The 115343-nt window shown below is 38.6% G+C and carries 105 protein-coding genes, 2 tRNA genes and 1 pseudogene (2 of these 108 cut by a window edge); 56 read left to right on the top strand and 52 right to left on the bottom strand.

Annotated features, from left to right (window positions below; all coding sequences use genetic code 11):
• The 3 genes from argS to ACY2A0_RS01675 form a co-directional block, all read left to right on the top strand.
• Nucleotides 1-1014: the 3' portion of an arginine--tRNA ligase gene (gene argS, locus ACY2A0_RS01685; protein ID WP_461791220.1), read on the top strand. 759 nt of this gene lie to the left of the window's left edge; 1014 of the gene's 1773 nt are visible here — the last part of the coding sequence; its start codon lies beyond the left edge, outside the window; it ends in the stop codon at nucleotides 1012-1014.
• A gap of 157 nt (nucleotides 1015-1171) precedes the next feature.
• The gene (locus tag ACY2A0_RS01680; RefSeq protein ID WP_461787875.1) at nucleotides 1172-2707 is read left to right on the top strand and encodes an N-acyl-D-amino-acid deacylase family protein; all 1536 of its coding nucleotides are present in this window, start codon (nucleotides 1172-1174) and stop codon (nucleotides 2705-2707) included.
• A 54-nt stretch (nucleotides 2708-2761) separates the two neighbouring features.
• A complete protein-coding gene (locus ACY2A0_RS01675; protein ID WP_461787874.1) occupies nucleotides 2762-3529 on the top strand; it encodes a sulfite exporter TauE/SafE family protein in 768 nt (255 codons plus the stop codon).
• A gap of 120 nt (nucleotides 3530-3649) precedes the next feature.
• Here the strand turns inward: ACY2A0_RS01675 and ACY2A0_RS01670 are convergent, their stop codons facing one another.
• Nucleotides 3650-4765, bottom strand: a complete 1116-nt coding sequence (locus tag ACY2A0_RS01670; protein WP_461791023.1) for an AI-2E family transporter — start codon at nucleotides 4763-4765, stop codon at nucleotides 3650-3652.
• A gap of 320 nt (nucleotides 4766-5085) precedes the next feature.
• On the opposite strand from ACY2A0_RS01670, the gene mnmE reads away from it, so the two are divergent.
• Nucleotides 5086-6444 carry a tRNA uridine-5-carboxymethylaminomethyl(34) synthesis GTPase MnmE gene (mnmE, locus tag ACY2A0_RS01665; RefSeq protein WP_461787873.1) on the top strand — a complete coding sequence of 453 codons (1359 nt, stop codon included), beginning with the start codon at nucleotides 5086-5088 and terminating at the stop codon, nucleotides 6442-6444.
• 290 nt (nucleotides 6445-6734) lie between these two features.
• Nucleotides 6735-7448, top strand: a complete 714-nt coding sequence (locus tag ACY2A0_RS01660) for a phage integrase SAM-like domain and Arm DNA-binding domain-containing protein (protein WP_461791219.1) — start codon at nucleotides 6735-6737, stop codon at nucleotides 7446-7448.
• Nucleotides 7449-7802: 354 nt separating this feature from the next.
• Here the strand turns inward: ACY2A0_RS01660 and istA are convergent, their stop codons facing one another.
• Entirely contained in the window at nucleotides 7803-8957 is a 1155-nt protein-coding gene (gene istA, locus ACY2A0_RS01655) for an IS21 family transposase (RefSeq protein ID WP_461791218.1), read from the bottom strand.
• A 182-nt stretch (nucleotides 8958-9139) separates the two neighbouring features.
• On the opposite strand from istA, the pseudogene ACY2A0_RS01650 reads away from it, so the two are divergent.
• From ACY2A0_RS01650 to ACY2A0_RS01540, 23 genes and pseudogenes are all read left to right on the top strand, one after another.
• Nucleotides 9140-10276: pseudogene (locus ACY2A0_RS01650) on the top strand (TraM recognition domain-containing protein); the annotation flags it as partial.
• A gap of 149 nt (nucleotides 10277-10425) precedes the next feature.
• Nucleotides 10426-10803, top strand: a complete 378-nt coding sequence (locus ACY2A0_RS01645; RefSeq protein WP_024566613.1) for an ArsR/SmtB family transcription factor — start codon at nucleotides 10426-10428, stop codon at nucleotides 10801-10803.
• A complete protein-coding gene (merTP, locus tag ACY2A0_RS01640; RefSeq protein ID WP_024566614.1) occupies nucleotides 10797-11399 on the top strand; it encodes a mercuric transport protein MerTP in 603 nt (200 codons plus the stop codon). The genes ACY2A0_RS01645 and merTP overlap by 7 nt, the downstream gene beginning before the upstream one ends.
• The gene (locus ACY2A0_RS01635; protein ID WP_078679374.1) at nucleotides 11399-11608 is read left to right on the top strand and encodes a GDCCVxC domain-containing (seleno)protein; all 210 of its coding nucleotides are present in this window, start codon (nucleotides 11399-11401) and stop codon (nucleotides 11606-11608) included. The genes merTP and ACY2A0_RS01635 overlap by 1 nt, the downstream gene beginning before the upstream one ends.
• A gap of 69 nt (nucleotides 11609-11677) precedes the next feature.
• A complete protein-coding gene (locus ACY2A0_RS01630) occupies nucleotides 11678-12016 on the top strand; it encodes a hypothetical protein (RefSeq protein WP_024566615.1) in 339 nt (112 codons plus the stop codon).
• A 6-nt stretch (nucleotides 12017-12022) separates the two neighbouring features.
• Complete coding sequence (locus ACY2A0_RS01625; protein ID WP_048499044.1) at nucleotides 12023-12433, top strand: Fur family transcriptional regulator; 411 nt, start codon at nucleotides 12023-12025, stop codon at nucleotides 12431-12433.
• Nucleotides 12434-12488: 55 nt separating this feature from the next.
• Nucleotides 12489-12815 carry a DUF6660 family protein gene (locus ACY2A0_RS01620; protein WP_371131589.1) on the top strand — a complete coding sequence of 109 codons (327 nt, stop codon included), beginning with the start codon at nucleotides 12489-12491 and terminating at the stop codon, nucleotides 12813-12815.
• 150 nt (nucleotides 12816-12965) lie between these two features.
• Nucleotides 12966-17333: a CusA/CzcA family heavy metal efflux RND transporter gene (locus ACY2A0_RS01615; RefSeq protein ID WP_115405114.1), complete on the top strand. Its 4368-nt coding sequence runs from the start codon at nucleotides 12966-12968 to the stop codon at nucleotides 17331-17333.
• Between the two features lie 6 nt (nucleotides 17334-17339).
• Nucleotides 17340-18611 (top strand): efflux RND transporter periplasmic adaptor subunit, encoded by a 1272-nt coding sequence (locus ACY2A0_RS01610; protein ID WP_115405115.1) that lies wholly within the window; start codon nucleotides 17340-17342, stop codon nucleotides 18609-18611.
• 17 nt (nucleotides 18612-18628) lie between these two features.
• Nucleotides 18629-20674, top strand: a complete 2046-nt coding sequence (locus tag ACY2A0_RS01605) for a heavy metal translocating P-type ATPase (RefSeq protein WP_461787870.1) — start codon at nucleotides 18629-18631, stop codon at nucleotides 20672-20674.
• 335 nt (nucleotides 20675-21009) lie between these two features.
• Nucleotides 21010-21834 carry an RteC domain-containing protein gene (locus ACY2A0_RS01600; RefSeq protein ID WP_002981101.1) on the top strand — a complete coding sequence of 275 codons (825 nt, stop codon included), beginning with the start codon at nucleotides 21010-21012 and terminating at the stop codon, nucleotides 21832-21834.
• A gap of 115 nt (nucleotides 21835-21949) precedes the next feature.
• A complete protein-coding gene (locus tag ACY2A0_RS01595) occupies nucleotides 21950-22513 on the top strand; it encodes a helix-turn-helix domain-containing protein (RefSeq protein ID WP_024566623.1) in 564 nt (187 codons plus the stop codon).
• 88 nt (nucleotides 22514-22601) lie between these two features.
• Complete coding sequence (locus ACY2A0_RS01590; RefSeq protein ID WP_461787869.1) at nucleotides 22602-25013, top strand: heavy metal translocating P-type ATPase; 2412 nt, start codon at nucleotides 22602-22604, stop codon at nucleotides 25011-25013.
• A gap of 99 nt (nucleotides 25014-25112) precedes the next feature.
• Nucleotides 25113-25334 carry a heavy-metal-associated domain-containing protein gene (locus ACY2A0_RS01585; RefSeq protein ID WP_002981097.1) on the top strand — a complete coding sequence of 74 codons (222 nt, stop codon included), beginning with the start codon at nucleotides 25113-25115 and terminating at the stop codon, nucleotides 25332-25334.
• A gap of 714 nt (nucleotides 25335-26048) precedes the next feature.
• A complete protein-coding gene (locus tag ACY2A0_RS01580; protein ID WP_461787868.1) occupies nucleotides 26049-26930 on the top strand; it encodes a DUF3347 domain-containing protein in 882 nt (293 codons plus the stop codon).
• Nucleotides 26931-26944: 14 nt separating this feature from the next.
• Nucleotides 26945-27250: a hypothetical protein gene (locus ACY2A0_RS01575; RefSeq protein WP_013407366.1), complete on the top strand. Its 306-nt coding sequence runs from the start codon at nucleotides 26945-26947 to the stop codon at nucleotides 27248-27250.
• 18 nt (nucleotides 27251-27268) lie between these two features.
• Nucleotides 27269-29389 (top strand): heavy metal translocating P-type ATPase, encoded by a 2121-nt coding sequence (locus ACY2A0_RS01570; protein ID WP_047094736.1) that lies wholly within the window; start codon nucleotides 27269-27271, stop codon nucleotides 29387-29389.
• A gap of 6 nt (nucleotides 29390-29395) precedes the next feature.
• A complete protein-coding gene (locus tag ACY2A0_RS01565) occupies nucleotides 29396-30061 on the top strand; it encodes a DUF3347 domain-containing protein (RefSeq protein ID WP_002993266.1) in 666 nt (221 codons plus the stop codon).
• Between the two features lie 11 nt (nucleotides 30062-30072).
• On the top strand, nucleotides 30073-30597 hold the full coding sequence (locus tag ACY2A0_RS01560; protein ID WP_002993268.1) for a DUF305 domain-containing protein: 525 nt from the start codon (nucleotides 30073-30075) through the stop codon (nucleotides 30595-30597).
• Between the two features lie 26 nt (nucleotides 30598-30623).
• Nucleotides 30624-31043 carry a hypothetical protein gene (locus tag ACY2A0_RS01555; RefSeq protein ID WP_047094737.1) on the top strand — a complete coding sequence of 140 codons (420 nt, stop codon included), beginning with the start codon at nucleotides 30624-30626 and terminating at the stop codon, nucleotides 31041-31043.
• Nucleotides 31044-31075: 32 nt separating this feature from the next.
• Complete coding sequence (locus tag ACY2A0_RS01550) at nucleotides 31076-31531, top strand: heme-binding domain-containing protein (RefSeq protein ID WP_047094738.1); 456 nt, start codon at nucleotides 31076-31078, stop codon at nucleotides 31529-31531.
• A 13-nt stretch (nucleotides 31532-31544) separates the two neighbouring features.
• Nucleotides 31545-33818, top strand: coding sequence for a multicopper oxidase domain-containing protein (locus tag ACY2A0_RS01545; RefSeq protein ID WP_160812518.1), 2274 nt, complete (start codon nucleotides 31545-31547; stop codon nucleotides 33816-33818).
• 261 nt (nucleotides 33819-34079) lie between these two features.
• Nucleotides 34080-34901 carry an RteC domain-containing protein gene (locus tag ACY2A0_RS01540; RefSeq protein ID WP_160812519.1) on the top strand — a complete coding sequence of 274 codons (822 nt, stop codon included), beginning with the start codon at nucleotides 34080-34082 and terminating at the stop codon, nucleotides 34899-34901.
• Nucleotides 34902-34907: 6 nt separating this feature from the next.
• On the opposite strand, the gene ACY2A0_RS01535 is transcribed toward ACY2A0_RS01540, so the two are convergent.
• A complete protein-coding gene (locus tag ACY2A0_RS01535; protein ID WP_461791217.1) occupies nucleotides 34908-40346 on the bottom strand; it encodes an N-6 DNA methylase in 5439 nt (1812 codons plus the stop codon).
• Nucleotides 40333-40770 carry a DUF1896 domain-containing protein gene (locus ACY2A0_RS01530; RefSeq protein WP_047094741.1) on the bottom strand — a complete coding sequence of 146 codons (438 nt, stop codon included), beginning with the start codon at nucleotides 40768-40770 and terminating at the stop codon, nucleotides 40333-40335. The genes ACY2A0_RS01535 and ACY2A0_RS01530 overlap by 14 nt, the downstream gene beginning before the upstream one ends.
• 226 nt (nucleotides 40771-40996) lie before the next feature.
• On the opposite strand from ACY2A0_RS01530, the gene ACY2A0_RS01525 reads away from it, so the two are divergent.
• From ACY2A0_RS01525 to arsB, 4 genes are read left to right on the top strand one after another with little or no spacing between them, the layout of a single operon-like run.
• Nucleotides 40997-41326 (top strand): ArsR/SmtB family transcription factor, encoded by a 330-nt coding sequence (locus tag ACY2A0_RS01525; protein WP_047094742.1) that lies wholly within the window; start codon nucleotides 40997-40999, stop codon nucleotides 41324-41326.
• A gap of 59 nt (nucleotides 41327-41385) precedes the next feature.
• Complete coding sequence (locus tag ACY2A0_RS01520; RefSeq protein WP_003002385.1) at nucleotides 41386-41850, top strand: DUF6428 family protein; 465 nt, start codon at nucleotides 41386-41388, stop codon at nucleotides 41848-41850.
• Nucleotides 41851-41869: 19 nt separating this feature from the next.
• Entirely contained in the window at nucleotides 41870-42484 is a 615-nt protein-coding gene (locus tag ACY2A0_RS01515) for a low molecular weight phosphatase family protein (RefSeq protein WP_072885949.1), read from the top strand.
• 3 nt (nucleotides 42485-42487) lie between these two features.
• Nucleotides 42488-43516 carry an ACR3 family arsenite efflux transporter gene (gene arsB, locus ACY2A0_RS01510; protein ID WP_091098876.1) on the top strand — a complete coding sequence of 343 codons (1029 nt, stop codon included), beginning with the start codon at nucleotides 42488-42490 and terminating at the stop codon, nucleotides 43514-43516.
• Nucleotides 43517-43597: 81 nt separating this feature from the next.
• Here the strand turns inward: arsB and ACY2A0_RS01505 are convergent, their stop codons facing one another.
• The 6 genes from ACY2A0_RS01505 to ACY2A0_RS01480 all read right to left on the bottom strand — a co-directional run bounded on the left by ACY2A0_RS01505 (nucleotide 43598) and on the right by ACY2A0_RS01480 (nucleotide 49885).
• On the bottom strand, nucleotides 43598-44479 hold the full coding sequence (locus tag ACY2A0_RS01505) for an ORF6N domain-containing protein (RefSeq protein ID WP_160812521.1): 882 nt from the start codon (nucleotides 44477-44479) through the stop codon (nucleotides 43598-43600).
• Nucleotides 44469-46562: a type IA DNA topoisomerase gene (locus tag ACY2A0_RS01500; protein WP_013632654.1), complete on the bottom strand. Its 2094-nt coding sequence runs from the start codon at nucleotides 46560-46562 to the stop codon at nucleotides 44469-44471. The genes ACY2A0_RS01505 and ACY2A0_RS01500 overlap by 11 nt, the downstream gene beginning before the upstream one ends.
• A 6-nt stretch (nucleotides 46563-46568) precedes the next feature.
• Nucleotides 46569-48029 carry a DUF3945 domain-containing protein gene (locus tag ACY2A0_RS01495; protein WP_461787866.1) on the bottom strand — a complete coding sequence of 487 codons (1461 nt, stop codon included), beginning with the start codon at nucleotides 48027-48029 and terminating at the stop codon, nucleotides 46569-46571.
• Nucleotides 48030-48114: 85 nt separating this feature from the next.
• On the bottom strand, nucleotides 48115-48423 hold the full coding sequence (locus tag ACY2A0_RS01490; RefSeq protein WP_002978404.1) for a helix-turn-helix domain-containing protein: 309 nt from the start codon (nucleotides 48421-48423) through the stop codon (nucleotides 48115-48117).
• A gap of 12 nt (nucleotides 48424-48435) precedes the next feature.
• Nucleotides 48436-48789, bottom strand: coding sequence for a helix-turn-helix domain-containing protein (locus ACY2A0_RS01485; protein WP_013632656.1), 354 nt, complete (start codon nucleotides 48787-48789; stop codon nucleotides 48436-48438).
• A 250-nt stretch (nucleotides 48790-49039) separates the two neighbouring features.
• Nucleotides 49040-49885, bottom strand: coding sequence for an RteC domain-containing protein (locus ACY2A0_RS01480; RefSeq protein ID WP_034735056.1), 846 nt, complete (start codon nucleotides 49883-49885; stop codon nucleotides 49040-49042).
• A 678-nt stretch (nucleotides 49886-50563) separates the two neighbouring features.
• Here ACY2A0_RS01480 and ACY2A0_RS01475 point away from each other — a divergent pair.
• On the top strand, nucleotides 50564-50710 hold the full coding sequence (locus ACY2A0_RS01475; RefSeq protein ID WP_461787864.1) for a DUF2256 domain-containing protein: 147 nt from the start codon (nucleotides 50564-50566) through the stop codon (nucleotides 50708-50710).
• A gap of 96 nt (nucleotides 50711-50806) precedes the next feature.
• Entirely contained in the window at nucleotides 50807-51160 is a 354-nt protein-coding gene (locus ACY2A0_RS01470) for a hypothetical protein (RefSeq protein WP_461787863.1), read from the top strand.
• 95 nt (nucleotides 51161-51255) lie between these two features.
• On the opposite strand, the gene ACY2A0_RS01465 is transcribed toward ACY2A0_RS01470, so the two are convergent.
• Nucleotides 51256-51630, bottom strand: coding sequence for a hypothetical protein (locus tag ACY2A0_RS01465; protein ID WP_461787862.1), 375 nt, complete (start codon nucleotides 51628-51630; stop codon nucleotides 51256-51258).
• A 341-nt stretch (nucleotides 51631-51971) separates the two neighbouring features.
• On the opposite strand from ACY2A0_RS01465, the gene ACY2A0_RS01460 reads away from it, so the two are divergent.
• Nucleotides 51972-52355: a YchJ family protein gene (locus tag ACY2A0_RS01460; protein ID WP_461791216.1), complete on the top strand. Its 384-nt coding sequence runs from the start codon at nucleotides 51972-51974 to the stop codon at nucleotides 52353-52355.
• On the top strand, nucleotides 52322-54418 hold the full coding sequence (locus tag ACY2A0_RS01455) for a TonB-dependent receptor (protein WP_461787860.1): 2097 nt from the start codon (nucleotides 52322-52324) through the stop codon (nucleotides 54416-54418). Before ACY2A0_RS01460 ends, ACY2A0_RS01455 begins: the two co-directional genes overlap by 34 nt.
• Before the next feature lie 71 nt (nucleotides 54419-54489).
• On the opposite strand, the gene ACY2A0_RS01450 is transcribed toward ACY2A0_RS01455, so the two are convergent.
• Entirely contained in the window at nucleotides 54490-55224 is a 735-nt protein-coding gene (locus tag ACY2A0_RS01450; RefSeq protein ID WP_461791215.1) for a ChaN family lipoprotein, read from the bottom strand.
• Nucleotides 55166-55369, bottom strand: a complete 204-nt coding sequence (locus ACY2A0_RS01445; RefSeq protein ID WP_461791760.1) for a hypothetical protein — start codon at nucleotides 55367-55369, stop codon at nucleotides 55166-55168. Before ACY2A0_RS01445 ends, ACY2A0_RS01450 begins: the two co-directional genes overlap by 59 nt.
• 145 nt (nucleotides 55370-55514) lie before the next feature.
• Here ACY2A0_RS01445 and ACY2A0_RS01440 point away from each other — a divergent pair, with 145 nt between their 5' ends.
• From ACY2A0_RS01440 to ACY2A0_RS01430, 3 genes are read left to right on the top strand one after another with little or no spacing between them, the layout of a single operon-like run.
• The gene (locus tag ACY2A0_RS01440) at nucleotides 55515-56309 is read left to right on the top strand and encodes a LiaF transmembrane domain-containing protein (protein ID WP_461787858.1); all 795 of its coding nucleotides are present in this window, start codon (nucleotides 55515-55517) and stop codon (nucleotides 56307-56309) included.
• A gap of 30 nt (nucleotides 56310-56339) precedes the next feature.
• On the top strand, nucleotides 56340-57401 hold the full coding sequence (locus tag ACY2A0_RS01435) for a sensor histidine kinase (RefSeq protein WP_461787857.1): 1062 nt from the start codon (nucleotides 56340-56342) through the stop codon (nucleotides 57399-57401).
• Nucleotides 57379-58113, top strand: a complete 735-nt coding sequence (locus ACY2A0_RS01430; RefSeq protein ID WP_461787855.1) for a LytR/AlgR family response regulator transcription factor — start codon at nucleotides 57379-57381, stop codon at nucleotides 58111-58113. The genes ACY2A0_RS01435 and ACY2A0_RS01430 overlap by 23 nt, the downstream gene beginning before the upstream one ends.
• A 2-nt stretch (nucleotides 58114-58115) precedes the next feature.
• Here the strand turns inward: ACY2A0_RS01430 and ACY2A0_RS01425 are convergent, their stop codons facing one another.
• The 10 genes from ACY2A0_RS01425 to ACY2A0_RS01380 all read right to left on the bottom strand — a co-directional run bounded on the left by ACY2A0_RS01425 (nucleotide 58116) and on the right by ACY2A0_RS01380 (nucleotide 64892).
• Nucleotides 58116-58607 carry a DUF6691 family protein gene (locus ACY2A0_RS01425; protein ID WP_461787854.1) on the bottom strand — a complete coding sequence of 164 codons (492 nt, stop codon included), beginning with the start codon at nucleotides 58605-58607 and terminating at the stop codon, nucleotides 58116-58118.
• Nucleotides 58608-58616: 9 nt separating this feature from the next.
• On the bottom strand, nucleotides 58617-59180 hold the full coding sequence (locus tag ACY2A0_RS01420) for a YeeE/YedE family protein (RefSeq protein ID WP_461787853.1): 564 nt from the start codon (nucleotides 59178-59180) through the stop codon (nucleotides 58617-58619).
• A 79-nt stretch (nucleotides 59181-59259) separates the two neighbouring features.
• Complete coding sequence (locus ACY2A0_RS01415; protein WP_461787852.1) at nucleotides 59260-59973, bottom strand: thioredoxin domain-containing protein; 714 nt, start codon at nucleotides 59971-59973, stop codon at nucleotides 59260-59262.
• Nucleotides 59974-59976: 3 nt separating this feature from the next.
• On the bottom strand, nucleotides 59977-60270 hold the full coding sequence (gene trxA, locus ACY2A0_RS01410) for a thioredoxin (RefSeq protein ID WP_113639470.1): 294 nt from the start codon (nucleotides 60268-60270) through the stop codon (nucleotides 59977-59979).
• A 63-nt stretch (nucleotides 60271-60333) separates the two neighbouring features.
• Entirely contained in the window at nucleotides 60334-60927 is a 594-nt protein-coding gene (locus ACY2A0_RS01405) for a methyltransferase domain-containing protein (protein ID WP_461787851.1), read from the bottom strand.
• 212 nt (nucleotides 60928-61139) lie between these two features.
• Nucleotides 61140-61535, bottom strand: coding sequence for a hypothetical protein (locus ACY2A0_RS01400; RefSeq protein WP_461787850.1), 396 nt, complete (start codon nucleotides 61533-61535; stop codon nucleotides 61140-61142).
• Between the two features lie 78 nt (nucleotides 61536-61613).
• Nucleotides 61614-62057 (bottom strand): DoxX family protein, encoded by a 444-nt coding sequence (locus ACY2A0_RS01395; RefSeq protein ID WP_461787849.1) that lies wholly within the window; start codon nucleotides 62055-62057, stop codon nucleotides 61614-61616.
• Nucleotides 62058-62112: 55 nt separating this feature from the next.
• Nucleotides 62113-63534 carry an SDR family oxidoreductase gene (locus tag ACY2A0_RS01390; protein ID WP_461787848.1) on the bottom strand — a complete coding sequence of 474 codons (1422 nt, stop codon included), beginning with the start codon at nucleotides 63532-63534 and terminating at the stop codon, nucleotides 62113-62115.
• A gap of 67 nt (nucleotides 63535-63601) precedes the next feature.
• Nucleotides 63602-64165, bottom strand: a complete 564-nt coding sequence (locus ACY2A0_RS01385) for a lipocalin family protein (protein WP_461787847.1) — start codon at nucleotides 64163-64165, stop codon at nucleotides 63602-63604.
• Between the two features lie 160 nt (nucleotides 64166-64325).
• Nucleotides 64326-64892, bottom strand: a complete 567-nt coding sequence (locus ACY2A0_RS01380) for a hypothetical protein (protein ID WP_461787846.1) — start codon at nucleotides 64890-64892, stop codon at nucleotides 64326-64328.
• 110 nt (nucleotides 64893-65002) lie between these two features.
• On the opposite strand from ACY2A0_RS01380, the gene ACY2A0_RS01375 reads away from it, so the two are divergent.
• On the top strand, nucleotides 65003-65887 hold the full coding sequence (locus ACY2A0_RS01375) for a winged helix-turn-helix domain-containing protein (RefSeq protein ID WP_461787845.1): 885 nt from the start codon (nucleotides 65003-65005) through the stop codon (nucleotides 65885-65887).
• A 181-nt stretch (nucleotides 65888-66068) separates the two neighbouring features.
• Here ACY2A0_RS01375 and ACY2A0_RS01370 read toward each other — a convergent pair whose 3' ends face one another.
• Genes ACY2A0_RS01370 through ACY2A0_RS01345 form a run of 6 tightly spaced genes read right to left on the bottom strand, consistent with a single transcriptional unit; the run spans nucleotide 66069 to nucleotide 72651 of the window.
• On the bottom strand, nucleotides 66069-66785 hold the full coding sequence (locus ACY2A0_RS01370; protein ID WP_461787844.1) for an abortive infection system antitoxin AbiGi family protein: 717 nt from the start codon (nucleotides 66783-66785) through the stop codon (nucleotides 66069-66071).
• A gap of 43 nt (nucleotides 66786-66828) precedes the next feature.
• On the bottom strand, nucleotides 66829-67830 hold the full coding sequence (locus ACY2A0_RS01365) for a hypothetical protein (RefSeq protein WP_461791214.1): 1002 nt from the start codon (nucleotides 67828-67830) through the stop codon (nucleotides 66829-66831).
• Between the two features lie 2 nt (nucleotides 67831-67832).
• Nucleotides 67833-69815, bottom strand: a complete 1983-nt coding sequence (locus ACY2A0_RS01360; protein ID WP_461791213.1) for an ORC-CDC6 family AAA ATPase — start codon at nucleotides 69813-69815, stop codon at nucleotides 67833-67835.
• Entirely contained in the window at nucleotides 69812-70801 is a 990-nt protein-coding gene (locus ACY2A0_RS01355; protein ID WP_461791212.1) for a phosphoribosyltransferase-like protein, read from the bottom strand. The genes ACY2A0_RS01360 and ACY2A0_RS01355 overlap by 4 nt, the downstream gene beginning before the upstream one ends.
• A 2-nt stretch (nucleotides 70802-70803) precedes the next feature.
• Nucleotides 70804-72183: a DNA methyltransferase gene (locus ACY2A0_RS01350; RefSeq protein ID WP_461791211.1), complete on the bottom strand. Its 1380-nt coding sequence runs from the start codon at nucleotides 72181-72183 to the stop codon at nucleotides 70804-70806.
• 6 nt (nucleotides 72184-72189) lie between these two features.
• Nucleotides 72190-72651 (bottom strand): pyrophosphohydrolase domain-containing protein, encoded by a 462-nt coding sequence (locus ACY2A0_RS01345; RefSeq protein ID WP_461791210.1) that lies wholly within the window; start codon nucleotides 72649-72651, stop codon nucleotides 72190-72192.
• A gap of 226 nt (nucleotides 72652-72877) precedes the next feature.
• On the opposite strand from ACY2A0_RS01345, the gene ACY2A0_RS01340 reads away from it, so the two are divergent.
• Nucleotides 72878-73648 carry a hypothetical protein gene (locus tag ACY2A0_RS01340; RefSeq protein ID WP_461791209.1) on the top strand — a complete coding sequence of 257 codons (771 nt, stop codon included), beginning with the start codon at nucleotides 72878-72880 and terminating at the stop codon, nucleotides 73646-73648.
• A gap of 67 nt (nucleotides 73649-73715) precedes the next feature.
• On the opposite strand, the gene ACY2A0_RS01335 is transcribed toward ACY2A0_RS01340, so the two are convergent.
• From ACY2A0_RS01335 to ACY2A0_RS01325, 3 genes are all read right to left on the bottom strand, one after another.
• Nucleotides 73716-73800, bottom strand: a tRNA-Leu gene (locus tag ACY2A0_RS01335).
• A gap of 53 nt (nucleotides 73801-73853) precedes the next feature.
• Nucleotides 73854-73926, bottom strand: a tRNA-Gly gene (locus ACY2A0_RS01330).
• Nucleotides 73927-74134: 208 nt separating this feature from the next.
• Nucleotides 74135-74614, bottom strand: coding sequence for a regulatory protein RecX (locus ACY2A0_RS01325; RefSeq protein ID WP_461787841.1), 480 nt, complete (start codon nucleotides 74612-74614; stop codon nucleotides 74135-74137).
• A gap of 47 nt (nucleotides 74615-74661) precedes the next feature.
• On the opposite strand from ACY2A0_RS01325, the gene ACY2A0_RS01320 reads away from it, so the two are divergent.
• On the top strand, nucleotides 74662-77115 hold the full coding sequence (locus tag ACY2A0_RS01320) for a bifunctional UDP-N-acetylmuramoyl-tripeptide:D-alanyl-D-alanine ligase/alanine racemase (protein ID WP_461787840.1): 2454 nt from the start codon (nucleotides 74662-74664) through the stop codon (nucleotides 77113-77115).
• A gap of 57 nt (nucleotides 77116-77172) precedes the next feature.
• Complete coding sequence (locus ACY2A0_RS01315; protein ID WP_461787839.1) at nucleotides 77173-77763, top strand: DUF502 domain-containing protein; 591 nt, start codon at nucleotides 77173-77175, stop codon at nucleotides 77761-77763.
• On the opposite strand, the gene ACY2A0_RS01310 is transcribed toward ACY2A0_RS01315, so the two are convergent.
• From ACY2A0_RS01310 to ACY2A0_RS01300, 3 genes are all read right to left on the bottom strand, one after another.
• On the bottom strand, nucleotides 77764-78258 hold the full coding sequence (locus ACY2A0_RS01310; protein ID WP_461787838.1) for a hypothetical protein: 495 nt from the start codon (nucleotides 78256-78258) through the stop codon (nucleotides 77764-77766).
• A gap of 283 nt (nucleotides 78259-78541) precedes the next feature.
• Nucleotides 78542-79249 carry an LOG family protein gene (locus ACY2A0_RS01305; RefSeq protein WP_461787837.1) on the bottom strand — a complete coding sequence of 236 codons (708 nt, stop codon included), beginning with the start codon at nucleotides 79247-79249 and terminating at the stop codon, nucleotides 78542-78544.
• Between the two features lie 16 nt (nucleotides 79250-79265).
• Nucleotides 79266-80774: a sodium:solute symporter gene (locus tag ACY2A0_RS01300; RefSeq protein WP_461787836.1), complete on the bottom strand. Its 1509-nt coding sequence runs from the start codon at nucleotides 80772-80774 to the stop codon at nucleotides 79266-79268.
• A 218-nt stretch (nucleotides 80775-80992) separates the two neighbouring features.
• Here ACY2A0_RS01300 and recR point away from each other — a divergent pair, with 218 nt between their 5' ends.
• The 7 genes from recR to trpA all read left to right on the top strand — a co-directional run bounded on the left by recR (nucleotide 80993) and on the right by trpA (nucleotide 88417).
• The gene (recR, locus tag ACY2A0_RS01295; RefSeq protein WP_461787835.1) at nucleotides 80993-81610 is read left to right on the top strand and encodes a recombination mediator RecR; all 618 of its coding nucleotides are present in this window, start codon (nucleotides 80993-80995) and stop codon (nucleotides 81608-81610) included.
• Nucleotides 81611-81666: 56 nt separating this feature from the next.
• Entirely contained in the window at nucleotides 81667-82482 is an 816-nt protein-coding gene (locus ACY2A0_RS01290) for an SDR family oxidoreductase (protein ID WP_461787834.1), read from the top strand.
• Complete coding sequence (locus ACY2A0_RS01285; protein ID WP_461787833.1) at nucleotides 82482-84461, top strand: ATP-binding protein; 1980 nt, start codon at nucleotides 82482-82484, stop codon at nucleotides 84459-84461. The genes ACY2A0_RS01290 and ACY2A0_RS01285 overlap by 1 nt, the downstream gene beginning before the upstream one ends.
• A 185-nt stretch (nucleotides 84462-84646) precedes the next feature.
• Complete coding sequence (trpD, locus tag ACY2A0_RS01280; RefSeq protein ID WP_461787832.1) at nucleotides 84647-85639, top strand: anthranilate phosphoribosyltransferase; 993 nt, start codon at nucleotides 84647-84649, stop codon at nucleotides 85637-85639.
• 56 nt (nucleotides 85640-85695) lie between these two features.
• Nucleotides 85696-86334: a phosphoribosylanthranilate isomerase gene (locus tag ACY2A0_RS01275; RefSeq protein ID WP_461787831.1), complete on the top strand. Its 639-nt coding sequence runs from the start codon at nucleotides 85696-85698 to the stop codon at nucleotides 86332-86334.
• Nucleotides 86335-86360: 26 nt separating this feature from the next.
• A complete protein-coding gene (trpB, locus tag ACY2A0_RS01270) occupies nucleotides 86361-87542 on the top strand; it encodes a tryptophan synthase subunit beta (RefSeq protein ID WP_461787830.1) in 1182 nt (393 codons plus the stop codon).
• A 104-nt stretch (nucleotides 87543-87646) separates the two neighbouring features.
• Nucleotides 87647-88417, top strand: a complete 771-nt coding sequence (trpA, locus tag ACY2A0_RS01265; RefSeq protein ID WP_461787829.1) for a tryptophan synthase subunit alpha — start codon at nucleotides 87647-87649, stop codon at nucleotides 88415-88417.
• A 59-nt stretch (nucleotides 88418-88476) separates the two neighbouring features.
• On the opposite strand, the gene ACY2A0_RS01260 is transcribed toward trpA, so the two are convergent.
• From ACY2A0_RS01260 to ACY2A0_RS01240, 5 genes are all read right to left on the bottom strand, one after another.
• Nucleotides 88477-89004 carry a hypothetical protein gene (locus tag ACY2A0_RS01260; protein WP_461787828.1) on the bottom strand — a complete coding sequence of 176 codons (528 nt, stop codon included), beginning with the start codon at nucleotides 89002-89004 and terminating at the stop codon, nucleotides 88477-88479.
• Between the two features lie 20 nt (nucleotides 89005-89024).
• Nucleotides 89025-89549, bottom strand: coding sequence for a GNAT family N-acetyltransferase (locus ACY2A0_RS01255; RefSeq protein WP_461787827.1), 525 nt, complete (start codon nucleotides 89547-89549; stop codon nucleotides 89025-89027).
• Nucleotides 89524-90714: a Na+/H+ antiporter NhaA gene (nhaA, locus tag ACY2A0_RS01250; RefSeq protein ID WP_461787826.1), complete on the bottom strand. Its 1191-nt coding sequence runs from the start codon at nucleotides 90712-90714 to the stop codon at nucleotides 89524-89526. The genes ACY2A0_RS01255 and nhaA overlap by 26 nt, the downstream gene beginning before the upstream one ends.
• A gap of 64 nt (nucleotides 90715-90778) precedes the next feature.
• The gene (locus ACY2A0_RS01245) at nucleotides 90779-93961 is read right to left on the bottom strand and encodes an endonuclease/exonuclease/phosphatase family protein (protein WP_461787825.1); all 3183 of its coding nucleotides are present in this window, start codon (nucleotides 93959-93961) and stop codon (nucleotides 90779-90781) included.
• 116 nt (nucleotides 93962-94077) lie between these two features.
• Complete coding sequence (locus ACY2A0_RS01240) at nucleotides 94078-94698, bottom strand: L-threonylcarbamoyladenylate synthase (protein ID WP_461791208.1); 621 nt, start codon at nucleotides 94696-94698, stop codon at nucleotides 94078-94080.
• Nucleotides 94699-94795: 97 nt separating this feature from the next.
• Here ACY2A0_RS01240 and ACY2A0_RS01235 point away from each other — a divergent pair, with 97 nt between their 5' ends.
• The gene (locus ACY2A0_RS01235; protein ID WP_461787823.1) at nucleotides 94796-96436 is read left to right on the top strand and encodes an FMN-binding glutamate synthase family protein; all 1641 of its coding nucleotides are present in this window, start codon (nucleotides 94796-94798) and stop codon (nucleotides 96434-96436) included.
• Between the two features lie 187 nt (nucleotides 96437-96623).
• Here the strand turns inward: ACY2A0_RS01235 and asnS are convergent, their stop codons facing one another.
• Complete coding sequence (asnS, locus tag ACY2A0_RS01230) at nucleotides 96624-98060, bottom strand: asparagine--tRNA ligase (RefSeq protein ID WP_461787822.1); 1437 nt, start codon at nucleotides 98058-98060, stop codon at nucleotides 96624-96626.
• A 134-nt stretch (nucleotides 98061-98194) separates the two neighbouring features.
• Between asnS and ACY2A0_RS01225 the strand changes: the two genes are divergently transcribed.
• Entirely contained in the window at nucleotides 98195-99550 is a 1356-nt protein-coding gene (locus ACY2A0_RS01225; RefSeq protein WP_461787821.1) for a sensor histidine kinase, read from the top strand.
• On the opposite strand, the gene ACY2A0_RS01220 is transcribed toward ACY2A0_RS01225, so the two are convergent.
• The 4 genes from ACY2A0_RS01220 to accD all read right to left on the bottom strand — a co-directional run bounded on the left by ACY2A0_RS01220 (nucleotide 99520) and on the right by accD (nucleotide 103977).
• Nucleotides 99520-100479: a sensor histidine kinase gene (locus tag ACY2A0_RS01220; RefSeq protein ID WP_461787820.1), complete on the bottom strand. Its 960-nt coding sequence runs from the start codon at nucleotides 100477-100479 to the stop codon at nucleotides 99520-99522. The two genes, ACY2A0_RS01225 and ACY2A0_RS01220, sit on opposite strands and share 31 nt — an antisense overlap.
• Nucleotides 100480-100863: 384 nt before the next feature.
• Complete coding sequence (locus ACY2A0_RS01215) at nucleotides 100864-101502, bottom strand: class I SAM-dependent methyltransferase (RefSeq protein ID WP_461787819.1); 639 nt, start codon at nucleotides 101500-101502, stop codon at nucleotides 100864-100866.
• Nucleotides 101503-101623: 121 nt separating this feature from the next.
• Nucleotides 101624-102814 (bottom strand): ADP-forming succinate--CoA ligase subunit beta, encoded by a 1191-nt coding sequence (sucC, locus tag ACY2A0_RS01210; RefSeq protein ID WP_113639438.1) that lies wholly within the window; start codon nucleotides 102812-102814, stop codon nucleotides 101624-101626.
• 317 nt (nucleotides 102815-103131) lie between these two features.
• Nucleotides 103132-103977 carry an acetyl-CoA carboxylase, carboxyltransferase subunit beta gene (gene accD, locus ACY2A0_RS01205; protein WP_461787818.1) on the bottom strand — a complete coding sequence of 282 codons (846 nt, stop codon included), beginning with the start codon at nucleotides 103975-103977 and terminating at the stop codon, nucleotides 103132-103134.
• A 789-nt stretch (nucleotides 103978-104766) separates the two neighbouring features.
• Here accD and fbaA point away from each other — a divergent pair.
• The 3 genes from fbaA (at nucleotide 104767) to ACY2A0_RS01190 (ending at nucleotide 107488) form a co-directional block, all read left to right on the top strand.
• Nucleotides 104767-105846: a class II fructose-bisphosphate aldolase gene (fbaA, locus tag ACY2A0_RS01200; protein ID WP_461791207.1), complete on the top strand. Its 1080-nt coding sequence runs from the start codon at nucleotides 104767-104769 to the stop codon at nucleotides 105844-105846.
• A 204-nt stretch (nucleotides 105847-106050) separates the two neighbouring features.
• Nucleotides 106051-106941, top strand: coding sequence for a glucosamine inositolphosphorylceramide transferase family protein (locus ACY2A0_RS01195; protein WP_461787815.1), 891 nt, complete (start codon nucleotides 106051-106053; stop codon nucleotides 106939-106941).
• 64 nt (nucleotides 106942-107005) lie between these two features.
• A complete protein-coding gene (locus ACY2A0_RS01190; protein WP_461787814.1) occupies nucleotides 107006-107488 on the top strand; it encodes a low affinity iron permease family protein in 483 nt (160 codons plus the stop codon).
• 26 nt (nucleotides 107489-107514) lie between these two features.
• Here the strand turns inward: ACY2A0_RS01190 and ACY2A0_RS01185 are convergent, their stop codons facing one another.
• From ACY2A0_RS01185 to ACY2A0_RS01175, 3 genes are all read right to left on the bottom strand, one after another.
• Entirely contained in the window at nucleotides 107515-108438 is a 924-nt protein-coding gene (locus ACY2A0_RS01185; protein ID WP_461787813.1) for an NAD(P)/FAD-dependent oxidoreductase, read from the bottom strand.
• A gap of 97 nt (nucleotides 108439-108535) precedes the next feature.
• The gene (locus ACY2A0_RS01180) at nucleotides 108536-109156 is read right to left on the bottom strand and encodes a CatA-like O-acetyltransferase (RefSeq protein WP_461787812.1); all 621 of its coding nucleotides are present in this window, start codon (nucleotides 109154-109156) and stop codon (nucleotides 108536-108538) included.
• Nucleotides 109157-109249: 93 nt separating this feature from the next.
• Nucleotides 109250-109936 carry an HAD family hydrolase gene (locus ACY2A0_RS01175; protein ID WP_461787811.1) on the bottom strand — a complete coding sequence of 229 codons (687 nt, stop codon included), beginning with the start codon at nucleotides 109934-109936 and terminating at the stop codon, nucleotides 109250-109252.
• Between the two features lie 70 nt (nucleotides 109937-110006).
• Here ACY2A0_RS01175 and ACY2A0_RS01170 point away from each other — a divergent pair, with 70 nt between their 5' ends.
• On the top strand, nucleotides 110007-110576 hold the full coding sequence (locus ACY2A0_RS01170) for a Crp/Fnr family transcriptional regulator (RefSeq protein WP_461787810.1): 570 nt from the start codon (nucleotides 110007-110009) through the stop codon (nucleotides 110574-110576).
• Here the strand turns inward: ACY2A0_RS01170 and ACY2A0_RS01165 are convergent.
• The 4 genes from ACY2A0_RS01165 to secDF all read right to left on the bottom strand — a co-directional run.
• Nucleotides 110563-111444 carry a hydroxymethylglutaryl-CoA lyase gene (locus ACY2A0_RS01165; protein WP_461787809.1) on the bottom strand — a complete coding sequence of 294 codons (882 nt, stop codon included), beginning with the start codon at nucleotides 111442-111444 and terminating at the stop codon, nucleotides 110563-110565. The two genes, ACY2A0_RS01170 and ACY2A0_RS01165, sit on opposite strands and share 14 nt — an antisense overlap.
• On the bottom strand, nucleotides 111416-111865 hold the full coding sequence (locus ACY2A0_RS01160) for a methylglyoxal synthase (protein WP_461787808.1): 450 nt from the start codon (nucleotides 111863-111865) through the stop codon (nucleotides 111416-111418). The genes ACY2A0_RS01165 and ACY2A0_RS01160 overlap by 29 nt, the downstream gene beginning before the upstream one ends.
• Nucleotides 111837-113141, bottom strand: coding sequence for an NAD(P)/FAD-dependent oxidoreductase (locus ACY2A0_RS01155; RefSeq protein WP_461787807.1), 1305 nt, complete (start codon nucleotides 113139-113141; stop codon nucleotides 111837-111839). Before ACY2A0_RS01155 ends, ACY2A0_RS01160 begins: the two co-directional genes overlap by 29 nt.
• A 188-nt stretch (nucleotides 113142-113329) precedes the next feature.
• On the bottom strand, nucleotides 113330-115343 hold the 3' portion of the coding sequence (gene secDF, locus ACY2A0_RS01150; RefSeq protein ID WP_461787806.1) for a protein translocase subunit SecDF. 944 nt of this gene lie beyond the right edge of the window; 2014 of the gene's 2958 nt are visible here — the last part of the coding sequence; its start codon lies off the right edge, out of view; it ends in the stop codon at nucleotides 113330-113332.

Below are 115343 nucleotides of genomic sequence, written 5' to 3'. Positions count from 1 at the left end.
GTGTACGAAGGTTTTGACGTGACCTACAAAAAACTGGGCGTTGATTTTGATAAATATTACTACGAAAGCAACACTTATTTGCTTGGAAAAGATACAGTTGAAGAAGGTTTAGCCAAAGGTGTTTTCTTTAAAAAAGAAGACGGCTCTGTTTGGATTGACTTAACTGCCGATGGTTTAGACCAAAAATTGGTATTGCGTGCCGACGGAACTTCGGTTTACATTACACAAGATTTAGGCACTGCCCAAATGAAATACGATGATTTTGGCATGGATAAATCAATTTATGTGGTAGGCAACGAGCAAGATTACCATTTTAAAGTATTGTTTCTGATTTTAGAGAAGTTGGGTAAAAGCTGGGCAAACGGTTTATATCATTTATCGTACGGGATGGTGGATTTACCGAGTGGTAAAATGAAAAGTAGGGAAGGAACGGTGGTTGATGCAGATGACCTTATTGATGAAATGGTGGATACCGCTAGGCAAAAAACGGAAGAGTTGGGCAAAACCAATGATTTCTCTGAGGATGACAAAGTGGATTTGTACCAAACCATTGGTATGGGTGCGTTGAAGTACTTCCTACTAAAAGTAGAACCGAAAAAACGTTTATTGTTTGACCCAGCGGAAAGCATCGATTTTCAAGGAAATACCGGTCCTTTTATACAGTATACTCACGCTCGTATTAAATCTTTATTGAGCAGAGCCAACTATAACTTCGAAATAGTAGATGATGCAGCGATCAAATTATCTGCTACTGAATTGGAAATGATCATGCTTTTGGCAAAATATCCGACAGAAATTGAAGAGGCAGCTAAAGCTTATAGTCCAGCGTTTATCGCCAACTATTTATACGAAGTAGCAAAACTATTCAATAAGTTTTATCATGAGGTACCTCCAATTATTAAGGAAGAAGATACTTTAGTAAAACAACATCGTTTGAATATCTGCAAAATAACCGCTGATGTAATTAAGACTGGAATGGGTATTTTGGGAATCAACGTTCCGGAGCGGATGTAATTTCGCAATGCGTTGAGCTTTAATGTAATTGCAACTGCTAAGGTATGCTTATAACGTAGATAGACGGTGACAGTATTGCCGTGTATTGCGTTGGCATTTTTAAAAACAAGCGGTCTGTTGGACAACGTTTAAAGACTATTAGATAAATAAATATCTCATGCATATCCGACTTGTTTTAACTATTCTATTGCACTTGCTGTCAATTGGTCTTTTTGCGCAGCAACAAAAAGCAAACGTTCTCATTAAAAATGCTTGTGTTTTTATAGGAGATGGTAAAGATTCTGTTTTTATGAACGTGGCTATCACCAATAAAAGAATTTCTTACGTTGGCAAAGAGTTAATTAATGCCGATGAAGTGATTGATGCAAAAGGTAAATATTTAGCCCCTGGTTTTATCGATACTCACACACATGCTGATAGATGGATAGAAGATAGGAAGCGCAACCAGATGCTGCCGTGGATTTACCAAGGGGTAACTTCTGTATTTGCTGGAAACGACGGGTTTGGCACTTACAAAGTAGCTGAGCAGATGAAAAAATACCAACAAATTGGCATGGGAACTAATTTTGCGTTATATGTTGGTTTTGGTCCGGTAAGGCAGGCTGTTTTAGGTGACGATAATAAGATGCCCGATGCTACGCAAATCTTGCAAATGAAGACAATGATTGCATCTGGCATGCAGTCGGGCGCTATAGGTTTTAGCACAGGATTGATTTACCTGCCACAAATGTATGCCAAAACAGACGAGATTGCGAGCTTATATCAAGAAGCGGCTAAATGGAATGCCATTTACGATACGCACATGCGCAATGAAGGAGCAAAAGTTTTAGAAAGTATTGATGAAACCATAAAGATCGGTGCAGATTTTAATTTACCTATCCATATTTCACATCTAAAAGTTTCTGGTGAAAGTGCGTGGGGAAAGTCCGAGGAAGTAATTGCGAAGATAAATGCGGCGAGAGCAAAAGGACTAAAAGTCACCGCAAATCAATACCCTTTTATTGCATCCATGACGAGTTTAAAAGCTACTCTAATGCCTGATTGGGCACAGGAAGGCGGAGCTAAAGCTACCCTAGCACGTTTTGAAAACGAAGATGAACTATCGAAGATAAAACGAAGTCTTCAGCAAAAATCACCTTTGGTTTATAAAAGAGTGGTATTAATGTCTAAAGATCAGAAGCTCGCCCAAATTACTGGAAAATCTGTAGCGCAAATTGCTGAAGAGTGGGGGGTACCGGTGGAAGACGCTGTAATTACAATTTTTAAAATGGATATCGGTGTATCTTGCGTCAATTTCTCCATGAGCGAAGAGGATGTCATTAATTTTATGAAACAACCTTGGGTAATGACAGGTTCGGATGGAGGCGGCTTGCATCCACGCACTTATGCCACTTTTACCAAAATCATTACAGATTACGTACTGCAGAAAAAGGTAATGTCGATGAGTTGGGCAATACACCGAGCCACCGGTTTAACCGCCGAAACTTTTGGCATCAAAGATAGAGGATTGGTTAAAGAAGGGTTTTATGCAGATCTCATTGTTTTTGATCCTAAAAAGGTAAAAGTTAATTCTACATTTGCAAATCCCGAACAGCTTTCTGAAGGTATGGAATATGTGTTCGTAAATGGGGTTAAGGCAGTTGAGCAGGGAAAGGGCACAGGAAGTTTATCGGGAGAGATAATTAAAAAGTAATATTAGCTCAGTTTCTAATACCGATTTATTGAACAATAAAACTAAACAACTAACTTGACTACAGAACTTATTCTACTTTGCTTGGCGGCATTTGGTGCCGGATTTATTGATGCCATTGTGGGTGGTGGTGGTTTATTGCAAACGCCTGCAACGTTACTAATTTTGCCGCAGTATCCAGTAGCAAGCATCTTCGGAACAGTAAAAATTCCGTCGCTAATGGGTACTAGCGTGGCTGCTTATAAATATGCCAAACAAGTTAAATTCAATTTTAAGGTTTTGGCAATTTGCGTTGTTGCTGCTTTCTTTGCTTCGTTACTGGGTGCTTACTCGGTAAGTATGATCAACAATAAGGTCATTAAACCAATTATTTTAGTGGTACTTGTCCTGGTGGCCATTTACACTTATTTCAATAAGCAATTTGGCATACATCAGCATAAAGCGCATTCGTTAAAAAAACAATTATTATTAGCTGGGCTTTTTGGATTGATTATCGGGTTTTACGATGGCTTAATTGGTCCAGGTACGGGCTCTTTTCTTATTTTGGTTTTTATTGGAGCTTTAGGTTTTGATTTTGTTGGCGCCAGTGCCCACGCTAAAATTGTAAACATCGCAACCAATTTAGCTGCATTAATTTATTTCAGTTCAACTGGGCATGTACTTTTTCAGTACGCTATACCGATGGCGGTATTTAATATTTTAGGTTCGTTTTTAGGTGCTAAGCTGGCCTTGCTCAAAGGCAACAAGTTCATTCGTATTTTCTTTTTAATTGTAGTTTTCGGTACGATTTTAAGGTTTGCTTATGATGTTTTTTTTAGGGGTTAGGGATTAGGGATTAGGAGTTAGGTATTAGGGGTTAGGGGTTAGTGGTCAGGAATCAGGAATTAGTGCTAGTAATTAACAATTAATAATTAACCATTAACCATTGAACTGAATAAAAACTATCTAATCCTTTTTTATTGTACCTGATTTAGTTTTCACGTCGCCTTTTCGTCTGTAAATGGCAAAGCTCATGGGACTTCTTGCTGGTCGCTCATCACCAAATAGGACGCCCCAATGTTTAAAGGCATCACTTCTATCGAAAATCACTTTAAGTACTGCAATTATTGGCATCGATAAAAACATTCCAGAAATACCTGCTATTGTTCCGCCAATTACTACACCTAAAATAGAAACCAAGGCATTTATTTTTACTTTAGACCCTACAATACGAGGCATTAAAATATTGTTGTCGAAAAACTGCACCACCGCAATTACCACCAGCACTGTGATCACCGGGCTAAGCTGAGGTGACGAAGTAAGCGTTATGAGTACACCCATGATATTACCAATTAACGCACCAACATAAGGAATCAAGTTTAGGATGGCGAAAATTACACCGATTAGCAAGGCGTGTTTAATACCAAACAGCATGAGTGCGCCGCCTAAAAATATGGTCATGTAGGTAATTTGAATCAATAATCCTACCAAGTAGTTTTTGATAATGGCTTCCGCTTCGTAGGCGGCTTCTTTTACCTTAGGGTGATGATCTGTTTTAAACCACATAAATACAAAGCGCAGTAGAATATCTTTATAAAACAGTATCAAATAAATATAGATTGGGATAAGTCCTAAGAACACAAAAATGCCACTCAAAGTTACCGCTGCACCACTTGCTGCTTTACCTGCCATGTTGAGCATGTCGTCACTTTTTTCCGTAATAAATTGCTTCTGTTTAGCTATAGAGAAATCGGTAAAACTGCTAATCCACTCCTGTAACGATTGGAGATGCTTCGCTACGTTTTCCTTTATCTGAGGGAAGTCGTTTACCAAAACAGCAATCTGTGCAGAAAAAAACCAAATAATCGCCGCTAGGAAAATGAATACCAACAAGATTGGAAATATAATCGCCAAAGCTTCTGGTACTTTATATCTTCTTAAAAAACGGTAAATGGGTAATAACAAGATGCTGATAAAAAACGCCATGATTACAGGCATTATGATATCGCTGGCGACTGCAAAGATTCCGATGCAAAGACAAAGTCCTAATAATTCAATGGAGCGTTTAACAGTTAATGGCATTTGGTTCATATAAAGATGGGCTGAATTTTAAGCCTAACACTAAAGTAAGTAAATTGTTTGGTTGATTTAGGGATCAGGAATTAGGAGTCAGGGATTAGTGGTTAGGGATTAGGAGTTAGTGGTCTGGGGTTAGGGGTTAGTGGTCAGTGGTTAGGCGTTAGGTATCAGAGGTCAGTTATTGGAGTTTAGTGTTTAGGCGTTGGTAATTAACTTTTAAGATATAGAACTTCGTTAAAATTTTTTACCATCGACTTGATCTGGTAGTTGATCACTGCTTACTGAAAATGAAAACTGTGAACATAAAACCGTATTTTTGCAGCATGTTGAATAATGATACCATCATTGCATTATCTACGCCTCCAGGAAGTGGAGCCATTGGCGTAATCCGACTTTCGGGTCCCGAGGCAATTAATTTAACTAACGAAGTTTTTTCTGGCAAAGATTTAGCTAAACAAGCTACGCATACCTTACATTTCGGATTGGTCAAAAATGGTGACGTAGTAGTGGATGAGGTGGTAGTTTCTTTATTTGTTGGGCCAAAATCTTACACGAAAGAAAACGTGGTTGAAATTTCTTGCCATGGTTCCAATTACATTATTCAGCAGATCATTAACCTTTTAATTAATAAGGGCGCTAGGGCTGCTAAACCTGGTGAGTTCACTTTAAGAGCATTCATGAACGGTGCTTTTGATTTGAGTCAGGCAGAGGCCGTAGCCGATTTAATTGCTTCCGACAGCAAGGCGTCCCATGAAGTAGCTATGCAGCAAATGCGTGGTGGCTTTTCCACTGAGCTAAAGGATTTGCGAGAGCAGTTGATCCACTTTGCCAGTATGATTGAGTTGGAATTGGATTTTGCTGAGGAAGATGTGGAGTTTGCTAACCGAGACCAGCTGCGAGAATTAATTCAGCGTATCAATAAGGTACTGCAACGATTAATTCATTCGTTCGAAGTGGGTAATGTGATTAAAAACGGTGTTCCTGTGGTTATTGCGGGCAAGCCCAATGTGGGCAAATCTACCTTACTAAATGCTTTACTGAACGAAGAACGTGCTATCGTTAGTGACATTGCAGGCACAACCCGTGATACCATTGAAGATGAAATCAACATCAACGGTGTTGTTTTTAGGTTTATTGATACCGCTGGAATCCGTGAAACTGCCGATGTGATAGAGGCTAAAGGTGTAGAACGCAGTTTGGAGAAAATGAAGCAGGCCAAGCTGATCATTTACATGGTTGATGCGCAGGAGGAACAGCAAGAAGTGTTGAAACAATTGGATGAGCTTTCAAAACAAGCCACTCCGTTTCTGTTTATTGTTAACAAAGCGGAGCTACTTACTCCAAGTCAAAAGGAATTTTACACCGATCATCAAGCGCTATTGATTTCGGCAAAGGATAAGTTGGGGATGGATGTATTAGAGCATCGTTTATTGGAGAAGGTGAACCTGAGTAATATCAACACAAGCGAAACATTGGTGACTAACATTCGACACGTGGAAGCATTGAAACAAACGCAAAATTCGCTCAACCGCGTATTGGAAAATATCGACAACCCCGTTACTTCCGATTTTTTAGCAATGGATATCAAGCAGGCACTACATTACTTGGGCGAAATTACGGGTACGGTAACCACTGATGATTTGTTGGAGAATATCTTTACGAAGTTCTGTATCGGTAAATAGTTGATAATCAAATAGTTGTATTTGTTTTCATATATTAGGACAAATATATTTGCTCCTATATATGGTTTCATCTTACTACAAATATTCTACTAAATTTTCCTACGATTTTCCGAGTCAAATTTTTCAGTATGAAAATTGTAAGAAACTTATTTTCGGTGGTTTTGTCATATGTTATCTTTTGGCTTCATTTAAAATAAAATAAAATAGTTGCTGACAAAGGTTTTACCCCACAGATTTATTTATAATTTTTAGTGGTTTTAATTTTGTAATAAATTAATAATCAGTAAAAAATGGGAGTGAAAATTAAGCAAAACAAATTAAGGAATAACCGTTGTAGTCTATCATTAGATATCTATCACCAAGGAGTATCGAAATATGAAAATTTAAAGTTGTTTATCTATGAAAAGGCTACTACAACTTTAGAAAAGGAACATAATAAGCGAACTTTAGCGTTGGCTGAAACCATTAAAGCGAAACGAATTTTGGAAATGCAAGAAAGCCATTTCAATATTCACACTGGCTTTAGAGGTCAGGCAAGTTTTCTTGAATATTTTAGTAAAGAAGCAAAGAAACGTAAAAAAAATGAAAACAGTTACGGTAACTGGGTTAGTGCAGAAAAGCATTTACTTGCGTTTGCTAATGGAAAAAATATTAGATTCTGTGATTGCGATGATAATTTTATTGAGGGGTTCAAGAGATATCTGCAAACAGCAAAGGTGACTAAAAGTAAAACTTGTTTATCTACCAACTCAGCTATATCATACCTCAATAAGGTAAAAGCAGCGTTAACACAAGCGTTCAATGATCGAATAATACTGGATAATCCTGCCAAGAGAGTAAAAGGTATCAAAGCAGAAGAGAATGTTAGAGAGTTTTTATTGGAGGAAGAGATAAAAATACTTGCGAAAACTCCCTGTTCCTATCCATTGCTTAAAAATGCATTTTTGTTTAGTTGCTTAACTGGTTTAAGATGGTCTGATATCTGTAGATTTCGTCAAAAGTAACCACCATCTTTCGTTCCAAACTGGCCACCAAACCGATTGTTCAGCCTTTGCGAACCTATCCCATCGGTAATACGATATTCATAATCTGGGATCCAGGGAATTTCCAGTAGCTACTCTTTCCAAACCTCTTTTGCTACGCAAAAGGCCACATCTACTCCGTTTATCAACAGAATATAGAACAAGAATTCAACTACATCGGAACAGGCAACAATCTTTCGATTTTAGATAAGTTTAAGAAGCTCTAAAGCATGTAAAACATAGTGACTACACATCAATCCAGAACAACAATCTCAATGCTTAAAACCCTTTAAAATCAGTCAAGTGGTCACTTTTAAGCGAAATCAGGTGGCTACTTTAGAGCGTAATAGGTGGCCACTTTGGAGAAAAAAAAGGTGGCCACTTTTGGAATATCCCCCACGAGTAGATAATCTTGACTTTCTTGCTCAGAAATCTTACGGGGACACTGTAATAATGCCTGTCAGTACCCAATAGGATATGGCTGTCTTTGTTAACCTTCGCATAAAACGACTGCTTGAACTCAAAGCGGTCTACAGGCAAAGGCTTAAGCTCATTGCGTTCCATCTCCTCGAACTGCATCCTTCGGCTATAGTTCCTTCCCTTGAGCAATTGGTTGTTATGCATTGCGAGATATTCCCTAATGGCAACATTAAGTTCGGAAAGCGAAAAATATTGTTTCTGACGGAGTGGCACATAGAGTCTGGTGTACATGATCCGTACCGCCCCCTCCACCAGCGCTTTATCTCTTGGTTTATAAGCTCTCGCTGGAAGTACACAGGTATCATAATGCTGTGCGAAATCTTCAAAAGCTTGATTGAGCGTTGGTTCATAGCGGTGGCTCCTGATTACTGCCGCCTTTAGGTTGTCGGGCACGATGGCAGAAGGTGATCCTCCTATGAAGTGCAGCGTATTTTCACAGGCTGCAATAAAATCCTCCTTTTGCTGGCTGGGAACAGCCTCTACGTAGGTCAGCTGACTGGCACCCAAAATCGCTACAAAAACTTCCACGGGAATGATTTCCCCAGTCTGCTTGTCTGTATAGCACAGTTTTTCGCCAGCAAAGTCCACGAACAGTTTGTCCCCGACTTTGTGGGTACGGTGCATCGTGGGATTTACCTTGGCCTTCCAGTCGTTAAAATACCTACAGAATTGGGTATACTTGTAGCCATCAGGAAATTCTTTCATGTAATCTTCCCAGAGTAAAAGTCGAGTTACACCCGTACGTTTCAACTCCTTCTCGATCTTAGGAAAACAGCGCTGCAGCGCCTGCATTCTCAAACTAATGCTTTTGTTCTTTTCATTGATTTTTCCGAACAGCTCATCTAGTTCCGAATCACTGAGGGAATCAACCTCTTTAAGAGAAAGACCGCAGCTGTCAAAACTTGCAAGGTATTTTCTTACAGTCGTGCGTGATAGCTCTAGATAACCGGCGATAGTCAGCTTCCCCTTGCCTTGATCATAGAGCCTTAGGATTTGTCTAATTTTATTCATACTTATAGTCGTATTGGCCATTTAAAGAATATGTTTTGGTTACTCCAAAATTTTCGTTTTATAAAGGCGAGCTTAAAACAGTTGGGTGTACATTAACGAGCAGATACAAGTGTTCAGCTTCGCATTGTTAGCAGTGGTCAGCTTCGGACAGGGAGACATGGTCAGTTTACGCATAATACCCAGCCTACGAAGCCGCATATACCATAATGCTGAACCTTAACAGGTCGTGGATACAGAAGCAAGGGGATTTTTTCGTGGAAAGCCCAATTATCTTATTGGCTGCTATTATTTGGTATCTGAAAATCTATGAGGATGGCAAGTATTGTACATTCCCACACGCTATTGAATTACTGAATAAAAAGTATTCGGATGTATTCACGATTTTAACTTCATACCCGGATTTGGAAAATTATTTGTCGCCCTTTATGGATGCGTGGCAAGGTGGAGCGCAAGACCAGTTACAAGGACAAATCGCATCGGCAAAAATTCCGCTATCAAGGATGATTAGCCCACAACTTTACTGGGTAATGACGGGCGATGATTTTACGCTTGACATCAACAACCCGAAAGAACCTAAAATTTTGTGCGTGGGTAACAATCCCGACCGTCAAAATATTTATTCCGCAGCTTTGGGTTTATACAATTCGAGGATTGTAAAGCTGATAAACAAAAAGGGACAGCTAAAGAGTTCCGTTATCATAGATGAGTTGCCCACAATTTATTTCAGGGGACTGGACAATCTTATCGCAACGGCGAGAAGTAATAAGGTAGCGGTATGTTTGGGCTTTCAGGATTTTTCGCAATTAACAAGGGATTACGGCGACAAGGAAAGCAAGGTAATACAGAATACTGTCGGTAATATATTCAGTGGTCAGGTGGTTGGCGAAACAGCAAAAAGCCTTTCGGAACGTTTCGGTAAAGTATTACAGAAACGCCAAAGTATGACCATTAACCGCAATGATAAATCTACCTCTATTTCGACACAGTTAGACAGCCTTATTCCGGCTTCCAAAATCTCAACACTTACACAAGGTTTGTTTGTTGGTTCTGTATCAGATAACTTTGATGAACGTATCGAGCAGAAGATATTTCACGCCGAAATTGTAGTGGACAATGAAAAGGTAGCGGCAGAAAGCAAAGCCTATCAGCAAATACCGCAAATCTTATCTTTTGTAAATGAGCAGGGCGAGGATAAGATGAAGCAGGAAATAGAAAACAATTACAAGCAGATAAAATCAGACATTCTGAATATTGTTGTTAGTGAAATGGAGCGTATCAAGAATGACCCTAACTTACAGCATTTGGTGCAGAAAGAATGATTATACTAAATATTTTTGTGATTTTTCTATTAATATATTGTTAGAAGAATTAAAAGTAACAGCACCATTACGTCAACATATAAAATGCCAAATTTTAATACTCATAATTTAGCATTTGCTTAAATAAACAAATTAGTTACATTTGCATTATGGATAATACTTCTTGTACACGACAACAGGCAGACATTAAACAAATCAATCGCTGTAAAGAAAGAGTTTCGGAACTCCACAGTTCGTTTGACTATTTGTCGAACGCACTTGAATTGACTGGAAACAATGTAAGACTGAAAATTCTGTTTCTTCTTTATGAAGAAAAACGACTTTGTGTTTGTGATGTGAGTGAAATTCTTGGAATGACAATTTCAGCGATTTCTCAGCACTTGAGAAAACTTAAAGACCGAAAGCTTATTGAAACCGAAAGAGAGGCGCAAACCATTTTTTACTCATTGACAAAAGAGTATGAGAAAATGTTGGACCCATTTTTTAAAATACTTGACGATAAAAAAAATTTAGAAACAATATGGTAACGGACGGAAAACTAATTGGGACTGGACTTTTGACAGCAATAGCAGCTTCATTATGTTGCATTACACCTGTTTTGGCTCTCATAGCAGGAACAAGTGGACTTGCTTCAACTTTCTCTTGGCTCGAACCTTTTCGTCCATATTTTATCGGGTTAACTATTTTAGTGCTTGCTTTTGCTTGGTATCAAAAATTGAAACCGCAAAAGAAAATTGACTGCAACTGTGAAACAACTGAAAAATCAAACTTTATGAAAACAAAATCATTTTTAGGAATTATTACCGTTATGGCGGCTTTACTTTTATCATTTCCGCTTTATGCTCACATTTTTTTTCCAAAGACCGAAAGTAAAGCAATTATTACCCAAACTTCCAAAATTCAGAAAGTTGAGTTTACAATCAAAGGGATGACTTGTTCAGGTTGTGAACACCACGTTAAAACGGAAGTTAGTAAACTAAAAGGAATTGTGGAAGTTGTGGTTTCTTATGAGAAAGGCAATGCCATTGTTAAGTTTGACAACAAACAAACAAGTATTATAGAAATTGAAAAAGCTATCAATTCGACAGGTTATAAATCACTAAAAAGTAAAATTATATCATAATGGAAATTAAATTACAATCAATTATAACTTGCCCAAATTGCGGATACAAAAAAGAGGAAACAATGCCAACAGATGCTTGCCAATATTTTTATGAATGTGAAAATTGCAAGACAAGATTAAAACCATTACAAGGCGATTGTTGTGTGTATTGTAGTTATGCCAGTGTTCCTTGTCCATCAATACAACAGGATAAAAAATGTTGCTATTAGAAACCAATTAAGAGAAAAAAATGTTCAGTTTTTTCAAAAAATATTTTCAAAAATTTAAGAAGAATACTTATGCTATCAACAGAAAAAACATTATCAGAAGTAATTGAAGTACTAAGACAAAGGGGTTATACGGAAGACTTTAATCTATTGGAAGAAAACATTTCGTACAAAATAGACGGAGAGAAAGTTAATTTAAGGGACATTGTTATTGATAAAATTTATCGTTTTACTGGGCTTAATGACTTGGAAGATGAGGCTATCTTATATGCGATGAGAAACCAAAAAGATGGAGCAAAAGGTGTTTTCGTAAATGGTTATGGTACATACTCTGACAGTGCAGCAAACAGCATCATTGAGCAAATATCAGTTGACGAGGACGATAATGATGATTGGACGATAGAAAATTAAATCACAATGACTGAATTAGAAAAAATTTTACAGCAAAAAGCTATAAAACCCACCGCTATGCGTTTGTTGGTGGTTGAAAAGTTATTGAAACAACAATATGCAGTAAGTCATAAAGAGCTGGCAGAACAGTTTGAAAAAGCAGATAATATTACTCTCTTCAGAACACTTAAAGTATTCCTGGAACACAAACTTGTCCATACCATTGATGATGGAAGCGGAGTGATTAAATACGCACTTTGCCAATCAGGATGCAATTGTAATTTATCAGAACTGCACACACATTTTTATTGTACCGACTGCAAACATACTTTTTGCCTTACTGAAACAGAAATTCCGAACATCGAAGTTCCTCAAAACTTTAAATTAGATGGAGCTAATTTAGTTCTTAAGGGGAAATGCGACAAATGTAACAAATAGATTTTTTCAACTTTGCAATTCTATTGCACAATCTATTTATTTATATTTGTAGCTGATGAAACTATTTATATTCATATTCAGTATATATTTTCTGGCATTATCCTTAATGCCGTGTACTGATGCGTGTGGTATGGATACCAGTAATACTTCAAAATCAGAGCTTTCTAATACAAGCAATGGTCAAACGAAAAACGGCGATTTATGCAGTCCTTTTTGTTCTTGTGCTACTTGTCATACCGTTGTGAATTTTACGTTTCAAACGTTCAAAATAAACGAGGCAAAGCCAAGTCTTAGCAAGATACAAAAATTCCCACTTCAAAATTTCAATTTCATTTCCAATTATCACGGAAACATTTGGCAGCCGCCAAAGATTAATACTTAATATTTTCAGCAAATGTATTTATTGGTAATGGATGATATATTCATTTACTATTAGATAGGTGTATTATCTAAATTGCACATTTAGCTGTCCTTTCTGTAACGGACAGAAAGTATTTATATCCATTATTATTAATTATTAATCAAATGAATTGTGTTAGACAGTATCATAAAATTTAGCATTAAGAACAAGCTCGTCATTGGAATAATGACATTGTTGCTCATTATTTGGGGAGTGTGGAGTGCCACAAAATTACCCATTGATGCCGTACCCGATATTACAAATAATCAGGTGCAAATAATTACGGTTTGCCCCACATTGGCGGCTCAGGAAGTAGAACAATTAGTAACTTTTCCGATAGAGCAAAGCATTGCTAATATTCCCGATTTAGAAGAAACCAGAAGTATTTCTAGGTTTGGTTTGTCCGTAATTACAGTTGTATTTAAGGAAAAAGTAGACATTTATTTTGCCCGACAGCTCATTAATGAAAAACTGAAAGAAGCAGAAGAAAAAATTCCGAACGGAATAGGGACACCTGAACTGGCTCCGGTCAGTACAGGGCTTGGTCAGATATACGAATATATAATACATCCCAAAAAGGGAAGTGAAAATAAATACAATGCCAAAGACCTTCGTACAATGCAGGACTGGATTGTTGCAAGGCAACTGTATGGTACACCCGGAATTGCAGAAGTAAATAGTTTTGGTGGCGAGCTAAAGCAATATGAAGTTGCTGTTAATCCTAATCGCTTAAAGGCTATGGATATAAGTATTACCGATATTTTCAACGCTCTTGAAAAAAATAACCAAAATACAGGGGGAGCATATATTGATAAGAAACCAAGTGCTTATTTTGTTAGAGGTATTGGTTTGGTTACATCATTAGAAGATATAAAAAACATCAGTGTAAAAAATAATCCTGGCAGTGTTCCAATTTTTATAAAAGATGTGGCAGATGTACGATTTGGTAATGCTGTAAGATATGGGGCTATGACATATAATGGAGAAGTTGATGCAGTAGGCGGTGTGGTAATGATGTTAAAAGGCGAAAATGCCAATAATGTAATTGAAAAAATAAAAGAAAAACTTCCTACTATACAAAAGTCATTACCTGATGATATTATTATTGAACCCTATATAGACCGTTCAGTTTTAGTTGACAAGGCAATGAGTACCGTAGAAAAAAACCTGATAGAAGGTGCGTTGATTGTTATCTTTGTATTAGTACTTTTTTTAGGAAATTTTAGAGCCGGATTAATAGTAGCTTCCGCTATTCCATTAGCAATGCTGTTTGCCTTAGCGATGATGAATGTGTTTGGTGTAAGCGCCAATTTAATGAGTTTGGGAGCCATAGATTTTGGGTTGATTGTAGATGGGGCAGTAATTGTTGTGGAAGCCACATTACATCACTTAGGCTTACGGAAATCTAAACAAAGGCTTACACAAACCGAAATGGATGAAGAGGTTTTCCTGTCTGCCTCCAAAATTCGTAGCAGTGCAGCATTTGGTGAAATCATTATACTAATTGTTTACATTCCTATTCTTACGTTAGTGGGTGTTGAAGGTAAAATGTTCCGTCCGATGGCACAGACTGTAGGTTTTGCCATTTTTGGAGCTTTGATTTTATCCTTAACATACATACCAATGATGTGTGCTTTGTTCTTATCCAAAAAACCTACGTATAAAGAAACCTTTTCTGACAGAATGATGAATTGGTTACAAAAAAAATATCAGCCTTTGCTTGAAAAAGCGATTAGCATAAAGTATTGGTTCGTGGGTATCGCCATTGCCATATTTGCGGTTAGTATTTTCTTGTTTAGCCGAATGGGAGGAGAATTTATACCCCAGCTACAAGAAGGAGAATATGCGTTTGAATTTAAAATGCCTATTGAAACCTCATTATCACAAAGTATAGAAACTTCGATGCTTGCTTCGAGAATTGCCAAACAATTTGATGAAGTAAAAATGGTGGTAGGTAGAACTGGAGCTGGTGAAGTACCTACTGACCCAATGCCTCCGAGTGCAACAGATTTAATAATTATCCTTAAGCCTGAAAGTGAATGGAAATCCGGAAGGACATACGATGAATTAGGCGATGCAATAGAAGAAAAAATAGCCGTAATACCTGGCATAATTGTCGAAAAAAGCCAACCCATTCAAATGCGTTTTAACGAACTTATGACAGGGATAAAACAAGATGTTGCAATTAAGATTTTCGGAGAAAATTTAGATACACTAGCGTTAAATGCCGATAAGGTTAGCAAAGTTATACAAACAGTAAAGGGAGTTACAGTACCTCAAGTAGAACTGGTAAGTGGGCTACCTCAAATTAATATTGAATACGACCGAACTCGTTTAGCCAATTATGGAGTAAATGTAGAAGATGTAAATAATGTTGTGAGTACTGCCTTTGCAGGAAAAAGTGCAGGTGTGGTTTTTGAGAATGAAAGGAGATTTGATTTAGTTGTGCGTTTAGATAGTACTTACCGGGGTAGTATTGAAGATGTAAACAATATGATGATACCCACCAACATAGGTAGTCAAATTCCTCTATCACAAGTGGCTACAATTGATTATAAATTAGGACCGGCGCAGATAAGCCGTGAAGCGGGAAAGCGAAGAATTGTAATTGGTTTTAATGTAGCAGACAGAGACGTTCAAAGTGTAGTAGAAGAAATTCAAAAAAAGTTGAACAACCAAATAAAATTACCATCGGGATATTATTTCACTTATGGTGGGCAGTTTGAAAACTTACAGGAAGCCAGTAATAGATTACTGATAGCTGTTCCGGTTTCCTTATTATTGATATTTGTACTGCTTTACTTTACTTTCAGTTCCTTTAAACAGGCAGGATTAATTTTTACAGCCATTCCAATGAGTGCAATTGGAGGTATACTAGCACTATTACTTCGGGGAATGCCTTTTAGCATCAGCGCAGGTATTGGATTTATTGCATTATTTGGTGTTGCAGTTCTCAACGGAATTGTACTGATAGGTATTTTCAATCAATTAGAAAAAGAAGGGGAAAAAGATGTATTGAAACGGGTAATTGAAGGAACTAAAATCCGTTTGCGACCAGTTTTAATGACTGCAACAGTAGCCAGTTTAGGATTTTTGCCAATGGCGTTGAGCAGTAGCGCAGGTGCAGAGGTACAAAAACCATTGGCTACAGTTGTTATCGGTGGTTTGGTAACTGCCACATTCCTTACCCTATTCGTACTTCCCTTATTGTATATCATCTTCAATTCAAAAATTAATTTAAAAAGAAAACTTAAAGTGAAATCCATTACAACTATCGTTGTGTTACTGCTATCAGTAGTAGGTTTTACAGCAAACGCACAAACGAAAGCTTTATCCAGCGTTGATGAAGCAATAAACATTGCGCTGAAAAATAATCAAACCATAAAGGCTTCAGATTTAGAAATTGATGCAAGTAAAGCCTTGAAAAAAACTGCCGGAGAATTACCCAAACTTGATTTTAATGCACAGTTGGGGCAATACAGCAGTATCAAATTCGACCAGTCTTTTCAGGTGTCGCAAACCATTCCATTTCCATCATTATTTGGAGCAAAAAAACAATTGATTAATGCCGAAATAAAAGGTAAAGAATTACAGAAAAATCTTTCAGTGTTGGAGTTGAAAAATCAAGTACGTACTTATTATTATCAAATTTTGTACTTGCAACACAATGAAAAACAGTTACAGCAATTGGATAGTTTGTACAACGATTTTATTAAAATAGCCCAGCTTCGTTATAAAACTGGTGACACCAAAAAAGTGGACATCAGTACAGCGGAAGCTAAGAAAGGCGAAATCAATTTATTGTTAAAACAAAATGGAGTGTTCTTATCCAATGCTGTTGCCAATCTGAAAACATTGATGAACACAAAAGACGATTTTACCATTGCAGAAAACGGAATATTTCAGCCTCTACAAATCAGTAATTTGTTGGATAATGAAGCCGTAGCAAATCATCCTGCCATTCAATCTTTGTATCAGGATGCCATTATTGCCGAGCAAACCAAAAAGGTAGAACGTTCGCAAGGTTTACCAGATTTTACGATTGGCTACGTCAATCAGTCTATGATTGGTTTTCAAAATGTAAACGGAGCCGAACAATTTTTCAATGGTGGAAACCGATTTAGTTCTGTAAACATTGGTATTGCTATTCCCATCACTTACGGTGCTACCAAAGCCAGAATAAAATCTTTAGATTACAGAAAACAAGCAGCCGAAGCCAATGCACAGCAACAGCAAAAAACATTGGCTACGCAAATGCAAAATGCCTTGCAACAATACCAGCAAGACATACAGCAATTCAATTATTTTGAGAAAGAAGCATTGCCAAATGCCAAGGAAATTGTATCAGCAGCACATTTAGGTTATACTACTGGAGAAATCAGTTATGTGGAATATCTGTTTGCATTGCAAACCGCAACCGATATTCAATTAAATTATCTGAAAAGCATCCAGCAGGTAAACCAGTCTGTAATAAATATTTATTCTCTCATTAATCAATAAGCAAAAATGAAATTCAATATAAATAAAATCGCGTTTGTAACAGTGATAACTGTTTTAATATTTGCCTTTTCCGCTTGCAATAATAATAAAGATGGAAATGGGCAAAACCAAGCGAAAGAAATTAATAAAGAAGCCCACGAAGAAGTACCAACCATTGCCACACTTTCAGAGGAGCAATTAAAGATAGTTGGAATAAAAATAGGCACAATAGAACAAAGGGAGCTGTCTTCAACCATCAAAGCAAATGGAATTCTGAATGTTCCCAATAACAACAAAGCCAATGCTACAACTTTATATGGTGGGGTGATAAGAACATTGAAAGTTCAACTAGGGGATTATGTTAGAAAGGGTGAAATAATAGCAACTATTGCCAATCCGCAGTTTATACAATTACAGGAAGAATTTTTGAGTGTAATAAGTAAAATAACTTTTGCAGAGCAAGAGTTAGCAAGACAAAAAGAGTTAAACGAAGGAAATGCTGGCGCAAAGAAAAATTTACAAAGTGCAACAGCCGAATTGAACAGCCTTCGTACTCGAAAAGCGTCTTTACATCAACAACTACAATTAATGGGCATCAATCCCAGCACCCTATCAAACAGTAATTTGAAATCTGCTCTGACAGTAATTAGTCCTTTAAATGGCACAGTAAGTAATGTTTACGCTAAAATTGGAAGTTATGTAGATGTTTCTTCGCCGGTAATTGAAATTGTTGATAACAGCTCATTACATTTGGATTTACAAGTATTTGAAAAAGATTTACCACAAATAAAAATCGGGCAAACTATTCATTTTAGATTGACAAATAATCCAACCACAGAATATGAGGCTACGGTTTTCAATATCGGTTCATCTTTTCAAAACGAGAGTAAAACTATTGCTGTACGTTGTCGTATAAAAGGTAATAAAATTGGTTTAATTGATGGAATGAACATAACAGGGGTTGTAAGCTTAAGCAATGTAACTACACCTGCTGTCCCCAATGATGCCATCGTAAATACTGATGGTAAATATTTTATTTTCGTACAAACCGATAAAAAAGCAGAAGAGCATCACGAAGAAGGAAAAGAAGAAGAAAATCATAAAAATGATGATAAAAATGAAAAGGAAGATAAGGCAAGTATAAATTTTGAAAAAATAGAAATATTGAAAGGGGTATCTGATATGGGGTATACCGCAATAACTTTTGTCAAACAAGTTCCTGCCAATCCAAAAATAGTAGTAAAAGGAGCATTTTTTGTAAACGCAAAATTATCTAATGCCGGAGAAGACGAAGATTAACCAAAAATAACTAAACGATGATAAATACAGATAAAAACCACAAGCATATTTATGATGCAAACGGCAAACAACTCTGCTGCACGGAGGAAAACAAAAACAATCCCCAAACAAATGTAGAGCAAAGTGCTGAAGATGTTTGTTGCTCAACGGATGAAAAAGTCAGCAAAAAGAGTAATGAACGAAGTAAAGTAATAGATAAAATTAGTGTTATTAGAATGTTTTTACCCGGAATTATTTCTTTGGTACTATTGCTAATTGCTATTTACTTAGACAATGCCTTGAAACCTGAATGGTTTCAAGGTTGGGTAAGAGCTGTTTGGTATATAATAGCTTATGCACCAGTCGGATTTCCTGTAATAAAAGAAGCTTTTGAAAGTATTGGTAAAGGCGATGTTTTTTCAGAATTTTTATTGATGAGCATTGCCACCATCGGAGCTTTTGCTATTGGCGAATATCCAGAAGGTGTTGCTGTAATGTTGTTTTATGCCGTTGGCGAAGTATTCCAAACATTGGCAGTAACAAGAGCTAAAGCAAATATTAAAATTTTGCTCGACCAACGTCCCGATGAAGTAACTGTTTTAGAAAACAATCAGCCAAAAATAGTAAAAGCAGAAAGTGTAAACATTGGAAATATTATCCAACTAAAACCCGGAGAAAAATTAGGATTGGACGGAGAATTGTTATCCGAAACCGCCTCATTCAACACCGCAGCACTTACCGGAGAAAGTAAACCAGACACCAAAACCAAAGGCGAAACTGTATTGGCAGGAATGATAAATCTAACGACCGTTGCACAGGTAAAAGTAACAACTGCTTATACTGATAGCAAGCTTTCTAAAATTTTAGAATTGGTACAAAATGCAACCGCACAAAAAGCACCAACAGAATTATTCATTCGCAAATTTGCAAAAATCTACACACCGATTGTTGTACTGTTAGCTATTCTAATTACAGCATTGCCCTACTTCTTTGTAGAAAATTATGTGTTCAGCCAATGGTTGTATCGTGCTTTGGTATTCCTTGTTATCTCTTGCCCTTGTGCATTGGTAATAAGTATTCCTTTAGGCTACTTTGGCGGAATTGGGGCAGCGAGTAAAAATGGAATATTGGTTAAGGGAAGCAACTTTTTGGATGTTCTTGCCAGCATACAAAATGTAGTAATGGATAAGACAGGTACAATGACGGAGGGCGTATTTAAAGTTCAGGAAGTTGTATTTGACAAGGCATTTGATGAGAAAGAAATTTTAGAAATGGTCAATGCTTTGGAAAGCCATAGTAGCCACCCCGTAGCAACTGCCATTCAAGAATATGTAGGCGATGTAAACCACAATATCCCATTAGAAAATATAGAGGAAATTGCAGGACACGGACTAAAGGCTAATGTAAATGGGAAAGAATTATTGGTAGGGAATTTTAAGCTGATGGATAAATTTTCTATTACTTATGACATAGACCCGAACAGCATTGTCTACACGGTAATCGCAGTGGCTTATGATAGAAAGTTTGTTGGTTACATTACCATTGCGGACAGCATAAAAGAAGACGCACAGGAAACCATAAATCTATTGCATAAGCTCAATGTTAAAGCTACTATGCTTAGCGGAGATAAAAGTACGGTTGTAAAGTATGTAGCGGAACAGTTGGGGATAGATAATGCTTTCGGAGATTTATTGCCTGAAGATAAAGTAAACAGAGTTAAAGAAATTAAAGCCAAAGGCGGAAGCGTTGCTTTTGTTGGCGACGGTGTAAACGATGCGCCTGTTGTGGCTTTGAGCGATGCGGGTATTGCAATGGGCGGTTTGGGAAGCGATGCGACCATTGAAACGGCAGATGTGGTAATACAAGACGACAAACCGAGTAAAATACCTATGGCAATCAATATAGGCAAGCAGACAAAGAAAATCGTTTGGCAAAATATAGCTTTAGCATTCGGAGTAAAAGCTATTGTACTAGTTTTGGGAGCTGGGGGCTTAGCGACTATGTGGGAAGCTGTTTTTGCCGATGTTGGGGTTGCCTTATTAGCTATACTAAACGCAGTAAGGATACAGCGGATGAAATTTTAAGATTAGAACATCCTAATGATGAATAAAACAGACAATTCGTAAGAAAGGCAAAAGTTATCAAATGTCAATTTGTCGAAGGAGAAGAAGAAGAAGAAAAGACCTTCGCTCTTTATGATACTTTTTGGGATATTTTTTAGCTCTGTGTCTTATTGCTTTGATATACATAAAATTAGACACTATTATATCTATCCCTATCACTAAAAATGGACTTATTAGTTCTGTATCGAGCAAAAACCAAAGTTCCAAAAGAGAAACCCGAAAATGCAAATTTCTTTCAAATATGACAGTATTTGGGCTTCTCTATTATTGTTTAAAAAATAGATTTAGGATAACGGATGGATAAATTTTATAACGAAACGCTGGCTAAGCTGGAAAACGAAATCAAAGAATTTGAGATTGAAGCAGACTGTTCGATAGAACGCATTGAAGCAGTTATACAACTTATTATCAAATGTTTATTCGACGTAAAAAAATATATTTTAAAAAGAGGATTTAAGAATGTTGATGAAGAAATTCGCTTTTTTAAATATCAAAAGCCAATTATCGTTTCAAAGCTCATCTATTATAATGCCATCTATAAAATCGAAACGAGAAGACCGTATGGAAATAAGCGTACCAAGAAATATTTTGTCAAAGAACTGAAAAAGCTAAAAAGGTTCTTTGAAAATAACCTTGATTTTTATAAGTATTACCGTAGCAATAATTCTTTCTTTGACGAACAATTTTTTGTACGTGGCAAGCACGATATAAGACTATGGTTAGACACTTTTTATTTTGAGGCAGACCATCGCTTTTCTACTTCGCACGATTATAAGGTTGCCAAGATAATTGCTAATGACCTGATACAGGTATATTTGGAAGACAGGTTAAATAACATCAACGTTAAAAAGGTTTCAGATAATTCGTTGATATGGACAGCAAGCAAAACTGCACTCACGGAACTCATTTATGCACTGTACTCCCACGGTGCATTTAACAATGGGAATACAGAAATAAAATTGATAGCCAAAACGTTTGAAGATGCCTTCAATATTGAGTTAGGCGACTTTTACCATACGTTTATGGAACTTAAAGCCCGCAAAATAAACCGAACGAAATTCCTCGACAGGCTGTGTGAAGCACTGATAAAGAAAATGGACGAACAAGATGAAAAACAGTAAGTATATATGTACACAGGCTTTATTCCTCTTGGCAAGAAGTCAGAGTAATTAAACTTAAATTGTAAATTTGTTTATTGCTTATGTATTAAATACTAAACGTAGTCAGTAAATAAATATGAATACAATCTTTATTAAAAATATGGTTTGCGACCGTTGCATTATGGTGGTACAAAACGAATTGGAAAAACTGGGATTAGATGCTAAAAATATAAAACTGGGCGAAGTTATTCTTTCCAAAGAAATAACATCTCTGGAAAAAGAGAATTTGTCCAAAACTTTAGAGCCATTAGGATTTGAAGTAATTGACGATAAAAAAGGCAGGATAATAGAAAAGATAAAGAACATTATCATTGACCTGGTACACCATCAGGATAGTGATGTAAAAACCAACCTTTCCGATGTATTGAGTGACAAATTGCATCACGATTACAATTACCTGTCCAATCTGTTTTCAGAGGTAGAGGGTACAACCATTGAAAAATACTTTATCGCCCAAAAGGTGGAGAAAGTCAAAGAATTGTTGGTGTATGATGAGTTGTCATTAAGTGAGATTGCGAACCGCCTAAATTATTCGAGCGTGGCATATTTGAGTAACCAGTTTAAAAAAGTTACCGGGCTAACACCAAGCCATTTCAAACAGATTAAAGAGGATAAAAGAAAACCGTTGGATAAAGTGTAAGTAAATCTTACAAATCAAATCCAAAATTTCACAACAGTACCCATAATTATAATAGCCAATTTTGCATTGTAAATTAAAGCAGGCAAATATGGCGACAAACAGAGAAAATATATACATTCCGTTGGAGGATGTAGAAAGCGAACACTGTGCATTAATCGTTGAAAAGGGATTGGCACAGGTAAAAGGCGTAGAAACCCATAAAGTAGAGCTGAACAACCGCAGGGCAGCGATTACAGTAGATAGCAATGAAACCGTAGGCGAAGCTGTTAAGGCAATTAAAGATTTAGGTTACGGAGTTCCTACGGTTAAAAGTGCTTTTCCTGTATTGGGTATGACCTGTGCATCCTGTGCGGGCAGTGCCGAAAGCATTGTGAAATACCAACCGGGAGTAGTTAATGCTTCCGTGAACTTTGCAACGGGCAATCTTACCGTAGAATATCTGCCCAATATGACCGATGCCTCCACCCTGCAAAAAGCGGTTCAGGGAGTAGGTTACGACCTATTGATTGAAGACGAAACCAAGCAGCAGGAAACGCTTGAAGCCTTCCACGAAAAGAAATTCCGAACCCTGAAAAACAAGACTATTTGGGCAATTATCCTTTCCCTGCCCGTGGTAATCATAGGAATGTTCTTTATGGATATGCCCTATGCAGACCCGATAATGTGGCTCTTTTCCACACCCGTTGTAATATGGTTGGGCAGGGATTTTTTTGTAAACGCTTGGAAGCAGGCAAAGCACCGTTCCGCCAATATGGATACGCTGGTGGCATTGAGTACAGGTATTGCCTACCTGTTCAGTGTTTTCAATATGCTGTTTGCCGACTTTTGGCATCAACGGGGACTGCACGCCCACGTATATTTTGAAGCGGCAGCCGTTATTATCGCATTCATCCTCTTGGGAAAACTGCTGGAAGAAAGAGCCAAAGGCAACACCTCTTCAGCCATTAAGAAGCTAATGGGCTTGCAGCCAAAAACGGTCATCGTGGTACAGGCCGACGGAACGGAAAAGCAAACCGCTATCGAAGACGTAAGCGCAGGCGATGTGATACTCGTAAAGCCCGGTGAAAAGATTGCGGTAGACGGCATGGTCATATCAGGCAATTCGTATGTGGACGAAAGTATGTTAAGCGGTGAGCCTGTACCTGTATTGAAAAAAGAAAAAGAAAAAGTATTTGCAGGAACGATTAACCAAAAAGGCAGCTTCCGGTTCAAGGCGGTAAAAGTGGGCAAAGAAACCATGCTTGCCCACATCATCAAAATGGTGCAGGATGCACAGGGAAGCAAAGCACCCGTACAGAAACTGGTCGATAGGATTGCGGGCATCTTTGTTCCCACAGTGATAGGTATTGCCATCCTGACATTTACACTATGGTTGATTTTGGGAGGCGAAAACGGGGTTGTTCAAGGTCTGCTGGCAGCCGTTACGGTATTGGTCATTGCCTGCCCCTGTGCTTTAGGCTTAGCGACACCCACCGCTATTATGGTAGGCGTTGGTAAAGGTGCTGAAAATGGCATTTTGATAAAGGATGCCGAAAGTTTGGAACTTGCCAAAAAAGTAAATGTCATCGTTTTGGACAAAACCGGAACCATCACCGAGGGAAGACCACAGGTAACGGGCATTAAATGGCTGAACCATGAGGTCACCGCAAAAGAAATCCTTTTGAGCATCGAAAAGCAATCCGAGCATCCATTGGCAGAAGCCGTAGTGAAGCATCTTGACGATGTAGCGGCCACCTCTTTATCCATGTTCGACAGCATTACGGGCAAAGGCGCAAAAGCAGACCATGACAACGAAACCTATTATGTAGGCAACAAAAAGCTATTGGCAGAAAACAACATTGCCATTGCCAGCGAATTACAAGACCAGGCCGAAGAATGGGGCAAACAGTCCAAAACCGTTATTTGGTTTGCAAACAGCAAACAGGCTCTTGCTGTAATTGCTATCGCCGATAAGATTAAGGAAACATCGGTGCAGGCTATCTGGGAAATGCAGGATATGGGCATTGACCTGTATATGCTGACCGGAGATAATGAAGCTACCGCTAAAGCCATTGCGGAGCAGACAGGCATCAAGCATTACAAAGCCGAAGTTTTGCCACAGCACAAAGCCGACTTTGTGAAAGAACTGCAAAGTAAAGGAAAGGTAGTGGCAATGGTGGGCGATGGTATCAACGACAGCACCGCATTGGCAACAGCCGATGTAAGTATCGCAATGGGCAAAGGCAGCGACATCGCAATGGACGTAGCCAAGATGACCATCATTTCATCCGACCTGACCAAAATACCGCAGGCAATACGTTTGTCCAAACAGACCGTAGCCACCATCAAGCAAAACCTGTTCTGGGCGTTTATCTACAACGTAATCGGCATTCCGGTAGCGGCAGGTATCCTTTACCCTGTTAACGGCTTCCTGCTCAACCCGATGATTGCGGGTGCGGCAATGGCATTGAGCAGCGTGAGCGTGGTCAGTAACAGCCTGCGGTTGAAGTGGAAGAAATAAAACAGTAAATCTCACAAATCAAACAAGAAATTACACAACAATACTGAACTGAATAGTACGGAAATTTGCATTATCAGATAACTCTAAAATTTATTAACAATGGAAAATAAACAATTTCAATTCAAGACGAACATCAATTGCGGAGGTTGTATCGCATCTGTAAAACCGCACTTGGACAAGGCAGAGGGTATCTGCCATTGGGAAGTGGACACTGCCAACAAGGACAAGGTACTTACAGTGAAGTCCGAGGGCATTACCGAGCAGGAAGTAATATCGACCGTGCAAAAGGCAGGCTTCAAAATTGAACCTTTGGACGCCTAAGCCAACAACTTTTTGAAATGCCCTTTTTCCGACCGAATTTTCTATGAGGTTGGGTTGCTGAAAAAGGGCATTTTATCAATTCTGAAAAAAGGCGATAGGTTATTGCGTATATGGCATTTTTTTGTCCATATAGCAAAAAAAAAAACGTAAAACGATATAAAAAACCAATCTAATTTGTAACTTTGTTGCGTTGAAAAATTATAGAATACATATAGGCATTTTGACATTGTTCTGTTTGGTTTTCTTTATGATGCCAAGTCAGAGCTATGCCTGTTCCAAAAATTCAACAAAGACCGAGCAGTCTTCCTGCTCAAAGGAGAAATCCAAAAAATCAGAACATAAAAAAGGTTGCAAGGGCAAATCCTGTAAAAAATGCAAAAGTGACAAATGCGGGGGCGGCTGTTCACACAGCTCTTGCAGGTGCGGTGCTTCAACCACTTCCCTAAATGTCCCAACCATAATCGAATTAAAGGCAAAAAATCACTTAGCAGCAGCTAAAAAGCAAAAATTCGGTTTCAAAGAAGCCTACTATTCTTCGGGCTTTTTCTCCATTTGGCTACCGCCTAAAATAAGCTAAAACTATGGCCTGATAGCCATAGGTGTGTCCTGTCAGAAGCTGTTCCGGCTTTTGCAAATCCCCTATTTGTATCATTTACTTAAAATTTAAAACAGAAACGGGTTTATCAATCCCCCGTTTCTCAAAATGTAATTATTATGAAATCATTATCAAAAATAGTGATGGTAATCGCCGTGTTACTATCATCAATAAACGGCTTCGCACAAATCAAGAATGCGAAAACAGAAACCGTAAAGATTTACGGCAATTGTGGTATGTGCAAAACCACCATCGAAAAAGCAGGTAACGTAAAAAAGGTAGCCAGCGTGGACTGGAACAAAGATACCAAGATGGCTACGCTCACCTATGACGGCGACAAAACAAATCAGGATGAAATCCTGAAACGTATCGCTTTGGCTGGTTATGACAGTGAGAAGTTCCGTGCGCCGGATGACGTATATGCTAAACTGGCTGGTTGCTGCCAGTATGATAGACCAGTGAAGACGGTTGCCAAAAACAAAGAGGCGGGAATGGACATGAATGCCGGACATGGCAATCACGACCATGGCCAAATGGCAGCATCCGCTAACAAAGATGCAGCCCAAAACCAATCACAGCTAAAAGCTGTATTTGACAACTACTTTTCAGTGAAAGACGCTTTGATAAAAACCGATGCGGCGACCGCATCTGCCAATGCCGCTGAATTGGCCGCATCCCTTAAAGCAGTCGATATGAATAAGCTATCGGCAGAGGAACATACGGCTTGGATGAAAGTGATGCAGGACTTGACGGCCAATGCGGAAAGCATTTCAAAATCAAAAGATGTTGCAAAACAAAGAAGTGCTTTTGCGGCACTTTCGGAAAGCATCTACACACTTGCCAAAGTTTCTAAACAGGACACCCCCATTTATTACCAGCACTGCCCTATGTACAACGGAAGTAAGGGAGCCAATTGGCTAAGTAAAGAGAATGCGGTTAAAAATCCATATTACGGCTCACAGATGCTCACCTGCGGAAGTACGGTCGAAACCATTAAATAACAGGTCTGAAAGCTATGGTACAGTACAATGACATGGTGCAGGCGCTTAAAGACCTAAGACAACGTGGGTACAGTATGGACTTTAGTCTGTTGCCGGACTGTCTGTACTGTACGTCAAGGAGCCTGAAACTAAAACCGGAGGATTTTACGGTTACGGAAACTCATAGGTTTGAAAGCCTCGACAGCAGTCCTGATAACAATGCCGTAATTTATGCCATATCGTCTAATGATAGTAAGAATAAAGGCGTACTTGTTGATGCCTATGGTACTTATGCCGAAGAAATGACCCATGAGATGGCAAAAAAATTAAGTGCAACATAACTTTTAAAACCCCTTGTTATGAAAAAATATACTTGTCCTATGCACCCACAGGTGCTAAAAGACGAACCGGGCAAATGCCCGCTCTGTGGCATGGCATTGGTTCCCGTTGGCGGTGCGTCAGTTTCTCATGAACACACATCAGAACATGGGCATTCCGGGCATTCTCAACATGGCCATGCTGACGAAAACTTTAACAAACATGAGGGACATCATACAGGTGATTTCCTCACTCGTTTTTGGATAAGCCTTGTCATTACAATCCCTATACTGCTCCTGTCGCACATGATACAGCAATGGTTAGGTTTCTCGCTTGCTTTCAATGGCGATAAATATGTGTTGCTGGCATTGGGTACGGTGATTTATTGCTATGGAGGCTTACCATTCCTAAAGGGAATGATTGGCGAGGTGAAAGCCAAAGCCATAGGGATGATGACACTTGTTGCTATCGCCATATCCGTAGCCTATGTCTATTCCGTAGCCGTTGTATTTGGCTTGCAGGGTATGGATTTCTTTTGGGAACTGGCAACCCTAATTGACATCATGCTGTTAGGGCATTGGCTGGAAATGCGTTCCCAAATGGCTGCTTCACGGGCTTTGCAATCATTGGTTGCTTTGCTGCCTAACGATGTCACGGTGGAGCGAAACGGAGAAGCGGTAAAAATAAAGCTTGAAGACCTGCAAAGCGGTGAAACGGCTATCATAAAACCGGGTGAAAAAATTCCAGCCGATGGATTGGTACTGGAGGGGCTTTCGTATATCAACGAGAGCATGCTTACCGGAGAAAGTGTTCCCGTAAAAAAGGAAAAAGACGGAAAGGTCATCGCAGGCTCTATCAATGGCGATGGTGCGCTGAAAGTCAAGGTAACAGCCGTGGGAAAAGACAGCTACCTGAACAGGGTTATCAATCTTGTGCAGGAAGCGCAGGCTACCAAGTCTAATACACAGAACCTTGCGGACAAAGTTGCCAAATGGCTCACCTTTATTGCCATTGCCGTTGGCATAGGCACATTTGCCTATTGGTATGCAAGCAGTGGAGATATTGCCTTTGCGCTTGAAAGAATGGTGACGGTGATGGTAACGGCCTGCCCGCACGCATTGGGCGTGGCTATCCCGTTGGTGGTCGCCATTTCCACAACGCTTTCGGCGACCAATGGCCTGCTCATCCGCAACCGTACGGCATTTGAAACCACCCGCAAACTTTCCACCGTCATTTTTGATAAGACCGGAACGCTCACCAAAGGTTCCCATGCAGTAGAAAAGGTTATACCGTTAACGGATGAATATAATGCCGATGAGGTTATCCAGTATGCTGCCGCAGTACAGCAAAATTCGGAACACCATATCGCCAAAGGCATTATGGCTACATTGAAAGAAAAGAGCCTTGCCTTATGGAAGTCTGAAAACTTCAGCTATATGCAGGGCATAGGTGTTAAAGGTGTTGTGAACGGGAAAAATGTCGTAGCTGGCGGCCCGAATTATTTCACCGAAAACCACCTTTCCCTGCCGGAAATACCAAGCGAAATCAATCAGGAAGCCGAAACGGTCAACTTTGTCCTCATTGATGACCGGGTAATCGGCATCATTACTTTGGCAGACAGCATCCGTGAAGGTTCGGCACAGGCGATTGAGGAACTCAAAAAAATGGGCATCAAGTCCTTTCTGCTCACCGGGGACAACGACAGGATTGCTGCTGCCGTAGCCGGAAAATTGGGTATGGACGGGTATTTGGCCAATGTGCTTCCGCATAACAAGCAGGAGAAAGTAAAGGAGTTTCAGGCAAAAGGCGAAATCGTAGCAATGACTGGTGATGGTGTAAATGATGCACCTGCACTGGCACAGGCAGATGTTGGAATTGCCGTGGGTTCCGGTACGGACGTGGCTGCCGAAACAGCGGATATCATATTGGTAGACAGCGACCCGAGGGATGTGGTCAAACTGATTGACTTCGGCAAACTTACCTACAAAAAGATGGTACAGAACCTGATATGGGCGGTTGGCTACAACGTGGTGGCAATACCGCTTGCGGCAGGCGTACTCTATCCGAATTTTGTTTTAAGTCCCGCTATGGGTGCTGTGCTGATGAGTGTAAGCACCATTGTAGTGGCTATTAACGCAAGTTTTTTAAAAATCAAAAAATAAATAAAAATGAAAAATCTAACATTATCAATCATTGCTGTTATCATGGCATTTGTAACAGTATCATGCAATCAGGCATCCAACAAAAACGAGCAGTCTTCAAGTGATACTGCTGTTGTATCACAAGAACAGTCAGCTTCCCAACCAAAAGAGGATGATACGGTAGCTGCGCCCGTTGTGAGTGAAACTCCGAGCGGTCAGGAAGCAAAAGCAACAGGAAAAGAAGAAGCAAAAAACTTTTCTATTGCGCCCATAGTTACCGATTATCTGTCCTTAAAGAACGCCCTTGTTTCGGACGATGACAAAGCTGCCGCCAGTTCAGGGAAAAAGCTGTTAGCTACCCTGAATAAAGTGGACATGAAAGCCGTTCCTGCTGATAAGCACAAAAAGTACATGGACATAGCGGACGATGCTAAAGAACACGCAGAACATATCGGGGAAAATGTTGGCAACATTCACCACCAGCGGGAACATTTAGCCTCGCTTGGCGAAGATTTGAAAGACCTGATTGATTTGTTCGGTACATCGCAAACATTGTATCAAGACCATTGCCCGATGTTCAATGACGGTAAGGGTGCTGTTTGGTTTAGCGAAAACAAGGAAATCAAAAACCCTTACTACGGCTCTAAAATGCTGACCTGCGGTAAGGTGGAAAAAACAATTAACAGCAAATAAAATTCAGGGTTATGGAAAATATGCAAAACAGTCACCATGCGGGTCATTCCTCGGAGCATGGCACGCACAATACAAAACATGCTTCGGCCATGTACAAACGCTTTGCGGTGATGGCTGTCGCAATGTTCGCAGTGATGTATTTTATCATGTACGCCATGATTGACGGGTGGCAGAACCTGATACCCAATATCAACAATTTGTACATGACCCTGCTGATGACCTCGGCAATGCTGCTTATCGAATTAGCGATAATGAAAGTAATGTACCCCAACAGGAAGATGAATTGGGCGATAGCCATCATCTCGGTTGCTGTTGGCATCTTTTCATGGTTTGGTATCAGGGAACAAATCAATGTCGGGGACAAGCAGTTTGCAAAGGGTATGATACCCCATCACGCAGCAGCCATATTGATGTCCGAAAAGGCACACCTGACCGACCCGGAACTGATAGAGCTGCAAAAAAATATACTTAAAACCCAAGCGGAAGAAATTGAACTAATGAAGCGCAAGCTAAAAGAGTTTGAAGAAAGTAAATAATAAAATTTAAAAAAACAAGTTTCGACATGAGCAAAATAATAATTGGCTTTATTTCCTTATCAGCCCTGCTATTCACCGCTTGCGGGCAGGCAGGGTCAAATAAGGATGAAGCGGCACAGCATCATTCGCAGGCAACTCCGGAAAGCCACGGGCATAGTACCCAAATAGGTGAATTGGTTCCATCGGATGAAGTCTGCATGGTCAACGATGCCTATATGGGCAAAAAGCAGTTTGACGTAAAATTTGACGGTAAAATATATTACGGGTGCTGCGAAATGTGCAAAGAGCGTATTCCAAAAGATGCCACCGTGCGGATGGCGATAGACCCCTATTCCCATAAGCAGGTGGACAAAGCTGTTGCGGTGATTGCTGTGACAGGGAATAACGGTGAAGTTTCCTATTTTGAAAACAAGGGGAATTATGCCAAGTATGTGAAAAAACAGTAGACACAAAAAGATGAAGCCACAATAAAATAATTATGACCATAAAGAAGAAAATCATATTGGGGCTGGCTGTCGTCCTGATTGCCATACAGTTCTTTCAGCCCTTACGGAACCAGGCGGTTGAAGTGCCAGCCACCCATATCGAAAGGGTGTACGCCGTACCCCAAAATGTAAAGGCTATCCTTGTCCAGTCCTGTTACGACTGCCACAGCAACAATACCCGATACCCGTGGTATAGCCGTATCCAACCCGGCGCATGGTATATGGCAGAACATATCAAAAAAGGAAAAGACGAACTTAACTTTAGCGAGTTTGGCGACTATTCTGCCCGCAGACGCCGAAATAAGTTTAGGTCGATGGCCGGACAAATAAAGGACGGGGAAATGCCATTGTCGTCATATACGCTAATTCATCGCAATGCAGTATTGTCACCGGAGGATAAGCAGGTTTTGATAGCGTGGTTTGGCACAATGGAAGACAGCATTAAATAAAATTTTTCAACGAATGAACAGATATAAAAAAATACCCATAAGAATATTGCAAACAGTGCTGATACTGCTTTGCACGCAAACGCTGTTTGCACAGAGAGTAGTGCATTACGAGCTGTATGTAAAAGATACACTTGTCAACTATGCAGGTAAGCAAAAAAGGGCGATTGCCGTAAACGGGCAAATCCCCATGCCCACCCTTACCTTTACCGAGGGCGACACTGCCGAAATAGTGGTGCACAACCAATTGAAAGAAAGCACATCACTGCACTGGCATGGTGTGTTCCTGCCCAATAAAGAAGACGGTGTGCCCTGGCTTACGCAAAAGCCCATCGCACCGGGTACAACCTACACCTACCGTTTTCCGATTATCCAGCATGGCACGCACTGGTATCATTCGCACTCAGGCTTGCAGGAGCAGATAGGCATGTACGGTAGTTTTATCATGAAAAAAAGAGGCGACGATAAAACCTTTAGAAAAGGAATTGACGATTTGCCGACCGTCCCGATTATATTAAGTGAGTGGACAAATCTTAACCCGGATAACATCAACCGTATGCTACACAATGCAAATGATTGGGCGGCCATTAAGAAAGGTGCTACGCAATCGTACGTTGAAGCTATTAAGGAGGGAAAATTAGGCGTAAAGGTAAAAAATGAGTGGAAACGGATGCTGGCGATGGATGTCAGTGATGTGTACTATGATAAAATCCTAATAAATGGTAGCCATAGCACCGATTTGAAAACAATTGGTGGTAAAAAGCTAAAAGCAGGTGACAAAGTCAGATTACGCGTTTCCAATGGCGGGGCGTCTTCGTATTTCTGGCTAAGATATGCTGGAGGGAAAATTACAGTAGTAGCTAATGATGGGAATGATGTTGAGCCTGTAGAGGTGGACAGGTTAATCATTGCCGTTTCTGAAACTTACGATATTGTAGTGACTATCCCTCAAGATGGTTTGGCTTACGAGTTCTTAGCAACAACCGAAGACAGGACACAATCTGCGAGTTACTTTATAGGTGATGGGGTCAAACAGCTTATTTCTCCACTCCCACGATTGAAGTATTTCGAGGGGATGAAGATGATGAACGATATGATGAAAATGAATGGCGATTTGAACGATATGGGCATGAAGATGAGCCTTAACCAAATGGACATGAATGTAGTGATGTATCCCGAAATTACCGGAGATGCAACAAAAAAAGCAGACCACAGTAAGCATGAGGGTATGGATATGGATAACGACGCTAACCGTTACAACGCTAATGCCTTGGGAGACATCAAAACATTAAATTATGCTATGTTGCAATCACCTTATAACACCTCTCTTCCAAATGATGCGCCTGTAAAAGAGTTGAAATTCACACTTACTGGCAACATGAACCGCTATGTATGGAGCATGGATAATAAAATACTTTCGGAAACTGACAAAATACCTGTAAAAAAAGGAGAAATTCTACGGATTACCATTTATAATAATTCAATGATGCGGCATCCAATGCATCTTCACGGATTTGATTTCAGGGTGATAAACGGAAAAGGCGAAAAATCGCCGCTTAAAAATGTGTTGGATATCATGCCTATGGAAACAGATACCATTGAGTTTTTAGCAAATGAGGAGGGTGATTGGTTCTTTCATTGCCATATATTATATCACATGATGGCGGGAATGAACAGGGTCTTTGAAGTTGGAGACTACAATAACCCCTATCTACCCGACAAGGCAAAAGCCTATAAAGAATTGCAAAGAGAAAGTAATATGCCTCATTTTATGGCACAAAACGATTTTGCAACCAATGGTAATGATGGAGAAGCTATGCTAATGAATGCACGCTACCAATTAGGAACAGAATGGCGTTTAGGCTATAATAGTATGCACGGTTATGAAGTAGAAACCCATTTAGGTAGATACATTGGAAAGATGCAATGGTTCATGCCCTTTGTAGGTTTTGATTACCGCTACCGTAAAATGGGAGAAGATGAACACGAAAAGAACATATTTGGACAAACCAACAAGAAAGACACCCGCAGGGCGTTCAGTTTAGGGTTTATGTATACGTTACCTATGCTGGTCAATTTTCAGGCAGAAGTATATCATGATGGAATTGTGAGATTGCAGATAATGCGTGAAGATATACCAATTTCAAAAAGACTAAGAGGTGGTTTTATGGTGAATACCGACTTAGAGTATATGGGAGAACTTAGGTATATCATTAATAAGAATATAGGTATACGTACCCACTATGATAGCGATATGGGCTTTGGTGTGGGGCTGGCATTGACTTATTAAAATTAAATAACTAAGGGTTGTAAACTGCATAACCGTAAAAAAATATCGGTAAAAAAAAGGAGGTGATGCAGGTGTAATTCGCAAAGACTAACCTGCATCATACTACAACCCTTTAAAGTATGCAACAAAAATCTATCTATCGTTCCATCATCAATACGGTAGAGGTTGAATTTTTTTAAGCAGTAATTGCATCATAAGCTAATACGAACAGTGTTAGCTTTTCTGTATTAACCAATAATATATTACATCAAAATGAAGCGAATGGATAAATTTTACAATGAAACATATCTTAAATTGGAAACTGCAATCCAGGAACTGGAGATTGAAACCGACTGCCCCATAAAAAGAATTGAAGCCGTTATACACCATATCATACAAAGCCTTGCCGACTTAAAGGACTTTGTACTGAAAAATGACTTTAAGAATATGGAAGAAGAAATCCATTTTTTCAAGTATCAGAAACCTGTTATTGTTTCAAAGCTCATCTACTACAATGCCATCTATAAAATCGAAACAAGAAGACCCTACGGGAACAAGCGTACCAAGAAATATTTTACCAAAGAACTGAAAAAGCTAAAAAGGTTCTTTGAAAACAACCTTGATTTTTACAAGTATTACCGCAGCAATAATTCTTTCGTTGACGAAAAATTCTTTGTGCGTGGCAAGCACGATATAAGGCTGTGGTTAGACACATTTTATTTTGAAGCAGACCATCGTTTTTCTACTACACACGATTATAAGGTTGCCAAGATTATTGCCAATGACCTGATACAAGTTTATTTGGAAGACAGGCTCAATAACATCAATGTGAAAAGGGGTTCGGACAATTCATTGAAATGGACGGCAAGTAAAACGGCACTGACGGAACTCATATATGCACTGTACTCCCACGGTGTATTTAACAATGGGAATACAGACATAAAATTGATAGCTAAAACTTTTGAAGAAGCCTTTAATATTGAGTTAGGCGATTTTTACCACACGTTTATGGAACTGAAAGCCCGTAAGATAAACCGAACCAAATTCCTTGACAGCCTCTGTGAAGCCCTAATAAAAAAAATGGACGAAAAGGACGAAAAGTAACGACTATTATAATACGCCACGAGGTGAATGAACGCCTTTTGTCCGTATAATGCTTTCCTGCACCTTTGGGGCTTCATTCTGCTTTTCTGCCTGCTCCGAAGCATCTTGTTTGGTTTCCGGCGTAATAGATAGCTGTATCTTTCTTTCTACGGCAGCCAGTTCCGTTTTAAGCTCACTCAATCGACTTTCCTTAGCCCAAGTACCGTTAACCACTTCCTGAAGTATCGGCAGGTCTTTTTGTATTTCAGCGATTTTCTCCTGCTCCTGCTTCACAAAGCCCGGCAGTTTTTCCAAAGCCCTTAAAAAATTCATTGCGGCGGTTTCGGGGTCTTTTGCCATCAGACCGTTATTGTAGGTGTACTTGATATTGCCCTCGCCAGTTATAAAAAATCTATTGACCCTTTCGAGTGTTGAATTATCCTTTGGAAGTTCTGTTTTAACCAATAATTGAAACCCGTAGAGGTTGCCTATTTCACGATAGTCGCCTGCCGTGCGGGCTTTGTTCGCAATCTCGTTCAGTTTTGCGCCTATTTGTTTCGGATTTGCATTGGGCGGCAAGCCATCTAACAGCACAGGGTTTTCGATTGTACCGTCCGAACGCTTTTGCAGGCGTTGCTGTAAGTTTTCCCAGTCGGTACTCATCCGGCTCAAACGGGATTGAGTGCTTTGCAACATTTCCATATAATCCTGTACCTTAAATTTGGCACTGGATTTAGAGCGGTTGAACGCCTGCTTTTCGCTTTCCAGTCCGGCAATCTGTTTTTCCAGTTTGGCTTTATCCAACAGGTCTGTATTTCCTGACAGGATTGCCACATATTCCGAAAAGTTCATTCCCGATTTTTCGTCCATACTTCCCTCGTCAATCGTTCTTTTGGTCAGGTTGTTAGTCTTTAACTGGTCGATGAAAAGCTGCTTATTATACAGCAGGTTGAATTTGTAACTGTCCAACGATTTTTCAACTGCATAGATAATCACAGCAACTTTATTATCGGCAAAGAATTTGGCAATCTCATTGCCTTTTCTGATTGCCCGCCCGTCCCTTTGGGCAAGGTCAGACGGTCGCCACGGTGTATCTAAATGATGAACGGCAACAGCTCTTTTCTGTGCGTTTACGCCAGTTCCGAGCATACTTGTAGAACCGAACAGTACACGGATTTTGCCCTCGTTCATTCCGTTGATAAGTTCCTTACGTTGCTTATCATTTTTCGCTTCCTGAATAAACCTTACTTCGTGCGCAGGTATGCCGTGGTCCTCCACGAGTTTGCGTTTTATTTCGGAGTACACGTTCCATTCGCCGGGCTTGTAGGTTCCCAAATCGGAGAAAACGAACTGCGTTCCTTTCTGTGCGTTGAACTGGTTGTAATACTTGGCGATATTTACCGCACAATGCGAAGCCTTGTTGTCGGGATGGTCGTCGTATATACCACTTACCATACGCATATCGAGCGACATCTTACGGGCATAGTCCGTCGCAATGAGCATCTTTGCTTTTTCTTCCCTTTGCGATAATGGTTCTCTACCGAGCAAAGTAGCATCGCCCGTTTTGGCAAACTGCATCAGGCTTTGGATAAAGGCTTCTTGGTCGGGCGTTGGCGGTATGTTGTACAATACCTCGTTCTTAGTGGGGCGGTCAATACCAATATCCTTAGCCGTTCTGTAATCCGTGATTTCAGAATAGAACTGTGCCAGTTCCGGCACTTTGATAAAGTAGCGGAAACGCTCTTTTGCTAAAATATTGTTAGCTACCGAAAATTCATAATCGGTCGTTTTCCGTGCATAGATAGCTGCCCACGCATCAAAGGAATGAATACCCTGTTTTTCCAATGCACGGGGGCGCAGGTATTTAAACAGCAGGTACAATTCCGTTAATGAATTGCTGATGGTTGTACCCGAAAGAAAGGTTGCACCCATATCCGCATTGGTACGCTCCTGAATGGTGCGGATTGCAAACAGCAGGTTCAGTGCCTTTTGGCTGCCGTCCACGTTCCCCAGTCCGGCAACCCGTGTATGACGGGTGTTGAACATCAGGTTTTTGAACTGGTGGCTTTCGTCCACAAACAAATGGTCTATGCCCATCATCTTAAAGTCCACAATATCATCCTTACGGTTTTCAATATCGTGTTGCAGCGTTTTCAGCTTTACTTCAAGATTTTCTTTCCGCTTGATTACCCCGGCGAGCATTCCCCTTGTCACTTCCTTGCCCTGCGATTTCAGGGCATCGAGATTGCGCTCTACGCTGTCCAGTTCTATTTCGAGGATTTCCTTTTGTATTTCGGGCGATTGCGGTATCATTCCGAACTGGTCGTGCGTAAGTATCACGCAATCCCAATCATTATTTTTAATATCCCCGAAAATCCGCAGGCGTTTTTTCGGCGTAAAATCATCAATACCCGGATAAAGGATTTTGGCGTGTGGATAGGCTTTACGGTAGTCTTCGGCAATGGCAGGTATATTTGCTTTCAGCCCGATAATCATCGGCTTATGGGCTAATCCCAAACGCTTCATTTCCTGCGCTGCGGTACACATTATCAGCGTTTTTCCTGCGCCTACTTCGTGGTCGCAGATAGCACCGTTGTTCAGCTTTATCATCCAAACGGTGTCCTTTTGACTTGAATACAGGTCTTCAATGCCTGCTCCCTTGCGGTCTAATCCCGGAAATTCCTGATGGCTTCCGTCATAGTTTGGGCGAACGAAACAATTAAAGGTATCGTTGTACTGGTCGGTCAGCCTGTTTTTAAACTCATCGTTCTGTGCGTGTAGCCAGTCGGTAAAGGCGGTACGGATTTCGTCAATCTTGGTGTTCGCCATTTGTATGGCTTCCATATCCCGTACTTTAACCTCTTGGTCGCCAACCATTACTTTTTTGGTAATATCAGGCGTGGTATTGACAAGGGCGTGTTTAAGCAGGGCAATACCGTCAAACGTGCGGCTTTCCGCTTTGACCGCATATTTTTCCCAAATGTGCATATTGCCCTGATGACACTTTACGGAAAAGTCGTCGGAGCTTTCGGAGTAATGAACCAGTACATCCGCATCGAACAAATGCGAAGCGAAACGGGCATAAATTCCGGTAGGTATCCACCGTTCGCCGAGGTTAAAATCCAGTTCCTCAAATTCGATACGTTTTGGTCGGGCTTCCTCTAAAGCGGTAAGGCTTTCTTTGGCTTCGGTATCATCGGGATAGTTTTCGAGATAGGCTCTTACTTCATCTGCTTTCTCCACCACGTTGCCTGCAATCCAACGTTCGGCTATTTCATATTCCTGTTGTAGCGGATTGTAGAACAACCGCCCGTGCAGGGCTTCTTTCAGGGTATCGGCAGGCAGGCTGCTGATTTCGGACATAAAGTCCAAATCCAAATTTCCGTATTTGTTCAGGGAGGCAGCTAAAGCCTCTTCGGGATTGTCGGTTGCTAACGTGGTAGTAGAGAAACTGACCGGACGGCTGAAAATATCCGCTTTATGGATTATGCCGCCAATGACACGCTCCAGATAGGGGATTTCTTTACCTGCACTGTCTGTTTTTATCAGCTTGGCATTGTCGGCAGTATTGAGATTGCCGTATTTTTTGGTAAAGGCATCGTACAACAGGTTCAGGGTTTCCCGTTCTTCCCTGTGTTCGGTCTGTTTTTCAGCTTCTTTTTGGTACAGGTTGATATAACTGTCCCTTACGGCTATGTAGGCTTCGGCTCTTGCTTTCTGTGCCGACGGCAATTGCAATGGATGAAAGATAGCTTTTTTGTCTTCCTTATCCACCTCTTGCAAATAGCCGACCCAACCGTTATCCACCACAAGGCAATCATTCCGGTGGAATAATTGCAGTTCGCCGCTATACGGAGCAGGTTCAGGAACGGTGTTAATATCGGTAACGGGAATGGCAGTCTTATCAGACTGGCCATTGCCGTTTATTTGTGAAAACAGGTCGCCGATGACTTCCTGTTTTTTGCTGTTTACTTGGCTTTTTCCATTGGTAGCACCATTGGATTTTAGCGGTGTATAAGGTTGCTGCCTGGCACTGCTGAACAGGTCGGGTTGACGACCTATTGTGCCTCTTCTTTTATTACTACTTTGCCTTTTGTTTTGGGTAGTTCTTTTAGGTGGAGCAAGCACCATTACAGGCTCACCCGCACTTTCAAACAGGTCAAAAATGCTTAGTTGTTTTAGTTCCTGTGGGCTTTCCTGATGGACTACCGGAGTGGTTATAAGCTGCGGTTTTTGCTGAACGATTGCAGGGTCTATGACCGGAGGTGTAACCTTTGGTTCAATCGGAATTTGTATCATAGGCTCATCATTGCGTTCGCCTTTGTATAAATTCAAATTCAGATGGTTCCCAAAATCTTCGGAAAGCATTTGTTTCAAATCTTTGGCAATACCCTCAACACCGTCTTTATGCGTATAGATTAAGGCAGGTTGACCGTATGGGTCGGTATCTAATTTCTGGTCGGTATGGATAATTCTTGTACCGTCCTGAAAGAGCGCATTGCCCGGCGTATTGTATTCGGTTGGCTTGCTTTGGCAAAACAGATCTTCCCTGTCGGTCAGATTTTGTTTTGCCGTATTTTTTTGCAGGATAATCAGGTCGCTGCCCACTTCCGTACCTGCATATTCGGTAAACAGATTGTTGGGCAGTCTTACAACCGAAACCAAATTATTATCCTGCATCAACGCCCTGCGTATGGGTTCGTTCTTAGGGCTATTCAGAATGCCCTGCGAAGTGATGTAAGCCAACAAACCACCCTCACGGAGCATATCAGCACCTTTCAGAAAAAAGTAATTGTGTATGCTTCGGGCAGCCTGTTCCTTTGCGCTGTTTCTGCTGCGTGAATAAGAAAGGTCAAATACAGAAGTATCGCCGAACGGTATATTACTGGCGATTATATCATAGTTGTTTTGTTCCCTTTCGGGAATTTCCTCAAAACCGTTGATACGGATATTGCTTTCGGGGTAAAGCTGCTTTAAAATCTTGCCTGTAAGCAAGTCTTTTTCATAAGCGGTAACACTGGCTTTCTGATTTTCCGAAAAGGATTGGATGAATGAACCGATACCTGCGGAGGGTTCGAGGAATTTATCAATGTGCAGACCATTATCCCGCAAGGCAGATGAAATGGCATCTATAACCTTTGGCGGGGTATAAAAAGCCGTCAGCACGGAACTTTTCATACTGTCCACATACCTGCGGTATTGCTTATCGTCTTGGGAATTGTCTTTGAGGAGTTGGTGGAGTTCCTGCGTGAGTGGAAAAAGGTCGTGTTCTGTTTTTCTCCAATGATTGATGTCTATTTCGTTTTCTACGGCGTTCAGAACGAACTTAAGACCGCCAAATCCGCTGTATCGCATCATTAGCAGTCTTTCTCCTACGGTGGCTTGCCGTTTCTCCTTTTCCAGTTTAAAAACAATTCGCAGGGCATCAATATTCTGTTGGAGATGGAACCGCTTACTGAAGCCCATTTTCCTCAATCCATATTGAGATGGTTCCGGTCAGTTCGGTATAGAGTAAATCAAACTCATTTCCGTTGGCGAAATCATCAGTTAATTCATATCCTGCGAAAACAGGCTCACAAACGGGAAACATTTTAAGGGCGAACGGTCGCAGTTCCTCGTCTGCCATTATGGTATCAAATTCATTGCATACCACTTTGAAAACCGTGTCGAACTTGGAGAAGTGCAAGCCCTCAAAAAGTATGTAGTTGGCTATTTCGTCGCATTGCTCAACGGCGTTTCCCGAACGGAAAGCACCCTCATAAGCATTGGCAGCCCACGAAGACCGTTGGTCAATAAATTTTTGGTCGTGTGCCTTTTCGGGAAAGCTGCTGTTTAATAATTCTTGCAGTCGTAATCTGAAATACGACAGGTCTTTTTGCTGTACATCCATACTTATTTTGATTAGAATTTTACTTAAATCCTAAAATTATAAGCAGGAGCAAATGCCTTTGATAATGTTGCAGCGTTTGGCTTTGAAAGGCAGGATTTGGCGATTTACAATAGAAAATTGAACTGATTATTTATACAGAATTGGTGCTTGGCTATATGTTTTTTCACAAACTACTTTTGTGGTTTAAATATTTATCGTAATATTGCGATATATTATTACAAATAAGATGGGCGTAACAAAAACAGAAATATTTACAGAACAGCAAAACAGCTTGGCAACCACTTTAAAGGCACTGGCTCATCCTGCCCGTATAGCTATCCTGCAATACATCATCAAGCAGAATGCTTGCATTTGTAATGACTTAGTGGAAGAATTAGGATTGGCGCAGGCTACGATTTCACAACATTTAAAAGAGCTTAAAAACATTGGTATCATCAAAGGCAATATAGAAGGGACAAGTGTGTGCTACTGTATTGATGAAAATGTTTGGCAGCAGATTAAAAAGGAACTCAATGCTTTCTTTATAGATAATGTAGAGGTTGATAAATGCTGTTAAGCATTTTTTTTAAGCACATTAATCGCAATAAAGCAATATAACAATTAAATAAAAAAATAATGAAACTATCAAACATCAAAGAAATCTTACCAGCATTGGATAATGTTGAATTTCAATTAGAGAACGGAACATTTGTACCCGAACACTTTCACGTTACCGAGATAGGTGTTATTACAAAACACTTCATTGATTGTGGCGGAACAATTAGAAACGAAAAAGTTGTCAATTTCCAATTATGGAATGCCAACGATTTTGAACACCGATTAAAGCCAACAAAGCTATTAAACATCATTAAGCTATCCGAAGAAAAGTTGGGTATTGAAGATGCCGAAATAGAAGTAGAATACCAAAGCGAAACGGTTGGTAAATACGATTTGAATTTTAACGGAAACCATTTTGTACTGAAAAACAAGCAAACCGCTTGCCTGGCAAGTGATGCTTGCGGTATTCCTGCCGAAAAGCAAAAGGTAAAATTATCAGAGCTGAATAATGCTTGCTGTACACCAAATTCGGGATGTTGCTAAACACTAAAAACAAAATGCGATGTATCAAAAACTAATCGAAATCATTAACAACAAAATTGATGTACAAAGCATCAGCGAAGAACGTAAAGCCGTATTACAACCGCTGATTGATTTTATACAGCAAAAAGTAAACGACAGGCAGGATATAAATATCAATTTCATCTGTACCCACAATTCCCGAAGAAGCCATTTATCACAGGTTTGGGCACAGGTAGCGTCAGCACATTTTAATATACCAAATGTACATTGTTATTCGGGCGGTACGGAAGAAACGTCACTATTTCCGAAAGTTGCAGAAACATTGACTAATCAGGGGTTTAACATTTTCAAAATCGCAGATACTAATAACCCTGTATATGCCATAAAATACAGCGATAATGCTTTGCCTGTTATCGGCTTTTCAAAAAAGTACGATAGTCCTTTCAACCCAGTATCAGCATTTACAGCCATTATGACCTGTTCACAGGCAGACGGTGGATGTCCATTTATTGCAGGTGCAGAAAAAAGGATACCTATCACATTTGAAGACCCTAAAATTTCAGACAATACACCGGAGCAATCACAGGTATATGCAGAAAGAAGTTTACAGATAGCAACGGAAATGTTTTATGTTTTTTCAAAAGTCAGTCAATAACCAATGCAACCAAAACTAAAATTTCTTGACCGTTACCTTACCTTATGGATATTCCTTGCAATGGCAGCAGGTATAGGTTTAGGGTATTTCTTTCCGGGAATATCAAAAATTACAAATGCTTTATCCGTAGGCACTACAAACGTTCCTTTGGCAATAGGTCTGATACTGATGATGTACCCGCCATTGGCAAAAGTGGATTATTCATTATTGCCCCAAGCATTTAAGGATAAAAAAGTAATCGGCATATCCTTATTGCTCAATTGGGTTATCGGTACAATATTGATGTTCGGATTAGCCGTTTTGTTTTTACGTAATGAACCCGATTATATGACAGGCTTGATATTGATAGGTTTGGCAAGATGTATCGCAATGGTAATCGTATGGAGCGATTTAGCTAAAGCAAACAGAGAATACACAGCTATGTTAGTTGCATTAAACAGCATCTTTCAGATAATTTCTTATAGCTTCTTAGTTTGGTTATTCATTAATGTATTACCAAGCAAATTAGGAGTAGCCAATTTCAATGTAAGCGTATCAATGAAAGACGTAACCGAAAGCGTATTAATATACTTAGGCATTCCTTTCTTAGCAGGTTTTATAAGCCGTTACGCATTGGTAAAGTCAAAAGGAATAGAATGGTATAACAGGAAATTTGTACCTCGAATATCGCCCATTACATTATATGCTTTACTGTTTACAATCGTATTAATGTTCAGTCTGAAAGGCGATAAAATATTAGAACTGCCAATGGATGTAGTAAAAGTAGCCATACCGTTAATCATCTATTTTGTACTAATGTTTTTTGTCAGCTTCTTTATCAATAAATCTTTAAACGTTCCTTACGACAAAAACGCATCCATCGCATTTACAGCCACAGGAAACAATTTTGAATTGGCAATAGCCGTAGCAATAGCGGTTTTCGGTATTCATTCTCCACAGGCATTTGTGGGCGTTATAGGACCGTTGGTAGAAGTACCTGTACTGATACTGTTGGTAAAAGCAAGTTTATGGCTAAAGAAGAAATATTACTAAAGGTTATTTAAGAACGTATTAGAGCATTTTGAAGCATAAAAAAACTAAAAATGAACCTCCGATAATTCGGAGGTTCATTTTTTACGGCTTGTTCAATATTTGAAGCATCCTGCCGACTTCAATATCCATTCTTGAAAAAGCAAACCATTTTTTGCCCAGGTCTTTGAGCGATGCCCCTATATGGTAGAGTTCTGTATGGTCAATAATCAAAAAACGGTCGTGGGCGTCGGAAAACACTTCAATTTCTATCGGAGGATATTGGCTATTGTAGCGTTGTAAGTCTAACCGTAACTGATTGCTGATACTTTTGGTAAGGATTGTAGCGGTTACATTAGTCTTACGCTTATCCAACAAGGTAAGCACCGTATCATCCACATAATTATCAAGCAGGATAACAGAGCTTTTGGCACTACGGATAATATCGGAAACAAAGGCGTAGGCATCAAAAATCTGCCCGTTGTAGAAAATGCCTTTTTCGCTGTGCAGCTTGTCGCTTTCCAAAGCCTTAAAAATCTCTTCAAATTTTTGGTCGGCTTCCAGTTGCTTTAACTCGATATTGTCCAAACGATGAAACAAAGAAGCGTTGCTGATGAGCATACGCCGCATTTCTACAAAGGCTTCCATTATTTCCACACTCATTTTAACGGCTATATCAGAACGAAGTATGGCAGATGCCATTGCAACGCCTTGTTCCGTAAAAGCATAGGGCAAATAACGTCTGCCGCCGTAATTTAAACTTGAGGTTCCAATTTGGAACCTCAAGTTTTCAACTTCCTCTTCGGTCAGTTGAAAGCAGAATGATACAGGAAAACGCTTAATATTTCTTTTAACAGCTTTGTTCAGGTTCTTTGTTTCTACCTGATATAAGGCAGCGAGGTCGCTATCCAACATTACCTGTTTGCCCCGGATAGTATAAATCAGGTTCCTGATTTCTTTGGGTACGATTGACGGTTTATTTTCCATTGCGTTTACTGCTTTTGTTTTTTTCAAACTCAAAGGAACTTTCAGCGTTTTCTTTCAGAATGATGTAAGCATCGAATTTCTTTCCGGCTTTGCTTGTCATTCCTTTGATAAGAGAGGTTTTGCCTTTATTGACAAGGTTTGTTACATTTTCGATACTGATTTGTACACCGCAGACGGTGCGGAACTGTACCCAGTTACAAGCCTCATCAGGGCATTTCACAATCTTGTCACGGATAATAAGCTGCTGACTTTTGCATTTCGGGCAGGTTAGTTTGGGTTGGTTGGTGCTTGCAATAGAGGTTTGTAGCAATTCATCGGTAATAGATTTGGCATAGGTTTCCATTTCCTTTTGGAATGTTCCGGCATCCGCTTCGTTATTTTCTATTTTCTGTAACGCCAATTCCCATTCGGCAGTCATTGCCACGTCTGCAATTTTCCGGTCTTTTACAAGCCCGTACACCTGCAATCCTTTTTCCGTAGGGATTAAAGAACGTTTATCCCGTTGGATATAATTACGGGTAAACAGGGTTTCGATAATGGCGGCTCTTGTTGCAGGAGTACCGATGCCGATATTTTTGAGGGCTTTGCGTTCTTCTTCGTTCTCAATTTCTTTCCCTGCGGTTTCCATAGCCGACAAAAGCCCGGCTTCGGTGTAAAGCACTGGTGGTTTGGTCTGCTTTTCCAAAACTGCGGCTTCCTTTATGGCAAGTTCGTCGCCTTTATGCAGTTCAGGTAATTCCTGCACTGGCTCTTCGCCGTCATCGGTAAAACTTCCTTTTATGGAACGCCAACCCGCTTCCTGAATTTTACAGCCTTTTGCCGTAAAGTCGTAATGCAATACCTGTAATGATACATCGGTTATTTCTTTGACACAGGCTTGCGATATGGCTTCAAGCAAGCGAAGCGCAATCATATTGTAAATCTTGTTTTCGTCTGCATTAAGTACGGACGGCACTTTGTCCGTAATCAACAAACCGTGATGGTCCGTTACACGGAGGTCATTCACGATACGTTTGTTGAACCGTCCCCATTTGATTTTGGTAAGGGCTTGCTTGCAATCCTCACGATTTTGCAATGCCCGCACGAGGTTTGGAATTTCTGCCCACATATCTTCAGGGATGTATTTGCTCCCGGTACGTGGGTACGTGATAAACTTCTTTTCGTACAGGCTTTGCGCAATATTGAGCGTTGCTTCAGCAGATAATTTCAGCCTTTTGTTGGCTTCCTTTTGTAAGCCTGTCAGGTCGAAAAGCAAGGGCGGTTGTTCTGTAACGCTTTTGGTTTCTACTGATGTAAAGGTTGCCGTTGCGCCACGCTGAATAGCTTTAAGGGTATCATCAGCAAGTTGCTTTTCGTCCCATTTGGTTGCGGAAATACTTTTGAAATCAACCTGGGCTTTGTTGTGCGTTAATTGTATCTGCCAGTATTTCTTTACCGTGAAATTCTTATTGTCGAGGTAACGTTTGCATATCAAAGCCAGTGTGGGCGTTTGCACTCTTCCAAGCGAATAGATACCATTGCCTGCGGCAATGCTCAATGCCTGTGTAGCATTGATGCCTACAAGCCAGTCGGCACGGCTTCTGCCTTGCGCTGCCTGATACAGTCCGTCAAATGCTGCCCCGTCTTTTAGGTTGTTGAAGCCTTGCTTTATTGCCTTTTCGGTAAGCGAACTTATCCAAAGGCGTTCAAAAGGTTTGTTGCATTTCAGGTATTCATAAATGTACCTGAAAATGAGTTCGCCCTCACGACCTGCATCGGTAGCAACGATGATGCTGTTGCTTTGCTTAAAAAGCTGCTCAATGACTTTCAGTTGCTTTAATGCGCCAGTATCGGCGGTGTACCCTTTGTCTTTTTTGACCTTGCGGACGGTCAATAAAAACGGGTTGGGCAATATCGGCAGGGATGCTTTATCAAATCCCGAAATGCCGTAATCTTCGGGCATTCCCAGTCCTATTAAATGACCGAATGCCCACGTAACAAAATAGCCGTTACCTGTCAGGTAGCCATCCTTTTTATCGGATGCTCCCACAAGTCCGGCTATTTCCCTTGCTACGCTTGGTTTTTCTGCAATGATTGTTTTCATACTGTATTACATTTTTCTGCCTTTGGATTTTTCAGGCTTGTTATCCTGTTGCTCCTGCTGCTTCTCGTTTTTCGGTCTTTGCTGCCCGGACTTCAAAGGCTCTTGGACGTTCTTGGTCGCTTCGTTGGTTTTACCCTCCGAATTGACGGCAGTTTGTGTTTTATGAGTTTCGGCAGGTTCTACCCGTGCTTTGTACTGACCGGGAAACTCAAAATTGGTCTTTCCGGTATCTTTGTCGAACGTGATATAACCCTTATACGGTTGGTCTTTTTTGTCTTTCAGTTCAACGTATATGGTTTGTCCGGCTTTGAACTTGTTGTACTGCTCATCATCCAGTTCTTTGCCCCTGAAAGTTCTTGGAGCTTCTTGCGGTTGGCTTTGCTGATTGCTTTGTTGGGTATTCTGTTGGTTCGTTTGCGCCTGCTGATTGTTGTTGCTTCTGTCAAACAGGAACTCAACATACCGTTTGTCCGCATTGAATTGTACAGTTGCCGAAAACTCCGTTCCTTTCGAGGAAATCATACCCTCTAAATAGAGCGGTTTGCCCTCCATCAGCGTTTGTTTTTGTTCGTCATTCAGCTTTACGCCCTTAATTTCATCGGGAATTTTTATAAACTCCGTGCGCAGTGCAACCAAGTCATTGGTCAGCCTGTCAATACTTATAATGGACGGCATCAGGTCGCCTGTTTTGGAGTTTACCAAATTGACGACACGCCCCATATTACCCGTTTCGAGCAGGTTTTTCTTGTCTTCGTCCGTAAACTTGTGACCGAAAAATTCAAAGTGGAGGTTAGGTTCTCTTTTGATACCGTGTATTGCCACGATAACATTGCCGTCTTCCGCTTGCTGTAAAGACAGGCGGGCATCCGTGCGGAGGATAGAGCCCCCGAGGTTGATACCTATCGGTAAAAGCTCATTGGTTTTATAACCTCGTAACAAAGGGTCGAGCAGGTTCCTTTTTTCAAGATACTCTTTGCTCAATCCGAGGTTTTTCATTGTGTCCCAATCAATCTGCTCCGGCTTGTAGCGATATTCGCTTGTTTCCGTTGTTGTTTGTGCTGTTGCCATATTATTTTGATTTTCTTGTTTTTTATCGGGTTGGGGTTCTGCTTTCACTTCGTGTTCTTTCAGCACTTTTTCGCCCTGTGGAGTGGGCTTATCTACGTGCTTTTGTAATTCCTCTGCTTTTTCAGCAGCAACCGAGGCAGGCACTTTGAAGAAAGTAAAGTTTGTAGGGTTCTTTAACTGGCTGAAAAAATTGGAAAAGAAGTTGGAAAAGAAATCACCGCTTTTATCCACACGCATAAACTGGTTTTGATTTTTCTTCGTGGGGTCAACGGTTTCCATTTTCCCGTTTTCGTCTATACTCTTTACTGCCTGGATTTTCATTTTCTCTTTATCCAGTACGAGTAAGATGTCCGAAAGCTGTTCGGGCATTTCCTGTTTATTAGTTGTTTCTTCGCTCATAATCTGAAAATTTCAAAATTTCACGATCGAATGTAAAGGAAGCCTTCACTGATTTGCTTTATGTGGCACTCAAAGGCAGCGTTTGTCACTTATTGGCATCCAGTTTAGGTAACGGAGGGTTAAAACTTTCCCTGATGAACTGATGCACATCGGATAGCTTGTAATACAGTTTTCCGCTAATGGTATAATAAGGGAGCTTACCTATGGAGCGATACCGTTGCAGGGAACGGTTACTGATTTTCAGCATTTGCAATAAATCCTGATTATCCAGTAACTCTTCGCCGTCTATGCTGTTGCGCTTCTTTTGTAAATCGTCTATGTGGTTGCCAAGAATGTCCAGCCTGTCCATTATGCGTTCCATCCACGCCACAAATTCCATTTTGTCGATATTCATACGGGTACGCTTTTAATGATTACCTGATTTCAGCTTTCTGCCTTTCTCGATATAGCTTTTGCCTTTCGCCATAAGCTGCTCCACATATTCATCGGTCGTCTGCACGGCGTTAGCGTTGAGCATTTCCTTGATAGCACCAATCGTATAGTAATACTGCCCGTACATTTTTGAAAAAGCTATCTGCCCGTTGGTGCGCATACGCCACAACGTTTTTTCGCTGATGTGGAGATACTGGCAGACTTCGTGGTTGTTGAGCCATAAGCTATCGTAGCTTGTATCTTCCAGTTTGAGGATATATTCGCTAATGGCTTTCAACCGTTCGTTGAGGTGCTTCCACACTTCTTCGTCAACTGTTATAATGTTCATTGCACTATTGTTTAATATTCACAGTACAAAATTCAGAAGTGTGGCAGTGTTTGTCTGCCAATGCGTACCCATTGGTTTGGCACTTTTTTTCAAATTTTTTGCAATGAGAAAAACCCTTGTTTAATAAGGGTTTTAGCGTGTTTCGGTTATTTTGTAGTAGCCTTTTGCCCATATATGCCAATTGGCATATATGGGCAAAGAAAAAGTAGTACATTTTGTGTACTGCTTTCAAACACTCGTGCTGATGTTGCTAAAGGTCTTTATCCATATACTCTTCGAGGGAAATTTTGAGCTGGTCTAAAAACACCGTTCGGGAGCCTGCCCTTGTTTTCATTCGGTGGAAAGAATGATGTATATCGTTCAAGGGCGTTCGGAAGAGGATTTGGAAAATCAATGCTAATTTCCTGATGCCTATTTTCCCGTATGCAATAGATTTGGAAACATACAGGGCGTAAATCAATTCTATCAGTGCATTTTGCGAGTTCGTCCACGAAATGTCTTTGTTTCCATCACCGTTTATTGAAATGGTATCGGGATTTTTTTCAGGGTTTATTTTGGTAAGCAAGAAAGTATAAAGTAATTCATTGGCTATAATATGGGCAACTTTGTTATCGTAATAAGTAGAAAAGCTAAGGTCAATTTCAAATACACTACTTTTTAGACCATCGTGGTAATTGATTTTTCCGAGCCTGAAATAACTGTGGTCACGGTCAGTTCTGCCTGCACGATAGTACCTGTAAAAATCCTCATTGGATATGCTTTCCTTGTATTCGGATTTCAGAATTTTCAGTTGGTTTTCAAAATAACTTTGGTGTATTCTCCCTGCACTTACGGGGCAGGTAGTTTCAATGCGGAATACCTTATTGTAATAAATAAGTTTTCCTAAAATCTGCGGTTTGATATTCTTGAAAAAATTGATTTCCTGCCGTTCGTCCTTAAATCCGGTCTGCAAGACTTTCATCTTTATAGTAAACAGCATTTCCTTTAAGAATAAGGTCATTTGGTAAGCCTCATCCGCAGTTTGCATCATTTGAGAAGATAGCATATCTTCCTGACGCTGAATTTCCGATAATATTTTGTTCAACACGATTTCCATAGCTTAGATTTTTAGAGATTAACACCATACGTTTCGGATTTACATTTTTGTTTATTTGTCAAAACTTGGAAATAATATCGGAACCAATATCACAGGTTGCCCCCATATTGGGGAAGATTTATTTTATAACGCCTTATGATGTATATTGGAAAAAGCAGAAAAAAGGGTTAAGTACGCTACGACTTAACCCTTTTTTTTATTAAATTTGCGGTAATGATTTACAAGGTAATCAGATGAAAGCGAGTGCAGTAAGCACCATTACTAAATCGTTACCGATAGCACTTTCGGTTCTTGTAAACTACTCTTTATTAGCCACTTTGGGCTATATTAATCTTTTTTAATAAAAGTATTTATCTTTTATTAGCCAATAAAACTAACCAACGGAAGTTTTGAGCTTAACTTAAAGATGAAGCTATTTAAGTAGGATGGTTATAATAACTCAATGCCTCGCTGTTCATTGTGCTGTAAAGGTCTTGTTTGATTTGCCCTTTTGTAAGTTGAGCTATTAGCGTAAATAGCTCTACCGTTAAATAACCTCGGTGATAAATAGTCCTGCCAAAGTATCAATTGATTTTGACAGGACTTAGTTTCATTGAGGTTTGCTATTTTTGGATCTTTATCGATTTATAGTCTTTTTATTTCTATCGCGGCAATAACTCAAACCTTCCTTAAATCCTAATGAAAACTGTTAAAAAACAACATCTGCCATCAAAAATTTGCCCAGTATGCCAGCGACCGTTTAGCTGGAGAAAGAAGTGGGAAAGAGATTGGGAAAATGTAGTGTATTGCAGTAAAAGATGTCAGTCAAATAAAGATAAAAGCTGAACAACCGGTTCACCCGTCTCGTCAATAACGATTCATACAGCAAATAAAAATCAGCACTATTATAGAGCTTTTAGTTGTAATTACTATCTTCACTTTATGAAGAAATTTTTGTTGCTTTTTGCTTTTGGTTTATTTGCGGTAGTGGCTCGTGCTCAAACTACCATATCCATCAAAGATGCTGTAAATTATGTTGGTAAGGAAGTTACTATTTGTGATTCCGTATACAGTGCACGTGCAATGGATAATCTGAGCTTGATGAATTTAGGAGGTAAGTTTCCTAAAGAGCTACTCACGGTAGTTGTTTTCAAGGCTGATAGAGCGAAGTTTGAAAAAGAGCCAGTGGAGATTTTTGAACATCAACGTATTTGCATCACAGGAACGGTAACTCTGTACAAAGAAAAGCTGCAAATTGTAGTTAATGATCCAAAACAGTTGAAGCTGGGGAAATAAAAAAAGGGCTATCTTAAAGCTAGTGGTAACAATACTTCCAATTATTGGTTGTCTTGTTAAGCTTTGAGATAACCCTTTGTTTTTAACGACGCTGCTTATCGGCTACAATCGGCAGTCCAAGTAGCGTTATTGTTCAAATACGCAATCTTTAAAGTGCCGGCAGTAATTTTAATGTATTTACTTTCTGTACTGCCGATAGAAATTGCTTCGTTCTCATTTTTTTGGAACTGTACGCCATTCAAATCTGGAATACCATCAGAGAACTTGAAATCATAGTTGTTACCAGTTTTTACTACTGTTACTTTACCTGTTTCTGTTCTAATGGAAGTGCTTCCGTTGTTATAGCTAATTGTTCCGTTATAAGTTCCTACAAATAAGTCGTTATCTGCTGGATCATCATCCTTACTACATGCTACAAAAGCTAAAGGTATGATCAGTAAGAATGCTAAAAATTTAAAATGTTTTTTCATGATGTCTAATTTTTTAAATGTTCACGAGAGATAACAGCTAGTTTTAAACTTGGTTTTCTCTTTTTTGGGCAATACGTATTTCTCTACGCTGCAATGCGTAGTTGTCGCACTGGTTCAAAGAAATAGTAAACATCGATAAGCCACTTGAAAAAAGGGTGTTACACCAGCGGCCTCAGTTCTAAAGCTTACCATCTACGCCTAAATCTTATTCTAATGTCACGCTTTCCGTGAAAATCGAAATCAGTGCCTATTTGGATGATACCTATGTAAATCTGCAAAACAATTGAAAATTTTAGGAGCATAGATTTTTTTAGTACCTGTTCTTTTGATAATTTGCGGACATGACTTCCAATTCTATTTGCCCTTGTTCGTCCGGAAAACATTATGCTGACTGCTGTCAAGCTTACCACCAGTTTATCATTTTTCCGCAAACCGCAGAGCAGTTAATGCGATCGAGATATGGTGCTTATGCCTTACATCTGGTAGATTATCTATGGGAAACCACGCATCCAACTAAAAGAAATTTATACGATAAGGCTGCGATGGAGCAGTGGGCAAAAGCTAACCATTGGACGGGTTTGGAAATTGTATATGCAGATAAAAAAGTGGTAGAATTTAAAGCTCACTATCAAAAAGGATTGACACAGTTTGTACACCACGAAAGATCTACTTTTAAAAAAGAAGATGGTCGTTGGTATTATTTTTCTGGGGATTATTTCAACTGAACAAGCAACAATTGCTGATCAACATTGTTATCAAGCCTATGCGCATCATTTTTTGCTTCCTGCTTTTATCCTTTATTTCATCTCAATTAAAAGCGCAAGAGGTTGATAGCTTAGGCAAAGTTTCATTGGACAGTGTTGTAATTAGTGCTTATGGTAGTAAAAGTTTAATGTCTACCGCTGCGGCAATCAATAAAATCGGTACAGCTCAATTGCAACGGTTTAGCGGCGCAAGCATTTTGCAGGCAGTGAATACCACGGCAGGGGTAAGGATGGAAGAGCGCTCGCCAGGAAGTTACCGATTTAATATTAGAGGGAGTGCTGTGCGTAGTCCGTATGGTGTACGCAACGTAAAAGTGTATTACGACGAAATTCCGTTTACCTCTCCCGGTGGCAATACCATGTTAAATATGCTTTCATTACAGCAAATAGGCGGGGTAGAAATCATTAAAGGGCCGGGAAGTAGTTTGTATGGTGCTGGTACGGGTGGTGTTATCCTCTTCGAGCCGCCTATTGTTACCGACAAAACTGCAATAGACGTAGGTGCTAACTTAGGAAGTTTCGGCAGTGCAAATTACTACGTTAACTTCCAATTGCCTAAGCACCGCGTTGTTTATGAAGAAAATCGTTCGGATGGTTACAGGACACACACCGCCATGCAACGTAGAGTAGCGGCATATCAAACTAAATTCAACACGTTCAGTCAGGCCAGCTTATCTTTGAATTTCATTTACAGTAACTTAACCTACCAAACACCCGGAGCGCTTACGTTAAAGGAATATTTGGCGAACCCAAAACAGGCCCGACCAAGCGTTGGTGCTATGCAAGGGGCAGAGGTAGCTAACGCCAGTATTGAGCAGGAGGCCTTATTTTTGGGTTTAAATCATCGCTATGCCTTTGCCAAAAATTGGAGCAATAGCACGAGTATTTACGGTTTTTACAACGCCACTGAAAATCCAGCCATACAAAATATTGAATTCAAAAAAGAACCGCATTGGGGCGCTCGAACCACATTTTTATTCACCAAAGGAGACCTTACTTTACAAACTGGAGGCGAGCTGCAACGTGGGAGCTTCACTTCCAAAACCTATCGTAATTTGCAGGGGCAACAGGGTATTCAATTAACAGATGACAAATTAGGTTTATGGCAGTGGTTAGCTTTTACGCAATTGAATTGGAAAGTAAACCGATGGCTTTTCACAGCTGGAGCCAGTATCAATAGCTTAAGTTTGGATTTCGTTAGAGCTGCTACGGCTCCTGTAGAAGCAGAAAAGGATTTCAATGCGCAATTACAGCCCAGATTTGCAGCGCTTTATCAATTGAATACCAATTTTTCTGCTTATCTGAATGTAGCTAAAGGATTTTCTCCACCTGCAAGCAGCGAAATATTTGCCGATAATAACAGCTATAATTTGGCTTTAGAAGCAGAAAAAGGTTGGAATGTGGAGCCTGGGTTGAGATGGAAGTTACTTAAAGAACGCTTGTTTTTGGAAGCGAGTTATTTCCATCAATTGTTGGGCAATGCTATTGTTACCCGTAGAGATGCGGCTGGTGCAAATTATTTTATAAATGCTGGAAAAACTAGACAACAAGGGTTTGAAACCAGTGCCTTTTATCAATTGATGGGAACTAAAAAGCCGTTGTCCATTGGTATTCAAGGTGCTTACACTTGGCATCATTTTAAATATGTAGATTTCGTGCAGCTTGATCAGGACTTTTCGGGAAATCGATTGCCTGGAGTGCCCACTAACAGTGTTGCCTTAACCATGGATTTAAAGCATAAAAGTGGACTTTTTGGTTTCATCACGTGGAATCATCAAAGTAAAGTTGCTTTAAATGATGCCAATAGTGATTATGCAAATGCTTTTCAACTACTTTCAATGAAGTTAGGTTATCAACGCCAATTATTAGGCTTGCCTTTTCAGCTTTTCGCTGGAGCTGATAATATTTTGAATGAGAATTACAGCTTGGGTAATGACATCAACGGCTTCGGCGGTAGATACTATAATTTGGCTCCTGGTCGAAGCTTTTATTTGGGCTTTAAGCTTTCGTGGATGAAGCAGTAAGTATCTTATTATGAGTTAAGTGAATGGATTTGCTGTATTTAGATGATTCCGACTTGCTTGTTTATATCTCTTTAAAAAGTCCTTTTCACCGATGGATCGGTTAGTATCACGTAATCTCCCAAAGCTTGGTGTTTTTCCCAATTGGGATTAGCAAAATCATCAGCAGAAAAACAAGAGATATTTAACACGTTCAATTTAGGCGCAATTTTTTGCAGCTGCGCATAAGTTCCCAAACGTTCATCGCTATGGAATCTTCCGTTCACTTGGAATATTTTCTTTCCTTTATTTGCTTTTGCGAACTTAGCAATAGACCAAGCCATGGTGGCATCCCAAAAATTTTGCGATTGATATACCTTCATTGGCCCCATGCCATGCCCACCAAGCAAATCAATGAACTTTTCATAATAACGCCCCGTTAATGTATCAATAGGCAGTGGCGGTAAAAACTGTTTTGAGCTAGCGGGCAAATCTGCTAAAATTTGCAAACCACTTCTCGTTACAGCGTTGCTATACCTAGCAGCAGCATTAGCGCCAATGACTTCAAATTTTTGTGCTTTAGCAAGCTCCACCATTGGTCGATAATCTTTGTAATTATTCCATGCTCTAGCTTCTTTAATGAAGTTCTTTTCGCTGATGAAACCTTGTAGATATTCATTGATAATGGGTTGCACATCAGTGTGAAACATTTCCATAGTAAGCGCCACTTGATTAGGATAATTGGCAGCGAGTTTTTTAAGTAGGCTCGCCTCAAGGTAATGTCCTATAGAATCGTTGTGTTCTTCTCCAAAAAATAAAAAATAATACATCGGCTTTTGCCATGTCAGCAACAATTGCGTCAATGCTAATTAACTGTTGCTTCTTAACATCGTATATTTTGTAATGCTTATCAATATCCTGACTACTGGCTAAAAATGGTAGGGAGGCTAGGATAAAAATGATCAGTTTATTCATCGATTTAAGTTTGTTTTCAAATTAACGAAAATTTTTACCGATAAATTAACGCATTTTACCGATAATTGGATAGCAAATAACGGTCTTGTGTTGTGTGATTTTCATTGTAGAGATACTTTTGAGCATATCATTAAAACATAAGGCAATGGAAAATACAAATCATAAAGAAATGGTTAATCGCTCAGGAAAAGTTTGGGCAGGCTTAATTATCGTAGCAATTGGGTCTCTTTTATTATTAAGAAACGTTGGGTTGTTTATCCCAAGTTGGACATTTAGCTGGAGCACATGGCTAATTGTAATCGGTCTCTTTGTTGGAGCTCGCAGTAATTTTAAAAATAGCGGCTGGTTTGTAATGGTTTTAATTGGCTCTTATTTTACTTTAGATGAGGCTTTAGGACAATATAATATTGGAGATGTAGCATTTCCTGTCATGTTGTTAGCTTTGGGATTATTTTTAATCGTTAAACCAAAAAGCACATCTCATTTTGGAAAAAGATCTTGGAAAAGAAATTACCAAGGTTATAAAGAATTCGATCAGTCAACTCCTTTAGGCGAAGCAAATGCCTCGAACATTAACGATAACGCCGCTGATTTCAACGCAACTGATTACATCAGTTCTGTAAACGTATTTGGCGGAAGTAACCAGGTAATTTATTCGAAAAGCTTAAAAGGTGGTGAAATAACTGCGGTTTTTGGCGGTGGTGACATCAACCTTACCCAAGCTGATTTCGAAGGACAAATCATTATAGACGTTACTGCAATATTCGGAGGTATTAAAATAGTAGTTCCTCCAACTTGGCAAGTAAAATCAGAAGTTACTGCAATTTTAGGTGGCGTAGATGATAAAAGAACAATTTATGCTACCGCTGAGCAACCAACCAAACAGGTGATTGTGAGAGGCGTGGTGTTATTGGGAGGTGTAGAGTTTAAGAGTTATTAGTCAACGTTCCATTAACTAAAACTAAACGCCTTGACAACCACACCATTATCAAAACCATCGATTAAAAACACTGCCGGCATTATTTTAATTTGCTGGCAGACTGTTTGCGCTGCGGTGCTGTATTACTTCTTTAATTTTTCATGGCAAATAGCGGTTGCTGATAGCGTAATCAGTAATTTATGTTTGGCATTAGGATGTATCGTAATCAGCAATATGCTGGGCTATTATCAGCCCAAAAACCAAAAAGTAGCGTATATATTTTTAGTGACTTTGGCTGTAACTGCCGCAGTAGTAATTGCCAGTTTTTACAGCCTAAGTTTCTTGTTTACCACCGATGCTAGCTATCTTTTATTTTTAGAGTTGGCATTGATTTTTAAAGCGGCAATTGCCTTTGTTTGCTTGGGCTGGTGTGCCATAACCAATATTTTGTGGTATCGTTTGGCTGAGCAATCGGAAATGCAGGCGAGAATGCTTGCGACACAAAATTTGGCCAAAGAAGCTGAGCTCAATAAACTTCGTCATCAATTACAACCACACTTTTTGTTTAATAGTTTAAATTCTGTTTATGCGTTAACTATTGTAAATCCTACCGAGGCGGGAACCATGATCACTAAGCTGGCGGCATTTTTACGGGGTACGCTGAAGCGAGATGATGAAGTTTGGGTTAGCGTTGCTGATGAAATGGAGTACATTCAGTTGTATTTAGATATTGAAAAAGTACGTTTTAGTCACCGATTAAATGTCGCGGTTACTATTGCCGAAGATACTTTGTCGCGTTGCTTACCGGGCACACTGCTGCAGCCAATTGTAGAAAACGCCATCAAATTTGGCTTGTATAATACTTCTACAGCAATAACCATTACTGTAGATGTGAAGCTAGAAAACAACATGTTGGTGATTACTGTGAGCAATCCTTACGATCCGGAAATGAAAGCTTCCAAAGGTACTGGCTTCGGCTTATCGGCCATACGCCGTCGCTTGTATTTGCTTTTTGCTGATAGCAATTTATTGCAGACGGAATCTAAAGACAATAATTTGTACATTACTTCGCTTAAAATACCACAAAAAGATGATCAGAACGATACTAATTGATGATGAAGCCCTTGCCAGAGATATTGTGAAGCACTACCTTAAAGGGTTTCCGAATATTGAGGTAGTTGCCGAGTGTAGTGATGGTTTTGAGGGCTTAAAAGCAATAGCTCAGCATCAGCCTGATTTGATTTTTTTGGATATCCAGATGCCTAAAATTAGTGGTTTTGAAATGCTCGAACTGGTTGAAAAGCGCCCAGCAGTTATTTTTACCACAGCTTTTGACGAATATGCAATTAAGGCTTTCGAGGTAAATGCGGTTGATTATTTGCTTAAACCTATTGAGCAATCCCGCTTTGAACAGGCCATGCAAAAATTACCTTCAAAACTTGCCAAAGGCGATGACAGTCAGGAATTGTTGGAAACTGCATCGCTGTCGCCAGCACAAAACAATAGGGTAGTGGTTAAAAATGCAGGTGTAATAAAAATTATTCCTGTAGAAGCCATTCAGTATTTGGAAGCAGATGACGACTACGTTAAATTGAGTACGACAGAAGGTAACTTCCAAAAGAACAAAACGATGAGCTTCTTCGAGCAAACTTTAGATCCAACGCAGTTCATTCGCATCCATCGTTCGTATATCATCAACTTGGCTGAAGTAACCAAAATTGAATTGAAAGAGAAAGATAGTTACGTCGTACTTTTAAAATCAGGTATTTGGCTTCCCGTAAGTAAAACAGGTTATGTTAAATTAAAAGCAGCTCTGGGAATTTGATTTTAGTGCGGTAGTTTATCTCTAAGCAAACCATAAACCCAAGTACCAGCAATTGCGCTTAGCAAGGTTACCATAATTACCGTAGCACCAGTTCCAATTTGTGCAAACAGTGGCCCCGGACAGGCACCCGTAATTGCCCAACCTAGGCCAAAAAGTAGTCCGCCAAAAATTTGACCTTTGTTGAAGGTTTTATCATGAAATTCAATTTTTTCTCCATAGATGGTTTTAATGTTGAATTTTTTGATTAACCAAATGGATAGCATGCCTACTGCAATGGCACTTCCAATGATACCGTACATATGGAACGATTGTAAACGGAACATTTCTTGAATGCGGAACCAGCTCACTACTTCTGATTTAACGAACACAATGCCAAATAGCACACCCACAATGAGGTATTTGATATTGTGATACCATTTGTGGCTCAACTGACTTTCATTAATGCAAATTGCATCCAATGAGCGGGTTTCGAAATCTGTATTTTGATGTTGCATGATGATCAATTAAAGGCTGAGGATAAGCGGTAGAATTAAATTTGCCATGATAAAGCCACCAATCATAAAACAGATGGTAGCAATTAAAGATGGCCATTGCAGGTTAGACAAGCCCATAATAGCATGTCCGCTAGTGCAGCCGCCAGCGTATCTGGTGCCAAAGCCAACTAAAAATCCACCTACTACCATTAGCAAAAGGCCTTTTAAGGTCAATAATGCTGGCCAATTCATAATTTCCTGCGGAACTAAATCATTATAATTTGTAATGCCGTAACCAGCCAACTCGGTAGCTAGTTTTGGATTAACTTGGATAGGCTGTGGATTAGCAAAGAAATGGATTGCAATTGCTCCGCCTAAAAAAATACCCAAAACGAAGAATAAGTTCCAGATTTCTTTTTTCCAATTGTACTTAAAAAACGGAATGTTGGCGGGTAAACAAGCAGCGCAAATGTGCCTTAACGATGAGCTAATCCCAAATGACTTGTTGCCTAAAATCAAAAGTGCGGGTACTGTTAAGCCAATAAGCGGGCCGGCCACATACCAAGGCCAAGGTTGTCTTAAAAAATCTAACATGTTTTGCAATGTATATTAATAATGCAAATTTGAAGCGTTTGGAAGTAAGTTTCAGCTACTTTAGTTACACAAGTAAATTTTATTTGAGTTTCTTACGCACTGCTGTTTCTTCAATAAAGCCTAGGTTCTCCCAAATTAACTGTTCATTTTTATAAAGTTTTAATACCGGTAGCGAATTTACCTTTAATGTTTTGCACAGCTCTGGGTTTGCGTCCGCATCAATTCTAACGACCACAACTTTGTTGGCCATATCTTTGGAAATTTTATCCAAATAGGGCTTCATTTCTTTACAAGGGGCACACCAATCCGCATAAAAATCAACCAAAACCAATTTATCTGATCTAACTAAGGTCTTATATTGCGAAAGGCTGATAGTTTTCGCATTTGAATTAACTGTATTGTTAACTTCAGGTAAATTAGCTGCTCTCCATTCCATCATTCCGCCCGGCATTTCAACTACTTTTTCAAAGCCTGCAGCAAGCAGTTGTTTAACAGCATTGCTACTTCTGCCGCCACTTAAACAGTACACATATACCGTCTTGCTTTTATCTAGGCCAGTAATTTTAGTTTTAAATTCATTGCTGTTGATGTTAGCATTTACAGCCCCTGCAACATGTCCATTACTAAATTCTGCTGGCGTTCTGACATCAAGCAATTGTACATTTTGCTCATTTTTTAAAGTTGATGCGAGTGTGGTGGCTTTAACTTGGCTTGCCTGATGAGCAGTTTGAGCATTGCTACAGCCACACAGCAACAATAAGCAGCAGATAAAGGAAAAGAAACTTTTGTACATGTATTATTGGTTTTCGTTGATCAATCTTTCTAAATCTGATACAGGAACTACGCCCGATTGGCGCCAGCGGATTTGCCCTTTTTTGAATAAAATTAACGTTGGAACACCGCTAACGCGATAGGCTGCCGCTGCTTGTTGATTTTTATCGACATCTATTTTGATGATGCTGGCTTTGTCGCCCACACGTTTTTTTAAGTCTTCCAGCATTGGCGACATCATTTTGCAAGGACCGCACCATTCGGCAAAAAAGTCTATCAGTACAGGTTTGTCTTGGTTGATGATTTCTTGAAAAGTCATACGCAATGGTGTTAAATTTAATTTACAAAGATACAGCGAGAAGAAGCTAATCGTGTCGTTTTTCTATCCTTTTATCAGGTTGATGAATAGTTCGGTGTTTACTCTCGGCTTGATACTGTTATAACAATCTTCCATTTTTTTAATGGTAAAATGCTTCTCAAAAAGAGAAAGGTAGGCCGTTTTTTCTCCCCCAAATGGCGGCCCTTCTCTTTCAAAATCGATGTTGAATAACAGCCCGATGATGCTGCCGCCCTCTTTCAATAGGGAAGCCGCTTTTGTAACATAATTTTGCCTTAGGCTGGGAGATATAGCACAAAAGAAAGTCTGTTCTATCAATAAATCATACTGGCCCTGATCTTCAAAAAAATCGCCTTGGATGACTTTAATTGCCGGTTGATTGGCATACCTTTTTTTTAAAATTTCAACTGCTTTTGGAGCGATATCTATCACGGTGATATTGGTGAAACCATTTTGCAATAGCCAGCTAGCCTCGTGAGCGTTGCCACAACCTGGAATCAGAATTGCTGCGTTTTTGTTAGGATATGTTTCCATATAACCTGTTATTGCCGGTGAGGCCATGCCAATATCCCAGCCGGTTTGGTTATTTTCCCAGCGCTTGTTCCAAAAGTCTTGATCCAGTTGATTTTCCGTCTCCATATGCTTTAACATTAAAGTTGAAGCGAATATCAGCAATTAATCTTTTACGCTACTATCCTAAAATGAATTCGAAGTGGCGGTTATGAGTACCGCCCCACACTAAATATATTTCAATATCAGCTATAATTCAGTTTTGCTGTGGAAAAATAGCTGATTTGTTGCTAACAGTTAAAGCGTCAATTATTTATTTAAACTTCATAAGACCGCTAGAACTATTGAGCCGTAGGTGGGGGTGTTGGCGTTTTTGCTTGTTCTAAAGCAGCCTGAAGCTCTGCGGTGAGTTTCTTGAAAGAAGTTAGCTGCTTTGGACTGGCTTTCTCTTTATCAAAGCTAGCCTTAAAACTTTGTTTGGTAAACGAAGCACTATAATTTGTGCCCTCCCAAAAAGTGGTTTTATCATTGGTTTGTGCTGGATTTCCTAAGTGAGCTTTTAATACCTCGAGGAAACGCTTAGATCGTTCGCTTGAAAAGTTGGCCTTCAGCAAATATTCCGTATCTGTTTCATGTACGTAAAAACCAGTTTTTTCTGACTTAGTGGTGGTTGTAGTTTGACCGTAAGCAGCCCAGCTACCTAACGTCATCATTAAAATAAATAAATACCTTTTCATTTGTTTTTTTTCCAAAGTTAAAGGCACTTTACTTTGCGCATGGTTAATGCAATGTTAACGGATTGTTAATGATTCATTTTAATCAATTTGATTTCTTTTATCTCTGATATAAGTCAGGGCGCCAGAACTCCATAATGCCCAAATAATTAAAACCGGCTGAAAAAATAGCCTTGCTAACCTCGCTCTGTCGGTATTTAAACCAAAAGCATCCCTATGATTGAGGTATTGAGCTACATTACCCGGAAATACTGCAATAAAGAACAATGCTAACATAATTCCGACTTTTGCCCGCTGTTTGGCATAAGCAATTAAAGCTAAGCCTAACATAATTTCGGCTACGCCGGATAATAATACGGTAGCATCTTTGTCTATCGGAACCCAATTGGGCACCTGAGCCTGAAATTCCTTTCGTTGAAAAGTGAGGTGGCCGATACCTGCTAATACCATGAAAATACCTAAAACGATCCGCCCTGCTTTTTGCAATTTGCTAGTATGGGGTTTTGCCAATTGAACTGTTTTCATATGTCAATAACTTCGATGTTTAGATATTTGTTTTTGACCATTTAGGAATTGCATTTTATCCAGCAGTGATTTTTTTGAGCATTCCCTTAAAAATGAAGTAGTGAAAGGGGAGCATGGCAATCCAATACAGCCTGCCGGGAATACCCAATGGTCTAAATGTAGCTGTTTGTTTTACCACACCTTTGTCATCCATGCAAAACTCTAACCAAGCTTCGCCGGGAAGTTTCATCTCGGCATAAAGAAGCAATCTTTTTTGCGTAGGGGAGGAAAGAATCACCCGCCAAAAATCCAGTGCGTCACCAGGTGAGGCCGATGTTGCATTCTTGCGACCTCGCCTTAAACCAACGCCACCAAAAAGTCTATCTAAAAAACCACGGAATTCCCATAGCCAGTTCCCATAGTACCAACCATTTTTGCCGCCAATGGAAAAAATTCGGTCCAAGGCCTGTTTAGGATTTTTTGCCTTCATGGTCTGCTTATCGGTAAGTACCCCAAACTTAGGTACTTCAATGTGGCTCGAAAGTCCTTTCTTGAAAATGCGATTATAAGGTGCATCGCTCCAGCTAGAAAGTACTAAGTTTTGTTCTATTTTCTCAAAAGCCATTGCAATGGCTTTTTTGTAAGGAATGAGCGTGATGTTTAACAGCTTGTGAAGCTCGTTTTCTACAGGAACTACATCCACTTTCATGCTGTCTACTAAGTTTTTGGCAAGCTCATACGTGGTTGATGTCATGAAATACAGCCAATAGGAAGACAGCTTTGGTGTGAAAACCGGCACTACGATAATTGTGCGTTTCAGCTTCCTAACCTCTGCAAATTGTAGGAGCATTTCCTTATAACTCAATAAATCTGGGCCATAAATGTCGAAATGTCTGCCAAAAGTTTCTTCTTTATCCAATACACCAGTTAAAAACTGCACTACATTTCGAATTGCAATGGGCTGGCACTTGGTTTTGAGCCATTTTGGAGCAATCATTACTGGAAGTTTCTCCACAATATCACGTATAATTTCAAAAGAAGCACTACCAGAACCTATAATGATACCAGCACGTAAAGTAGTTACAGGGCATTTCGCTCGTTGTAATTCTTCTTCCACAGCTTTGCGGCTTTCCAAATGCTTGCTCAATTCGTTATTGTTTACAATCCCAGAAAGGTAAATCAACTGCTTGGCCGTAGTTTGATTGATGTATTGCGTGAAATTTTTGGCTGATGCTTGTTCTCTTTTGCTAAAATCACCGCTCGAACTCATCGAGTGCACCAAATAATAAGCAGCATCAATATCGTTCGGGAGTTTTTTCAACGTTGCAGGTCGCAATAAATCTGCTTCTATGATCTCCAGTTTATGTTTTTTGTAATCTTTAACATCCAGCCGGGCCGCATCTCTTACCACACAACAAACTTCGTGTCCCATTTCCAAAAGAACAGGTAGCAATCTTTTGCCAATATAGCCAGTAGCGCCAGTAAGTAAGATTTTCATGATGGGTAAGATTAAAAATACGAAATTATCAAGAGATACGCACTACTAAAGCCTGCTTAAAACTTCACTATTTGCTGCTTGTACTGGCGTAAGGACTAACCATATCATGTTCAACCCAAATCAGCTGGCTCACATCATAACCTATTTCTTTGGCCAAACTCAAAAATTGTTGTTTCACTTTTTCGGGCATTGTTTTCTCTCTGGATAGCAGCCATAAATAATTCAAATTACGGCCAGCAACCAACGCATATTGGTAATTGTCGTCAATGGCAATGACATTATATCCAGCATAAAAAGGTTTGAAGAAACTTACTTTTAACGCGGCAATGTCATTTGATTTTGTAAATTTTGCACTTCCAGTAGATGACTTCCATTTTTTCTTTTTCCTATCAAATCCGCTGTTAAGCACTTTGATATCGCCGTTATCTAAAAAACTATATTGCGCCATTACATTGCTGAGGTTTTTCTCAAATCGGTAGTCGAACCTGGCAATTTCGTACCAATCACCAAGATAACGTTTAGGTTGAAAACCAGTAACTGGCTTTGCATTTTTAGGAATAGATGAGCAGGACATGAACAACGAAGTGGCAATTATGCCGGCTGTTGTCAATAAAATAATCTTGTTTCGCATATCGTATCGCCATCTGTTAATTTGATGGCGCCAGTCGTTAAACAGACTTTATGGTCGATTGTTTGACATGAGCATGTCGCTAAAAAGTCAAATCCCCTAACCTCATAGGTTAAGGGATTTGCTTAATTATTATTAACTCCAAATATTTCAATAATTGCAATTAGCAACCGTCTTCGCTTGATTTGTGTTGGTAAATGATCTTGTTTTCAAATTTTACCAAATCTCCAAATAAAATAGGATAAGAATATTTAGGTGCATGCGTTACATTTCGACTTCTAATCGTGATTTTGTCGTTAACTTTTAAACCGTATAAGTGTTTAAATTCATCATTGTAAATTAGAAAGCCTTTATTCGGCTCGTTGGATCTAAAGCAAAGAATGTACTCTTCACCATTGATTTTCACCATCATCCCAAAACCTAAAGCTGAACCTGTGGGTAACGAAAGCGAAGTGACCACAGCTTCCATGTCGGTGAAATTTTTTACTTCCTTGCTAATTTTAGCGGCACTTGAAAATACTTTTTTGCCATTGGGCGATGCTTTCCATTTTTCATAATTCACTCCATCCGGACTGGCTTTCCATCTTTTAAGTTCAGCTTCTCTTTCCGCTGTCGAAGCTGTTTTACGAATTATCCTTTCGGCGGGATGATTTTTAACTACCATGTTTGCGAATACCAGTCCGCCTACCACAACTAGCGGCAAGGTCAATACATAAATTATTTTTTTCATACTTTTAAATTTTATTGAATTGATAAAGCGAAAGTAAAGTGATATTGCAGTAGCCCAATCATCTGCTTTGTAAATAAAAATGTAAACTTTGTAAATTAAAACTTGACACAATGTTTAATCGACTAAACCTGATTTTTGCGAACAGAAAATACGTTTTTGCACTAGTGTCGTTGCTATTTGTCGCAGCTGTTGGTATCACCTTAGCCTCATCAGGAAATGATGATTTTGATCTTGCTAGGAGGGAAGTTCTGCTACGGAGAGTAGGACATCAAATTCTTTTGCAGTCAGGTGATAGCACTTCCAGGGTGCTACCAGTTCAAAAAATTGCGGCCGACGAATATCAAATCAGTTTTGAGCACCAATTTAGCTTCCAGCCAGATCTCATGATGGACATTGCCAGTAAAACTTTAGCAAATGATCCAATGTCAAAAAGTTATGTGGTAAATGTGTTAAAACATGGTACCGACAACGTAATTTATGGTTTTGCCATCTCCGCAAATAAAAAAGATGATATCATTTCATGCAATGGACGAAAGCAGCCTTCTGCCAATTATGTGGTCAATGTTAAGTTTAAATCGGAAAGCGTAATTGCAAAGAAAGAAACGTGTCTGTTGGGGGGATTACCTTTGTTAGCGTTCGTAAGTTTAATCTTCTTCGGTTCTGCTAAAAATAGGAAACCAAATGCGAAAGTTGAGGGTACATCGCTTTTTACTTTAGGCAAAGTGCTGTTTGATGCGAAAAACCGTAAGCTAAATATCAACGGTGAGCAGGTTGACTTAACCGCAACTGAAACCAGGCTGCTGCTTATTTTTGCTTCTTCTCCCAACATGGTGATAGAGCGAAACCGCCTACAGAAGGAAATATGGGAAGACGAAGGTGTGATTGTAGGTCGCAGCTTGGATATGTTTATATCAAAACTTAGAAAAAAACTCGAACCTGATCCAAATGTAAATATTGTGGTGGTACGTGGTAAAGGTTATAAGCTTGAGGTGTAGGAGAGTAGAGGAAGATGGGTGTAAAATAAAAAACCCTCTTTACAATTCGTAAAGAGGGTTTTCGTACTCCCAACGTTACAAATTTCCAAACACTTTTTAGAAGATTTGGAAGTTTTATTGCGTTTAAAGGCTCAAATGACACTTTTAAATGAGGCGGCGGGAAAAATATCTAGACATATTATCAGCTATTATTTCTCGTTGCTTTTGCTTTTTTTAACTCTGTAGTCCATTTACTGATTTTGATAATTTTCGTACTTATTTTAAATTCATTGGAAATTTCCTTTCGTTGATCTTCAGTTTCAACAAAAAGACACTCAATATCATTTAATGAAAATTCAAGGGGGAATTTTTCTATCTTATCATTATAAAATTTTGGTTTCTCATCGTATTGCTTTTTGTTACGAGAAATTAGATTATTTCCTATATCGGCTTTAGTAGGTACATAACGCCATTCTTTTTCGATTTTAAAATCAAAGTTCTTCATCCTAAAATAGCTATTGTATCCGATTGAGTTTTTAGTGAAGCATTTAATCGTCATAATAGAGAGTTTAACATTGGCAGCTAACTCAACTTCAGCATTCTTTCTTCTAGCTTTCAATAAAAGGGAAAGTGCATTTGCAACATGGGAATTTCTATCAAGATATAGTACCGGATGGACTTTAGCCTTCTCTGCCCATTTTTTAGACAAGCCTATACCGAATTTACCATAGGTAATATTTTTCTTATCTATATTTTTAATTATTTGTTCTGAAAAGCTTACCATAGGATGTACTGCGCTTGAGGAAACCTTATCTGCCAGATAAAAAACTTCACGGCAATATTTAAGTTTAAAAGAACAATCCGTAAGTATGCTTTTTAATACATTATACTCTTTTGTGAAATGAATAATTGAGCTCATTAGATCTGCTTATCAATTTTTTGTATTAAATTTAATATTGACATTACTTGAGCTGAGAAAAGTCAACAGTGTATTTCCATATCTTTGCAATTCCTTCTGTTGTTTCTCGGGAATATTGCTTACAAATAGGAAATATTATACTCACATTTTCATCTAAACAATTGGTGATGAAATAAAGTGCTATGCCTAAAGTTTGAGCCTTTGTTGACAATGGACAGAAATATAAGTTAGTCATTGCTTTCCTCTTGTTTTCTTTGGTGACAAACTGCTTGATTATGTTTGCAGTCACAAAAGGATCATTAGCTGGTGCAAAAATTGTTGATTCTGGATCGATAAAACTTTCTCTGCCATTTGACGTAGCCTCCTCAGAAATATACGCTTTTAGTATATTTTCTTGATACATATCTGGCTGTAGCGATGGAAAGCCAAATAATTGCACCTTTTTACTATTTGCTTTGCTTTTTGATACATCTGTTATTCTTAAGTTGTCATACCCAGCCCCAATAATTAAATAATCATTGTTCGTATCAGGATTGTGTATACCTTGGCAACCGTCAATTTGTCTAACATCTGTATATTCAGAAGAAAAATCAGTTTGTTCCTTTTTGATATATTTTACAGGATCTGTGTAAATGAAGTCAATATTTTTAACATCTATTACAGAAAAATATCTAATCAAAAAAATCAAATGAGGGCGGATAAAACCCGTTATGTCAATACAAATATTTGTAATATTTGTAAAGTCGATGCCTGATTGTTTTATATAATCTCTTATGATCTGACCTTCATTTAATTTTGGATCAAAAGTAAATAAAGCTTCTTCTGTGTTAACTATATCTGGTAATTCACTTAGGTCATAAAGATATTGCGGGAATACAATCCAGTGTTTTAAACTTGAGTCTATTTCTGTAAATACAGTCTTAACCCTTTCACTATCGTTGTAAGCAGATAAAAATAAATCATACTTCTTGCTTTGTTTAAGGTCATCAGTTGTGTTATACTTACTTTTATAGAAAAAAGCAAAATCAAATTCCTTTTTGTTCATTACTAAAATAATTCAGGGTTAGGATTTATCTTTTCACTAACCTCCTTGAAAGGAGCGTAGTATCTGGATTTACGGTTACCTTTTATTTTATTGAAATCATCATCTGATTTACAACCAAAAATCGCTTTCACGTCTTTAGTATCTAATTGTAGCACTCCTCTTGTAAAAATAGGTAGTTCCCAGTGAGGAGAAAGTAATCCATTAATTTGGAATGTTGCTCTTTGGATTGATGAGTTTTTCTCTCTTCTAACTGCTCCTTTTATTAAATACGAATATTGTTCTAAGTAGTCCAATGTTTTCTGAATTTCTTCATCAATATCAGAAGAATTTATGGTAAATGATGATAGACTACATTCTGGTGGAGCATCTGAAAAACGCATCAAGTGCATTAATTGGCCTACTCTATCAATAATGTTTGCTATCGGTATTCCAGATGGCCCAGATACACGAGCATCATCCAAAAACCATTTTATAGCATCTTCAATTCCTTTTAACTGAGCATCTTCGCTAATAGGTTTTTCAAAGAATGGTGTCTCTCCATTGTAAATAGACCACCTATAGATATGTTTTAATGTGATTAGAAATAATCTTGGAATCCCAGCAGACATTTTTATGATTTTATCTAATCCCATATAGGGTAATTTTTCGAGATTTTCTCTATGTAGTTGGTCTATCAAGTCATTTTTAAACTTATCTAAAACTTTAAAATGTTTACTATTTCGTTCTTTTGGACGAGACAAGTAAGCTGATCTATCATCAGCAATACTGACTGCATTATTTAAAAAGTCGTTCTGCCCATTTTTCCAAGCACGAAAAAATAACATTAAACTCGTTCTTTCGATCAAAGGATTCTCATTGTAACTGAGGATATCTATGATTTTATTAGCATCTTTTGTATTTAAAATACTTCCAAGCTTTTTTAGATAAGGCGGGATTGAATTCTTATCTCGAAGATTTTCCAAAAAATTATTTAAGTTAAATTCCCTAAAGTAATTGTTAGGTCTAAAATTGATGTCATTATTTAATGAGCCTATAAAACCCGCTTGTTTAAGCCGGCTCATAAATATTTGTTTCGCGAATTCAGCATACGCATCTTGTCTGTCTCTTAATAATTGATCAATTATTATTTTTTCATATTCAGATTCGATTTTTAAGTCTTCATTCCCGCTAAACGTCTTATAAGTTTTAATTCCGTACCATCTAGCCCCAATTCTGAACGATACTGGGTCCTCACGCTCCCGAATTAACGTATTTATATATTTTTGCTGATAATCTAGTAAATTTTCATACTCGTCAATTAAATACAAAAATTGACAATCTTTGAAAAATTCAAACGCATTTTGTAATATCTTAGGAAGGCCAAAAATTAATTTTCCTGGAGACACTAATATTCTCGAGGAGCTAATTTTTTCACCTGTAATGGCACAATTATTAACTTCGTAATCAATTCCACGCTGCAACTTCTGTAAATATGTTTTGAGTTCAGAGAATGAAGCAAATTCATTGGTCACATCTAAATCAAAAAGATTATTGATTTGCTTGCAAATATCGCGTTCATCTACGCTTATTTCCGGATTAGTTTGTAATATTTCTTCAATTATATTAATTACTAACTGAGACAACCAAAGCTCAAAATAATAACTGAAAATATTTTTCCATGCATCGCTACTTTGGCTTTCTCCAATAAATTTACTACTATTTAAGCCACCACATCTTAGAAAAACTCCTATATATTTATCCTTTTCAATAAATTTCAACAAGTCATTTCCGTACCTAATTTTTTGTAAATTAAATGAGAAATATCTCATTATGTGAGTTTTGCCACTTCCTTTCCCCCCTAAAATCATAATTGGCATAACCTGTTGTGGTTTTACAATATCAGAAAAGCCATTACCTCCTGGTATGTCCACCCAAAATTTATCTATTTCAAGATCAGAATAATCAACAGCTTTTGTAATATTGAAAGGATTTGAATTCTTTATCATATGCCATAATTTTTATTATACCTTCGAAATACTGGAAACCATTCAATTAGATCTTCATCATACCAAATTATTGGAAGAGTGTTATCAGGAGTATTATGATGAAAACCTATTAATAATTGACAATCTTTGTAACCAAGTTTATCTCTGTTTGCAGAAATAGAAAGTTGCGGATCTGTCAGACCATTTTGCGTGTATAAACTTTTAATTAATTCTAAACCATGTTTTTCACATAAAGCTTGTAGAAATACTTTATCAATGTGTGCTGAAATATTTTTAAAATATCTTGAAGATGCGTGGAAATATTTGAAAGAGTCATCTAATTCCACAACAGCTGATACAGTATCAAAAGAAGTTCCAGAAATCACTTCTTCGCAACCACTTTTAGTGGCAAAAAGCATTAAATACGACGTTTCAATTGTTGGATCAATTCTTTTAATGATTTCAATTATGGTGGAAGAATAACTTTTTGCTTGACTTCCTGAACCACAAAAATCGTCAATGAAAACATAGTGTCTTATATTTGGGTTCCTAAGAGTTATTGTACTACCAGTGTTTACAAAAATCTCGTGTGTATTTATAAATAAGTCTTTTGGCAATTTATTTTCCTGCCTAAAAAAATATAAAAGATGGGTTCCACTTTCTGACGGATTACCAATTCCTAGAAATCTCGTTTGGGTTTGACTTATCTTGAATGCAGTGTTTATTACGTTTGCATCCATAGTGTCGGAGTTTGATCTTCTTATTTTCTCAACTACAGGATATTTGTATAAATCCCTAAAAAGGCATTTCAGAAGTTCACGCATTTGTAAGCTCCCAAAATACATGAATTGAGACAACAGAAATAAGGCATGAGTTTTCTCTTTAGCATCAGTAAAGTTCGCTAGCCATTTATCAATACTGGGTCTATTTGCTCGATGTTCCCAAATTGTTTCATTGAGAACTTTTACTTTTCTATATAGTTCTTCTTCAAATTCAGCTACCGTCATATTTATTTTTTAAAAACTAACACCCATTCTCTGGTAATCACACTTGCCGTTTTATTCCGCTTCGTCATAAGCCCATAAGATTTTATGTCATCAATTAGCCTCAAAATAACCTTTAAGCCCAAATCTTCAATTATTCTTTGAAGATATTCTTGTGTACGAAACTCTTTACCACAAACTTGATTATTAGCTACTACGAGTACAAAATATCCCCCAACTTTTAGAACCCTAACTGCTTCTTTTAAGGCATCACGCATTTCAATCAGATAATTACCAGCAATATGTGCTCTAATTGGATTCCTTTTATGGATTTCTTCCAAAAGTACGTCTGCTTCATTAATACCTGTTGGTTTAAAAATTGAATATTCAATTTTCTTATAATTTTCACGCCCTATGTTGAGATCATCCAGCTCTTTTAAAGATTTATCTGTCTTCACGAAATTTAACCACCCAAGGTTAAGGCTTGATGCTCTTATATATTTTTGAGCACCAGCGTACGGCGGCGAGGAAATAATTAAATTTACCGTTTCACTTTCGATTAATTCATTTGAATCTAAACTTTTAGTGAGGAATCTAGCGTCCTTTGAGATAACTTGTGCACATAATTCTTCACTAAGTTCGGTATTAAGCATTTCGATCCTAGAGATATTGCCATCTACAACTTCAATAAATTTATCAAAAACATTTATATCGACTAAAGCTTCAAGTTTTCTGTTTGCCTCTAGGTGTAACGGATGAATCGTGGGGTATCGATTCGCATTCAGTCTAACAGGTACAGATACTCTTTGATCCGCTAGGCTTACTTTTTTAACACAATTTGAAAAACAAATGAGGTAGAAATCTCTATACTTTTCGTCATCGATATTATTAATAGCATTAACAATTTTGTTCAACTGCAATTGAACATGAGGTAAAAACCAATAATCAACGTTGGTTATTCTGGGTAAATTAATTGATCTTTCAGAGTTAAATTCAGCAGTGATAAAATCTTTATATCCATTAAGTATTTCACTGTCATATTTTTGAACCTTAACTTTTGAAATTAACCTTGCCAATGGATTTGCATCAGCGCCAATCGCATTTCTTTTTGCTAAAATCGATTCAAGCATAACGGTTCCAGATCCGCTAAAAGGGTCTAATACTAAATCCCCTTCATTTGAAAAGACAGAATTATTTAGAAAAAAATATGGAATATGCATCAATAATTTCGCGGGATAGGTGTGTATCAGATGAGTAGCTCTATCTGATTTATCCAATTCTGCTACCAATTCTCTAAATGACACCTCTATTGGTTCATTATTCCCATTTTCGTATTTGGAAAGTAATTGAGTTATTACGCCGTTAAAAGTTTCAATACTTTTTACATCATCTTCGACTTGTAACATAGGCTCTTAAATTATATTTAGCAAATCTGCTGGGGAATAATTTATCGATTTAAGGACCTTATCATCTGAAGTTCTGTAAACTAAAAAAAGATCACCTTCCTGTTTATAATATGCATCACAATTAATGTTTTTGTAAAAAGCAATTGTCTGCTCTGCTTCTTCAATGGATTGACAAGCCTTACTCATGTTCGACCGATGTACCTCATCGAATAATTCTTTGAACTTTTTAGATAAACCAAACTCAAGAATTGCTCCTGATAATACATATTGCAAATCGCAAAATGCATCTGCCACTTCAATAATATCTTTTTTATCTATACCTTCTTGCAACTCCCTTAATTCTTCGGCAAGTAACTCAACTCGAAGTTTGCACCTTTCAATAGAAGGTATTTGTGGCTCCTCCAATATCGGATGTTTAAAAGTTGAGTGGAATTCAGCAACAGAATTTAAGGGCTTTGGGTCAAGCATATCTTATTTTAATTACAATTTTGCCTAAAAATACATTATAAATCTTTTATATTGAAATAAGAATTTTTATGTCTATAATTGTATATGCTTATTGGCAAGCTTGCTCGTTCGTGCAAAGATCATCAGCCAAACAATTAATTAAATAATACAAATTTACCGCTTGTTATCCAAGTAAGGTTACGAACGCATATTTCCAGGATTTCAAGTCGGATTAAAAAAATGTATTATGGAAATAATTGAGTATTTCAAACTACAAGCAAAAAACCTACACAAAGATTTTAAAACACAAAAGCTTAGTTCAGAAGAACAGTCTGGCAAAAATCGGTTTCGATATGAGCCGAAATTTTTTAATGTTAACGCATTAATCGCTGATTTCAAAATTGATGAGGAGGACTTCTCTTTGATGAAAGCACAACACATTATAGCTAAACTTGCAGGATTTGAAAAATGGACTGATTTTCCAAAGGCTTCCCCTCCAGCATTGATTCTTTCACTCCTGCTTTTTGACCAAATGCATAAAATCAGTATTGAAAACTGGATGTCCTATATTTCTCGAGTAGAGGTCAAAAACAAAACTATCTATGACGATGAAAGCAGGCTGGATATTTTCAGGATGGTTTTTGAAGAAGATGATGAGTACTATGGCGGAAAAGAATATCGATTGTTCGACATTAAGGACTCGACAGATAAACTAGAACTTACCAGGCAAAGTGAGTTAGCACCGCGTGAAAAAATTATTTCGCTCCCATTGGAAGGAGCAGTTAGGCAGGAGTTTATCGAAACTGCCGATGCTGTTTTTAAGGATGTTCTAGATCGTATCGAATCTAAGCATCCAAAGTTGATACGAAGAATGTGGAATGCTGAAAGTTATATCGATAATGAATTATTGAAACCGGAAATGTTACCTATAGATCATTACTATGCACTTTCATTGATTGATGCTTTCTTGGTACACCATGTAATTGCTCTCGCTATTAAGGCTGATGAAAAAGATTAGAAAATCAATAGCATAAGAAAATTCCCAATAAAAAACCCGGTAGCCACACGTGACTACCGGGTTTTCGTACTGAAGGCGGGAATCGAACCCGCACGCCTGTTGAGGGCACAGGATTTTAAGTCCTGCGTGTCTACCAGTTCCACCACTTCAGCAAGCAAATAATTGCTTTTTAAAATTAAATGCCTCCTGGTAGGAAGGCATTTAGAGCGAAAGACGAGATTCGAACTCGCGACCCCAACCTTGGCAAGGTTGTGCTCTACCAACTGAGCTACTTTCGCATGTTAACATTCTCCAATGTTTTCAAAACGTTTGAGCTTTTAAGTATCTCGTTCCGTTTTGGTGATGCAAATATACGCACAAATCTATTTCTGCCAAGAAAAATTTAATAAAAATTTAACGAGATGTTCTAAGTCCTTGTTTTTCATATTTATAAATTTTTACATTTATTACGGCAAGGTTATTTTTTAGTGTCTCTGTTAAATCAATTTATTGCTTTTTAAGTAAGCTCATCACCAAATCTTTTTCAAAACCTTTGCTGTGTAAGTACGTGACCAGCTTAAATTGACGTTTCATAGGATGGTTCTCTTTTTCCGTTCGCTGCTTTTTTTCCAAGAGCTGTTCTATGGTTTCCAAGTAATCATCGTCAGGAATGCTATTCAGCGCCTTTTTGATAATCGGATCTGGAACACGTTTTAACTTTAAACCTTGCTTAATCTTTATTTTGCCCCATTTTTTTATTTTGAACTTGCCAGATACATAAGCAAACGCAAATCTTTCTTCGTTTAGAAAATTTTCGGCAATTAAACTGGAAATAATCTCTTCCACTTCCGCCGATTTCATTTGCCATTCGTAAAGTTTATCTCTTACTTCCTGTTGTGAACGCTCTTGATAGGCGCACCAGCTAGCCGCTTTTTGCAAAGCTGTCTTTTTATCGTAATTGTATTTCTTTTCTTTCTCCGAATTCATAAATATTTGTTGAAATTCGTAAAAAAAAACTGAAATCTGGCAGTCTTATGAGTCAACAAACTACGTACACCATTGATGAAATTGCTAACATTATTGGCGGAAAGTGTAGCGGTAGTAATAGTAAAGGTGTAATCCAGCGCTTGGTAACCGATAGTAGGACACTCATCAATGCACCCCAAGCTTTGTTTTTTGCCGTCAAAGCACAACGTGATGGACATCAATTTATAAGTCATGCTTATCAAAACGGCATACGTAACTTTGTGGTATCGGCTGTTGTAGATTGGCAAAATTATCCGGGAGCAACTTACATTACCGTAGATGATACTTTAACTGCGTTGCAAGAACTGGCTGCTCATCATCGTAGGCAATTTGATTTAAAGGTAATTGGAATAACAGGTAGCAATGGCAAAACTATTGTTAAAGAGTGGCTGTACCAGTTACTAAACGCAGATTTCCAAATTGTACGTAGTCCAAAAAGTTACAATTCGCAAATTGGAGTGCCGCTTTCAGTTTGGCAAATTGACCAAAATGATACCTTGGGGATTTTCGAAGCGGGAATTTCTGCGCCTAAAGAAATGGAAAATCTTGCAAAAGTAATTGCACCTAACATTGGTATTTTGACTAATGTGAGGGAAGCACATGATGAAGGATTTAAAAGTAAAGCACAAAAGCTAGCGGAAAAATTAAAGCTATTCGATGATGCAGCACTGCTGATTTATTCGCCTGATCATCTTTTAAACGACGTAAAGCCAACCAATCACAAAATTTTCACCTGGAGTTTTACTCAGCCAGCAGATTTGCAGATCGACGAAGTTGTTTCAAATGATGGATTTTCTTCAATTAAAGCTAAATACCAAGGTAAAACGGTAGGTACGAAAGTCCCTTTTACCGATGCCGCGGCGATAGAGAATGTGGTAATTTGCTGGGCCACATTGTTAGCAATGGGCTATGCCGTTGAAGATGCTGCGGAACGACTTGCTGATCTTCAACGTGTTGGGATGCGTTTGCAGTTAGTAAATGGAATTGAGCAATGTTCTATCATCGACGATAGTTATAGCGCCGATATTTCTTCATTGGCAATTGCGTTGGACTTTTTGAATCAGCAAAATCAGCATTCAAAACGCACCGTAATTCTTTCCGATTTGCAGGAAACCGGCAAAAAAGGACATGAGCTCTATCGAGAAATCGCCTCACTGCTTCAGCAAAAAAAGATAGATCGGCTTATTGGAATTGGGAGCGATATTACAGCACATGCTGATTTGTTTAAGATAGAAAAGCATTTTTTCACTGATACTGACGAATTTTTAGCACATGTTGTACAATTGAATTTCACTAAAGAAACCATTTTGGTGAAAGGTGCTCGCAAATTCGGTTTTGAGCGCATAGTAAAACGCTTAGCGCAGAAAATCCACGATACCGTTTTAGAAATTAACCTCAATGCGTTGCAGGCTAATTTACAATACTATAAATCTAAATTGGGTGCTCAGGTAAAAACAATGGCCATGGTAAAGGCTTTTTCCTACGGAAGCGGAACTTTTGAAATCGCTAATTTACTGCAGCACCATAAGGTTGATTATTTGGCGGTAGCTTATGCAGATGAAGGTGTCGCATTGCGTAAAGCAGGTATCACTTTACCTGTTATGGTGATGAGTCCGGAGCCTTCTGCATTTGATGCCATGTTGCGCTACCAACTTGAACCTGAAGTTTATAGTGTGGAGTTGTTACAGCAATTACTGCGTTTCCTTCCTTCGGATGATAAAAGATTTCCAATTCATTTAAAGCTTGATACAGGAATGCATCGTCTGGGTTTTGAGCCTCATCAAATCACGGAGCTATGTGATTTGCTAAGTAACGAGGCAAGGTTGAATGTGGTGACTATTTTTACGCATTTGGTAGCGAGTGACGATCCTATTCATGATGCTTTTACACAATCTCAAGCGACAAGTTATGAGCAAATGTACCAGCAGTTGGTAAACACGTTAGGTTATCAGCCAGTCAGACATGTGCTTAATACATCGGGAATTACCCGCTGGTCGGCGTATCAACTTGATATGGTTCGCTTGGGTATTGGATTGTATGGGTTTGATTCGGCTTTGCCAACTAATACGCTGCAAACTGTAGCTACGCTAAAAACTACCATTACGCAGATTAAAACTATACAGGCCGGACAAACCGTTGGCTATGGCAGGCGTGGTGTATTAGTTAACGGAGGTGAAATTGCCACGGTGAAAATTGGCTATGCCGATGGTTATAGCAGGGCTTTCGGCAATGGAGTTGGCAAAATGCTAACTAATGGACAGCTTGTATCTACAGTTGGTTCTATTTGTATGGACATGTGCATGCTAAACGTCACCGGTTTGGATGTAAAAGTGGGTGATGAAGTTATTGTTTTCGGTCAAAATCACAACATTGCAGACTTGGCAAAAGAGATCGATACCATCCCTTACGAAATACTTACAAATGTATCTCAAAGAGTAAAAAGAGTATATTATTACGAGTAACTTGTTTTTATAGTTGAGGATTTGACTAGTTTGTTTAGATATACTTAGCTTTGCGTTATGAATAAAATTGGAAAGGCATTATTAAACTACCTTATCAGAGGGTTGTTGATCGTAGTTCCTATTGCATTAAGTGTGTTTATTGTGATTTGGGCGGTAACCACGGTAGATAGTTGGGTAAATATCAATAGTATTTTAGGTGTAGATCCAAAAACTGGGGAAAGCAGGAATATTCCCGGGTTGGGCTTGGTTTTTGTAATTGCCATCATTTTAGGAGCTGGAATTTTTGTGACCTATTTCGTAACCGAGCCAATGTACAATTGGTTTCAACGCTGGCTCAATAAACTGCCGCTTTTTAATTTTATTTATACCTCTATTAAGGATTTAACCGAGGCTTTTGTTGGCGATGAAAAAAAATTTAATCATCCCGTAATAGTAGAAACCGAAGGCGATATGAAACGCATAGGCTTTTTAACGCAGAATGATTTAACTAAACTTGATTTGCCAGGCGAAGCCATTGTTTATTTTCCTTTCTCCTATTCTTTTGCTGGACAGGTTTACATTGTTAAGAAAGAGAAAATAAAACCGTTAAATATGACGGCCGCCGATGCCATGAAATTGGTGGTGAGCGGGGGCGTAAGTCATTTGTAGTTACACCCCTCTTACAGCCACCATAATGGCAACAAACATAATAAAGGCTACTAAAATTCTAGCAAAAAACTCTTTGATGTAAAGCCCAACAATTAATGCCAACTCATGATCGATGTTTTGCCCCACCACAGTTCCTGTGCCGCTGCTCGCGGTGTACTGAAGATTGGTGTTCTGGAAATTGCTGATATTCCATTTACTTAGCCAACCATTGGTGTAATTCCATGAAAGCGGGTTCTCATCCTTTAAGCTAACGGATGCTTTTAGCTGCCAAAAGTTGAAGTGAATGGTGCCTAAAATAGCGTGACTATCGTCAAATATGGTTGTAGTGGTATTAAATAATCCATTACATTTGAAATGATAGTTTTTTTGCGACATAATGCCAAGAGCGTTGTTGTTCCAAGTTTCGAACATCAAGTTGCCGCAAATTTGTCCATTGCAGAAAATCTGATAAGCGCTATCGAAAATGCCTTTTGTCCAATTTACTACTTTTTCCATGTTTTTTAGATAGGGTTTAAGGTAGATAGTTACAAGTGCTTTAAGCTGGAAATGCCAATTGACTTTGATATTACACAACATCTTTCTTGTAATTTGGTTTGATGGATGTTTTTTAAGAAGCTCAGGCAAAAAAAAACCTGCCGACATTGTCAACAGGTTCGATATGTTTTTAGCTCGTTACTACTTGGTAACTTTTAAATTTTCAGTAGCGCTGTCTTAAAACTGATGCTAAAATAAATCCATAATGACCAATCGTCTATATCACCACTCCAAAACTCACTTATTAGAAGTTTGGTTTGAGTACGTATTTATCATAGAAACGGAAAATATGTTCAGCAGCTTCTTCTGCGGTATCCACCAATCTGAACAAATTCAAATCTTCTGCGTGGATGTTATGTTCTTTTTCCAACATCGTGTTTTTAAGCCAGTCAACTAAGCCTCCCCAATAATCAGATCCTACCAACACAATTGGAAAACGAGCAATTTTGCCAGTTTGAATCAATGTTAAGGCTTCAAAAAGTTCATCCATTGTTCCCATACCCCCGGGCAGTACAACAAAACCTTGGGAGTATTTCATGAACATTACTTTACGGATAAAGAAATAATCAAACTCCAATAAGCGATTAGGTTCGATGTATTTATTATGGAACTGCTCAAAAGGTAAATCGATGTTTAATCCTACGGATTTACCACCGTTCATGTGTGCGCCTTTGTTACCAGCCTCCATAATGCCGGGTCCGCCACCCGTGATAACGCCGTATCCTCGTTCGGTAAGTAACCTACCACATTCTACCGCAATTTGATAGTAAGGGTTAGTTTCTGCCGTTCTGGCCGACCCAAAAATACTCACGCAGGGCCCAATTTTCGCTAGTTTCTCAAATCCATCAACAAATTCAGCCATGATTTTAAAAATCTGCCAGCTGTCTGTAGTTTTAATTTCTTGCCAATCCTTGTTGGCGAAAGCACTTCTTATCTTCTCATCACTATTCATACGTTATTAATTATGGTTAAAATCTAGTTTGCTGATCTGTTTTTTTGCTGATCAGCAACAAGCCCATAAAAGTAATGAATCCGTTGATTAAAATTAATTCGACGCTAAAAATATATCCACCAAATAGTTTTGCTGAATTAGTAGCTAACAAGTAGCATAAAATTGGAGAAATGATGCAAACTATCGGCACCAATTTATCGTGTAAACCGCGAGATTTTACAAATAAACCGAAAGAATATAGACCTAAAAGTGGACCATAAGTGTAAGAAGCAATCAAGAAAATCAAGCTCACTACTGATGAACTGTTGAATGCATTAATCAACAAAATTACTACGAACATGATCAGCGAGAAAACTACATGCACTTGGTGTCTTTTCTTAACAGCGTTTGGTTTTTCTGCATTTTCTTTTTTGTTCATGCCTAAAAAGTCAACACAAAATGAAGTGGTTAAAGCAGTAAGCGCACTATCGGTAGTAGCAAATGTTGCGGCAGTTAAACCTAACATAAATACAATTGCAGGTAGCGTAGACAAATGGTTCAGCGCAATTTCAGGAAACAATAAATCTGTACGTGGTTTGCCTGTAATGTGATCTAATGGTATTTCAACCCCGTTTTTAGCAGCATAAATGTAAAGCAATGCGCCAACACTTAGGAAAAAGATATTTAAAACTACAAAAATGCCGGTGAAGGTAAACATGTTAGTTTGTGCCTCGCCAATCGTTTTCATACTTAGATTTTTCTGCATCAAATCCTGATCAAGGCCAGTCATGGCAATAGTTACAAAAATACCCCCAATAAACTGCTTGCTGAAGTAAAATTTGCTGGTTAAAAAGTCTTCAAAGAAAAAGATTTTTGAATAACTGCTACTTTTAACAGTTTCGAAAGCCTCTGGAATGCTAAGGCTTAGGCTATCGCAAATAAAGTAAATAGTTAAAAATACCGATAGTACAAGGAAAAAGGTTTGCAAGGTATCTGTAATGATAATGGTTTTTAAACCGCCTTTAAACGTATACGACCAAATTAAACCTAGTGATATTAATACAGTTATCCAGAACGGTATGTGATACGAATCGAAAATGAAGCGTTGCAATACTATAACTACTAAATAAAGTCGCGTTGCAGAACCTAAAGTACGACTAACCAAGAAAATAAAAGCGGCAGTTTTATAGCTGTAGTGGCCTAAACGTTGTTCAATGTAACCATAAATTGATGTTAAGTTCATCCGATAGTACAACGGAAGTAGTATTGTGGCAATAATGATAAAGCCAACCGCATTACCCAAAACAAATTGGAAATATTGGAATTGATTTCCTGCTGGGGAACCTACTTCACCTGGAACAGAAATGAAGGTTACTCCTGATAAGGCAGTGCCGATCATTCCAAAAGCAACTAGGTACCACTTAGAATTTTTGTTAGCTAAAAAAAATGTCGAGTTATCCGACGAATTTTTTGAAGTAGCGAAAGCGATGCCGATGAGGACGGCAAAGTAGCCAATTAGAAAGCACAATAATACTGTTGAACTCATATAATAATTTGATTAGTTGCTAAAAGTAGCAAAAACTTGCTAAAACTTGCAACATGCTTGATTAAAAACGGCAGAAGTTAGTAAATTTATTTGATTTACTTTTATAAGTTCGTTTACATGGGGCTTGCAATTTTTGTTGCTTTCCATACGACTTGACGATATAAAATAGTGACAAAATAATCTTCGAATGTGTGGCAAATAACTGGTAAATTTGCAACATGAATTTTTCTTCCAAATTGCTTGAAGATGCAGTAAATGAATTTGGTAAATTACCGGGTATTGGGCAAAAAACTGCTTTACGGCTCGTATTGCATCTATTGGGTAAGGATAATGCCGAGGTGGCGCAATTTGGCAATACACTGATTAAATTGAAAAATGAAATTAAGCATTGTGTAGTATGTCATAATATTGCCGATCATGAAACCTGTGGCATTTGCGCATCATTTAAGCGTGAAAAAGAAGTGATTTGCGTGGTAGAAGATACACGAGATGTCATGGCCATTGAAAATACAAATCAGTATTTTGGCGTTTATCATGTTTTGGGAGGTTTAATTTCGCCAATGGACGGCATCGGACCGTCGGACTTAAACATTGAAAGTTTGGTGAATCGTGTAAAATCATCGGAAGTAAAAGAGATTATTTTAGCATTAAGTGCAAATATGGAAGGTGATACCACACTTTTTTATCTCCATAAAAAATTAAAGGAGTTCAATATTCCAATTACCACCATCGCAAGAGGGATAGCCTTTGGAGGCGAGCTCGAATATGCTGACGAAGTCACTTTAGGCAGATCAATTATCACAAGGGTTCCTTATGAACCTTCCCTTATGAAATAATTGCTCTCCCCAAGCATGCTACGAATCAGTACTAAACACCATTAAGAAATTTGAATATGAGTTTGAGAGATAAAATAGTTGTCATTACTGGAGCTTCGTCGGGTATTGGTAAAGCTTTGGCTGAGGAACTTGCGAAAAGAGGTGCAAATTTGGTTTTGGGCGCTCGCCAGTACGTAACCTTGTGTGAGATAACTGCAGCCCTGGAAAAGAAATATCACATTAAGGCCTTAGCGGTACAAACAGATGTAAGTTTGGAAGATGATTGTAAAACGCTGATTAGTCAGGCTACATTAACTTTCGGTAAAATTGATGTCTTAATTAATAATGCTGGCCTTTCAATGCGTGCATTGTTTAAGGATTTAGATTTATCAGTGCTGAAAAATTTAATGGATGTGAACTTTTGGGGAGCGGTATATTGCACTAAATATGCGCTTCCAGAAATATTGAAAACAAACGGGAGTGTAGTGGCGGTTTCTTCCATAGCTGGTTATAGAGGTTTGCCTGGCCGTACGGGCTATTCGTCATCAAAGTTTGCCATGAATGGTTTTATGGAGTCGCTACGTACTGAATTGCTCAAAACTGGCGTTCATGTTATGGTAGCTTGTCCAGGATTTACGACTTCCAATATTCGAGTTGCTGCTTTATCACAAGATGGAAAGGCACATGGCGAAACTAGTATGGAAGAAGGAAAAATGATGACTGCCGAGGAAGTGGCGGAGCGAATTTGTGACGGTATTGAGCAGCGCAAGCGTACGCTAATCATGACCGGTCAAGGTAAGTTAGCGGTGTGGGTAAATAAGCTATTTCCAGCATTTGCAGACAAAAAAGTATTTGAACTTTTCACTAAAGAAAAAAATCCATTGATTAGATAATGAGGCATTTCAACTACAAAAAGTTAATTTTTGTTTCGTTTGGAAGTTTATTGCTGAGTTGTTTTTTCCTATGTCACCTACTTGCTCAAACTCCAAAAAAGCTAAGTAGCAGCAAAGATTTTATCGATATTATCAAATATTACAGGTACCTCAACCCAGATTCGGCTACTTATTATGTGGAATTAGGGTTGAAGGCCGCTGAGCAGCAGGGTGACCAATTGGGCAAGGCGGCGCTGCTCAACCAATACGGAATGATCGATGATAATTTCGCAAGATACAGGGAGTCAAGGCAGAAATACCTAGAAGCTGAAATCATCTACCGACAACAACATGACCAAATAGGTTTAGCTACGATACTCATTAGGCTGGCAGTTGTAGAACGAAGAAAAGGCAATTATGATAAATCATTTGACTATGCGTTGAAAGCCCTTAAAGTGAGCGAAAGGAATAAGCATAAGCTAGGTATAATGGAAGCCAGAGTAGTGCTTGCCGAAACTTATTATGACCTAAGCGATTATCAAAATGCATTAGAAAATTTGCGATTGGCACAACAACTGGAAAAAGAGTTGCCTCTAAACAATCTTACATTAAATATGTACGATGATTTTGGGGCGGTTTATATCAAACTGAAAGATTTTGAAAATGCCATTAAGTTTGTTCAGATCGGAATTTCAAAAAGTCATAGGGTCGAATATAATGGCTTACGAATCAGTTTAATGAAAACGCTGGGTCGTGCTTATCAACTCAAAGGAGATCTTAAGCGGGCGGAGCGTACATTTAAAGCCGCGTTAAATTTCTCTCGAAAAATTAAAAATGTATTGAGAGAACACGCCATCTTAACGGATTTAGCAAGCATCTACGAAAAAAAACAGCCCGACACTGCATTAAAATATCTAAATCAGGCTTTCGCTATTGTATCTAAGTATAAAATGTATCGCCAACAAATTACAATTTTAGATAAAAAAGCAACTATTTATAAGCAAACTGGAAATTTAGCTGAGGCATTAAAGGCCAAAGAAATAAGTAGCTCGTTGGCCGAGCAGGTTTTTTATAAAGACATGATGAAGCAGGTTTTTAGCCTTGAGTCTGATTATGAACTAGAGAAATCCAAAGCTAAGCTGAACGAGTTGGCAGCTAAAAATAAGGAGCAACAAATTCTTAAAAATGTAATCCTTTCTGTTGCAGTAACATTTTTTATCGTACTTGTAGTTACATTAATCTATTATTTGCGATCAAGACATCTTAACTCGCTGTTAACCAAAGCCAATCTTGAGTTGGAAGAAAGTAACGAAGTTAAAGACAAATTTTTCTCCATTATCGCTCATGACATACGCTCGCCTTTGGTTTCCACTATTAGTATTTTGAAACTTATTGGTGATAACGAATTGGACGAAACGATGCAGAAGCATATGGTTTCTAAGTTGGTTTCACATTGCGATAGTAGTCTTGAGATTTTGGATAAGCTGCTGAAATGGGGGCAAATGCAGATCAAAGGTGTGCGTTTGAATAAAACTGAGTTTAATCCTTTTGAAAATGTTAAGCGTAATTTGGGGTTTTTACAGCAAGCTGCAGATAAAAAGCACATTCGTGTAAGCGTAGATATGCCTAAACAGATGGTGCTGTTGGCCGACGCCGACCATTTTGATTTTATCGTTAGAAATTTGCTGGCCAATGCCATAAAGTTTACGGAGCCCAAAGGAGAAATTAAAATTGCTGCTGAAGCTTTAAACAAGGATACCATACAGTTTTCCGTAAGTGATACTGGCGTGGGCATTAGCGAAGCAAGGCTTGATAAGATTTTTCAGCTGTCAGCTATGGGAACAAAGGGGACATCCGCCGAAGAAGGCACGAGCTTAGGTTTAGTGATTTGCAGGGAGTTTGTGTTAGCAAATGACGGGCAATTGGATGTAGAAAGTAAAGTTGGCGAAGGCACAACTTTTTACTTTACTTTAAAAGGATATCTTAAAAAAACAATATAATTACAAAAACTAGTTGCATTTATTTAAAAACAATCACATATTTGCCTACAGAATGATACAAGTAAACGTAAATAGAAATTGGTGGTGGCATAACGCAATAGCGTGATGTAACCTTTTGTGCGTTTATTTTTTTAATAAAAATTTTAAAAGGTTGCTGATGAGGCAACCTTTTTTATTATACGGCAATGAAGAAAATACTTAATCATCTTTTTGAAAACAAAACTTTTACTAGGCAGGAAGCCCAAAAAATATTAACGGATATTGCTTCTGGAGCATTTAATAATTCGCAAATAGCAGCGTTCATTACAGCTTATGGCATGCGAAACATTACTGTTGAGGAATTGCAAGGTTTCAGAGACGCCATGTTAGATTTGTGTTTAAAGGTAGATTTTTCTGATTTTGAGCTGATTGATTTATGTGGCACTGGTGGAGACGGTAAAGATACCTTCAACATTTCTACTTTGGCTTCATTTATTGTGGCTGGTGCTGGGCATAAGGTTGCCAAACATGGTAATTACGGCGTTTCATCTGGTTGCGGTTCAAGTAATGTGATGGAATACTTAGGTTATCAATTTACTAATGATCAAAGCGAGCTTAAAAGAAGCCTAGATAAAGCTGGTATTTGCTTTATTCATGCGCCATTGTTTCACCCAGCAATGAAAACTGTAGCACCAATTAGACGTGAACTTGGCGTAAAAACTTTCTTCAATATGCTTGGTCCCATGTGTAATCCGGCAAAGCCGAAAAATCAAATGGTCGGCGTTTTTAGCTTAGAATTGGCTAGAATTTACGCTTATCTATATCAGCAAACGGATAAAAATTACAGTATTGTACACGCTGTTGATGGATTTGACGAAGTTTCGATGACCTGCGACTTTAAAACCTTTAGTAAAAAGGGAGAAGCTTTAACCAAAATAAGCGATTTAGGCTTTACACAGATAGCCGAAAGTGAAATTCAAGGTGGCGATACTGTTGAATCATCGGCTAAAATATTTATGGACGTATTGGAGGGGAGCGCAACTGATGCGCAAACTAATGTAGTTTTATGTAATGCGGCAATTGCTATACAGACTATTGAGCAGGAAAAAACTTTTGCAGATTGTTATTATGAAGCGGAAGAATCGCTTATGAGTAAAAGGGCATTGAGCAGTTTTAAAAATTTAATTAGTGGTAAGTAGCGTTCTACATTAGTTTAGATAGGACAAAAAGGAGCTTAGGTGGTTAAAAAAGTAAAATGAAATTAAAAATCAAAGTTTGTGGAATGAAGCAGGCAACTAACATTGCCGAAGTAGCCAATTTGCATCCAGATTATATGGGCTTCATTTTCTATGAAAAATCTCCAAGATTCATTAGCGAAGTTTCAGCGGAGTTAATTAAATATGTACCAAATGAGATTAAAACCACTGGAGTTTTTGTAGATGAAAGCGCAGAAGCGGTAAAATCTCTAGTGGCAAAACATCAGCTCAAGGCAGTGCAACTTCACGGCAACGAAAGTGTAGCCTACTGTCAAGAAATAAAGGAGTTAAATGTGGAAGTCATTAAAGCCTTTGGCGTGCATGAAAATTTTGATTTCAACATTTTAAGCGATTATGAACCATACGTAGATTATTTTCTATTCGATACGCAAACGCCAGTGCATGGCGGTTCGGGTAAGGTTTTTGATTGGACATTATTGCAAAATTACAATTTACAAAAGCCATATTTTTTAAGTGGTGGAATTGATCTAGTTCATGCAAATCAAATTAAACAAATTGCTGATGAAAGGTTACATGCCATTGATATCAACAGTAAATTTGAATTGGAACCTGGGCTTAAGGACGTAAATAAATTGAAAGAATTTTTTGAGGAGTTAAATTCATCGCTTTTGGCTTGAACCAAGCAATGACAAATTAAATAAATATGAATTATTTTGTAGACGAAAGAGGTTATTACGGCGATTTTGGAGGTGCTTATATCCCTGAAATGCTTTATCCAAACGTGGAGGAACTTAGGCAAAAATACCAGGCCATTATAAACGAAGAGCAGTTCCAAGCCGAGTTTAAGGCTTTGCTAAAAGATTATGTTGGTCGCCCTTCGCCTTTATATTTAGCTAAAAGGATGTCTGAAAAATATGGCGCTAACATTTTTTTAAAGAGAGAAGATTTAAACCATACCGGAGCACATAAAATTAACAACACTATAGGCCAAATTTTGCTTGCCGAAAAGCTTGGTAAAAAACGCATTATTGCGGAAACTGGTGCTGGACAACATGGTGTTGCTACCGCTACTGTATGTGCCTTGCGTGGCTTGGAATGTGTGGTTTATATGGGCGAGGTAGATATCAAACGCCAAGCTCCAAATGTAGCACGCATGAAAATGCTCGGGGCAACGGTTGTTGCAGCAACATCAGGCAGTAAAACGTTAAAAGATGCTACCAACGAAGCTATGCGTGATTGGATCAATAATCCAGTAGATACGCATTATATCATCGGTTCGGTGGTTGGTCCGCATCCCTATCCGGATATGGTTGCGCAATTTCAATCTATCATTTCACTGGAAACTAAAAAGCAATTGAAAGAACAAACTGGCAACGAGTTAGCTGATTATGTATTGGCATGTGTTGGTGGGGGAAGCAATGCTATTGGTATGTTTTATCATTTCATTAACGATGAAAGTGTGAAGCTAATTGCAGTAGAAGCAGCTGGAAAAGGGGTGTCAAGCGGATTTTCGGCAGCGACTACCACTTTAGGTAAAGAAGGTGTTCTTCACGGTAGTAGAAGTATCTTAATGCAAACCAGTGATGGTCAGGTTGTGGAGCCTCATTCTGTTTCAGCCGGTTTAGATTATCCAGGTATCGGCCCTCAACATGCGCACTTGTTTAAAACCGGCAGAGGTTTGTATGCAAGTATCACTGATGATGAAGCACTTTTGGCTGGCAGGTTATTGACACAATATGAAGGGATCATTCCGGCCATTGAAAGCGCTCATGCTTTAGCATATTTGGAAAAAATGAAATTTAAAGGCGGAGAAAACGTAGTGATTTGTCTTTCGGGTAGAGGTGACAAGGACATGGAAACGTACATGAAATATTTTAATTTATAGTTTTGAGATTTGCGTATTAGGGATTTGATTCTCAGTAAGCCAGGCTAATCGAATGATGGCCCGCTGATCACCATACGCAATGCTCACTACGCAACATTATTTAAATGAACAGACTTCAACAATTATTTGAAAAAAAGCCGAAAGGTCTACTTTCGATATATTATACGGCAGGTTATCCGAACTTGACTAACACCTTAACAATAGCAGAAACTTTAGAAAAATGCGGTGCAGACTTCTTGGAGATAGGTTTTCCATATTCTGATCCGGTTGCGGATGGCCCCGTGATACAGGCGAGCAGTAAGCAGGCTTTGGATAATGGAATGACGCTTGAAGTGCTTTTTGATCAACTAAAGGATTTGAGAAAGCAGGTCAATATTCCAATTTTATTAATGGGATATGTGAATGTGATGCTGCAATATGGCGTAGAGGCTTTTTGCAAAAAATGCCAAGAAGTAGGTGTCGACGGCTGCATTATCCCTGATTTGCCTATGTACGAATACGAGGAAATGTATAAAGATGTGTTTGAAAATAACGGATTGAGCAACATCTTTTTAGTTACTCCTCAAACCTCTGAGGAGCGAATTCGCAAAATTGACGGATTAAGCAATGCTTTTATCTACCTCGTTTCTTCTTCTGCCACTACAGGAAATAACCTTTCCGTTTCTGGTACTGCAAGTGCTTATTTTGAACGTATTTCAAAAATGAATTTACGTACGCCAGTAATGATTGGCTTCGGAATTTCAGACAAAGCAACTTATGAAGCCGCGTGTAATTTCGCTAGTGGAGCAATTATTGGAAGTGCGTTTGTGAAAGCTTTGGACGGAAACGGGTTAGATCAAAGCATTCAACAATTTATGCAACAATTCAAGCATTGATAAAAGTTTTTGATGATCGAAGATTTGAGATTTTGGTCTCACGAGAGGTTAGGGAGAGGTTATTCGCCGCTAATCTCTTGTGTTTTTTGATCAATTAAGGACAGTTTTTTATAAATTTCCTTATCAAAGGCACGCGTATGTTTGTCTATTGCTTTATACATTAATTCGTAGCAACTAATGTGCATTTTGCAGTATTCTTTGTAAACGATAATTTTACGGTCTATCTCTGCGCTGTTACTGAATTTCTTAGCACTATCTAGGATCTCTAAATTTCTATTCCAATAGTAAAGGCCCACATTTTTAAGGTCAGACATCGATTTTTCCCTTTGTGCTAAGGCGGTATCAACAGGCAGTACACTCTTTGCCATATCGGCCATCGAATAGAAATCAATCATAATTTCGTTGAATCGTTTTTCATCCGAGAGAATGGCATCTTTTTTTAATTCAATGATTTTATTGTTATGTGTCTGTTTACTGAATTTAAGTTTGCCAGAAAAGTTGTTGATCACTATAATAGATGCCGCTACTATTATAACAATTGGAATAAATATGACAAGTACTTTTGCAGTTTTTGGAGAGGTGTTCATAAGTGATGATAATTAACGAGTTACAAGTTCGTAATTTTTAGCCAATAACACGGCATTTCATTATATTCAAATTCTTCAATGAGCTGAAGACCACATTTTTGAAGCACATTTTTAGATGCCTTGTTATCAATGTGGCACATGCCGTAAACTTCCTTAAGTTTCAATTGCGTAAAACCATATTTCAGGCAAGCTTTTGCTGTTTCTGTGGCAATGCCTTTATTCCAGTAGCGTTGTACCAATCTGTAGCCAATATCATGGAAATTGACATGGTTGTTAATCGGTTCGGTGATGAATTTAAATCCTGTCCATCCTACAAAATCTCCATTGGCTTTGTCAATAATTGCCCATCGGCCTATGCCGTATGCAGTGTATTGTTGTTGGATAAAATGGATGTAATTTAAAGCCTCCTCAATGGAGTGAATAGGTTTGTTTCCTAAAAAGGCATGCACATTGGGATTGCTATCCAGTTCGAACATGCCATCAACGTCTTGTTCGCTTAACTCCCTAATCCAAAATCTTTCAGTTTCTAACGGCTGTTTTAGCATATTTTTTCGATACAGATTTTAAAAATACATAACCTGCCACGCCTGAAATTACAGACGCACAAAGTATGGCAAACTTCGATTCGATAATGTGCGCTGCATCGCTGAATGATAGCATGGCAATAAAGATAGACATGGTAAACCCGATTCCCGCCAACATGCCCATTCCAGTAATGTGCTTCCAATTAGCACCGGTGGGTAGTTTTGCAAGTTTCAATTTAACTGCAATAAACGACATTAAGGTGATGCCAATCGTTTTTCCTAAAAATAGCCCGAGTATAATGCCTAAACCTAAAGGAGAAGCTAGGCCTTCCACCATTCCGCTTACAAAGGTGATGTTAGTGTTAGCAAGAGCAAAAACTGGCATAATAATTAAAGCTACGGGTTGAGTGAGTGCATGTTCCAACTTTTCTAATGGAGATAGTTCCGCAGTTTCATTAGTTGGAATGGTAAATGCTAGTAATACCCCGGCTATAGTAGCATGTATACCGGAATGATGCACAAAGTACCAAAGAAATACACCCGGGATCAGGTATAGCAGTAAGTTTTTTACTTTAAAGAAGTTGAAAACCAGCAGCAAAGCGAAAATGCCACCTGCAATAAAGAGCTGGTTCCAATGGATTTGTTCTGTGTAAAAAAAGGCAATCACCAAAATGGCACCTAAGTCATCAACAATAGCTAATGCCGCTAAAAAAATCTTTAACGAACTCGGTACATTTTTTTCGAGCAGCGCAACAATTGCTAATGCAAAAGCAATGTCAGTTGCCATAGGAATGCCCCAACCATTAGCCGTTACGGTGTTTTTGTTGAATAGCGCATAAATTACTGCAGGTACCAACATGCCGCCAATGGCCGCTAAAACCGGTAAAGACGCTTTTTTTAAGGAGGAAAGTTCACCTTCAACCAACTCTCTCTTAATCTCTAAACCTACAAGTAAAAAAAAGATGGCCATCAAACCGTCGTTAATCCATGTTGCAATGCTGTAATCCAAATGGAAAGCTGAAATTTTGAATCCAATAGTTTTGGCCAGCAAATCAGCGAAGCTTGCCGCATAACCAGAGTTTGCGATAATTAAGGAGGTAACAACGCAGACTAACAGCAATATGCTTCCAAGTTTTTTAGAGTTGAAAAATTCTTTGAATACGCTAATATTAATCCGTTTTTTCATAACCGCTAAAATACAAAAGCCTAGCCAATGGTTGGCTAGGCTTAGGCTGTTTTTTTATGCTTTTTTATTCTTTGATCAGTTTTTCGCTAGCGACGAAAACCTGATTATCTAATAACTGAAAAACATAGGTGCCTGGTTTCAGCTCCTGTATCTTATTGTTCAGCTCTTGTTCAATTGATTTGATATTGCCTTTTAATTTCAACAGCAATCTTCCATCAGCACTTAAAAGATTTACAACTACATTCGTTGAACTGCTGCCGTAATTGATGAAAGCCTTACCTTTTGTCGGATTTGGGTAAATCAATATTTTGAACTCGCTTGCCAATATATTTACTGATCTAAGTTCTGGGTAATAGCTAGATTTTCCGTCAATGTCTGTCTGTTTCAAGCGGTAATAGTTTAGACCAGCTTTAACATTGTTGTCAATAATACTGTAATTTAATTTTTGGTTTGAGTTACCTTTAGCAGCTACTTCTTTTACTTTTTCGAAAACATTGCCATCGTTTGAGCGCTCAACGGTGAAGTAGCTGTTGTTGGTTTCAGTTTGGGTAGTCCACCTTAATGTTACATTGTTTCCTTCTTTTTTAGCGGTAAATCCATCGAATTTTACTGGTAAAGTGGTGTTGGTGAAGCTGTATCTGGTAAGTACAGGATAATGATCAGACGTAGTTGATCCATAGTTGTCAGGAGATACTGTTCCAGTTACCGAAGTTAAAATTTGTGCTGATCCGCTGATGTAATTGTCATTCATCTCGTTAGATAAAGTAACGTGGTCGATTACATCGTTGTAACTCACAGTTGATTTTTTACCTGATTGACTTAAAGGTAGTGTAGGAGAGATGTATTTTGCATTGTCATCTAACCATACTTGATACGATGATTTTGGATAATCGGCACCAGCCTCAGAAGCAGTAGAAATGGTGGCATCAAGATCGTCATTGTAGTCGCCCAAAATGATGAAGTTATCAGTGCTTTCGTTAGCATCCAAATAGCTTTTTAGTGCAATAGCTGCATTTTTTCTACGAGCATACGAACCGCTGCTAGTTTCAGCTTTAGCGTGAATCATGATGAAGTTAACCTGTTTAGTTACGCCGTTTAAAGTTACATTAGCTTTCATCTCGTAAGGAAAACGTCCTGAAGCCCAGTAATTAAACACAGGGTCGCTTTCATTCGCAGTGTAAAGTAATCCGCTAGGGGTGCCAATTGGAGAAATTACAGATTTACGGTAAACGAACGCTAATTTCTGTGCATTGGCATAGTCAGGGTCAGATGTGTTTTGTGCATAAGATGCATAAGTTGATACAAAGTAGCCATATTCGTTAGCGTCTACGCCAATTTGTTGTGCAACATCTGCAAGTGCCGTGGTACTCACGATTTCACCCAAACAATAAATATCAGCGTTGATTGATTTCATTACCTTGATCACATTAGCTTTTTGCTTAGCTTCATCAGAAGGGCCGTTGCCGGTATGTCCAAACCATTCAATGTTCCAATTTACTACCTCTAAGGTGTTGTCAAAGGCAAGTGTAGTACCACTTAATGTAACTGTTTTCGTGGTTGCTCCAGTACTAGCAATGGTCAACGTACCTTGGCGGTTGCTATCGGCAACGGTAGGACTAAACTTCACATACACCGTTTGATTGGCTGTGCCAGGGTTGCTAATGTTTAAACTTTGGCTATAAGTATTGTTATCCAATGAAATGCTGAAATCACCCGTAACATTCAATGAAGCGTCATTAGTTAAGTTGCTAAAAGAAACTACCACCGTTTTAGAAGTTGAGGTAGCTCCATTGGCTTGGTAGCCAAATTCCAATGAACTTGGATTTACAGCAATTTCAGCTGGTGCTGGGCTAGAAGAATTTACTAGGCTGAAATCATCTAAACTCCAGCGGGCACCGTCAACCGTAGTAGATGTGTATACAAAAGCAATGTAAATGCTGCTGCCATTAGTTTTGAAAGCAGATAGATCGATATTTTCAGATTTTGTCCAAACATCAGTATTTCCTGCAGGAAATTTCCCATCAATTTCTGTCCAAGTAACTCCAGAAGCGTAAGGATCGCCTGTGCCGCTATAGTTGGTGCTAACCATTAACTTCAGTTGCGGACCCGTAAATTTATTTCGGCTCCAAAATGAAAGTAAAGGATAGTTGTAACTGCTAATATTAAATGATGGAGAAATTAACCAGTCTTCGTTTTGGATGTTTGCTCCTGAGTATCCATTAATTTGCAAGCCGTTTCCTGAATTTCCTGCGCCCGTAGCATCGCTGTTATTATGACCAAATGTAGTAGCGCAACCCCAAGTTTGCGCACCAATAACGCTGTATTGATAAAATCCGTCAGATAAACTTGAGCTACCGTTAGTGCTGCAGCTTTCAAAGTTGAATGAGGTAGCGTTAGGATCAATTCCCGTACCGCTTAATGCTACGTTACCGTTGCTTACTAATCCGCCACCAGAAATAGTTACATTGCCATTGGAGATTCCAGCTGCGGTAGGCGCATATCTAACATATAGTGTAGTTGGGCTTGTGCGTTCAGCATTGGTGTAAGTTAATGACGTGCCGTAAGCTCCATTGCTGGTTTTAGAGATACTAAAAGGTGCAGCGGTGGTTAGCACTAAATCATCTGTAGTTAAATTGCTGTAAGTGAGTTCTAAAGATTTTTCTGTAGCAGTGGTGTTAATGTTTTGGTTCCCAAAGGTCACTGCTGTACCACTGATAGTAGGTGAATTTGCTGCTGCCTCATAGTATACTTCAATGTCATCTAGAAATGCTCTTTTTGCGGAGGTTTCAATTTTAACAGTGGAGTTAGCTGTTCCGCCAGTAAAACTCAAGGTTTTTTGCTCCGCTGTAGCACTAATGATGGCTGTGTAACTTACTGATTGTGCAGTAAGGCCGGTAACAGTTACTTTAATGGTGCCTTCAACACTACTCCAACCCTTTACCTTAAAGTCTATATTGAAATTACCCCCATTGGCACTTAAGTCTAATGTTTTACTTGTGAGGGAACCGATTAAACTGCTGGTTCCTAATTTCACCATACCATCTGCTGCGTAAGCTTTAACGGCAGTAGGAAAATTTGCGTTAATTGAAGTAAGTTCTGTTCCACTTTGCGTCCCCGTATTTGTGTTGGATCCCGCAGTTAGCGTTGCAAAGTTTTCTTGTAAGAGATAAGTTTTTTGTGAAAATGCAAAAAGTGGTAAAACCCACATAATTACAAAAATCGCTTTTTGTAGTAAAAGTCTTTTCATATAATAAGTTTTGCCGCCCAAATTATTTTGGACAGAGCAAATTTATATGTTTATTGTTACTACTTTGTTAAACTCCTGTTAAGGCTTAAGAAAAATCGTATAGCCATAAGGTGTTGTTAAAGATAATCTTCGATATTTCCCTTGCCCTCGCGGATCACCTCGAAATCTCCACTTGTACAATCTACGATGGTTGAGGCTTCGTTGCCACCAAAACCACCATCAATTACCAAGTCTACTTGAGACTCGTATTTTTCGTGAATCAATTCTGGATCGGCCGAGTATTCAATTACCTCATCATCATCTTTAATAGATGTTGAAATTATAGGGTTTCCTAATGCCTCCACAATTTGACGAGCAATAGCATTGTCGGGAACACGAATACCAACGGTTTTTTTATTAGAGCTCAATAACTTTGGAACGTTATTGTTAGCATTAAAAATAAAAGTGAACGGACCGGGAAGTGCTTTTTTCAATAGCCTAAAAACCGTGGTGTCTATTGGTTTAATAAAGTCAGAGATGTGCCTCAAATCAGAACAGATAAAGGAAAAATTTGCTTTTTCTGGCTTTATTCCTCTAATCCTACAAATCTTTTCTATCGCTTTTTGATTGGTAATATCGCAGCCAAGCCCATAAACCGTATCGGTAGGGTAAATAATTAGACCGCCTTTTTTTAATACTTCCACAGCCTGGTCTATTGCCTTCGGATTAGGATTTTCTGGATATATCTTGATAAGCATTTCGTAAAAATAACAAATTGATACTGTAGTTGTTTCAAACTAGTATTTTATATCGCTATTTTAGCAAAAAACGAAGGTTTAACTTAATAGAATAGATATGAGAAAAGCATTTGTTGCCGTTGCCGCTTTTTTGGTTGCATTTACCATTATGTTGGGTTTGTACCATCCTTTTTTGTGGTGGACTTTCCTTTTCACAGGACCTGTAGTTTTACTAGGTTTCTATGATATGTTTCAGCCAAAAAGGAGTATTGTGCGTAACTATCCAGTAGTGGGAAGATTGAGGTACTTTATGGAAGAGCTAAGGCCAAAAGTTTACCAATACTTTGTGGAGAGCGATACCAACGGCACGCCTTACAATCGTTTGAATCGTTCGTTAATTTATCAAAGAGCAAAAAGAGAATTAGATACTATCCCATTTGGTACACAGTTAAATGTTTATGATAATGGTTACGAGTGGCTTAGTCACAGTATTATGGCAATTAGTCACCACGATTTAAACTTGCATCCTCGAGTGTTAGTTGGCGGGCCCGATTGCAAACAGCCTTATTCATCAAGTATTTACAATATCTCAGCAATGAGTTTCGGTTCCCTGAGTCAAAATGCTGTTTTGGCACTTAACGGGGGTGCTAAGCTGGGCAATTTTGCGCATAACACAGGCGAGGGGGGGATTAGTGATTACCATAGGCAGTTAGGTGGCGATTTGATTTGGCAAATTGGTACAGGATATTTTGGCTGCCGTAATTTAGATGGGACATTTAACGAAGAATCCTTTTCTGAAAGAGCCCACTCGGATCAGGTGAAAATGATTGAAATTAAGCTTTCCCAAGGTGCCAAACCTGGTCACGGAGGGATGCTGCCGGGTAAAAAAGTGACTGCTGAAGTAGCACGAATCCGTTTAGTGGAAGAAGGGAAAGATGTATTGTCTCCGCCAGCGCATTCAGCTTTTAGTACGCCAATTGAGTTAATGCAATTTGTTAAAAAATTGAGAGATTTATCTGGCGGTAAGCCAGTAGGTTTTAAGTTATGTATAGGCCGTAAAAGTGAATTTATCGCTATTTGCAAAGCAATCGTTGAAACGGGTATTATTCCAGATTTTATTACTGTTGATGGGGGAGAAGGCGGAACCGGTGCTGCACCTCAGGAATTTTCAAATTCGGTAGGAATGCCTTTGAGAGATGGAGTAGCTTTTGTTTATGATGTATTGGTGGGTTTCGATTTGAAGAAACATGTTAAGATCATTGCATCTGGAAAGGTTTCTACGGGTTTTGATATTGTAAAAAATATTGCTTTAGGTGCTGATATGTGTAATGCTGCCAGAGGAATGATGTTTGCCTTAGGCTGTATCCAAGCCTTAGAATGTAACAGCAATACCTGTCCAACCGGGGTTGCCACGCAAGATCCAAGTTTAATGAAAGGATTAGTAGTGGAAGATAAGAAAGTACGTGTTAAAAATTTCCATAACCTTACCGTTGCTAGTGCCGTTGAACTTTTGGGCGCTGCGGGTTTAAGGGAGCCAAATCAACTGACAAGAGCTTACATTAACAGAAGGGTAAGTCCAAACATTATTCAAAACTACCGCGAAACTTATCCGTATATTCCTGCTGGTTCATTGCTTAAAACGCCATATCCTGCCCGTTTCGAGTTGGGTATGACCTTAAGTACATCTAAAAGTTTCCAGCCTACAGATTATGTAGTTACAGAAGTAGATTATCATAACGCAAATCCTTATCATGAATAATTGCTTCTGATAAATTTCTGTGGTTATATGTTTATTTACGGTGAGTTAGATTAGATAATGACCATTATCATATTGTCTGAAAAATATCAGGCAAACTAACAGTAAAAAGAAAAGTCCCGAAAATTTCGGGACTTTTTAGTTAGGTATTTATTTAATCTTGTTCTTATTACTTGTAACCTGCTTAGCATTAAAACTCAGCGCTTTTAGGAAAACGAGGGAAAGCGATTACGTCGCGGATGTTGGTCATTCCTGTTACAAACAGTACCAAACGTTCGAAACCTAAACCAAAACCAGCATGCGGCGCCGAACCAAAGCGGCGAGTATCTAAATACCACCAAAGTTCGTCCTGAGGTACTCCCATCTCGTCCATACGCTGTTTTAATACCTCCATACGTTCCTCACGTTGCGAGCCGCCAATCATTTCGCCAATACCTGGGAATAAAATATCCATGGCAGCTACTGTCTTTCCATCATCATTTAAGCGCATGTAAAACGATTTGATGTCTTTTGGATAGTCGGTTAAAATTACCGGACGTTTAAAGTGTTTCTCTACCAAGTAACGCTCATGTTCGCTCTGTAGATCGGCACCCCAGCTATCAATCAGGTACTTAAATTGTTTTTTCTGATTAGGTTTTGATGCTTTTAAAATGTCTATTGCTTCAGTATAAGTTAAGCGCTGGAAATCGTTAGCTAAACAAAAATCAAGTTTTTCTAGCAAGCTCAGTTCGCTACGCTCGTTTTGCGGTTTTTGTTTTTCTTCCTCTAGCAATCGGCTGTTCAAAAATTCCAGTTCTTCTTTGCAGTTTTCTTTTGCGTAGCTGATCACATACTTCATCATGTCTTCGGCTAGCTGCATGTTATTTTCTAGATCTGCAAAAGCAACTTCTGGCTCAATCATCCAAAACTCCGCCAAGTGACGAGTGGTATTTGAGTTTTCGGCTCTAAAAGTTGGTCCAAAAGTGTAAATCTGGCCAAACGCCATGGCTGCAAGTTCACCTTCTAACTGTCCAGAAACTGTTAAGTTGGTTGATTTTCCGAAGAAATCTTCTTTAAAATCAACTGCTCCGTTTTCAGTACGAGGCGGATTATCGAAATCTAAAGTAGTTACTCTAAACATTTCTCCGGCACCTTCGGCATCACTTGCGGTAATTACGGGCGTGTGCATGTAAACAAAACCACGTTCGTTGTAAAACTGATGAATCGCGAAAGCTAATGCGTGACGTACCTTGAACACGGCGTTAAAAGTATTTGTCCTAAAACGCAAGTGCGCAATCTCTCTCAAAAACTCCAAACTGTGTTTTTTAGGTTGTAGAGGAAATTTTTCTGGATCGCTATCCCCCAAAATTTCCACTGTAGTGGCTTTTATTTCTACAGTTTGTCCTTTTCCTAACGATTCAACCAAAGTACCTACTGCTTTTATTGCAGCGCCTGTAGTTATTCTTTTCAACAAATCTTCGGCGGTATTATTAAAATCAACAACCACTTGGATATTACCCATGCATGATCCATCATTCAAAGCAATAAACTGATTATTACGGAAAGTTTTTACCCAGCCCATTACAGTAACTTCGGTGTTGAAGTCAGTTGATCTTAATAAGTCTTTAATTTGTTGTCTTTTAATCATATCTAGTGTATTATAAAAGTGGCAAAAATAAGCAATTGTCTAGTCATTTTACCTATCAATTAGCTAAAATTCATTTGACTTCTTAAATTTCCGATGAATATCGTTATGTTTGCTTAATCTTATTCTAAATAACGGTGGCGAGTTTACGTTCGTGGCTAAGTGCCAATCACATTATCGGTAATCCTAAAAAGTTTTCGCTGGAAGAAAGAATATTCAATACGTTTTGTTCTATCGCAGTAGTAGCTTTTTTCATCGAGATTTTTTTCAACTACTACATCGGACTAAAATATGTGGCTATCGTATGTGCTTTCGGGACTATTTTCGCCGCTTGTCTCTATTACATTTCACGTGTTAGGCGAAGCACAAAATTAGCTACGCGTAGCTTGGGCATCGCAGCAAACTTTACTTTTTTAGTCAATTATTTCCTTAATTCAGGGATACATGGCCCCAATTTATTGCTTTTTTGCTTGGTACTCCTGGTTACCATAGTTGTGGTTCCTAAAAAAGAGTTAGCGTTCTGGATTGTATTAAATATAACAACGGTTTTTGGAGTGCTTGCGTTCGAATACCTTGAACCTGATGCTATAAAAACGGCGTATGTTGATGAGCTTTCCAGGGTAATTGACTTTGCTGTAACTTACGGTGTGGCTGCGTTGCTAATTTGTTTAAGTATTAGTTTTATAAGAAACAATTACGATCGTGAGCGCAACGTTGTCAATCAAAAAAATGCTGAAATTGAAGCCCAAAGCTTTCGTATTTTGCAGCAAAATAAGGAGCTCGAGAAATTGAATTCCGAAAAAGCTAAGCTATTTTCTATTGTCGCACATGATATTAGATCTCCGTTGAGCTCAATTTTGGGTTATTTGGAGGTTTTGGCGGAAACCGAATTAAGCGAGTCGGAAAATGAACAAATTAAGCAAAAGTTATTACAGGCTACCAAAGACACGTCGGAGATGCTGTCCAATGTTTTAGCTTGGTCTAAATCGCAAATGGATGGCGCTAGGGTTGATATTGTTGCTGTCGATGTAGCTAGAGAACTTGAACGTGGCCTAAGTTTGGAAAAAAATATCGCCAGTAGGAAAAACATCAGCTTAAATCTGGATTTAGTTGATAATATATTTATTGCTGCTGATCTGAATATGTTTCATATCGTAGTGCGTAATTTAGTTAATAATGCTATAAAATTTACGCCCGACGGGGGGAATGTTTCCGTTTCGATGGAACATAATCAAGAGAATTGCTTTATCAAGGTAAAGGATGACGGTACTGGCGTTCCGGAACATGAACAGGAGGGTTTGTTCAAACTACGTGCCTTGTCCACTTTTGGTACTAATAACGAAAAAGGAGTAGGGCTAGGTCTGTTACTCTGCAAAGAATTTACCGAATTGCAAGATGGAAAGATTTGGTTTGAATCCAATCCAAAGGTCCAAGGGAGCACTTTTGTAGTCTCGTTCAACCTTTATGGTGTTTCAAAAGGCAGGGAAATATAATAAGCATCTTCAATTATATTAATCGTTCCTTTGTGCATTCCGATCAGGGTTTTAGCCATAAGAAATTTAGTGAATTGCAGGCGATGTAAGTCATGGTGCGGTAGCTTAATAATGAGCTGATCATCTATTGTCTCTAAAACAACCAATTGCCCCTTGTTGGAAGCTGCTGAAGTGATCAAGCAGTCAAAAGCGTGCCTCAGTCGACCTGCATCTGCATAAATGAGTGTTTGTTCGTTAGTGCAAACAAATTCTAAAAAGCGAGCTGCAGCTGCTTCTTTTAACAACTGATTTAAATCGACCTGGCTAATATTAAGTTTGAAGCTTTTATCATCTACGGGGAATACGGATTTTAAATGGTCCAAATTATCAAATAATCGCTTACTAGCATTTTCCAGTTTCCCCGCAAACTTCATAATCGTAGCTGGATCATCCGTTTTTCTTTTCAATAATTCCGAAGTAAGTGATATAGATGTAAGAGGGTTTTTTAAATCATGAACCGACTTATGTACAAAATCATTCAATATGTTAAGGAGTTTAGCCTGTTGTTCAAAATCAGCTATTGTTTCGTTAATTAACCTAACGAATGCATTTAATAAAGCCAGGTCGTTTTTCGAAAACTCAGAATTGTCGCTTTTAGCAATAGCGAAATATCCTGTCTCTTCACTATCCACTGATGGTAATTTTACGGCTGCATAATGTTTCTGTTCGCTATTGTTGGTCAATGGCGTACTAAACGATGATAATTCATTCAAATTTAATTGGTCATTATCAATAGGAGGAAAATGACTTTTGGATTTTTTAAAGGTTATTAAGTTTTCCGCAATATAAAAGTTGAAATCGATCTTTGAATTTTCGAAAATTATTAAAATAGGTTGTAATATTGTATTTATTTTAGTTTCTATCTGTTTTTCTATATTAATTTCACTCATTTATGTATTGTATCATTAATTTATGCTGTTTTTTTCTATTTTTTTAACCTGTTTGTAGAAATAATTTGAATTTATATGTTTTTATAAGTTTAAAGTTGCTATTTTTAGGTTTATTTTGTTTTTATTTGATTTTTAATTAAATTTTTAAATAAAAAATGTAAAAAAAGTTAAATTTTTATTTTAAAATTAAAATATTAGCTATATATTTGTTGTGTTCATACAAAAAAGTACATTTATATTTGGTTTGATTAAAGCTCTGGTTGGATGGCCAGAGCTTTTTCATAAAACAAATGAACTTAGAAAAAGATTTAAACTAAACCTAAACAACCTATATAAGCCGATCTATTTTTAGATTGGCTTTTTTATTACTAAATAAAATTGGAACTAGCGGTTTGATTTTCTGGTAATAATAATTGTATGCTCTTCTATCTCTGTAGCTGATCTTTTAAAGTTGACTTTTAAAATTTGCGCCGCCTTAAAGCCTAATTTTTCAATTTCATTGGTTATAGTTGCCAATTCGTAATAATAGAAATAAACTTTATCTCCAGAACTATTTGTTTTAAAACCAGATCGTGAATATTTTCCTTCTACAAAAGAAATGTAAAGTACACCGTCATCGTCAAGCAGTTGGTGGCTGTTTGAAATGAAGTGTTGAGTTTCGTTTAAGGACAGGTATGGGATGCAAAAGCCGGCGATAACTCCGTTAAATTTTGTTTTCAATTGATCAATTGCTCTTGCATCCATTACCTCAAACCTTGTGTTAGGGTTGTTTTGTTTAGCGAGTTCAATCATGTTTGGAGCAATATCTATCCCTAAGATTTCAAAGTTTGCGTTTTGATTAAGTATATACTTAGCAATATTGCCTGGGCCACAGCCAACCTCCAGAATTTTGGCATGCTTTCCAGTTAGAGCTTTACAGAAAGTATCATAAGTTTCGTTATACAAATCCAAGTGCATGAACTTTTCTTCATATATTTTCGCAACCTTGTTCCAAGTATTAAATGTTTCTTCGTACTGGCTCATGAATTAAATTTACATAAAACTATTGGTTTTAATATCCGCTCTTTTTAGCTAATCATGGCAACTAAGTCGCAAAAAAAACCAGCTGATTTCAGCTGGTTTTTGTAATAATATGAATTTTGGATTATGCCAATACTTTAGTTACTAAATCAGCTGCTTCTTTCAATAAAATTGCTGAGTAAACTTTCAATCCTGATTCGTCAATTAATTTTTTAGCTTCTTCAGCGTTAGTGCCTTGTAAACGTACAATAATTGGAACTCTAATGTCACCAATTTCTTTGTAAGCATCAATTACACCTTGCGCTACTCTGTCGCAACGTACAATACCACCAAAAATGTTAATTAAAATTGCTTTTACGTTAGGGTCTTGCAAAATGATGTTAAACGCCGCTTTTACAGTAGTTGCGTTAGCAGTGCCGCCAACATCAAGGAAGTTTGCAGGCTCACCGCCAGCAATTTTGATGATATCCATTGTAGCCATTGCTAAACCAGCACCATTAACCATACAGCCTACGTTACCGTCTAGCTTCACATAGTTAAGGTTGCTTTTTCCAGCTTCAACTTCAGTTGGATCTTCCTCTGTTACATCACGCATTGCAGCGTAATCAGCATGACGATACAAAGCATTCTCGTCTAAGTTTACTTTGGCATCAACAGCAATAATTTTATCATCACTAGTTTTTAAAACCGGGTTGATTTCAAACATCGATGAGTCAGTTTGATCATAAGCTTTATATAAAGCAGTAACAAACTTCACCATTTCTTTATGAGCAGCACCGCTTAAGCCTAAGTTAAAAGCAACTTTACGAGCTTGGAAACCTTGAAGACCAACTTTAGGATCAACTTCTTCTTTGAAAATCAAATGTGGCGTATGTTCAGCTACTTCTTCAATGTCCATACCACCCTCAGTGCTGTACATGATAATGTTGCGTCCAGCAGCACGGTCCAAAAGTACGCTCATGTAAAACTCCTTAGTTTCAGAAGGACCAGGATAGTATACATCTTGTGCTACTAACACTTTGTTTACTTTTTTACCTTCTGGGCCGGTTTGAGGTGTAATCAATTGCATTCCCAAAATATCCGTAGCTCTTTGCTTAACTTCATCTAAGTTTTTGGCCAACTTCACACCGCCACCTTTTCCTCTACCTCCAGCATGGATTTGTGCTTTAATCACAACCCAATCAGAGTTAAAATCAGTTTTCATTTGTTTAGCGGCCTCAACAGCTTGGTCAACTGTATCAGCAACAATGCCTTCTTGGATAGCAACGCCAAAACTCTTTAGAATTTGTTTACCTTGGTATTCGTGGATATTCATTTGATTATGATTTTTTTTCTTTATTGGTCAAATGGAGCTTACGGTTCATCTGATTAAAAATTTGCCCAAATCTACAATTTCAAATGCTTTATGCCAATAGTAATTTCATTTAAAATGTAAGTGTAGTATAAAAACTTGTTATTGGCGGTTTAGCACTTGGTTTAGGTGTGTTTTTCCATTCAAATTATGGATTACAACACCTCACCTGATCATTAAAAAAAAAACAGGGTTGGCATTTATTGCACAACCCTGCTTTTTTCATATTATCGATAAATAATTAAATAATTAACCATTAATCATTAACAATTGATCACTGTCTACTTCTTCATCATCTTTAAGAACGTAGCCAATTTTTCTTTCATTTCCCTTCGGTCAACAATGAAATCAAGGAAACCATGCTCCAATACAAATTCTGAAGTTTGGAAACCCTTTGGTAAATCTTTTTTTATGGTTTCTTTAATTACCCTTGGTCCTGCAAAGCCAATTAGTGCACCAGGTTCAGCAATGTTGATGTCGCCTAGCATCGCGTATGATGCCGTAACACCACCAGTTGTTGGGTCGGTAAGTAAAGAAATATATGGGATTTTAGCTTGGCTCAACAGCGCTAGTTTAGCCGATGTTTTAGCCATCTGCATTAACGAAAATGCTGCTTCCATCATACGTGCACCACCCGATTTTGAAATCATCAGAAAAGGAACTTTCTTTTTCAGACTGTAATCAATAGAACGGGCAATTTTTTCACCTACCACAGATCCCATTGAACCACCGATAAAGTTAAAGTCCATACAGGCAATCACGATATCTTCACCATCAATTTTACCATAAGCAGCCCTGATGGCATCTTTAAGGCCTGTTTTTTTGGTGGTTTCAATAATTCTGTCAGTGTAAGGCTTGCTGTCTATAAAATGAAGCGGATCGCCGGAAGTTAAATTAGCATCAAGCTCCGTAAACTCATTATTATCAAACAGTACGTGGAAATATTCTTTTGAACCTACGCGTAGGTGGTAGCTGCAGTATTGACAAACCCACTTGCTTTCTTGAAGGTCGGCACTGTGAAGGGCTTTTTTACAGTTTGGACACTTGTTCCATAAACCATCTGGCGCCTCTTTCTTCTCTTCGGTACTAGTGCTGATTCCTTTTTTCTCTCTTCTAAACCAAGACATGTGTATTTTTTAAAAATGCGACTACAAAGAAACGAAAAAAATAATTAACGCAAAGTGTTTTTAGTGGATAGGTGTAAGGGATTAGGTATTAGTGGTTAGGTATTAGGAGTTAGTGGTTAGGTATTAGGGATCAGTTGTTAGGTATTAGTGGTTAGTGGTTAGTTGTTAGTTGTTAGTTCGAGAAATGTAGTTGTCAATGCAGTGGAAGTATTTTTTGTTTTATGCATTATGTCATCCCGAGTTCCGAGGGATCTGTCTTACATATCAGGTGACAGGTATTAGTTATTAGAAGTTAGTTATTCGTTTTAGAAAAGCAGTTGCATTGCTGCTATTAAAGTACAGCCCCGCCAAACGCTCATACTGCGCTGCCTGCCCAAGGCCACGCTTGGCCTTAACCACATGGCCGGTATCCGCTAATGTCGGGTTTAAAATGTAAGTGCTGTGCAAAGGTTGAAGTGCTCAAAACCCGATTGCAGTGGAAATACTTTTTGAAGCAGTATGGTTGAAAACTTCTTAAGTTTTGCATTGCCGTTGACAAAAAGATTGCAACGAAAAGCGGGACTACAGGAACGTTTGGAAAACTGAAATTGCTTTCTAGTCAACAATCAACAATCAATAATCAATAATCAACAATCAAAAACCAATGAACCAATGCCCAATGGCCAATGAACCAAACAACCAGTCTTAGTGTACTTTTGACAATAAGTAAATTTTGATTACATTTGTGATTAATCAACGGTTGTTAGATTAATTTTCCTAACTTCGAAACATAATAAAACTAAATATAAAATGAGTTTAAAAGGCTACAAAGGCGTAATCCATGGTGCTGCAGTACAAGAATTGTTTGAGCAGGCCAAAAAACATCAATTTGCACTTCCAGCAGTAAACGTTACAGGAACCAACACGATTAATGCGGTAATGGAAACGGCAAAAGCGGTAAATTCGCCAGTAATTATTCAATTATCAAATGGTGGCGCACAGTTTTACGCTGGTAAAACCTTAAATAACGACAATTTACAAGCTTGCGTTTTAGGTGCGGTATCTGCAGCTAAACACGTACACTTATTGGCTGAACATTACGGCGTTGCAGTAATTTTGCATACGGACCATGCTGCAAAAAAGTTATTACCTTGGATTGATGGTTTGTTGGATCACGGTGAAAAATTCTTCGCCGAAACTGGAAAGCCTTTGTTTTCGTCGCACATGTTAGACCTTTCTGAAGAACCAATCGAGGAAAACTTAGAGATTTCTGCAAAATATTTAGAGCGCATGAGCAAACTAGGTATGACTATTGAAATTGAGTTGGGCGTAACTGGTGGAGAAGAAGACGGCGTAGACAATAGCGATGTAGATAGCTCGAAATTATATACTCAACCTAGTGAAGTAGCTTATGCTTACGAAGAATTGAGCAAAGTAAGTAATCAGTTTACAGTAGCGGCTGCTTTTGGTAACGTACATGGTGTGTACAAGCCAGGTAACGTTAAATTACAACCAATTATCTTAAAAAACTCTCAAGATTATATCAAAGAGAAATATAACTTAACTGCAGAAAAACCAATCAATTTTGTGTTCCACGGCGGTTCAGGATCTTCTCAAGAAGAAATTAGAGAAGCTATTTCTTACGGTGCTATAAAAATGAACATTGATACCGATTTGCAGTGGGCATTTTGGGACGGTATTTTAGGTTACTACAAAAAGAATGAGGCTTACTTACAAGGCCAAATTGGTAATCCAGAAGGTGATGACAAACCTAACAAGAAATTCTACGATCCACGTGTTTGGTTACGTAAATCGGAAGAAGCTTTTGTGGCTCGTTTAAAAGTGGCTTTTGAAGATTTGAACTGTATTAATGTTAACGATAAATTATAATCGATAATATTATATCTTTTTAGAGCCGTTGCATTAAAAATGCGGCGGCTTTTTTTATGAGTTTATATTTGGTTCATTATTATTATTGCCAATTTAGTTTATCTTAGGAAAGTGAAAAGCAACTAAGCATTGGCATACTGTGAAATTTATAGCTTAATGCTTTGCTCATTTCGCTCAGGGTTTTATTAAATTGAATTTGTATTGATGCTGTCTGCCTTCAAAAGCATTTTAACTAACGTAAAAAAAAATATCTACGAGCTAGTGTTTATTGAACAATGGCAACTGAGATATCGCTTTGTAGATAATGTATCTAATGTAATTGATACTGATTTTAAAAGCTATCATAAAATCATTCCTCCTAGAGATAGATTTTGGGCAGATCCATTCGTTGTAGCAAAAGAGGATAAACTTTATTTCTTTATCGAAGAGCTTGAATACAGAGATGGAAAAGGGTATATCGCCGTGATTGAGTTTGATCAAAATAGTCAAAAACAGGTTAGTCATAAGATTATAGAGCAGTCATATCACTTATCTTATCCTTTTATATTTGAGTGTGCAGGCTCATATTATATGATCCCAGAAAGTACGAGCAATAGAACTATTGAACTATATTGGTGCGAAGATTTTCCATTTAAGTGGAGCTACCAAAGTACTTTAATGCATAACGTAAATGCCGCTGATACGACAATAATATACCATAACGCTAAGTATTGGATGTTTACGTTAATAGAATCGCAAGAGAGCGAAAAGAGAAACGCAGACCTTCATATTTTTTATTGCGATGATATTCTTTCTGATAAATGGATGGCTCATGCGGCAAACCCTGTACTGGTTGACGTAGGCAGCGCCCGTCCAGCGGGTAATATTTTTGAAAGAGATGGGGTTTTGTATAGACCATCACAGGATTGTAGCAAGCGTTACGGCTGGGCATTGGTAATCAATAAGATTGTCACTTTGAATGAAGAGGAATATGTTGAAGAACTGATCCAGCACCTTCCTCCGAATTGGGAACGAGGTTTGCTAGCAACACATACGATTAATACAATGAAAGAACTAACGGTTATTGATGTACTTGTAAAAAGGCGCCGATTTTGATGATGTTTGGTAGTTTTTTAATTTATTGACAAATAATTTTTAAATATTTGTATTAAAAAATATTATGAGTGAAAGAAAAAAAGTTGGCTTTTTTGAGCGTTTCTCCAATGCTGCCACTAAATTTACCGGAAGCTCACCGGCCTTTATTATCGCAGTAACGATTGTATTGATTTGGGCGGTTACCGGGCCACTGTTTAATTACTCGGAAACATGGCAGCTGGTGATTAATACAGGTACAACAATTATTACCTTTTTGATGGTTTTTTTGATACAGAAATCTCAAAATAAAGACAGCAAGGCTATTCAGTTAAAATTAAACGAGCTTATTGCGTCACACGATAAGGCCAGTAACCGCATGGTTGATATTGAAGACTTAACCGAGGAGGAGTTGGATCAGTTTCACAAATTTTATGCGCTGCTTGCAAAAATGGCCGACGAAGAAACAGATATTCACTGTTCGCACTCTATAGATGTTGCTAAGGAAAATCATCAACGTAAGTTAAAAGGCGTTTACAGGTTAATGAAAGATGCCGAAAAAGAAGATTAAAACATAAGTTGAGCCAACTCTCTCACTTAATCTTGTAGTGCTTCTTTTTTGATTTCGGCAGCAATTAATTCTTTACTTACTGCTGCACCTGCCATGTTTCCACTGTATACAGCATTGGCTACCGACCGCATCATACTGGTATTATCGCCGCAGGCGTAAACGCCCTCAACAGTAGTTTTTTGAAAATGGTCTGATGCGATTAATCCTGCTTCAGTAAATTCACAACCCAATTGTTGAGGAATGCCACAGTGTTGCTCAAATTTGATCCTGGCATATACGGCGTTCAATTTTTCGGTACTGCCATCGGAAAACACTAAATGCTTTATTTTACCTTTATCGTGCACAATTTCTACGATTTCTTGTTCATTAATTTGGATTTCCTTATCAGCTAGCGACTGCTTTTGATCTTCGTTTAAAGCACATTTGCCGTTAGTAAACAAAGTGAGCTCTTTGGTCCAGTTCCAAAGCAATTTCGCAAACTCAAAAGCATCTTCTCCATTGCCAAGCAAACCTGTTTTTTGATTGCGTACTTCGTAGCCATGGCAATATGGGCAGTGGATTACGCTGATGCCCCAGCATTCGCTAAAACCTACGATATCTGGAAATTGATCTTTAATTCCATTGGCGAAAATCAATTTTTGTGCATGAAATACTTTGTCGTTTTCCGTTATTATTTCAAATCCATTAGCAGTTTGTTGTCCACTAATGGCAAAATCCTCCAACAATGTCACATTTTCATATGCTAACACTTGTGATTTCGCTAAATCGCTAATAGCTTTCGGACTTTGACCATCCTGTGTAAGGAAATTGTGAGAGTGCGGTGTTTGCCAATTACAAGGCTTCCCTCCATCAATAACTAATACGTTTTTTAGCGCCCTAGCTAAGGATAAAGCGGCTGAAAGTCCGGCATAACTGCCTCCAATAATAATCACATCGTATTCTTTTTGCATAACAATATCTTTTTCGGTTATTAACTAAACGAATTTAAGCATAGTTTTGTTATTGCAATTATGTTGCAATTAATATTTCAAATTGCTGACAAAGTATTTATTGGTTCATTAGTTCTTGAAATAACGAAACAAATTTACCCACATGTAAACCATCCGCAAGGCCGTGATGGATATGTATTGAAACAGCAAACTGCTGAGTGCCATCTTTCTCTATCATTTTGCCAACTGATATTTTAGGGGAGCTGTCAGGAAAGCTGAAGCTACGAGCGTGTGATAAGGAAGTAAAATTAACCCATGGAATAGCGGAAAAGTGCATGTCGCAGGAGCCAGGCTGTGCAAGTTTTAAGCCTTCTGTTTGTTGAACTTCCTCTATGGCCTTTTTTGCATTAGCAATGAAGGTTTCTTCGTTAGTATGGTAATCAAAGTAGGCAAAACCAAAAGTGTCATCTTTTCTATTGATAGTGGTAGAAACGTTAATTTGATCGTGAATAACAATATCTTCTCCTTCAATTCGGTAGCGAAACTCCTCTATTTGGTTAGCAGCCTTCATAGCTCTGTACAGGTAATACAAAAAAAATGATTGGTCCAATTTTTTCGCTTTAGCGTAAGCCGTGGTACAATCAATGTTTACCACAACGCCAAAAAAGGGCTCTTCAAACTGACTAAAAAAACGGAAATGATCTTTACGCTTCCAGGTATCTATATTGATTTTTTTCATTTTACTTAGGTGTTAATTATAGCTGTACAGACTGATAATGTGATGTTTGATATATCAAGGAATCTAAACGTGTAATCCAGAAATCGGTAACTTTTATAACAAATTGATGATTTGATCCATACTGTTTACGGAATAAAAATTTGGATGGTCAATAGGTTCATCGTGTATTTCATGTTGCCAGGTGGTATGGTAAGGCACTTCCACGGCAAAGCCATTAATGGCAAGCACAGGCAAAATATCTGATTTTAACGAGTTGCCAACCATTAGGAAATTTTCAGGTTTACAATCCAAGTGTTTGATCAGTTTCTGATAGTTTGCTGGCTTTTTATCGCTCATGATTTCGATATGATGGAAATACTTTGCCAATCCAGATTTTTCCAATTTCCTTTCCTGATCTAATAAATCACCTTTGGTGGCCATCACCAATCGGTATTTGCCGAACAGGTGCGAAAGCGTTTCTTCAATGCCGTCCAGCAAAATTACTGGCTTTTGAAGCAGCTCATGACCTATTTTAAAAGCTTCGTCAATTAACTTACTACTGAGGTTTTCTGGATAAAGTTGATGCAATGTTTCTATCATACAAAGCATGAAACCTTTGATGCCGTAACCATACATCGGTAGGTTTTTCATCTCAATTTCAAATAGCAGTCGGGTCACATCGTTAGCACTTATATTAGCTATAAGTTCGCTAAATTTCTGTTCTGCCTCCCTAAAATATTCCTCGTTTTTCCAAAGGGTATCGTCGGCATCAAATGCTATCGTTTTGATTTGATTTTTCATCGTTTATCTTTGTGGTGCTGCAAAAGTGGCTTAAATTTTAGAAGTATAAAAGGACAAATGTCCTAAGGCAATGTTAAGAACCAACCACGAGTTTCTATCTTATATTGAAGAGTTGTATCAGAATGATACCTACAAGTCTTATATCAAAGTGCAGCAGTTGGCCGCTGATACCCAACTTTTAACACAAGGTGAACGCATACATCAAATTTTTATCATCAAGGAAGGCATAGCGAAATGTTTTTTCTCCGAAGAAAATGGGAAAGATTATATCTTGGAATTTTTGGGAAATGGTGAAATATTAGGCGAGATAGAAGCGATTAGAGAAATGCCATGTTTATGCAATGTAGCTGCGGTGACCACGCTAGAAGTTTATAGCATATCCATTAAACTGTTTAACGATTTGATGGATAAAGATATGCGACTAAATAGGTTGCTGTTGAAGGAGTTGGCCGAACGCATGGTGAATACCTCTAGCAGGGCTTCATTTCAGCAACTTTATACCGTTGAACATGGTTTGGCGAAACTATTGGAACTACGAGAAAAACAGCAACTACAACTCAGTAAAGAAGACATGGCTGCATATTTGGGCATTACGTTAAGAAGTTTGAACAGGGCTTTGAAAGGAATTAACTTCCATTAAAAATATGCGTTGAAAATAACATCGCTTCCTGCCATTTCTCCATATTTAAGTGAGGAGTTAAGCCTTGTGTAGCGAGGTAGTCGATCACATCTTCCGTTGCAATGTTGCCTGTTAAATCATCTGCAGCCATGGGGCAACCACCGTAACCCCTTAAAGCACTATCCATACGAGTACAACCTGCCTCAAACGCTGCCGCGATTTTTTCTAAACGTTGCTGTGGCGTGCTGTGTAAGTGTAAACCAAATTCAATGTCTGGAAATTCGTTGACTAGGGGAGGGAGGATTGCTTTGATTTTTTCGGGAGTGGATACACCAACTGTATCAGCAACAGCTATAATTTTTGTTCCTCTTTTAACTAATTCTTCAGTCCAGTGGGAAATGATATCCGTATTCCACTCATCTCCGTATGGATTACCAAAACCCATAGAAAGGTAAATAACGGCTTCCTTTTGATTCTTATCGCAAATTTCGAGCATTTGCTCAACAGTTACCAATGACTGTGCGATACTCGAATTGGTATTGCGCTTTTGAAAGGTTTCGGATATGGAAAAAGGAAATCCTAAGTAGCTAATTTCTGTATGTTTAACTGCATTTTCAACCCCTTTTAAGTTCGCTACTATGGATAATAATTTAGTTTTATTGCTCAAGTCTAGCTGAGCTAAAACCTCTTCTGTATCTCTCATTTGAGGTATCGCTTTCGGTGACACAAAACTTCCGAAATCCAAAGTATCAAAACCTACTTGAAGTAACAGATTGAGGTAGGCAACCTTTAACTCGGTTGGCACAAAATCATGCAAGCCCTGCATGGCGTCACGAGGGCATTCAATCAATTTGACAGGGTTAGACTTTTCTGTTTTTGTATTCATCATAATCGGTAAGCGCTGCGGTATAAGTGCCTTTCATGTAAGGAGATGATATCAAGAAATCGGCAGTAGCTACGTCGCAAGCCATAGGGATATTCCAAACAATGCCAACACGCAATAGCGCCTTTACATCAGGATCATGCGGTTGTGCTTCCATCGGATCCCAAAAGAAAATGAGTACATCAATTTCGCTCTGAGCTATCAAGGCACCAATTTGTTGGTCGCCACCAAGCGGGCCGCTCAACAATTTTTTAACTGGGAGCTGTAAGTTTTCTTCCAGAAGTCTACCAGTGGTTCCCGTTGCTACTAAGTTGTGAGAACTCAGTGCTTCTCGATTAATTGTAGCCCACTTAATTAAGTCATCTTTCCTGTGATCATGCGCCACAAGGGCAATGGTTTTATTCGCTTGAAGCTGTTTCTGGGTCATGTATTCGCTTGTATTCTTTATAAGGTTTAAAGGTTCTGATGATTAAACGTGTACCTCTGTCGTAACTAAAGTAGCTCCAAACCCAATTTACAAAAACCACTAATTTATTTCTGAAGCCTACTAAAGTCATTAAATGTACAAACATCCACGTAAACCAAGCAAATATTCCTTGAAATCTTATTTTATTGATATCAACTACCGCCCTGTTTCTTCCAACAGTAGCCATAGCACCTTTATCGAAATATTTAAAAGCTGTGGTTGGTTTATTTTCAATGAGGTTAATGATATTTTTTGCCAGATGTTTGCCTTGCTGAATGGCCGCTGGTGCAACTCCGGGGTGACCATTTGGAGTTTCTGGAGTGATCATCGCCGCTACATCGCCAATGGCAAAAACGTTTTGGTAACCTTCCACCAAGTTGATTTCGTTCACCTTTAATCTATTGCCGCGAACTACCGATTCGGTGCTTAAGCCATCGAGTACAACGCCTTTTACACCTGCACTCCAAATTACAGTTGCTGAGCCAATTTTTCTGCCGTCAACCAACGAAAGTGTTTGCCCATCATATCCTTGTACTCTGGTTTCGGTGTAAACGGTTACGCCAAGCTCTTCCAAAAACTGTTTTGATTTTTGTTGTGCCTGTACCGACATGGCGCCAAGTAGCTCTGGTGAACCTTCAATAAGATAGATATTTACTTTATTTAAATCTAATTCTGGATAATCATTTTTAAGCACATGCTTTTTCAATTCTGCAATGGCTCCAGCGGTTTCTACACCGGTTGGCCCGCCACCAACTACAACGAAGTTTAACAGTTCGTTTTCCTTAACGGGATCTTTCGCAATAATGGCAGCTTCTAAGTTTTGCAGAATTAAGCTCCTTAAGTTAAGCGCCTCCGGAATAGATTTCATCGGCATGGCATTTTGAGAAATCTCCGTTTGGCCAAAAAAGTTACTAGTTGATCCGGTAGCGATTACCAGATAATCGTACTCGCATTCGCCAATAGTAGTTTCTAAACGGTTAAGTTCGGGAATAACTTTTTTCACTTCCGTTACTCTAAACTTAAGGTTTTTTTGACCTTTGAAAATCTTTCGGATAGGAAAAGCAATGGAGTCAGCTTCTAATCCGCCTGTTGCTACTTGGTAGAGTAGTGGCTGAAAAGTGTGGTAATTATGTTTGTCAAGAATAACAATGTCAACATTTTGATGTTTCAGCTTTTTTGCCAGCTCAATGCCGCCAAAACCGCCACCAATAATTACAATTTTCTTTCTCTTTTCCATAGTAAATAAACTAAGTAAAGGCCCATTTGGTTTGCGGTAAATATAGTGAATTGCTTTGTTGGATATTTAGTTGTTTCGTTTTAGTTGCGTTATTTAATTGTAATCTGTTTGGTTTTATAAATGCGTATAAAAAACAAAGGTCCCGAATAACTCCGGGACCTGTTGATTTATAATTTGGTTTTTAAGTTCTACTTAGTAGCCTTATCGTCGTTTGATAAGTCGATTACGATTGGCGTAGAGATACATAATGATGAATAAGTACCAATGATACGGCCAATTAGTAATGCGAAGATGAAACCACGAATGCTATCGCCACCGAAAATAAAGATCACGATCAATACGAAGAATACCGATAATGAAGTTAAGATGGTACGGCTTAACGTACTGTTCAATGCAAAGTTGATTAACTTGTTGCGTTCTTCGCCATAAGCATCATCTTTACCAGTGTGTGCTAAACGCTCACGGATACGGTCGAATACGATTACTGTTTCCGTCATGGTGTAACCCATTACCGTTAAAATTGCCGCGATAAAATCTTGACCAATCTCTAGAGGGAAAGGAAGCACGCCATCTAAAATGGTGTAGAAAGAAAGTACTAAAAGCACATCGTGGAATAATGCGATTACCGCACCTAAACCATATTGCCATTTTTTGAAACGTACCAAGATGTAAATAAACATCACTAAACAAGAGAACAATACCGCGTAAACTGCGCTAGTAATGATATCGCTTGCTATAGTTGGTGTTACTTTTTGTGAACTTTCAATGGTATATTTTGCACCCATCCCATCTAAGCCTTTACGTAAAGCAGATTCTACTACTTTATCAGCATCAGCCGCTTGATCATTGATATGGTAAGGTGTAGTGATTTTTAATGAGTTATCAGTTCCGATGGTTTTTACCAAAGCCTCTTCGCCTTCAAAATTGGTTGAAAGGGTTTTAGCAACATCTTCAGTGTTCATTTGCTTGTCGAACTTCACCATGTAAGTTCTACCACCCTTGAAGTCAACACCTAAGTGTAAACCGCCGTTTTTAAAGTACATGCCGATACCAGCGATGATAATTACACTTGAAATCACATAATATAACTTTCTGCGACCAACAAAGTTGAAAGCTAAGTTTTTGAATGCGTTTCTAGTCATGCTATTATCGAAAGTGATATTCGATTTTTTCTCCATCATTGATTCGAAAATCAAACGAGAAATTAATACCGCTGCGAATAGTGAAGTAACGATACCCACACATAAGGTAGTAGCAAAACCTTGTACTGGTCCAGAACCGAATACGAATAGTATAATACCTAAGATGAATACAGTAATGTTAGAGTCTAAGATAGAAGACATCGCATGTTTGAAACCTTCTCTGATTGCCACGTTAGTTGATTTGCCTAACGCTAACTCTTCACGTACACGTTCAAAAATTAGGATGTTGGCGTCAACCGATAAACCGATGGTTAATACGATACCTGCGATACCAGGAAGTGTTAATACTGCACCAAATGCAGCTAAAACGCCCATGATAAAGAATACGTTGATCAACAAAGCAATGTTGGCCACCCAACCAGCTTTATTGTAGTAAAATGCCATGAAAGCAAGAATTACTACGAACGCTAATACGAAAGATAACAAACCGCTGTCAATAGCTTGTTGACCCAATGAAGGACCTACAACGAAATCCGAAACGATTTTAGCAGGAGCAGGTAATTTACCAGCTTTCAATACGTTCGCTAAATCTTTAGTGTCTTCAGCAGTGAAGCTACCAGTGATTGAAGAAACACCGTTAGGAATTTCGTTTTGTACAGTAGGGGCTGAGTAAACCGTGTTATCTAATACAATCGCAATTGCTTTTTTGTTATTAGGATCTGCTGACGCTTCAGCAGTCATTTTTTTCCATTTTGCAGCACCTTCACTAGTCATGAACATGGTCACATCAGGATTGTTCTTTTGATCGAAACCTGCACGAGCGTTAGCTACAGCATCACCGCTTAAATCAGGGCGGCCATCCAATGAAGTAACTTTAATAGCATAAAGTTCGAAAGTTTTTGAACCAGCTCTAGGTTTTAATCCCCACATGAACCTCATGGTAGTAGGAACTAAAGATTTGATTTCTGGTTTAGCTAAGTAAGCATTTACTCTAGCCGTATCTTTTTGTTGTGCAAAACCAACTACCGGACCAGGGATGAACTGTTGTTGTCCGTTAGCA

This window comes from Pedobacter sp., from assembly GCF_965249885.1.
GTDB lineage: Bacteria > Bacteroidota > Bacteroidia > Sphingobacteriales > Sphingobacteriaceae > Pedobacter.
The sequence above is the reverse complement of the archived record's forward strand: the minus strand, read 5'-3'. Positions and strand labels throughout refer to the sequence as shown.

Excerpts from the sequence above, each read along its gene's own strand:
- ACY2A0_RS01565 (WP_002993266.1), top strand. The coding sequence starts at position 29,396 with ATGAAAAATCTAACATTATCAATCATTGCTGTTATCATGGCATTTGTA.
- ACY2A0_RS01240 (WP_461791208.1), bottom strand. The coding sequence starts at position 94,698 with ATGCTTATCAAGATATATCCAGAAAATCCTAATCCGAAGGCAATAGAC.
- ACY2A0_RS01385 (WP_461787847.1), bottom strand. The coding sequence starts at position 64,165 with ATGCGAAACAAGATTATTTTATTGACAACAGCCGGCATAATTGCCACT.
- ACY2A0_RS01350 (WP_461791211.1), bottom strand. The coding sequence starts at position 72,183 with ATGTTACAAGTCGAAGATGATGTAAAAAGTATTGAAACTTTTAACGGC.
- ACY2A0_RS01305 (WP_461787837.1), bottom strand. The coding sequence starts at position 79,249 with ATGAATAGTGATGAGAAGATAAGAAGTGCTTTCGCCAACAAGGATTGG.
- ACY2A0_RS01500 (WP_013632654.1), bottom strand. The coding sequence starts at position 46,562 with ATGAAAACAATCATTGCAGAAAAACCAAGCGTAGCAAGGGAAATAGCC.
- ACY2A0_RS01165 (WP_461787809.1), bottom strand. The coding sequence starts at position 111,444 with ATGATGAATACAAAAACAGAAAAGTCTAACCCTGTCAAATTGATTGAA.
- ACY2A0_RS01495 (WP_461787866.1), bottom strand. The coding sequence starts at position 48,029 with ATGAGCGAAGAAACAACTAATAAACAGGAAATGCCCGAACAGCTTTCG.
- ACY2A0_RS01470 (WP_461787863.1), top strand. The coding sequence starts at position 50,807 with ATGAAGAAATTTTTGTTGCTTTTTGCTTTTGGTTTATTTGCGGTAGTG.
- ACY2A0_RS01430 (WP_461787855.1), top strand. The coding sequence starts at position 57,379 with ATGATCAGAACGATACTAATTGATGATGAAGCCCTTGCCAGAGATATT.
- ACY2A0_RS01545 (WP_160812518.1), top strand. The coding sequence starts at position 31,545 with ATGAACAGATATAAAAAAATACCCATAAGAATATTGCAAACAGTGCTG.
- ACY2A0_RS01215 (WP_461787819.1), bottom strand. The coding sequence starts at position 101,502 with ATGAGCCAGTACGAAGAAACATTTAATACTTGGAACAAGGTTGCGAAA.
- ACY2A0_RS01370 (WP_461787844.1), bottom strand. The coding sequence starts at position 66,785 with ATGAGCTCAATTATTCATTTCACAAAAGAGTATAATGTATTAAAAAGC.
- ACY2A0_RS01540 (WP_160812519.1), top strand. The coding sequence starts at position 34,080 with ATGGATAAATTTTACAATGAAACATATCTTAAATTGGAAACTGCAATC.
- ACY2A0_RS01505 (WP_160812521.1), bottom strand. The coding sequence starts at position 44,479 with ATGGAAAATAAACCGTCAATCGTACCCAAAGAAATCAGGAACCTGATT.
- ACY2A0_RS01600 (WP_002981101.1), top strand. The coding sequence starts at position 21,010 with ATGGATAAATTTTATAACGAAACGCTGGCTAAGCTGGAAAACGAAATC.
- sucC (WP_113639438.1), bottom strand. The coding sequence starts at position 102,814 with ATGAATATCCACGAATACCAAGGTAAACAAATTCTAAAGAGTTTTGGC.
- ACY2A0_RS01400 (WP_461787850.1), bottom strand. The coding sequence starts at position 61,535 with ATGAAAAGGTATTTATTTATTTTAATGATGACGTTAGGTAGCTGGGCT.
- ACY2A0_RS01245 (WP_461787825.1), bottom strand. The coding sequence starts at position 93,961 with ATGAAAAGACTTTTACTACAAAAAGCGATTTTTGTAATTATGTGGGTT.
- ACY2A0_RS01585 (WP_002981097.1), top strand. The coding sequence starts at position 25,113 with ATGGAAAATAAACAATTTCAATTCAAGACGAACATCAATTGCGGAGGT.
- ACY2A0_RS01160 (WP_461787808.1), bottom strand. The coding sequence starts at position 111,865 with ATGACCCAGAAACAGCTTCAAGCGAATAAAACCATTGCCCTTGTGGCG.
- ACY2A0_RS01570 (WP_047094736.1), top strand. The coding sequence starts at position 27,269 with ATGAAAAAATATACTTGTCCTATGCACCCACAGGTGCTAAAAGACGAA.
- ACY2A0_RS01365 (WP_461791214.1), bottom strand. The coding sequence starts at position 67,830 with ATGAACAAAAAGGAATTTGATTTTGCTTTTTTCTATAAAAGTAAGTAT.
- ACY2A0_RS01260 (WP_461787828.1), bottom strand. The coding sequence starts at position 89,004 with ATGAACACCTCTCCAAAAACTGCAAAAGTACTTGTCATATTTATTCCA.
- trpD (WP_461787832.1), top strand. The coding sequence starts at position 84,647 with ATGAAGAAAATACTTAATCATCTTTTTGAAAACAAAACTTTTACTAGG.
- fbaA (WP_461791207.1), top strand. The coding sequence starts at position 104,767 with ATGAGTTTAAAAGGCTACAAAGGCGTAATCCATGGTGCTGCAGTACAA.
- ACY2A0_RS01485 (WP_013632656.1), bottom strand. The coding sequence starts at position 48,789 with ATGAACATTATAACAGTTGACGAAGAAGTGTGGAAGCACCTCAACGAA.
- ACY2A0_RS01275 (WP_461787831.1), top strand. The coding sequence starts at position 85,696 with ATGAAATTAAAAATCAAAGTTTGTGGAATGAAGCAGGCAACTAACATT.
- ACY2A0_RS01680 (WP_461787875.1), top strand. The coding sequence starts at position 1,172 with ATGCATATCCGACTTGTTTTAACTATTCTATTGCACTTGCTGTCAATT.
- ACY2A0_RS01190 (WP_461787814.1), top strand. The coding sequence starts at position 107,006 with ATGAGTGAAAGAAAAAAAGTTGGCTTTTTTGAGCGTTTCTCCAATGCT.
- ACY2A0_RS01235 (WP_461787823.1), top strand. The coding sequence starts at position 94,796 with ATGAGAAAAGCATTTGTTGCCGTTGCCGCTTTTTTGGTTGCATTTACC.
- ACY2A0_RS01445 (WP_461791760.1), bottom strand. The coding sequence starts at position 55,369 with ATGAATAAACTGATCATTTTTATCCTAGCCTCCCTACCATTTTTAGCC.
- ACY2A0_RS01395 (WP_461787849.1), bottom strand. The coding sequence starts at position 62,057 with ATGAAAACAGTTCAATTGGCAAAACCCCATACTAGCAAATTGCAAAAA.
- ACY2A0_RS01375 (WP_461787845.1), top strand. The coding sequence starts at position 65,003 with ATGTTTAATCGACTAAACCTGATTTTTGCGAACAGAAAATACGTTTTT.
- ACY2A0_RS01315 (WP_461787839.1), top strand. The coding sequence starts at position 77,173 with ATGAATAAAATTGGAAAGGCATTATTAAACTACCTTATCAGAGGGTTG.
- nhaA (WP_461787826.1), bottom strand. The coding sequence starts at position 90,714 with ATGAAAAAACGGATTAATATTAGCGTATTCAAAGAATTTTTCAACTCT.
- ACY2A0_RS01590 (WP_461787869.1), top strand. The coding sequence starts at position 22,602 with ATGGCGACAAACAGAGAAAATATATACATTCCGTTGGAGGATGTAGAA.
- ACY2A0_RS01175 (WP_461787811.1), bottom strand. The coding sequence starts at position 109,936 with ATGAAAAATCAAATCAAAACGATAGCATTTGATGCCGACGATACCCTT.
- ACY2A0_RS01300 (WP_461787836.1), bottom strand. The coding sequence starts at position 80,774 with ATGAGTTCAACAGTATTATTGTGCTTTCTAATTGGCTACTTTGCCGTC.
- ACY2A0_RS01420 (WP_461787853.1), bottom strand. The coding sequence starts at position 59,180 with ATGTTAGATTTTTTAAGACAACCTTGGCCTTGGTATGTGGCCGGCCCG.
- ACY2A0_RS01320 (WP_461787840.1), top strand. The coding sequence starts at position 74,662 with ATGAGTCAACAAACTACGTACACCATTGATGAAATTGCTAACATTATT.
- ACY2A0_RS01180 (WP_461787812.1), bottom strand. The coding sequence starts at position 109,156 with ATGAAAAAAATCAATATAGATACCTGGAAGCGTAAAGATCATTTCCGT.
- ACY2A0_RS01560 (WP_002993268.1), top strand. The coding sequence starts at position 30,073 with ATGGAAAATATGCAAAACAGTCACCATGCGGGTCATTCCTCGGAGCAT.
- ACY2A0_RS01310 (WP_461787838.1), bottom strand. The coding sequence starts at position 78,258 with ATGGAAAAAGTAGTAAATTGGACAAAAGGCATTTTCGATAGCGCTTAT.
- ACY2A0_RS01610 (WP_115405115.1), top strand. The coding sequence starts at position 17,340 with ATGAAATTCAATATAAATAAAATCGCGTTTGTAACAGTGATAACTGTT.
- accD (WP_461787818.1), bottom strand. The coding sequence starts at position 103,977 with ATGTCTTGGTTTAGAAGAGAGAAAAAAGGAATCAGCACTAGTACCGAA.
- ACY2A0_RS01460 (WP_461791216.1), top strand. The coding sequence starts at position 51,972 with ATGACTTCCAATTCTATTTGCCCTTGTTCGTCCGGAAAACATTATGCT.
- ACY2A0_RS01515 (WP_072885949.1), top strand. The coding sequence starts at position 41,870 with ATGTATCAAAAACTAATCGAAATCATTAACAACAAAATTGATGTACAA.
- trpB (WP_461787830.1), top strand. The coding sequence starts at position 86,361 with ATGAATTATTTTGTAGACGAAAGAGGTTATTACGGCGATTTTGGAGGT.
- ACY2A0_RS01345 (WP_461791210.1), bottom strand. The coding sequence starts at position 72,651 with ATGCTTGACCCAAAGCCCTTAAATTCTGTTGCTGAATTCCACTCAACT.
- ACY2A0_RS01465 (WP_461787862.1), bottom strand. The coding sequence starts at position 51,630 with ATGAAAAAACATTTTAAATTTTTAGCATTCTTACTGATCATACCTTTA.
- ACY2A0_RS01155 (WP_461787807.1), bottom strand. The coding sequence starts at position 113,141 with ATGGAAAAGAGAAAGAAAATTGTAATTATTGGTGGCGGTTTTGGCGGC.
- ACY2A0_RS01480 (WP_034735056.1), bottom strand. The coding sequence starts at position 49,885 with ATGGAAATCGTGTTGAACAAAATATTATCGGAAATTCAGCGTCAGGAA.
- ACY2A0_RS01530 (WP_047094741.1), bottom strand. The coding sequence starts at position 40,770 with ATGGATGTACAGCAAAAAGACCTGTCGTATTTCAGATTACGACTGCAA.
- arsB (WP_091098876.1), top strand. The coding sequence starts at position 42,488 with ATGCAACCAAAACTAAAATTTCTTGACCGTTACCTTACCTTATGGATA.
- ACY2A0_RS01620 (WP_371131589.1), top strand. The coding sequence starts at position 12,489 with ATGAAACTATTTATATTCATATTCAGTATATATTTTCTGGCATTATCC.
- ACY2A0_RS01555 (WP_047094737.1), top strand. The coding sequence starts at position 30,624 with ATGAGCAAAATAATAATTGGCTTTATTTCCTTATCAGCCCTGCTATTC.
- ACY2A0_RS01425 (WP_461787854.1), bottom strand. The coding sequence starts at position 58,607 with ATGCAACATCAAAATACAGATTTCGAAACCCGCTCATTGGATGCAATT.
- ACY2A0_RS01440 (WP_461787858.1), top strand. The coding sequence starts at position 55,515 with ATGGAAAATACAAATCATAAAGAAATGGTTAATCGCTCAGGAAAAGTT.
- ACY2A0_RS01170 (WP_461787810.1), top strand. The coding sequence starts at position 110,007 with ATGTTAAGAACCAACCACGAGTTTCTATCTTATATTGAAGAGTTGTAT.
- ACY2A0_RS01285 (WP_461787833.1), top strand. The coding sequence starts at position 82,482 with ATGAGGCATTTCAACTACAAAAAGTTAATTTTTGTTTCGTTTGGAAGT.
- ACY2A0_RS01450 (WP_461791215.1), bottom strand. The coding sequence starts at position 55,224 with ATGTATTATTTTTTATTTTTTGGAGAAGAACACAACGATTCTATAGGA.
- ACY2A0_RS01340 (WP_461791209.1), top strand. The coding sequence starts at position 72,878 with ATGGAAATAATTGAGTATTTCAAACTACAAGCAAAAAACCTACACAAA.
- merTP (WP_024566614.1), top strand. The coding sequence starts at position 10,797 with ATGGTAACGGACGGAAAACTAATTGGGACTGGACTTTTGACAGCAATA.
- ACY2A0_RS01415 (WP_461787852.1), bottom strand. The coding sequence starts at position 59,973 with ATGTACAAAAGTTTCTTTTCCTTTATCTGCTGCTTATTGTTGCTGTGT.
- recR (WP_461787835.1), top strand. The coding sequence starts at position 80,993 with ATGAATTTTTCTTCCAAATTGCTTGAAGATGCAGTAAATGAATTTGGT.
- ACY2A0_RS01575 (WP_013407366.1), top strand. The coding sequence starts at position 26,945 with ATGGTACAGTACAATGACATGGTGCAGGCGCTTAAAGACCTAAGACAA.
- ACY2A0_RS01645 (WP_024566613.1), top strand. The coding sequence starts at position 10,426 with ATGGATAATACTTCTTGTACACGACAACAGGCAGACATTAAACAAATC.
- ACY2A0_RS01185 (WP_461787813.1), bottom strand. The coding sequence starts at position 108,438 with ATGCAAAAAGAATACGATGTGATTATTATTGGAGGCAGTTATGCCGGA.
- trxA (WP_113639470.1), bottom strand. The coding sequence starts at position 60,270 with ATGACTTTTCAAGAAATCATCAACCAAGACAAACCTGTACTGATAGAC.
- ACY2A0_RS01635 (WP_078679374.1), top strand. The coding sequence starts at position 11,399 with ATGGAAATTAAATTACAATCAATTATAACTTGCCCAAATTGCGGATAC.
- ACY2A0_RS01550 (WP_047094738.1), top strand. The coding sequence starts at position 31,076 with ATGACCATAAAGAAGAAAATCATATTGGGGCTGGCTGTCGTCCTGATT.
- ACY2A0_RS01605 (WP_461787870.1), top strand. The coding sequence starts at position 18,629 with ATGATAAATACAGATAAAAACCACAAGCATATTTATGATGCAAACGGC.
- ACY2A0_RS01670 (WP_461791023.1), bottom strand. The coding sequence starts at position 4,765 with ATGCCATTAACTGTTAAACGCTCCATTGAATTATTAGGACTTTGTCTT.
- ACY2A0_RS01325 (WP_461787841.1), bottom strand. The coding sequence starts at position 74,614 with ATGAATTCGGAGAAAGAAAAGAAATACAATTACGATAAAAAGACAGCT.
- ACY2A0_RS01255 (WP_461787827.1), bottom strand. The coding sequence starts at position 89,549 with ATGCTAAAACAGCCGTTAGAAACTGAAAGATTTTGGATTAGGGAGTTA.
- ACY2A0_RS01535 (WP_461791217.1), bottom strand. The coding sequence starts at position 40,346 with ATGGGCTTCAGTAAGCGGTTCCATCTCCAACAGAATATTGATGCCCTG.
- ACY2A0_RS01475 (WP_461787864.1), top strand. The coding sequence starts at position 50,564 with ATGAAAACTGTTAAAAAACAACATCTGCCATCAAAAATTTGCCCAGTA.
- ACY2A0_RS01490 (WP_002978404.1), bottom strand. The coding sequence starts at position 48,423 with ATGAATATCGACAAAATGGAATTTGTGGCGTGGATGGAACGCATAATG.
- ACY2A0_RS01520 (WP_003002385.1), top strand. The coding sequence starts at position 41,386 with ATGAAACTATCAAACATCAAAGAAATCTTACCAGCATTGGATAATGTT.
- asnS (WP_461787822.1), bottom strand. The coding sequence starts at position 98,060 with ATGATTAAAAGACAACAAATTAAAGACTTATTAAGATCAACTGACTTC.
- ACY2A0_RS01625 (WP_048499044.1), top strand. The coding sequence starts at position 12,023 with ATGACTGAATTAGAAAAAATTTTACAGCAAAAAGCTATAAAACCCACC.
- mnmE (WP_461787873.1), top strand. The coding sequence starts at position 5,086 with ATGTTGAATAATGATACCATCATTGCATTATCTACGCCTCCAGGAAGT.
- ACY2A0_RS01290 (WP_461787834.1), top strand. The coding sequence starts at position 81,667 with ATGAGTTTGAGAGATAAAATAGTTGTCATTACTGGAGCTTCGTCGGGT.
- ACY2A0_RS01630 (WP_024566615.1), top strand. The coding sequence starts at position 11,678 with ATGCTATCAACAGAAAAAACATTATCAGAAGTAATTGAAGTACTAAGA.
- ACY2A0_RS01360 (WP_461791213.1), bottom strand. The coding sequence starts at position 69,815 with ATGATAAAGAATTCAAATCCTTTCAATATTACAAAAGCTGTTGATTAT.
- ACY2A0_RS01380 (WP_461787846.1), bottom strand. The coding sequence starts at position 64,892 with ATGAAAAAAATAATTTATGTATTGACCTTGCCGCTAGTTGTGGTAGGC.
- ACY2A0_RS01595 (WP_024566623.1), top strand. The coding sequence starts at position 21,950 with ATGAATACAATCTTTATTAAAAATATGGTTTGCGACCGTTGCATTATG.
- ACY2A0_RS01580 (WP_461787868.1), top strand. The coding sequence starts at position 26,049 with ATGAAATCATTATCAAAAATAGTGATGGTAATCGCCGTGTTACTATCA.
- ACY2A0_RS01390 (WP_461787848.1), bottom strand. The coding sequence starts at position 63,534 with ATGAAAATCTTACTTACTGGCGCTACTGGCTATATTGGCAAAAGATTG.
- trpA (WP_461787829.1), top strand. The coding sequence starts at position 87,647 with ATGAACAGACTTCAACAATTATTTGAAAAAAAGCCGAAAGGTCTACTT.
- ACY2A0_RS01355 (WP_461791212.1), bottom strand. The coding sequence starts at position 70,801 with ATGACGGTAGCTGAATTTGAAGAAGAACTATATAGAAAAGTAAAAGTT.
- ACY2A0_RS01525 (WP_047094742.1), top strand. The coding sequence starts at position 40,997 with ATGGGCGTAACAAAAACAGAAATATTTACAGAACAGCAAAACAGCTTG.
- ACY2A0_RS01220 (WP_461787820.1), bottom strand. The coding sequence starts at position 100,479 with ATGAGTGAAATTAATATAGAAAAACAGATAGAAACTAAAATAAATACA.
- ACY2A0_RS01195 (WP_461787815.1), top strand. The coding sequence starts at position 106,051 with ATGCTGTCTGCCTTCAAAAGCATTTTAACTAACGTAAAAAAAAATATC.
- ACY2A0_RS01660 (WP_461791219.1), top strand. The coding sequence starts at position 6,735 with ATGGGAGTGAAAATTAAGCAAAACAAATTAAGGAATAACCGTTGTAGT.
- ACY2A0_RS01405 (WP_461787851.1), bottom strand. The coding sequence starts at position 60,927 with ATGGAGACGGAAAATCAACTGGATCAAGACTTTTGGAACAAGCGCTGG.
- istA (WP_461791218.1), bottom strand. The coding sequence starts at position 8,957 with ATGAATAAAATTAGACAAATCCTAAGGCTCTATGATCAAGGCAAGGGG.